Raw genomic sequence first — 115,343 nt, forward strand, 5'->3', positions numbered from 1 at the left:
AGAGATGTCACAATACGTGCAGTTCCTTTTTATTACACATAATAAAGTAACGATGGAGTTGGCAGATCATTTGATGGGGGTAACTATGCGTGAGCCTGGTGTTTCTCGCTTGGTTGCTGTTGATGTAACACAAGCTTTGGCTATGGAGTAAATGATGCAGGCAAATTGGAGTTTGATACTTAATGTCCTGTTGTTGATTGGGGTAATAGTTGCCATTGGGCGCTTAATGAAGGCTCGTAGACAGGGCTTAAAAACAGTACGTCAACCGACTAGGGGACGAGCAGAGGCAAACCCTGCTTATGATGGTCCAAGTTACGGCGATGATATCATTGCGGTTCGCAAGCTAAATGCTGAATCTGCGGTCGCCGAGGATGTAAAAAAAAACAATGCGAACCCACCACCGCCACGATTAATTCCTGAAGATGAAGAGCCTGTCTTATTAAATACGACTGAGCGCGCAGCGCCTAGAATTGATATTGGGAATCTTGAAGAGTGTGAGCAGGAAACTGCGGAGAATGCAACAGGCCCAACACTCATGATGTTTTTACTTGCTAAGGAAAGCCGGCAATTTGCCGGTTATGAGTTATTGCAAACGGTATTAGCTGCTGGATTACGCTTCGGTGATGATGGTTTATTCCATCGCCACCAATTTACTAATGGTGATGGTCCTGTTATATGCAGCTTAGCTGCAGCAACCGCTACCGGTATTTTTGATTTACAAAACATTGGTGCGTTCACTGTACGCGGTTTGTGCCTTTACATGCAAGCAACGAATAATCCTAAAATAGATGCGCAACGTTTTGCGACGATGCTGGATACTGCCAGACAATTAAGTGATGGTTTGGATGCGCATTTATTAGATGAGCAACGTCGTCCCTTAACTGAGGAACGTATCCTTCGTTATCAACAAACATTGAATTTGAATTCTACTCATCTTGAGGCCGCTTTAGCCTAATCCGCAGGAGCATAGCGCAAACAAATGGAGTTATCGTAGCCTGTGAAAGTGCAGGCTACGATTTAAGAAAACAATAGCTCGTAAACAAAAATCATAGCTTCATACAATACCCCTTGAACTCCACGCTAAAGTGTTAGTACACTAGTCTTTTGGTCTTTCTTTCCTACTTATGAATTTAAATACAGTTGCTGCGTTACTTACTCAATCATGTCAGATTAATGCTGAGATTACCGGTATTTGCACTGACAGTCGCGAAATCAAACAGGGAAATGTGTTTGTTGCAATTCAAGGTGAACATTTTGACGGGCATGAATTTATTAAAGAGGTCGAAGCAAAGGGCGCTTTGGCTGCTATTGTGAAGCATGCAGTTGCAGGTGTTAGTATGCCTCAGTTTATCGTGCAAGACCCTCTGCAGGCTTTAGCTAAAATTGCTGCGGCTCACCGTCAAGATATTCATTGCCCAGTTATTGCTTTAACGGGCTCGAATGGCAAAACTACAACCAAGGAAATGATCGCGGCTATTTTGCCCGCACCTTCTCATGCAACCAAAGGTAATTTAAATAATCACATTGGCGCTCCTTTAAGCGTACTTCAACTTACTAGCCAGCATCGTTATGCAGTTTTTGAGTTAGGAGCAAACCATATTGGTGAAATTGCACATACCGTAGCTATTGTTCATCCTGATGTAACACTAATTAATAATATTGCACCGGCCCATGTTGAAGGCTTTGGCTCCATCGACGGTGTTGCTCGAGCTAAAGGTGAGATTCATCAAGGCCTTGCTACCGCAGGTACAGCGGTGATTAACGACGATGACAGTTATGCGCATTTTTGGGATGAGCTGTTAACCGATAAAAAAGTATTACGTTTTTCCATTGAACATCCAGCAGATATTTATGCGCAAGATGTTCGTTTAGATGCACGAGGATGTGGCCAATTTTCTTTAATTCTACCTAATGGAAGAGCAGACATTCAATTGAATGTTCCGGGGATGCACAATATACGTAATGCACTAGCAGCTGCTGCCTGTTGCTATGCGGTGGGCATTGCCATTAAAGACATTCAACAGGGTTTGACTAATTTTGGTGGTGTAAAAGGACGTTTAACCGTGCTGTTGGGTAAAAATCAATCCACTATAATTGATGATACCTATAATGCCAATTTACGTTCCGTTCTAGCAGCTTTAGAGGTTTTAGCTGAGCGCCCCGGTAAAAAGATATTTGTTTTTGGTGATATGGGAGAGCTAGGCGTTTGGACTACTCAGCATCACCAGGAAGTAGGGCTTGCTGCGCGTAATTTAGGTATCGATTTATTTCTGAGCTGTGGTGCATTTAGCAAATTGGCTGCCGAGTCATTTGGCTCTGGCGGTAAGCACTTTGAGAATCAGGAGCTTTTGGTTGAAAGTTTAATCAATGAGCTTTCTTCTGATACAGTTGTTTTGGTGAAAGGATCACGATCCAGTGCCATGGAAAAAATAGTGAATAAACTGCTTAATTGATACGGTCTGAGTATGATATGCTTGGCCACTTTTTTTTCCATGCCTTAAATGTCGTTGCTTATCGTGAGCGTTCACCTTAGGGGAATGCTTTCGTTCTTTCTGCGGATGATGCAATACGATAGATCTTAGGGTGCTATTTTAATGAGAGGAACAACAATATGCTCTACTGGCTAACGCAGTTATTTCAAGGACAATATCATGCGTTACGGGTGTTTCAATATTTAACATTTCGCTCCATTTTGGCTGCATTAACCGCCTTGATTGTTGGTTTGGTTTGCGGACCCTATACAATTCGCTGGTTACGCAACATGCAAATTGGTCAGATGGTTCGTGACGATGGTCCTCAGTCTCATTTATCAAAAGCAGGTACTCCTACCATGGGCGGGATATTAATTTTGCTCGCTGTTACGGTAAGTTGTTTACTCTGGGGCGATTTGCAACAGTCCAGCTTATGGCTTGTACTGCTCGTGACTTTAGGTAATGGGGTTGTGGGTTGGGTTGATGACTATCGTAAATTAGTTCTTAAAAATAGCAAAGGCTTACCAGGGCGTTGGAAGTATTTTTGGCAGTCAGTTATTGCACTTATTGCCGTAATTTATTTGTACATGAATGCTACCTTACCAGTACACACCCAACTAGTACTACCATTTTTTAAATCGGTGACCATTGGTCTAGGTGTATTTTTCCCTGTTCTTGCTTATTTTGTTATTGTGGGTAGCTCCAATGCGGTGAATTTAACAGATGGCCTAGATGGCTTAGCTATTATGCCTATTGTTATGGTGGCAGGTGCTCTTGGTATTTTTGCTTATGCTTCCAGTAATGCCGTGCATGCGCATTATTTAGGAATACCCTTTGTTCCTAATGAGGGGGAGTTAACCATTTTTTGTGCATCTATTGTAGGCGCAGGCTTAGGGTTCCTTTGGTATAATAGCTATCCTGCCCAGTTATTTATGGGGGATGTGGGCTCTTTAGCCTTAGGCGCTGCTTTAGGTATTGTGGCTATAGTGGTGCGCCAAGAATTAGTGTTGCTCTTGATGGGCGGTTTATTTGTTATCGAGACGCTTTCGGTAATTTTACAAGTGGGGTACTTTAAGTATACCCATGGCAAGCGTTTATTTCGTATGGCGCCGCTACATCATCATTTTGAATTAAAAGGTTGGTCTGAGCCAAAGATAATCGTACGTTTTTGGATTATCACAGTTGTATTTGTGTTATGCGGATTGGCTACTTTAAAACTTCGATAGACAAGGTGCATTCATGAAACATCCTCTATATTTAGTTGCAGGTTTAGGTAAAACAGGGCTCTCAGTAGCGCGTTATTTGCGTAGAAGTAACAAGCCATTTGTTGCTTTCGATACACGACCACAAGCACCTAATTTAGCTGAATTTGCTGCTGAGTTTCCAGAGGTTAGAGTTTATACGCAACAACTTCCTGAGATGCTCCTGGAACAATTAACAGAGATTATTGCCAGCCCCGGTTTAGCTTTAGATATGCCTTTTTTAAATCAGGCAAGAGCAGCAGGTATTCCTATCTATGGAGATATTGAATGTCTGGCAAGAGAAATTCATGCTCCAGTAATTGCGATTACTGGAACTAATGGCAAGTCTACGGTAACTACTTTAGTTGGCGAGATGGCTAAAGCGGCAGGATTTAATGTTGCTATTGCGGGCAATATTGGTACTCCAGTATTAGATATGCTTGATGATGAGCATCAGTATGATTTATGGGTTTTAGAGTTATCAAGCTTTCAGTTGGATTTAACGTACTCCTTAAAACCAGTTGCGGCCACTATTTTAAATATCTCACCGGATCATTTAGATAGACATCATACTATGGAGGCTTATATTGCCGCCAAACAACGGGTGTATCAGCATGCAGAGGTCTCGCTTTATAATCGTGACGATGCACATACCATGCCCGCTTTATCGACACACTCCATTTCTTTTGGGCAAGATGCGCCTACAGCAGGGAACTGGGGATTAATCAATCAAGACGGAAAAATTTATTTAGCGAAAGGAACTACTTGCATTTTGCCTGCAGAGTCTGTATTAATCAAAGGAGTACATAATTGGCTCAATGCGTTGGCCGCATGTGCTTTAGCTGATGCCGCAGGGATTGCGCAGTCGCATATTACAAATGTACTGACTAAGTTCTCTGGTTTATTTCATCGTTGCCAATGGGTACGTACCTTAGATGGCGTTGAATGGATAAATGATTCAAAGGGAACAAATATTGGTGCGACAATCTCTGCAATTAATGGAATAGGAGGTTCTATGCAAGGAAGGATTGTACTGATTGCGGGGGGGCAAGGGAAAGGGGCTGATTTTACTGAATTGGCACAACCCATCGCGGATTTTGTTCGTTCAATTGTTTTGATTGGTGAAGATGCCGATAAAATTGAAGCGGCTTTGGCGGATGTGGTTCCTATTGCGCGCGCTTCTTCATTAGACAATGCGGTGGCAGTCGCCAAAACGCAAGCAAAACCCGGAGATGTAGTTTTGTTATCTCCAGCTTGCGCCAGCTTAGATATGTTTCGTGATTTTAATCATCGCGGAGAACTATTTACTTCTCTTGTATGTGGACTTTAGGGCATGAGACCAAGACACGTTAATCAAAGAGGTAAACCAGTAAGCAAACCCATTTCTCTTTATGACAAGTGGTTGATTAGCGTTGTCATTGGTTTATTAATTATTGGCTTGATGATGGTTGCATCCAGCTCAGTAATGATTTCCACTAAATATTTTCACCAGCCCTTCCATTTTTTAATTCGTCAGGCTTGTTATTTATTTGCAGGTCTGATGATTGCACTTGTTGTGGTTCGCACCGACAGTAGCTTTTGGGAGCGTATCAGCGGGCCCATGCTTATGGCTTGTTTGTTCATGCTGCTCATCGTATTAATTCCAGGCATTGGGAAAATGGTGAATGGAAGTCGTCGTTGGTTGTCAATTGGGCCAATAGGGGTGCAGGTTTCGGAAATTGCAAAGCTTACGATGATTTTTTATCTTGCTGGCTACCTTGTCCGCCAACAAAAAGCCGTAAGTGAGAGTATTTTGGGCTTCATTAAGCCCATGGTAGTTTTGGGGGTGGTTTCCGTATTACTATTACGTGAGCCAGATTTTGGTGCGACTGTGGTGATTTCTGGCACCGTTATGGCCATGTTATTCCTGGCGGGAGTTAAATTACGCTATTATATAGGACTATTGCTCATTGTTATGGGGGCGCTGGCCTTCTTAGCGGTTTCCTCACCATACCGACTTGCTCGTTTAACTGCATTTTTAGATCCCTGGGCTGATCAATACAATAGCGGCTATCAGTTAACACAGTCATTAATTGCCTTTGGGCGTGGTGGCTGGTTTGGTGCGGGGCTTGGAGAGAGTATTCAGAAATTATTATATTTGCCCGAAGCGCATACCGATTTTTTATTTGCAGTATTAGCTGAAGAGTTAGGTTTAGTGGGTATTTTAATGGTTATTGCCTTGTATAGTATTCTGGTAATTCGAGGCATGACGATTGCGTACAATGCGTTTGTGCAGGAGCGGTTTTTTGCATCATATACAGCCTATGGTTTGACCTTTTGGTTAGGGCTGCAAGCAACTATTAATATGGGGGTAAACTCAGGATTACTGCCTACAAAAGGGTTAACTTTACCACTGATGAGTTATGGTGGTGCAAGTATGGTAATTAATTGTGTGGTCGTAGCATTATTATTGCGTATTGATCATGAAAATCGTTGGCAGGCTTTAGGATTAAAACCACTGTCAGCATAAGGGGGAATTGTGAGTTATTCAGGACCATTTATATCTCCAAGGATGGGGCGTGTTGAGCAAATTCATTTTGTTGGAATTGGTGGTGTTGGTATGTGCGGTATTGCTGAAGTATTACATAACCAAGGATATCGTATCACCGGATCTGACGCGGGTGAGAGCAGCACAGTGCAGCGTTTAAAGTCTTTAGGCATTCCTGTTTACCTGGGGCATGCTGCAGAGCACATTCAAGGTGCTGATGTTGTTGTACGCTCTTCAGCTGTAGGCATGAGTAATCCGGAAGTTGCAGCGGCACGTGAGCAGATGATTCCGGTTATCCCACGTGCGGCTATGCTTGCTGAGTTAATGCGTTTTCGTCATGGCATCGCGGTTGCCGGAACGCACGGTAAGACGACCACAACCAGTCTGGTAAGTAGCTTACTGGCGGAGGGAGGCTTAGACCCCAGTTTTGTTATTGGTGGAAAATTAAATAGTGCTGGAGTGAATGCCAAGCTAGGACAATCACCTTATTTCGTGGTTGAGGCTGATGAAAGCGATGCTTCATTTTTATTCCTCAAGCCGATGATGGCTATTGTCACCAATATAGATGCCGATCATATGAGCACCTATGATGATAATTTTGATAAATTAAGAACCACCTTCTTAGAGTTTTTACATCACTTACCTTTCTATGGCCTTGCCGTTGTTTGTGTGGATGATCCCGAAGTACGGGGCATCGTCTCCCAAATTGAGCGGCCTACTTTAACTTATGGGTTTAGTGAGGATGCTCATTATCGTGCTGTTGATTGGACTCAGAATGAATTGATTAGTGAGTTTACTGTAATTCGTCCGGCTCCCCATTCTGTGCTCAATATTCGCTTCCAATATCCAGGGCGCCATAATGTATTGAATGCTCTAGCCGCTATTGCGATTGCTACGGAGTTAGGTGTAGACGATGCAGCTATTAAGAGTGCTCTTGCCAAGTTCCAAGGCGTTGGTCGTCGTTTTCAAATGTTAGGTGAGAAACATTTTGAGCGTGGTTCAGCACTGGTTGTTGATGACTATGGGCATCATCCCCAAGAAATTTTATCAACCATCGATGCGTTTCGCCGTGTATGGCCAAATAAGCGTCTGGTACACGTGTTCCAACCCCATCGTTATTCCAGAACACAATCCTTACATGATCAATTTGTCGATGTGCTGAAATTGTCGGACAAATTATTTTTATTTGATATTTATTCTGCTGGCGAAGCCGCTATACCCGGAATTAGCAGTGAAAGCTTAGCGCAAAAAATCGAAAGTTATGATAAAGATGTTACTCTAGTAAATGAGCGCTCGCTTAAAGCCGTGTTGGATGAGTTTATCCAGGATGGTGATGTTATTTTAATGCAAGGTGCTGGAAATATTGGTCAAATTGCGGTTAACCTGATGAAAGAAGAACGGTGAGAATCAATAATGAGTACCGCTGAAAAAGATGGCGAGCTGGCTGCGGAATGTCAAGGCACTTTGCTTTATAATGAATCTTTGGCAGAATACACTACCTGGGGTGTTAGCGGACTCGCCGCTAAAATGTATAAGCCGGCAAATGCTGCCGGTTTAGCCTTGTTTTTGCGTAACCTACCGCAAAAGAGAGCCGTTGTTGTGGCCAGGATTCTTAGTACCATGGGAGGCAATGGTTTCTCAGAAACATGCCAACTTTATTATTAATCATTAAGATTCAGCTTCTGCGGCTGATATTGAAGCATTGATTCATTGGGTGCAAACTAAGTTCGTGAGTAAACAACAATTGAGTTAATGTGCGAAGTTCATATTATTGGAGACGCTTAATGTCCAAGCCAATCAACCTGGCATTGCTATATGGTGGAAAATCCGGAGAGCACGAAGTTTCATTAGTTTCGGCTGCATCTGTATTAGCTCATTTGGATGCAGAAAAGTATCATATTATCCCGATTGCCATGGATAAAGAGGGTCTTTTTCATGTGCATCAGTATGAAGAGTTATTAGCTTATAAAGACAAGCTTCCCGTAGTAACAAAAAATTCTAAACCTTTAGCGAGCTTATTGATTGATGGACGTTTTGCCGTTGATGCCGAGGTCGTGTTTCCTGTAGTTCATGGCCCACTCTATGAGGATGGTTGTTTACAGGGCATTTTGGAATTAGCTGGTATAGCCTACGTTGGATGTGACGTCTTATCCTCCGCTATCGGTATGGATAAAGACATGGCACGCCGTGTGGCGTGTATTGATGGTTTGCTCTCCGCACGCTACAAGCTCTTATCTTGGCATGCACCTAGCTCCGAACGGCAACGTTTTTGCCAAGAGGTTGCCGCTGAATTTGGTTGGCCATTATTTGTGAAGCCTTGTTCTATGGGATCAAGTGTGGGAATCCACAAAGCTAAAAATATGAGCGAGCTGTTGGCTGCGGTTGATGATGCACTACGTTACGATGAAGAAATCTTAGTTGAATCTTTTATCGAAGGACGTGAGATTGAGCTGTCTGTACTCGAAAGCTTAGATCCATCTGCCGCTCCGCGAGTAAGTGTGGCGGGCGAGATTTGTGTTCATCATCCTGATGGCTTTTATTCTTATTCGGCCAAATATCTTGAGAGTAATCAAACGGACTTAATTATTCCTGCACCCTTAAGCCCCTCCTTAGCTGAGCGGTTAAAGCAAGCTGCAGCAGATGCATTTACTCGTTTAAAATGCAAAGGTATGGCGCGGGTAGATTTCTTCGTGAATGATAAAACAGAAACTATATATTTTAATGAAATTAATACATTGCCTGGTTTTACCTCCATAAGCATGTACCCTAAATTATGGCAGGCGAGTGGTTTAACTTACCCTGATTTGCTTGATGAATTGATACGTATTGCACAGGCACATCAGAATTGTCGTACACATTTAGTAACTAATTATTTGTGAGCGCAATGAGTACGAATAGGAGCAATGAATCTGGGAGCTTACGCTATATTTGCCTGCTTTGGGGGTTAATCCTCTGCGCAGTGATATTGGCAGGGCGCCTGGCTTATTGGTACCTATCTGATGCAGAGTATTTTCCTATTAGCACAATTAAAGTGGCTGCAAGTTATGAGCACGTGACTCATAAAGAGTTAGAAGATATTTTGGCAAAATATGTAGGAGATAGTTTCTTTGCGTTGCCTGCCCGGGCATTGCAGAGTGAATTGAATGAAATGAATTGGGTGGATACGGCAACGGTGGAGCGCGTTTGGCCAGACACATTAAAAATCAGGCTAATCGAAAAGAAACCAGTAGCTATCTGGGGTAATTCCCTAATGACAGCGGATGGCCGGTTATTTAATGAAGGCTCTGAGATTGGTGATTTAAGTCTACCGAAGTTAAAAGGACCCTCATCTCAGCAACTAGACGTCTTACAAGTTTATGAAAAATTGAGTAAGATATTATCAATGTACGGATTGAATGCTACTGGACTGCATTTAAGAGATAACCAATCCTGGGTATTATTAATAGGAAATAACGTAAAAATATACTTAGGAAAGAACGAGTTAGAAGCACGATTGCTGCGATTTTGTAAGGCATACCCAGCTGTATTTGCTCAAAAAATTGAGCAGCTGGCCAGTGTAGACTTACGCTATCCGCGTGGTATGGCAGTGCAGTGGAAACAACAAACGGAACGATAATGGCTAAGAAAATAGAAAAAAATATTATCACTGGCTTGGATATAGGCACCTCAAAAATCAATGCGCTGATAGGTGAAGTATCCTCCGATGGAACAATCGAAGTAATTGGGATTGGTCGTCATCCTTCTCGTGGTTTAAAACGTGGCGTAGTCGTTGATATAGAGGCTACAGTAAATTCTATACAGCGCGCAGTGCAAGAGGCTGAATTAATGGCCAACTGCGAAGTCAGAACGGTTTATGCTGGGATTGCTGGCAGTCACATACGCAGCTTAAATTCACATGGCATTGTCGCTATTCGTGAAAAAGAAGTATCGCAAGCCGATGTTGAGCGTGTAATTGATGCGGCAAAAGCAGTGGCGATTCCTGCAGATCAAAAGATTCTACATATCCTACCCCAAGAATTTATTATTGATTATCAAGGCAGCATTCGTGAGCCTGTGGGGATGGCTGGCGTGCGTTTAGAGTCGCGAGTACATTTAGTCACAGGTTCGGTGAGTGCGGCACAAAATATTGTGAAATGTGTTCGCCGTTGCGGTCTGGAAGTAAGTGATATCATTCTCGAGCAGTTGGCTTCAAGTCATGCAGTGCTTACTGATGATGAAAAAGACTTAGGTGTTTGCTTGATTGACATTGGTGCTGGAACTACTGACATTGCTGTATTTTCTGAGGGAGCGATTCAGCATACGGCCGTAATTCCGATTGCTGGTGATCAAGTTACCAATGACATTGCCATGGCTTTACGTACACCAACTAAGGCGGCAGAAGCGATTAAGCTAACTCATGCCTGTGCATTGCCTGAATTAGCAAATGCCAGCCAGATGTTGGAAGTTGCCAGTGTTAATGATAGACCGGGAAGAAAAATTTCTGCAAAAGCTTTAGCTGATGTGGTTTCAGCACGTTATGAAGAGTTATTTACTTTAGTACGTAATGAGTTACGTCGCAGCGGTTTTGAAGATCGTATGGCCGCAGGAATTGTTATTACTGGTGGGGCGGCTAATGTACATGGCGCAATTGAACTGGCAGAGCTTTGTTTTGAAATGCCCGTGCGTAAAGGTTATGCACAACACGTATCAGGCATGGCGGAAGTCACTGAAAATCCTGCCTTTGCTACAGGCGTAGGTTTGCTGTTGCATGGATACCAACAACAATATGATGCACGTTACAATGTTCCGGCAATGAGTGAAAACTCTAAGGGCTTGTGGTTGCGTATGAAAGAATGGTTTCAAGGAAATTTTTAAGATACATGTAACTGGAAACGCTTCACCGATTAGTGAGCGGAAGAGGAAATTTTTACTGGTTACGATTACAGAATAAACGTATGGGGAGCACGGTTATGTTTGAATTAATGGAAGGCCAACTGCAAGGTAGTAATGCAGTCATTAAGGTAGTTGGCGTCGGCGGCGGCGGTGGTAATGCTGTAGAGCACATGGTTGCTGAAAATATTGATGGCGTTGAGTTTATCTGTGCAAATACAGATGCTCAAGCGTTAAGAGCGTCTAATGCAAAAATTCACATTCAGTTAGGTGATGAATTAACTAAAGGCTTAGGGGCTGGTGCGAACCCACAAATTGGCCGTGAAGCAGCTGAAGAGGACCGCGAACTAATTCGTGAAATACTTGCAGGCGCTGATATGGTATTTATTACTGCTGGAATGGGCGGAGGTACAGGAACTGGTGCTGCTCCGGTATTTGCAGAAATTGCCAAAGAATTAGGTATTTTAACTGTTGCGATTGTAACCAAACCTTTTTCATTTGAAGGCAAGCAACGCGCCATGGCTGCAGAAGAGGGAATTCGTCGTCTAGCAGAACATGTTGATTCATTAATTACCATACCTAATAATAAGTTGCTCAGCGTTTTAGGTAAAAATATTAGTTTATTAAATGCATTTAAAGCAGCTAATAATGTATTACTTGGTGCTGTAAAAGGGATTTCCGACCTTATTACACGCCCAGGTTTAATTAACGTCGACTTCGCGGATGTGCGTACAGTAATGTCCGAAATGGGTATGGCGATGATGGGAACTGGTAGCGCTGTGGGTGAGCAACGTGCTCGCCAAGCTGCGGAAGCTGCAATTGCATCTCCATTGCTAGAAGACGTGAATTTCTCAGGGGCTCGTGGAATCTTGGTTAATATTACTGCAGGCCTTGACATGTCAATCGGTGAGTTTGAAGAGGTTGGCGATGTAGTTAAAGAATTTATTTCTGATGATGCTACTGTGGTTGTAGGAACTGTAATTGATCCCGATATGACTGATGAAATGCGAGTTACAGTAATTGTTACAGGTTTGGGTGATGCAAGACAACGTCATCAACAAGCCCAACCACAACAAGCATATCGTGCACGTTTAATTGAATCAATGAGAAGTGATGGTTCTTTTGATTATCAAGAGTTAGATCGCCCAGCAGTAGTGCGAAAGCAAGGTAGCTCCACTGCAGCATCTACAATGAAAGCAAATGGTGATCATGTTCCTGATGTTGATTATCTCGATATCCCTGCTTTTTTACGTCGTCAAGAAGAAGCGTAGTAAGCATTACTGTTGTCAATAAGTTAGACGTACCCGGGCAAATGACCCGGGTTTTGTTTTGCTTTATACACGCTATAAAAAAATAGACGAGCTTATAATTTATTGGTAAAATCTCGAAGTTTTTTGCGCGCAAAATAATATTATTATGAGGAATAGGAACAAGGTGAGCACTGAATGATAAAACAAAGAACTCCTAAAAAAGTAATCCAGGCTACTGGCGTGGGATTGCATTCGGGTGAGAAAGTGCTTTTAACCCTGAGACCTGCTCCTGTTAATACCGGCATTGTTTTTCGACGCGTTGATCTATCGCCTGTGGTGGAAATCCCTGCATCTTACGAGCATGTAGGGGATACGATGTTATGTACTACTCTGCATCATGGCCAAGTTAAGATAGCTACTGTAGAGCATTTACTTTCTGCTTTAGCAGGTTTAGGCATCGATAATGCATATATTGATGTTAATGCGCCTGAGCTTCCTATTATGGATGGTAGTGCTGCGCCTTTTGTATTCTTGATTCAATCTGCAGGAATCCGCGAGCAAAATGCGCCCAAGAAATACATTCGCATTACAAAGCCTATTCGAGTAGAAGATAATGGGAAGTATGTACAATTTTATCCCTATAATGGCTATAAGATTTCGTTTACTATTGATTTTGATCATCCTGCATTCAATGACAAGCCACAAAAAGTGAGCTTTGATTTTTCCACTACCTCTTATGTGAGGGAAGTATGTCGTGCACGTACTTTTGGTTTTCTTTCCGATTATGAAAAATTACGTGAGTGTGATTTAGCGAAAGGCGGAAGCTTGGACAATGCAATCGTGGTAGATGATTACCGAGTCCTTAACGAGGATGGGCTGCGTTTTGAATCTGAATTTGTGACCCATAAAGTTTTAGATGCTATTGGCGATCTTTATTTATTAGGTTCAAGTCTGATTGGTGCATTCGAAGGACATAAATCAGGTCATGAACTGAATAACAGATTACTACGCGAGTTAATGGTCAGACAAGATGCTTGGGAGTATACTACTTTTGATGCAGACGATTACTTGCCCGTAATGCATAATGAGTTTTGCCCTGTAGAAGCTTAAATTCCTTTCTATTAAATTAGCATAGCCTGGTTGTTTGCAACCAGGACTTTTGTAATTTGTCTATTTAAAGTCACTTTAAGAGAACCTGGCTCTAAGCAACTAAGCTGCTTGATATTAAATAATAATCAGTTACCGCAGCCAGGTTTAAGATTTCATAATCAAATCAATTTGTTTAAATGATAGCCCTCATCGAGTTAATCGAATCAAAGGTAAGAATTTTGCTTGATACTAAGGTATAGAGAGAGTAAGTTTATTATTTTAAAGGAACTAATAAACTTATGTCATTATGATTCTTTTAGGCAGGATCGGAAAAACGTACTAAACTAAGATTCGGTGTAACCAGGAGACATGAGAGTTGCGAATTCTACCGGGTTTGCACCATGACAAAATTTACCTAGTTTGTAAATGCTTAATGTAGGCAAAGGAGCCGTAGAATGAAAATTAAAGTATTAACTCTAGCCCTGTTATGTACTTCATCAGCCTTTTCCGCAAATATAGATAACGCAAAAATGCCAACGGATGATGCACTACACCTGGATTGGATAGATACTAGTATCTCACCGGCTCAGGATTTTTATTCTTACGCAAATAAAAATTGGCAAAAAAATAATCCTATTCCTCCTGAATACCCAAGTTGGGGCAGTTTTAATGTGGTGCATGATAAAGTGCAGGATATTGTGCATCAAATGCTGATTAACGCAGCAGCAAATACTAAAGCGAAGCCAGGCAGCATAGAGCAAAAAGTAGGAGATTTTTATTTCAGCGGTATGGATGAAGCAAATATTAACAAATTAGGTATAACACCTTTGCAGCCAGAATTTGATCGCATCCAAAATATAAAAAATTTAATGGATCTACAAAATGAAATTGCTCATTTACATCAAATTGGTGTCGATGCATTTTTTGGTTTTGGGAGTATGCAAGATTATAAAAACAGTAGTGAAATGATTGCAGCCGCTGTGCAAGGAGGCCTAGGACTTCCCGACCGCGATTATTATTTAAAGGATACCCCAAAATTTAAATTGATCCGAGATGCTTATGTAACCCATATTGCCAAAATGTTTGAATTGTTAGGTGACAATCCTGAGAAAGCTGCTGCTGAGTCACGTCGAGTGATGGAGTTAGAAACACAATTTGCTAAAGCCTCGATGTCGCAAGTAGAGCAGCGCGATCCGCATGCTGTTTACCATATTATGGATAAAGCTCAATTAGAGAAAATGACGCCTAATTTTTCTTGGCCCGCCTATTTTACAGCCATGGGGCAAGATAATTTGAAAAGCATCAATATGGCAATGCCCAATTTTTTTGCAGCCCTCAATGAGCAACTTAAAACAGTTCCGCTTCAGGATTGGCAAACCTATTTACGCTGGCACTTAATCGATAATTACGCGCCTTATTTATCTAAACCTTTTGTTGATGAAAATTTTAAGATGGCAACCGCCTTAACGGGCACAGAAAAAATACTGCCTCGTTGGAAACGAGTAGTGAGCACTGAAAATGCAGCCTTAGGTTTTGCTATTGGTAAAATGTATGTCGAGCGTAATTTTTCACCTGAAGCCAAAAAACAAGCTCTAGAGTTACTGAAAAATATCCGCTATGTCTTGAATGAAGATATTAAGAATCTTGCATGGATGACTCCGGCTACTCGCGAAGCCGCATTAAAAAAATTAGAGTTAATGGAGGAGCGCGTAGGTTATCCTTCAAAATGGTGGGATTATTCATCACTGAAAATAGATCGTGGCCCTTATGTGTTGAACGTGCTTCGCGCCAATCAATTTTTAGTGCAACGTGATCTTAACAAAATTGGTAAACCCATCGATCGAAGTGAATGGGGGATGACGCCACAAACAATTAATGCTTATTACGATCCCTCCATGAATAATCTAAATATTCCTGCAGGAATTTTGCAACCACCATTTTTTGATCCCAAGGCACCTGCCGCAGTGAATTATGGAGCCATTGGTTTTGTTATGGGGCATGAGATGACTCATGGCTTTGATGATCAAGGAGCCCAATTTGATGGCCATGGCAATTTAAAAAATTGGTGGACTCCTAATGACTTAACTCGATTTAAGGCGGCAACCCAATGCATTATTGATCAATATTCACAATATGTAGTGAATGGCGATTTGCATGTACAAGGAAAATTAGTGGTAGGTGAGGCTGCGGCTGATTTAGGTGGGATTACATTAGCATATAGAGCATTTCACCATTCAGATGCTTATAAAAAGGCAAAAACAATAAATGGAATGACCCCTGATCAACAATTCTTTTTGGGTACGGCTCATGTTTGGGCAATGAACATACGTCCCCAACAATTGCAAAATCAGGTAACAACGGATCCTCATCCACCGGCGAAATACCGAGTTAATGGAAGCTTAGCGAATATACCGCAATTCCAAGAGGCATTTAATATTCCGGATAATAGTCCCATGGTTAATGCAACTCGTTGTGTTATTTGGTAGTACATTAGTTGCTAGCAACTAATGTACTTACCTAGGGCTCATAACCTATCAGGAAGCACGTCATCTTGAGAAATTTTACGCTGAATATCTTCGAAATGGGTAAAAGCTTAAGTAAGTTTCTTGGTTGCTCGTAATTGGGTTAGATTAAGGAAGGGATGCAAATGAAAAAAATCATGTTAATCACTTTAAGTTGTGTTTTTACCTGCTTCTCACAATTTGCTAGCGCAGAAACAAGTGAACTCAAGATATTAGAAGCCAAAATGGATCAGGCAACAATCTATCTCAATAAAGAAAATACGCCAATGGCTTGGGAGTTAACCGTAGAAATCGCTAACATCATTAAAAAACATCCTGAATATGATGATGGTGAATTTGCAGAGGGAATGATTGATATTGTTTCTAGGTTATTAACTAAGCCATGGAGCTATGCTAGTCCTTATATGACCGGTGATGTAAGCTCAGCCTTATTTCGCCAATTTATTTTGAATCATATTAATGAACTTTCTGATCCTAAGGATTTGCAGGCGATTAAAACTAATGTTTCCCAGAATTGTAATCAAGTTAAATATCCTATTTGCAAACAATTACTCATAAAAGTTCAGGAAAGTATGTCTCAATAAACTATAGGTAAGCACCGATTTATTGCTTCGCTAATAGGGCTACATTTATTGCCAGGACAACTATACTAAAAGGAGCAGTTACTCTATAAAGGTAGGCATTTATGAACTTAAATCAGTTATTAATGGCTATTTTAATGTTAATTTTATTTTTCTTGATAAATGAATATGTTCCTTTAGCCCCAATTATTAATTTACTTTTTAATTGCTTGATGATTGCAATTATTGTTCTTTATGTCATGCAATTTATGGGGGTAATTAAATCTATTTTGCCTGCACCTAAATTATTTAAATAAGCCTTACCCTATAAATTTGTTTCATGTATGATGGATCTGGAAGACAGAAGTGCTAGTATATTTAAAAAATATCTTTTTGGGCAAAATCGAATAACTTGTTCTATATATTAGGATAAGTGTGTTTTTTAGGAACAAAAACAGAGGGAGGTATTATGGTAAGGAACCCAATACAAATATTTAGTGGCATCTTGTTTACTTTATTTTCTTTGCACGCTTTTGCTGAGGAAAGCATCCGTATTACAGTAAAAACTAAAGAAAATACTGCTGCAGGTATTGGCTATTCTGTGGATGGACAGCGTTCAGGCGCGATTGGTAAATCATACACAGGTAAAGGTTCCAAAAATAGGACCTATGTTTTTGGGTATAGAAAAAACTCCATTGTTGGCGCAAATATTACTTGTGGCTCTCGTGTTTTAACTAAAGATACTACTGTTACCCTAGTGACTAAAGGGGAGCAGTGCCTAAGCGTTATCGAAGAATAATTTTTTATTTCCCCATATTTTAAGTGCGAAATATGGGGAAATAAAAAAACACCCATTTCCTACCTTATCAAAATTAGAGATAATTAGCGTAAGAATTCTTAAAGATAATAATTATGAATAAAAATCAGACTGCTATCCGTATAGCAAATGTACAGGATGCAGAAGCAATCTCGAAGGTACATATTTGTTCTTGGCAAAAGATGTATAAAGAGTTCATTCCGGAAGAGGTCTTAAAAAACTTATCTTTAATTGAGCGCACTCAACAATGGTCCAAGTTAATAGAACAGAATGTGCGAGTACTTATTTGTGAGTATGAGCGGCAACTTATTGGTTTTGCAAGTATTTGCGCCTTTCGTGGAAACAGTACCCAGAGTGCATTTGGAGAAATTAGTGCCATTTATTTGCATCCTGATTATTGGCGGATGGGCTTAGGAACTCAATTATGTTTGGCCGCAATGTCAGAATTAGTTGCGATGGGCTATAAAAAGGTTGGGTTATGGGTATTAGAAGAGAATAGCCAGGCAAGGAATTTTTACGAAGCATTAGGCTTTACACTTTCAGAAGCAACGAAATTTGAAGAATTTTATGAGGGGGGCGCATTATTAAAAGAAGTACTTTATATAAAAACCCTTTAATTTATCTCCTGATTAGGAATGAAGTGAACAGCTAGAGCCTGCGTCCGGCTCCTGGGCTGCTTCGTCACTATGGTTCTCGCAATTGACGGAATATTAAATCGAAAGATAATCACTGACTACTCAATTAAATTTATTCCCGTCATTGCGAACAAAGTGAAGCAACCCAGGGTTCTGTGCTCCTGACCCTCTGGGTTGCTCGTTCCTCCATTAGAGTAACTACGAAACATTAAATTTACCCCTGTCATTGCAAACAAAGTGAAGCAATTCAAGGTTTATGCTGCTTCCAATCGGATTACTTTATTACTATGTTCCACAAAAAGTTTGCATCACCCGTTCCATAGGTCGCGGTAATGATTGTAAATCCTCTGTATTAGCTTGTTGCTGATAAGGACTCTTTAATACCTCCAATAGTCTATCCATTAAGCTACGATCATTATTTTGTATAAAATGATTTATGGCATTTTCTACTAAATGATTTCTCGGTATGTAGGTGGGATTAACCTGATTCATCCGGTTTTTTATAGTCTCAATGTCCAGGGCTTGTTGGCTTACATAATTAGACCAATCATTGACCCATTGTTCTCCTTGAGCCTGTCCTCCTAAGGCCTGGATTAAACTTTTTTGTGGCTCTGGGGAATCAATTGCCAGGCTTAATAAGCGAAAGGTATTAGTAAAATCAGGTTTATACTGTTGCAATAAAGCAAAAAATAATTCAATGAGCTTCACCGTGTGTTCATTAAGCTCGATTAACCCAAGCTTAGCTCGTACTTTCGCACTCCAATAATAATGAAAACGGTCAGGAAATGAATTAAGAACTTCATCTAAGGCCTCTTGTTCTTGCTCATTGAATAAAGATTGGAGCACCAAACGAAGAATAGTTAAATTCCAGTGGGCAATAGTGGGTTGCTGACCAAAGGCGTAGCGTCCCATAGTATCAATTGAACTATAAACTTGTTTAAAATCAAATTCATCCATAAACGCACAGGGGCCATAATCGAGCGTTTCTCCAGAAATCGCCATATTATCTGTATTCATCACCCCATGGATGCAACCAACGCCCATCCATTCGGCCATGAGGCTGGCTTGGCGCTCCATGATGGTTTTAAATAACTCCAGGTAAGGAACATCTTGGAGCAGTAATTCTGGAAAATGCCGTTTTAGCGCATAGTCAGCCAAACATTTTAAAAGAGGAGTATTCTTTTGAGTCGCCGCATATTCAAATGAGCCCACCCGTAAACTACTGGCCGCAATACGCGTGAGCACTCCAGCTGGAACTAATCCTGTTTGACGATAAATTTGTTCATCAGAGGCAATTGCTGCCAGGCAACGAGTAGTAGGGATGTTTAAACCATGCATTGCCTCGCTAAGGATGTATTCTCTTAATACTGCTGATAGTGGTGCCCGACCATCACCATTGCGAGAAAATCGAGTTCTTCCAGAGCCCTTTAATTGCATATCCCAGTGTGTTCCATCTTTTGCGATAATTTCTCCCAGCATGATGGCACGCCCATCCCCCAGAATGGGAACGAAATGGCCGAATTGGTGGCCTGAGTAGGCTAAGGCAACACTTTGTAACTTTGGGAGCGTCCAGTTACCTGCATAAATTGCTATGGCCTCTTCTTCACTATAAGTCGCTGAGGGATATTCACCAAGGAAAGTAGCTAACTCATGATTGAAGTGCACCAATGAGGGGTTTCTAATAGGGGTTGGGGCAATTTTTTCATAAAAATTATCAGGGAGTTGCAGGTAGGATGTAGCAGTTATGTTGGGGATCAAAACAATCAACCTATAAAACGTTTTAATACCTAATTATAGTTCTGGAGTCATTTGAGCTAAAGGGCTTAGCTATAATTTACTATACTTAATTGGATCAGTTCATGCAGTTGCATGATTACAAGGAGCTAAAAATGGACAAACAAGTGGTTCTTATAACCGGAGCTCTTGCCGGTATTGGCAGGGCAACGGCTTTTGCTTTTGCTCGCGAGGGAGCAAATCTTATTATTTCTGGACGCCGGCAAGAAGAAGGGGAATCTCTGGCAAACGAGTTAAGGGCTTTGGGTGCTGAGGTTGAGTTTGTACGGGCTGATGTTCGCAATGAAGGAGACGTTAAGACTTTAGTGGAGCAGACCATAAATCGTTTTGAGCGCCTGGATGTTGCAGTGAATAATGCCGGAATAGAGGGGGAGCATGCCCAAGTAGTTGAAAGCACTATTGAAAGTTATCATGCAGTGTTTGATACGAATGTAGTAGGAGTGCTTCTTTGCCTTAAGTATGAGCTGCAAGTGATGATTCCTCAAGGCTCAGGTTCTATTATTAATATTTCATCCGTTGCTGGTAGAAAAGGTTTCCCAGGGGCTGCGATTTACTGCGCTAGTAAACATGCTGTTGAAGGCTTAACTAAAGTTGCAGCACTTGAGGCAGCCAGTGCTAATGTACGCGTGAATGCAGTTTCTCCTGGCCCAATTGATACGGCAATGTTTGATCGTTTTACCGCCACAGATGAAGTAAAAGAAGTATTTATTAACCAGGTTCCCTTAAAACGTCTAGGGCGTCCTGATGAAATCGCTAAGACCATTGTCTTTTTAGCTTCCGATAAAGCACCTTATATTACAGGTCAATTCATTGGGGTTGATGGTGGGTTAATGGCATAGAGATACGTTATGTTGGGGGTATAATTTAGGTTGGACATGGAGGCATGTCCAAGTCCTATGTTCAGTATTGACTTGTTTTCGATGGTCATCATCATAGGCGGATCTATGAGGCAAGTTAACTTCAAAAAAACCACTCGATGCCTCAAGCTACAGGACTACCCCAAACATAATATGATTCAATTGAGTGATTCAAAAAGAATAAGCCATTTTTGTCTTCAAAAAAATGGCTAAATAGGGTAAAAGGTGCTCCTGAAAATAAGAAGTAAGGAACATTAATAATAATGAAAAAAACAACATGGTCACAGTTAATCTTAACTACAGTCTCAATTGCAACGTCAAGCACTTACGCGGCAACCACCTCATTAACCGATCATTTCTCTGTGAATGCATCGATTGGGTATTTAGCCGGAAAATCACAAGAGTTTGTTTATGACGAGGGAGGCGCTGAAAAACTAAGCCAATTAAATTGGAAAATTAATGGCGCTGCCGTGATTAAGGGCGAAACAAATTACACCTTGTTACCCTGGCTTGGCTTTAATGCTCAAGGATGGATAACTTTAGCCAATGGTGATGCCGTAATGGATGATTATGATTGGGTAAATCCATTTCAAAGACATTGGAGCGATTGGTCACACAGTAAAGACACTGATTTGCGTCAGGCAAATGAGTTTGATTTGAACCTTAGAGCCCGCTTCTTCCGGCTCTCATCAGTACAATTAGCGGCTATGGTTGGATACCAGCGGACCTTATTCAGCTTTTTAGCAAAAGGTGGATGCTATGTTTATAACGATGGCGCCGATGTAGGTTGTTTTCCCGAAGGAGAAAAGGGAATTGGCTATAAACAAACTTTTAGCACGCCATATATCGGAATATTAGGTAATTATCGCCTTAATGCTTATGAGCTTAATGCTCTGTTTAAATACAGTAGCTGGGTTACTGCAAAAGATGTGGACCAACATTATATGCGTGACCTCACCTTCCATGAGCGTGGAGATAATTTTGAATTTTATAATGTTACGGTTAATGCCGGTTATTATGTAAGGCCACAGATCAAACTCTTTGCTGAAGGTGCTTTTAGTTACATACCGAATAAGGTAGCAGACATGAATATAAGAAATAATGCGACGCAAGACGAAATTTATATTCCCGCAAGCGCTGGGCTAAATAATAAAAATATGGTGCTCTCGTTAGGCATTCAATATAAGGGTATGGCGGGATAATTGCCGTAAAAGGAGAAAAAACAAGGAATACGATTGAAAGATTTCTATACATTAGGTAAACTGTTAAACCAATTTGATAACTTGGATAATCTAATGACTAAAGAAGAAATGATCTGCCGTATTGTTCGCTATGTAACCCAAAAACCAAGTGCACAAAAGACTTGCTGCGGTTAAATGAGCATGGAACTTGGGCACGTACTGAGCTACCGTAATCCAGCGGTAGTCAGTTATTTTTGTCATCACCATCCAGAGATTAGTAAGCAAGAGGCTGAGCTTTTGTTTGCGGATCTTTTGGCATGGTTATGGCTTAATCAACAACGAGCAAAACAAGGTAAAAAAACCTATCTTTTTGGGCCTTTGCTAATACTGGACCAGCTATGGCATGCCTTCATTTTGCATACCAAAGACTATGTGCATTTTTCCCAACATTATTTTGGAGCTTATGTACATCATGATGTTGAGCCAGTTGGTTTTGAACACTTTATGCAGGAAGACGAATTGCGAGAATATTTGCAAGACTGTTTTGGCTATCTTGGTGAAGAATGGGTAGCTCGACGCTTTGCAGATACGTTTTAAGCATTATCTGCCAAATTCAGTAACGCCTTTTGTAGTGGTTCATAACTGCAGTGCTGACTTTCACTGATAATCACTTCTTTGGCTTTTGCAGATAACTGTTGTTTTTGCGGCTCCGCGGGTTTTTCATAGTGCACTACCGGAGCAACTACCGAAATTTTAATTGAGAGTAATTGATAGAGGCCAGCTTTACGTAAATTATCACGTAGTTCAGGAACTAAATAACGTAATTGAGATGCCCAGGCGGCATTGGCTGTAGTAATTAATAAACAGCCTTTATTAAAACTTCCTACCAGACATTCTTTGGCTAATTCATCCGGAAGGAACTGACGTAACTTATTGGAGAGCTCTTCCAATTGTAATGAACGCTGGCAAAGGTCAGCGAGTTGTTTATTAAGGCAGCGATTAATAGAGCGCATAGTGTTATCTTTATTTAAACTGAATCAACTATAGAATAGCAAATTAATACGAAATACAATATTATATTTTTATATAGATGGTCGTTAAAAGTGCAATTTTGGGCGTCAACTTAAGCGAACATGGTAACGTAATGCGTAGACTGCGATTGCTATGCCCAGCAAACACAGTTGGGCTAGCCCTGTGCTGGGCCTTGCGGCACCAGCCTACAATATAGGTGAATAATGATTGATAAAACAACAGACAGTAATATTGTCTATTTTACCCGCATGCATTGGATTATATTTTTTTGGCCTAGCCTGGCTTTAGGCGGCGCTATCGCCCTGGTATTCTATGTGCCCCATCTACGCGAGGTGGGTTATGGTCTGGCATTTTTTGCTTTGGCATGGATGTTTATGACCTGGGTCACGTATTATTTTTCTTCTTTAACAATAAAGACAAACCAGGTAATTGTACGTACTGGAATTGTAGTGAGACGAACAATTGATATTCCCTTAAACAAAATCGAAGCAATCGATATACGCCAATCAATCATGGGCAGTATTTTACGTTATGGGATGGTATCTATTACAGGTACTGGAGGTACGCGTCGTGTTATTAATTATTTGAATAACCCATTAACATGCAGACGTTATATTGAACAATTGATGGACCAGATGCATAACAATGGTTAATGCATTAAAAAGCCGTCGTCATTACGTACTGCCGTAAGGACGACGGCCCTAATTATTATTCTAGATACGAGCTAATAATTCTTCTTTTGTTTGTTGATCAACAAATGCTGCTTCAATCGCCATACGCGTAATTGCATTCATTGTCTCATCACTATAATTATAAGATTCCTGAACACGCTGATACTCCATGCCCAGTGTTGTGCTCATAAATGGGGGATCGTCTGAGCTAATAGAGACTTTGATACCTGCTTCATAAAACTTAGGGAATGGATGACTATTCATGTCTTTAAACAAGCCCAAAAAGATATTGCTGGTTGGACAAACTTCCAAGGTAATTCCTCTATCCTTAACCATGGCCATGGTTTCAGGAGAGTAAATTGAATTAACACCATGTCCAATACGGGTAATAGGCAGATTTTCCATTGCCTCAACCATACCGCTTGCAGGGGCAAATTCACCGGCATGTACGGTGCATCCTAAACCTGCATCTGCAGCAATTTGATAGGTCTTGGCAAATTGTTTTGGTGGAAAGTTTGCTTCATCACCACCTAAACCAAAACCGGTAACACATGGGAAAATATCTTTATGTGCTTGACGTGCCACACGCTCGGCAGCCTCAACACCAAAATGACGTACGGCGGTGAGAATAATTCGTCCTACAATGTCAAACCGCGCTTTGGCATCATCAATTGCTTGTTGAATTGCGACTAGATGTTCTGCCGAAGGAATGCCGCTAGAAAGTTCTGCATGATCAGGAGAATAAAACATTTCTACATAAATGGCATTTTCTTCTGCTCGAGACTTTAAATAGTCGAAGGTAATATCGTAGTAATCACGCGGATCTTTGATTACAGCTGCCAGCGTGTCATAAACTTTAAGAAAATCTAGAAAGTCTTTAGACAAATAGCTTTTGCCATCGGGGGCAACAAGTCCAGAAGGTAAGGTTAATTTATTTCGATTGGCTAATGCAGCAGCCAAATCCGGAGTAATGGTGCCCTCTAAATGGACATGTAGTTCTGCTTTTTTTAAGCTCATGATTTGCCTCAGTGTTTTCTTTAAACGTTGCCAATGGTAACTTAGATGAAAAAGTTATAAAATAGCTGTTTTAAGAATGTGCGAATTTTGGATTGATTATGAATAGCAATGATATAGATAAAGCTTATGTAAGCCCTTATGATAAATTTTTATTTGAATTTGATGCAACTCATAGTAAGTCAGAATCACAAATCAGAGAAATTACTAAGCATAAACGTTTAAGCAACATGCGTGATAACAAAGATTATCAAGAACAAAAAGGGGAGATTTGGGAAGGATTCTAAGGTGGTGATAATTCACCTGCCGTCTACGTGCCGGGGCTTGTCCGCGGCATCCAGTACGATCTGGTCCATTGACAAGGCTCAGCAGACACTGCCTCATCAAACCACAAAAAAGGCACCCCCATAGCTTTATTTTGTTAAATCTTATAGCAAATGCATGAGCACGCCTTAGCGCTGCTCAACGCTCTTCATTGAGCATAAATCTAGCCATTGCAGACTCGTTTTATATTTGATTCATAGCCGTTTATTATGAGTTTGCTCTTAAGCGAATTTCCCATATTTCAGCATGTCGCTTCGCGAATCCTATCGTGCGGTGTTTAATCCACATTATGATTGACATTACAGTAGCTTTAGCATGAGCCCAATAGAGCTATTTTTCCCAATAAGCACAAAACGTCGCATTTTTTTTTAATTAATTATGCCCTTTCGTCTAAGTCAGCAGAGTAGTTAAGCTTAATTTAATTTTCTTATGTTAGATTAATTTAACACGTAGGTAAAAATTGAACCAGGACGTTATCCAAATTACTTTTGACGATTGGGATTCCATTATGCAAGAAAAACGTATTCGAGAAGTTATGGGTAATGTGGAAAAATATTTAGTGCATTCTGGTATAGAACATCATTTTAAAGAACACGGTATTTTTAGCCATATTGATCTGGAAGCAGAAATCAAAAAAGTTGTAATGCAGGAGGCAGAACAATTAAATAGTTCTGAACCTCCTATGCACCAAGAAATTAACGTATCTATGTGTTTAGATGCTTTGTGCGCTGAGGACTATGAGACTATCGTTGAAGAGGCTTTTCTTGATCTTTTTAAATTAATAAATTTTATTGGTGTCTCTCAGGGAAGGATTATTAATAATGTAAGAAAATACCAGCAGCTAATTGGTACTCCTAAAGAGGATCTCTTAGGCTCTGAAGGGCAGTGTGGGGGAATTGCGTTAGCGTTCATTGCTGGAGAGATCAGTAAAGGAATTTCGCACTCACCATCGCAGTTGCAGGGCTTTGAACTATTCCTGGGGCGTATTGCGCATTGGGATGGTACATCTGCTATTAATGAATCCTTACAACATGATATGGAGTTTTTTATAAAAAAAGTGGGTGAACTTCAGAAAGAGCAATTCAATCCTTTTCCGCTTTTTAATGAGATGTTAGGTAGCAATAGCGTTCTTAGTAATTTGTCGTTGTCCTGGATTCATAACCAGTACACCCTGGATTTTATTTTTAAAGAAGTATATAAAACCCAGCCCCAACTAATTTATACGTCTGCTGATTATCACGCGTCAATGATTCAGCCTACTGCAGAAAATGAAATTATTTATTTTAATCCTAACCAGCAATTTGGCTCAATGAGATTAAAAGTTGATGATAAATTTTATGATTTGTTTTGTGGAGGGCTTAGAACTGGACATAGTAATACCTATGTGGAGAGGATGCCGCTTTCTTTGGAATGCTTTAGTTCTCATCCACAGGAAATGGACTTAGAAACTATTCTCGATACGCTTATTAATATTTCCATAGAACATGATCCTGCCACAAGACTGCGGTCTAATAGTCTAAAAGAGGCAGCTAAAGTTATCGTCAACAGGCAAGCGTCTAATGGCAGGACTGCCTTAATGGAAGCAGCAATTCGTGGAAATTTAATCGAAGTAAGATTACTCCTAAACAAATATGGAGCAGATCCTCGATTAATCGATATAAAACATAACGACGCATTACGCTATGCCATTACTTGTGGGCGCGAAGATATTGCTTTGGAAATTTTAAACCACAAAGATATGACCCGCGTGAATAAAGCCGCCGATGGTATGACTTACTTGCATTTAGCGCTTTTACATAAGCAGCTTGGGGTAGTGAATAAATTATTATCAACAGAAGATATTCAATTAAATACCAAATCGCAAGACGCAAGATTTTCCGGTTTCACCCCTCTTCATTTTGCAATTTTAAAAGGGCTTGATGATGTTTGTGAGCGTTTAATTAATAATGAGGATGTCTTATTAAACACCCCTGAAAAAAGAGTTGGGGTGACGCCATTGCATTTGGCAATTGATCAACATAATCCCAAAGTAGTTGCCTTATTACTTAAACAAAAACGAGTTCAAATCGATAAATGCTCCATTGAGGTTGATGAAGCACATCCGCAGGGGTTTAACGCGTTTGTTTATTTAGCTAAAGAATTTAGTTATCTTGATTCAGAGGCAGAAGACTATCCCGAGACATGTGTGGCTCTTGCTGATATTTATGAGCAGCTCATTAAGGCTAATGCCTCACAGGATGGTTTAACTTCAGAAGATAGACTCTTTTTATATCAACATTTAATAGAGTGTGATGAATCTCATATTAGTAGCTTACTGCATGATATGCGTCGGGGCTTAATTAAATTAGAAGACAATGAGCAATGCATTAATTTGGTCGAATATTTAATTAGCCATGATGATGTGACGCTAGAGTCCTCAGATGCTAATTTAATGGAGTTTTATTTAACTTATTCTGCAGATATTGATTCAGAAGCTGTAGTACGCCACCTTGATTCTGCACCTCAGCTAATCTCCCAATTATCGGAAGCAAGTCGCCAAAAGCTCAATTTAACTGCAGCGACAAAACAGGCTGAGCCTAATGAATCTGCATTTGAACAGTCTAAAGCGCGTCCCCTTGCTGAGGAAAGCCCTAGGTGTTCAGAGTTAGTAAAGCAAAGCTTTTTCAAAGAAGGACCTAAAAAAACAAGCGTATATTCGAATGTGTCTTTTCTTATGCTTCTCGGATTAGCTGGCGTTAGTACCATCATTTCGCAATATCCCGCTATTCTCAATGCTTTTTGGGGGCAATCTAATTTAGGAGGCGATAATCACCATGGATACCATAACATTACTGGGCCTTAACTAAGGCATTGTGAAATTTGCTCCAATTTACTACAATATGGGAATATTTTAAATTTTACAGGGAATAATATGACCTTTTTTAATGCCGAAGGATGGACGCTTGCCAGTATAGAATCAGCATGTAATGGAGAAATTCCCACAGATAATTTAGTTGATTCGTGGTTGCGACCAAGAGTCTTAGTTAATGTAATTAAAGATACTGATGATTTGAAATTATTTTTATCTTTTTTTTCAGAAGATCAACGCCATGAAGCAATGGATGTGATTTCTTCATGCGAACCGCTACTGGCAAATATTTTAGTTGATATCGATTCATTCGGTTTAGTTTTAAAGCATATAAAAAAAGAATTTCACGAGCGAATTCTTAATTATGTTTTCAATAATCAACAAGTATATGAAAAGATAATTGATAAAAATAACGAAGAGGAAACTGTAAATTTAGCCAATTCCTTAGTTAACCGTTATGGTTCAGAAGGAACTTTTAGTATGAATTACTATTGGCAACCTAGTATACCCACTATAACCTAAATGGTTATGTAATTTGAAGCGAAGTCTAATGCTTCTTACTCCATTCCCCAGAATTGAAACTCTGTAGGTGAGCTAAGCTAACCTACAGAGTTTGGGCAATTATCCTAAAAACCAATGCAAGATCTTATACGATAAGATAGTTAAAAGAGATGCTGCCGGTAGGGTAAGTACCCATGACATGAAAATATTACGAATCACAATCAGATTTAATGCACCAATACCTCGCGCTAAACCCACACCCAACACTGCACCCACTAAAGTTTGCGTTGCTGAAACCGGAATCCCAATACTGGTTGACACTACAACGGTTGTTGCTGCTGCTAAGGTTGCGGCAAAGGCCCGGCTGGGGGTGAGGGCGGTAATTGAGCTGCCTACAGTTTCAATTACTTTTCTACCGTACATCAATAGTCCCGTTACTACACCCACACATCCCAATAAAATAATCCAAGCCGGATAATTATTCGCATCAAAAGTTTGATGAGAATGCATCACTAAGCTATGAATAATCGTTAATGGGCCCACAGCCAATGCCACGTCATTGGAACCATGGGCAAAAACCATGGCGCACGCAGTTAGAGCCATGAGTACCGCAAAGTACTTCTCCACTTGAATAAAACGTTCTCTACGTCTAATTCTTGGATGTTCAGGGATGCGGCGGATAAAGATCATTCCAATTAAAGTAATAATAATACTGGTCGCCAGTGTTACCGCTAAGTTCTGCTTAAAATTAAAATGAATACCAAAATGGTGTAAGCCTTTAAAAACGGTGATAAACGATAAAATAGAACCAATTAAAAAGAGGTAAATGGGAATATAGATTTTCGCTTTAGCCAGCGGGTTACTTTTGACAAAAATAGTCTGTTGAATGCTAATAAATAACATATATCCCGTGATTCCAGAAATCAGTGGTGAAGTAATCCAGCTAACTGCAATACGACTTACCTGATTCCAATGAATCGCATCTGTGCCAAGAACTACGGCTCCAAAACCTACCATTGAACCGACGAGCGCATTAGTAATGGATACCGGAACGCCAATGTAACTGGCAAGGTTCATCCAGAAGGTACAGGCTAATAAAACCCCAAGCATTCCTTCAATTAAAATTAAAGGTTGCCCCGATAATTGGCTGGTGTTAATGATCCCATCACGCATGGTTTCAGTAACTCCAGTTCCACCAATAAAGGCTCCAGCAAATTCAAAAATGATCGCAATAAGCATAGCCTGCTTCGCGGTTATTGCTTTTGAACCCATGGTGGTACTCATGACGTTGGCCAAATCATTAGCTCCCACGCCCCAAGTCATTAAAAAACAAAGAATAATAGCAATACAAAGATAAACGATTGAATAATCCATAGGAATTTACTACCGAGCAATTAGAATTTGTAGCCGACTGCCCACTGTTTGAGCATTATCAGCCAAGTCATCGATCCACTGGACCAGTTTATAGAGGAAGATTGTATCGATTGCCGATAAATCTTTTTCGATTTCAAAAATACGGTGTCTGACTTTTGCAAGCCGTTCATCGCTGTCATGTTCTATTTCGTAGAGGGTCATAATCATTTCTTCAACGATTTTAACCTCAGAACCTCTAAACCCCGTTTCCAGCAACTCATCCAGTTCATTAATGGCATTACATGCTTGTTTGGAGGCGTCCAAACAGCGATGTAAAAATGGCATGAATAGCGATGTCAGCGCTTCAGGAATTATCATTTTTCTGCTGATGATAAAATTAGCAATATCCTCTGCTTTGTTGGCTATGCTGTCTTGAGCACTAAGTAGCTCAAGTAAATCAGTACGTGAGACGGGTAAAAATAGGCCAGTTGGTAAATGAAGACGTAGATCGCGTTTAATGAGATCTGCTTCTTTTTCCAGAGAAACTATTTTGTCTTTAATACTGGTTGCGGTGGGCCAATCTTTTTTTAATACAGCTTCAAAAAATGGGTATAGCTGTTTTGCACATTGATGTACTTTACGCATGTGTTGTTCTATCGGCCTTATTGGAGAAGGACCAAACATGTTAAAAATGCTACCCATAGTGATCTCGTAAAAAGATTTTGTTGAAGTATACCCAAACTTTTATAGGAACAAAACTATTGATTCCGGATATTGATGCTACAATTGAAAATATTAGGTGATTTTTATGCATATTTTGGGATGTGCATAGCCGTTCAAAAAATAAATTGCGCTTACAGGGAGTTTGACACATGAAACGGGTATGGCTAATCGGCGTGTTTTTTTTCGTAAATAATGTATTCGCCCAAGGGCTAATTACAAAGGTTATTCAGTTGCAGTACATCCCTGCCGAAAAAGTAATTAAATTAATGGAGCCCTTGATGCCCGAAGGAGAGGCACTTAGCGGGACTGGGCAAACATTAGTTGCCAAAGTCGATGCAAAAACCCTGACGCAACTCCGAACAATATTGCATCAGATCGATGTACCGCCGGTTACCTTTAATGTTTCAGTTTACCAGGGCGATCCACAGTGGCTTAGCTCGCAAAATGATAACTCAGTAACATACAGTACCCAAACGCAGTCGCAAATGTTGCAAAGCCAATCAGTACGGGTAATGAATGGTGAATCTGCTTTGGTGAGCTTAAATCAAGAAGTGCCAATCGTTACTTCTGTGGGTGCAGGTTTTTACGGCACCGGTATTACTTATGAGCAACATCAAATTAAAAATGGTATTTTAGTTCAACCTGTTTTGCGTGGCTCCCAAGTTGAATTATCGGTACGTCGTTTACGCGAACAAATGAATCCTGCTGGTGGTCAGCAATTTGATAATCAAAAAATTGATACGAAACTAATGATCCCACTGAATAAATGGGTTTCTTTAGGAAGTCCTGAAGGAGCACAACAAACTGATAATTCGTCCACCTCTTACTCTGCAGGCAATACCTTTGCTCAGCAATCAACGTTATATATTAAAGTTACCATTATGGGAAATAAGCCCGCAGCAGCCAATAAAAAAATAAATGCAGTAGATACTTGGTGATTAGTAAATAGGCATGTTGTTTATGGTGTATAATTAAAATAGACGGCTGCTCTTTATGAGGAGGCAGTATGACAACAATAAACTCTTTGGCAAACCATTTGTTGATCGCGATGCCTTCACTACACGATCCAAATTTTGAAAAAACGGTGATATACCTTTGTGAACATCGCGAGGAAGGGTCTGTAGGTTTGATTATTAACCGTCCGATGCAATTTTCCTTATCATTAGTTTTTGAGCAGTTAGATATTGAGCCTATACGCATTGAGCAAAGTAATTTGCCGTTAATGTTTGGAGGGCCAGTCCAGCCCGAGCGCGGTTTTGTTGTGCATAAGGATTTAGGTGAGTGGCGCTCAAGTTTGTTTTTACAAGAAGACGTGACGGTAACTACATCCAATGATATTATTCGCGCGATCGCTGATGATAAGGGACCCAAAGATGTTTTGGTTACCTTAGGTTATAGTGGTTGGGTAGAGAATCAATTGGAAAAAGAAATTTTGAATAATTTATGGTTAGTTTGTCCTTACCGCTCAGAAATTCTTTATGATGTTCCTTTTGAAGATCGTTGGGAATATGCCGGATTAACTTTGGGCATTAAAATGAATCAACTGAGTGTAAATTCTGGTCATGCCTGATGGTGTATATTTAGCTTTTGATTTTGGTTACAAACGTATTGGGATGGCTGTAGGCCAGCGGTTGACGTGCAGTGCATCACCTTTAACTACGTTGCGTGCGCAGATGGGAGTACCTGATTGGAGTGCTGTAGAAAAAATAATTTCCCAGTGGAACCCCCAGGCTTTAATTGTGGGGATTCCAACCTGCATTGATGGTAGCGCACTCTACACTACTTCTGCCGCGCGGCGTTTCGCGAAACAATTACGCAAACGCTTTGCACTGACGGTGCATTTAGTCGATGAGCGGCTTTCAACGGTCGAGGCACGCGGACAATTATTCGAGCAAGGCGGGTATCGTAAAATCAAGCAAACCGAGGTGGATAGCATTGCTGCCTGTGTTATACTTGAGCAGTGGCTGCAATATCCCGAATGAGGTTTTATGAAGCATTTTCTAGAAATTAGTCAATTATCCCGTCAACAAATCGAATCTTTAATACAACGCGCTTTTTCTTTTAAACAGCAGCAGGATTATCCTTCGTATCAGCACCATACGGTAGCTAATTTATTTTATGAAAATAGTACGCGAACTCGAGTTAGTTTTGAATTAGCTGCGAATCATTTATCAATGCCAGTGGTTAATTTGGATCTACAAAGTTCTTCAGAAACTAAAGGTGAGGTAATTGAAGATACCATTAGAACGTTAGCGGCGATGGGGATTAAACATTTCGTGATTCGCCATCAGCAAGATGGTTTGCAACAAAATTTGGCCCAGAGTTTAGGCAATGAAGTTCATATCATTAATGCAGGGGACGGCACTCATGCTCACCCCAGTCAGGCATTACTGGATATAATGACAATCCTGGAGCAAAAATCAAAATTAGAGCAGTTAAAAATTGCGATTTTAGGAAATATCCGTCACTCGCGTGTTGCCAATTCCTTTCAATGTATGGCTAAAGCTTTAGGAGTCGGGGAGCTAGTTTTAATCGCCCCAGAACTTTGGCAACCACCAACGCTTCATTATGGACGTGTTACGACAAATCTTCGTGAAGGCTTGGCGGATGCGGATGTGGTGATTTGTCTGCGAGTGCAGCGTGAGCGTTTATTGGCGAATGATCAGATGGATTTGGAACAGTACCGCCATGACTTTGCGTTAACACAGAAAACTCTGTCTTTTGCTAAACCCGACGTGATGGTGATGCATCCAGGGCCCATGAATCGAGGTATTGAAATTGACAGCGATGTAGCTGATGGCATCCATTCATTTATTCTCCAACAGGTTCAGAATGGGGTGTTTGCACGGATGGCAATTTTTGATGCCTTGGCGAGTAAATAATTATTTAAATCAATTCGCGGCAACCAGGCTGCATTATGCAAAATAATGTAGCCTGATTGCTTGTAACTCGATCTCCTATTGTCATATAGGCTTTTGCAAAGTATGTTTAAATGACAATGCTTGCTGTAAATGAGCCAAATTTACCAGAGCACTTCCCTCTACATCCGCAATGGTCCGTGCCACTTTTAATAAGCGATGATAACCACGAGCAGATAATTTCAGTTGACTCATTACTCGACTTAAAAATTCTTGTTCTTTTGTATCGAGCTTGCATACTTGCTCGCAGGTTTTGGCGCTTAGATTCGCGTTCAGGCAGTTTTGCCGCTCCATTTGTAGGGCACGTACTTGGACAACCTGCTCGCGAATACGCGCGCTTTGTTTTTCCGGATTTGTGTTAGGCTTGATAAGCTCTTCCTGGGTTAATGCTTGAATGGTAATTTGCATATCAATACGATCTAAAAGCGGAGCTGAGAGTTTGCCTAAATAGCGATTAATGCGATCAGGGCTACATAAGCAATCTGCCTGCGTATTTCCCCATTGCCCACAAGGGCAAGGGTTCATGGCGGCTAGTAATTGAAAACTTGCAGGAAACTCCACCTGGGCTGCTGCTCTGGAAATGCAAATCGTGCCCGATTCTAAAGGTTGTCTTAGGGTTTCTAAGACATGACGATTAAACTCAGGTAGCTCATCTAAAAATAATACGCCATTATGAGCAAGTGATATTTCTCCAGGCTTTGGTGGATTGCCGCCGCCGACTAAAGCAATAGGCGAGGCTGTATGATGAGGAGCACGAAAGGGAGGTGATTGCCACTCCGTAAAATTGGGCAGTTTACCACGAATTGAGCTAATTGCGGCACACTCTAAAGCTTCAGTTTCTGAAAGTTGAGGCAATAAGGTATTGAAGCGTTTGGCTAACATGGTTTTACCGCTCCCTGGTGCACCACTGAGTAAAATGCTATGCCCACCGGCGGCGGCAATTTCCATAGCCTTTTTTGCATGAAGTTGCCCTTTTATTTCTGACCAGTCGAGTTCTGATTGGATAGAATTCTGTTCGGGGCGAGGAGGTAGAAAATGCAAGGGAGTTCCTTGGCATAGATAACTGCACACTTCTCTTAAGTTATTCGCAGTGCTGATATTTTGATGCCCTGTTAATGATGCTTCGACGGCATTAGCATTGGCAATAATCAAATGGTTATTACTTTTATGAGCTGCTAAGACTGCGGGAATAATCGCAGAAATTCCCCGAAGCTCTCCGCTTAATGCCAATTCGCCAATAAACTCATGATGCAATAAGCTTTGTTGGGGTATTTGATTTGAGGCGGCAAGAATGCCTAAGGCTATGGGTAAGTCAAAACCACTGCCCGTTTTAGGTAAATCCGCAGGGCCTAAGTTGACAGTGATTTTTCGGCAGGGAAATTCAAATTGGCTGTTGATAATGGCAGAGCGTACTCGGTCCTTACTTTCTTTGATTGCAGTTTCAGCAAGACCTACAATCGCAAAGCCTGGCATGCCATTTGATAAGTGAACTTCTACGGATACGGGGTGCGCTAATATACCCACGGTACTACGTGTTTTTACAAATGCAAGATTCATATAGATTAATCCCTTGTTAATCGGTTGGACTTTAAGGCTTAGTTCATTTCTATTCCTGGTCAAAATGAACTGGGCACAAGGTTTTATTTTTCTTTTTTCTTTTTCTCTTTCTCTTGATGACTCATTAATTCATTCACTTGTTCTTGAATTTGGTCTAATTTTTCGCGTGTACGTGCTAATACTTTAGTTTGTACGTCAAATTCTTCACGCGTAACCAGATCCATATGCGTAAATGCGGCATGCAATACTTCTTTAAATTTTTGTTGGATGTCTTTTTCAATGTTTTGTAGACTTGGAGGAAGTGCTGCGAAAAGTTTTTTCGCTAAATCGTCAAATTGTTTGGGGTCGAACATGTTCACTCCTTTATTGTATTTGTAACGAGTCTAACAAAAGTATCATCTTAAAAAAAGCATACGGAATATATTATGAAAATGATTACAGCAATTATTAAGCCATTTAAATTAGATGATGTGCATGAAGCCTTAATGGATATCAACGTACCTGGCATTACTATTTCTGAAACCCGTGGATTTGGGCGACAGAAAGGACATACGGAATTATATCGCGGAGCAGAATACGTGGTGGATTTCCTCCCTAAGATCAAAATCGAATTGGCTTTGCCTGATGATATGGTTGAGGCGGCAATTGAGGCAATTTGTAAGTCTGCTTATACGGGCAAAATAGGAGACGGGAAGATTTTTGTTTATGATTTGCAGCAGGTGGTGCGGGTGCGGACTGGGGAGATTGGGGCAGATGCGTTGAGCTAAGTTGGATATTTTCCAACTGCAGGCAGGCGCGTTAACGTTTGCGCGTTGCGTGAACTTTATGAATAAAAACCTCGTCATTGCCAGCGAAGCAACCCAGAGGTATGTGCTTCGAACCGCAGGGTTGCTTCGTCACATCGTTTCTCGCGATGGCGAAATAGATATTTTCAGGTAACTTAGGATTTTATTAATTAACCTCACAAAGCGCATTCCTGCGATTGCGAAAAAAACCAATCTCATCTACGCTGGATTACGCCAATAAATTGCCCTTTGCGTAATCACCGCATCAAGAGGGATATCCCAGGGATGAGGTTGAATAAAATCCACTCGTTGAAACTGATAAGCCACACCAAATAAGGTGCAATTCGCTTTATCTTTAAATGTTCTATCGTAATAACCAGCTCCCATTCCCAGACGGGTACAACGAACATCAAAAGCAACTAGAGGCATTAAAATTAAATCCAGCTCTTCTGCAGGGATGGCTAAATCATGACTTACATCAGGCTCAGGAATCCCATAGCGATTTTTTTTAAAGGGGGTTACTGGAGTTGCCGGTAAGAATGAAAGAGTTAAATCTTTTTCATTGATTGCGGGGAAGTAGCAAAATTTTCCTTGCAAGGGAGCGGTGTTCCAAATTCCTCCTAAATCAATTTCTCCATTCACAGCAAAATACAAAGCAATACGTTTTGCGTGCCGGTATTGCTCTAAAGAACGTATACGGGTACACACTTGATTGGACGCTGTGGAGCGATATGAAACAGATATTTTAGCGCGTATCTGTTTCATTGTATCTCTTAATGCTTTTTTTACTTGGTCCGCCATATTGATATAGAAGGCTATATGTTCTTCTTAAATTATCATTTTTTTATTGTCAAAGTTCAAGTGATTAGACTTCTGGAATACTGCTATGAAGTTAATGAGCTTCATTATGGTCGTCTAAAGGCAAGCTGTTACTCTTTTAGTAAAACTGAATTCTTGTAGAACAAATATTATTTTTATCGCGATGCACCTAAAAATTAAACTGGCTAAGACTCTAGGCAAAGAAAAAAAAATAAGGTATATACCCGTTTCGGTTTAACCCGATTAGACATTAATAAATCATTGAGAGAATGTTATGAGTGATTTGTTTGAAGAAAATGATGACGATGCAACGAGCGAAGTAGTCGAAGAGTTTGACATCGAAGAGGATTTGGATATTGATCCAGAAATCGAGACTGCTGATCCTAAAGATCTTGATGCGCGCCGACGTTTAGAGCAAATGTTGGATGAAAAGCGTTTACGAGATGAATTGGATGATTTTGGAGACTATTAGACAAATTCCCTAATTATGTATACCCACGTGTTCATGGAGGAGGAGAAGAGTAAAGTGTTCGCAGCAGATGATCGCATCCTTTTAGGGGAGGGATTGTTTGAGACACTTAAAATAGTACATGGCAAACCGTGCTGGGCTAATTTACACTGGCAACGGCTAAATAGTTCTGCACAGAGGTTAGGTATTCCTTTTACTCTTCCCTATGAACAGTGGTTGCAGTGTTTAGTGAAAAAAATTCAACAAGAGCAATTAATTAGCGGTGGGATTAAAGCTATTTTAAGTGCTGGTAGCGCACCCCGAGGCTTAACCCAATATGGGCAACATAGCCAATTAGTGTTGCAAGCCTTTCCATTTACCGCCCAAGTTAATCCCTTACGTTTAATTTCTGCTCCTTGGTTGAGGGATGCAGCAAATCCAATCTATCAAGTAAAATCGGTCAATTATTTAGAAGCAATTATGGCAAAGCGTCATGCACTTACCGTGGGGGCTGATGATGCCTTGTTTTTTAATTTAGCACATCATGCAACCGAAACCACATGTGCCAATTTATTTATCATTCAGCAGCACACTTTATTCACCCCTCCGGTGACTGATGGGTTATTACCTGGAATTACACGTTCAAGGATTCTTGGCTTTTGTCGGGAGAAAAATATCCCCTGCTATGAACAGTCATTAACCCAAGCCAGGCTTGAAGCGGCTGATGCGATTTTTATTACGAATTCTTTGCAGGGGATTCAAGTGATTCGTTCTTTTGCTGGAATTGATTTGCCAATAAGTCATCCGTTGCTTGAGCAACTAAAGTCGTCTTTGGCTGCTTGAATGGTTTTTTAATCTTTAGGACACCTATTTTACATAAGCACAGGAGGAGTAGGGCAATTCCTGAAATAATAACTCCACTATTACGATAAAAAGACCCTTGTTGCATTAAAACATCCATTCCTGCATAGCCAAAATAAGTATAAATAATTTCCGGTGGAATCAAAAAAATAAAGGTAGTTAATAAGTAGGTGCGGAAACTTATGCCAGTAACTCCCAGACCGTAATTGACGAGATTAAAAGGAATAATAGGAAATAAGCGCAGTAGAGCAACTGACACCCATCCTTTTTGTTCCACACTACGAATAAGCTTCATCAAATTGCCGTCTTTATTTTTAGGTAGCCAATTATCGCTAAAATAGCGAGTAATCAAAAAAGAGCAGGCTGCTCCCCAAGTCGCTCCCAATAGATTGACTAACGTACCCAAGGTAGGGCCAAAAAGAGCGCCTCCAGCTAAAGTAATGACCATGGTCGGTACAAACATAAGAGTGGCCAGGCAATAAATGATTATAAAAAGCACGGGTGCAAGCCAGCCCAATTGATCCACCCAGGAGATGATTTCTGAGGCGTATTTGTGAAAGAAAAAAGCGGCGGTACAAAATAAGGTTAAAGCTATGGCAATATAAAATAATTTAGCAGGACGTATAGCGGTCAATTAATTAAGACTCCTTCCAACAAATTCTTTAGGCTAAGAACCGCGATCTTTTCGAGGCTCCATGTTTATTAACCAGCCACTCCTGCCTTACGGAAATGACCGATATCGGTGTTTCGGAAGTCTGCCATATTACTGAATTTCTATATAAGAACACAATCTATTACACCCCCATAGAGTAACAATCTTGCAAATTTAAGAGTGATTGGGTATAACCGAGGCGAATTTTTTATTTAGAGACATAGATATGGAACAAGTCGCGTGGAAAGAAAGACTAAAGCAACGTGCTCAGCGCTGGATTAAGGCACTATTGACCTATTGGTTTCGGGTCAGCTTACATGGCGAATACCAGCCTGAACCCAATTCAGTGATTATTGCCAATAGAACATCAAAAATAGATTTATTACTACTTGCCATGTTACTGCCGGAACGCCTTACCGTTGCATTACATCCACATGCTACAGGTTGGTTCTGGATGAAAATGATGACTCTTTTTACCGATGTCATTGCTGTAGACTCAACCCGAGCACAGGCTGCCAGGGCATTAGTCAAGGCAATTCGTGCTGGGAAGCGTTGTGTTATTTTTCCTCAAGGAATTGGTTTGCAAGAAGAGAGTCTTCGCGTTTTTGATGGACCAGGCTTAATTTTGAAAAAGGCAAAAGCCAATGTTATTCCAATTCGTATTGATGGAGCACAACACAGTATATTTTCTATCAGCAAGGACAAGCATCGAATCCAAGTTCGACCTAAAGTTACTTTATATGTATCACCAGCGCCTGCTTATTTGCGTCTCAAAGACAAGTCTGTGGACAGGGCTACGATTAGTTTGCGTTTATTCCGTCTAATTAGTGAATTAACCTTTGCGAATAGTTTTCGCCCTAGGTCTTTATTCCGGGCTTTAATTGATGGGGCTGATTTAGGGATTAAGCACAAGGCCACTATAGAAGACTCGAATCGCACTCCTCTAAGTTATCGCCAATTTTTAGCGCGCTGTTTTATTTTAGGACGGCAAATTAAAAAACAAACTCAGACTGGTGAACATGTAGGGGTTATGATGCCTACTACCATTGCTGGGATGGTCACTTTTTTTGCATTGCATGCATATCGTCGTCTTCCAGCTATGTTGAATTTCAGTATGGGGTTTTATAACTTATTTTCTGCTTGTCATACAGCAGGGATAAAAAATATATACACCTCAAGACAGTTTGTGGCTACCGCTAAATTAGAAACTTTAATCGAGGAATTACAAAATGCTGGTTTAACAATTCATTTCCTGGAAGATTTTAAAACCAAAATTAATTTAGGACATAAGCTGGCTGGTTTAATCAAAGGCCTATTTCCTGTATGGGCTTATCAATTGATTGGCGAACCAGTGGCTCCCGATCAAACGGGAGTAATTTTGTTTACTTCGGGTTCAGAAGGCATTCCCAAGGGCGTTGTTTTAAGCCATTCCAACATGCTTGCAAATTGCTGGCAATTAACCTCACGTGTTGACTTTTCCTCACGTGATTTATTTTTTAATGCATTGCCTATTTTCCATTGCTTTGGATTAACTACGGGGGCGGTTCTTCCTTTAGTGACAGGGGTAAGTTGCTTCTTTTATCCTTCGCCCTTGCATTACAAAATTATTCCTGGTCTAGTGTATCAGAGCGGGGCAACCATTATGTTTGGTACTGATACCTTTTTAACCGGTTATGCTCGTGCTGCAGAACGCCATGATTTTAGTAGTATTCGTTATATTTTTGCTGGAGCCGAAAAGGTGAAGCCAGAAACGATGCGTTATTGGATTGACAATTTTGGCGTAAAAATTTACGAGGGTTATGGTGCTACAGAAGCATCCCCGGTGATTTCTATGAATTGTCCTTTAGCCTATGTTCCTGGTAGTGTTGGTATGATGTTACCGTTTATGGAGCGTCGTATTGAGCCGGTAGATGGGATTAGCGAAGGAGGGCGTTTGTTCTTACGCGGCCCGAATGTCATGCAAGGTTATCTGTCTTCTGAAAAGCAGGGGATGATTAATGTACCTCAAGATGGTTGGCATGATACAGGAGATATTGTCACCATGGATGAAGAAGATTTTATCACCATTGCGGGGCGAGCAAAACGTTTTGCAAAACTTGCCGGTGAAATGGTTTCTTTGACAGCAGTTGAGGGAATTGCTGCCTCTATTTGGCCTGAATTATTGCATGCTGCTGTTTCAAGAAAATGTGCTAAAAAGGGAGAACAGATCCTGCTCTTTAGTGAAGCTGCTGATGCAGACAAGGCAAGCTTCATTAAGAAAGTTCACGAGTTGAGTTATTCAGAATTGCTGATCCCATATCAAATTTATCCTGGAGCGAAAATACCTGTACTAGCCTCAGGAAAAATTGATTACGTAACCTTAGAAAAACAATTAGAAGAAACCCCCACCTTATAAAAAGTAAGTAATTGCCACTTATTTAAGACTTTTGAGAGGCATGGCATCCTGAGTATGGCGAAGGATGACATGCTTGTAAATAAGCGCCCTGGTAAGCGTTCACGCTGTATGTATTCTATTAAAATTAAGTAAAAAAACTACTGTCATTGCGAACAATGTGAAGCAACCCAGTACTGAGTCTTAACGAAGCATCATTCTGGGTTGCCTCGCCATGACCCGCCATGACGAAATTTACAAGCTTGTGAACGCTTACGTGCCCTGAGCGGCAATTAAGCTGGGTTCATATTATTTCTTTAATACATAACTTCCTGGGGCATCCATAATAGGCACATGTTTTAATTTGTTAAAATCAGGTGCAGGAACTTGCTTTCCTGAATGGGCTTTTAACCAATCCATCCATTCGGGCCACCAGGAGCCTCCATGTTCAGTTGCATGAGCTAGCCACTCTTCAGGAGTGGATGGGGCATGGTGATTTACCTTATAGCCATATTTGGTAGCTGTTGGTGGATTAATAATTCCTGCGATATGTCCTGAGCCGCCTAAAACAAAACGTTTGGGGCCACTCATCAATTGGTAGCCTGTATAGGTTGTTTTCCAGGGTGCAATATGATCTTTTTCAGTCGATAGGAAAAATGTAGGCACATCAATAGTTCTCACGTCGATTGGCGTATGATTCAAATGAATTTTATTTGGTTGAGATAGGTAATTATGCAAATACATCCATCTTAAATATTGGGAATGCATTGTTGCAGGCATATTCGTGGAGTCGGAGTTCCAATACAAGATATCAAATGGGACAGGGTTTTGCCCACGTAAGTAATTTTTAATAAAAAACGACCATACCAAGTCATTAGCTCTTAAGGAGTTGAAGCTTGAGGCCATAAATTTTCCAGCCAGATAACCTTTAGACTTCATTTCATTTTCCAGCTTGCTAATTTGCTGTTCATCAATGAATACCGCAATGTCACCGGGATCGCTGAAATCAATCATGGCTGCCAGGAAGGTGGCGCTGTGAATCGAGTCGTCTTTATGGGCTTTATTATAAGCAAGAAGCAGCGATAAGAGGGTCCCACCAATACAAAATCCTAAAGTATTAACTTGAGGTACCTGCATTTGCTCTTTAATGACATTAATTGCCTCTTGTGGGCCTTCTTTCAAATAATCATATAAACTTTTATGCGCAAAGCTTGAGTCAGGATTAATCCAGGAAATAATAAATACGGTAATGCCTTGTTCTACAGCCCAGCGAACAAAAGAATTATGGGGGCTTAAGTCTAGGATATAGTATTTGTTAATCCAGGGTGGAATAATTAATAGGGGAATTGATTTAACCTTCTCGGTTGTCGGCGTATACTGGATAAGCTCCATCATTTCATTTCTAAATATTACCTTTCCTGGGGTAACTGCCAGGTTGGTACCAATTTTGAATGCATCAACATCCGTCATTTTAATCATTAGACGGGAGGAACCAACCTCTACATCCGAAAGTAAATTATGTAATCCCTGCAGTAAATTTTTACCACGGCTTTTTAGCGTTTCATCCATCAATTGAGGGTTTGTATGCAAAAAATTTGCTGGAGAAAGGGCATCTAGATACTGTTTCGTAAAGAATTTGATGCGTTTGGCGGTGTTTTTATCTGAATACTCCATTTTTTCAAATAAATTATTCATATGTTGAGTTGCTAAAAGATAGTGTTGGCTAAGCAAGTTAAAGAAGGGGTTATGTAGCCAATCTTCACCACTGAAGCGGGAATCAGCGATTGGCATGGATTTACCTTCAAGCCAATGTGCAAATTGGGTCTGTGCCAGCTCCATTGCATCTTTCCAGTAGGTTAATTGCATTTCCCATATTTTCTCTGGGTTTTTTAACATAACCGATACCACATTCTGGAAATGTTCCGTCAGGTCGATGTATTGATCAATTAACGAGGACACATCAAGCGGTTTTTGCTGGATGTCATTAATAATTTGCAGGCTTTTTTCAGCCACAGCATGCATTAGCTCACTAAACTCTCTGTCGAGGTTCATTCCTTTACTCCTGGGACAAATAAATATGAATTCTTTATTTTGGAATGTTTATATAGGATTATCAAGCTACGGTATAACTTTTTCCCTAAGGGTAGTGGGAGTAGACCAGAATATAACGGCCCAATATTCGCAATTATTACATTACCTTTAGCTATTATTTGTCTACAATAAATACAAGATGGAAGATCAATACAATAGCAAGGAGACAATAATGAAGAAAATTTTTTTACTGCTCTTAGGCATAGGTATTTTCTACTCTGCTTATGCAAGCTGTGGTGATGTAAGTGGGAGTGGAACATATAACAATAACGGCACGGGGATAAACACGAATCCACCTTCAACGTCACCTCCACCTCCCAATCCGAATCCTAAGCCTACTCCAAGCAGCGTTCCCGGTGATAATGATGGCTTAGGCAATGGCGGAAACACGCAAGGAATTGGTACCGATAAAGGCGGTGGCAATGGACCCGCGCATTAGCATCAAACTGTAGGTACAAAATATTGTTTCAGTGCCATGTAACTTGTTCGCAGACCAGAAATTATAATCTGACGCTGCGAACAAGTTACGGCATGTTGCTACTTATAATAAAGCAGCTTTATACTCGTAGCAGGCAGGTGCTAATTTCCTGGTTATTTGGGAGTAATTGGCTCGCTGAGTCTAATAGATTTTTATAAGTATCCGTATATTCAATAATACGAGTTCCCCTGGTATTTAATTCACTTTCGGTATAAAAAACATATTTATCTTTATGTTCTGCTATCCACCTTCTACAAGGTACATTATTGTTCTTGGATACGGAGCATAAATCAGTATAAGTTGTAATCGTTTGAAAATTCTTTAAGGCACTTTTCAACTCATCGCGGTAGCTTTCGACTCGTCCCATCATACAGGAATCGATGTCCAAATTTTTCAAAGGTATTTTTTTTAAATCCAGATCATTGTCAAGGATATCTACTAACTCCTCAGCTTCGTATCCTGCAATTAATTCATTCTCGATATCCCCTTGGCCATTAATAAGGATCGAATCACCCGGATTAACTCGTAAATATTGAACATTTTCCGGCTCATAAAGATTGATTAAGAGCTGTTTATAACTTCTTTTTTGCGCTTCATTTAAAAGTCGGCTAAATTTTTCCGGATTAGGAACATAGACAAATCTGGCCGATTGCGCAAAAATTTCGCACAAAATAGAACCAGCATCGGTACCGGAAAGCACTTCGTGCTCGTCTGCTTCAGTAAATTTATCACTATAGCTATAAAGTTCAATTACATGGGTTCGGTTGGGTTTGAAAAAGTTAGGCGGCATATTAATCTATACGGTTGCACAAATATAAGGCATTTTACCATTGGAAGATGAAGGTTTTCTTAAGAGTGTCAATTAATCGATGGGTTAATTTTTATATAAAAGAACAATAATAACCAGTTCGCTTCACTATAACCGGTTTATAAGGGTATAGCGAAGCCTGATTCTAAATTATACGCTAATGCATATCACTTACGGGCAAAAACTAACAGCGACCAACCATCAAGGTTTTCTTGATGTACCAACATAAATAGATGGGCATAGGCTTCGATGAGTAAGGGGGCTTGCTCTTGCAATATTCCAGAAACTACTAACTGCCCTTCGGGCTGCAGTAATTGCTGAAAACGCTCTTTAAGCATCATTAATGGTGCTAACAGGATATTAGCAATAATTAAATCCACCGGATTACTCAGTTCATCAGGAAAGCTAATAAGCAGCTTATTAGTATCAAGGCCATTCGTCAGCGCATTATTTTGCGTTGCTTGTAGCGCTTGTTGATCAATATCTACTGCATAAACTACCCCAGCCCCTAATTTTAATGCAGCTAAAGATAAAATACCTGAGCCACAGCCATAATCAATAATTGATTTTTGCTGCAAAGCTGCTTGTTCTAACCACGTCAAACATAAAGAGGTTGTAGGGTGAGTCCCTGTTCCAAAGGCAAGGCCTGGATCAAGCATTAAATTAACAGCCTCAGGTTCGGGTGGTGTTGACCAGGTAGGACAAATCCATAAGCGTTGACCAAAACGTTGTGGTTTAAAGTCATCCATCCAAGCGCGCTCCCAATCTCTGTCTTCCAATATTTCTAGTGTTAAGACTAAATTAGGATACATTTGTGTTAATTGGTCGCGAGTATATTGCGCTTGAATGGCCTCGGGAAATAAGGCCTGAATGATTACCTCAGGCCATAAAGGGGTAGTTCCTGGTTCAGGCTCAAGAACTGGGTTATCGTTTTTATCAGTGAGCATGGTCGATAGGGCACCAAACTCTTCTAATTCTTCACTTAATTGCTCTATTTGTTCTACAGGGCAATGTTCTATTTTTAATTGAAACCACACAATATTAACCCTTCAACATTTTTTCCAGATAATGAATATTCGTACCGCCGACAACAAATGATTGGTCATGGAGGATTCGTTGGTGTAATTCAATATTTGTTTTTATGCCATCAATAATAATTTCATCCAAGGCATTGCGCATCCTGGCAATAGCTTCTGCCCGTGTGGACCCATAGCTTATGAGTTTACCAATCATAGAATCATAATTAGGGGGCACGGTGTAGCTACTGTAAATATGGGAATCAAAACGAATACCAGGACCACCAGGTTGATGCAGTAATTTGATCATTCCAGGAGAAGGCATAAAGGTCTTTGCATCTTCAGCATTAATTCGGCATTCAATAGCATGGCCACGAAGGGTAATGTCATCCTGGGTTAAGGTCATTGGAATATCGCTGGCAATTTTAATTTGTTCTTTAATTAAATCAATGCCAGTAATCATTTCCGTAACGGGATGCTCTACCTGGATACGCGTATTCATTTCAATGAAGTAAAAACAACCATCTTGGTACAAAAATTCAAATGTTCCAGCACCACGATATTGTAATTTTTCACAGGCTTTAATTACTGCTGCACCAATTTCTTTTCGTAGTTCTGGGCTGATGCCAGGAGCAGGTGCTTCTTCCACCACTTTTTGATGGCGACGTTGCATAGAACAATCGCGCTCACCTAAATGGATTGCTTTTCCTTTACCATCACCAAGTACTTGAAACTCAACATGGCGCGGATTTTCCAGAAATTTTTCCATGTAAACCGTGGCATTATTAAAGGCAGCTTTGGCTTCGCTGCGTGTTAAGGCAATGGCTGTTAGTAAATTAGATTCACTATGAACCACACGCATTCCACGCCCACCACCACCGCCGGCAGCTTTAATAATTACTGGGTAACCAATTTTACGCCCAATTTCCAGATTAAGTTGCTCATCATCGGTTAGGGGGCCATCAGAGCCTGGAACACAGGGTACGCCTGCAGCTTTCATGGCATGAATTGCGGATACCTTATCTCCCATCATTCGAATGGTATCACCACGAGGGCCAATAAATTTAAATCCACTTTGTTCAACTATATCTGCAAAATCAGCATTTTCCGATAAAAATCCGTAACCTGGGTGTATGGCAACAGCATCGGTAATTTCTGCTGCAGAAATAATTGCAGGAATATTAAGATAGCTTTTTTGCGCTGGAGCAGGGCCAATACATACGGTCTCATCCGCAAGGCGAACATGCAGTAGATCTTTATCTACGTCTGAGTGCACGGCAACGGTTTGGATACCAAGTTCTTTACAGGCACGCAAAATACGAAGTGCAATTTCGCCGCGGTTAGCGATAACAATTTTACTGAGCATTAGTGCACCTCTTATTCAATAACAAACAAGACTTGGTCATATTCAACCGGTTCGCCGTTTGCTACCAATATCTCCACAACCTTGCCTGCGCGGTCGGCTTCAATTTCGTTGAACATCTTCATTGCTTCAACGATACATAATACATCGCCAACTTTTACTGATTGCCCCAGAGTTACAAAAGGAGGGCTTTCTGGTGAAGGTGAAGAATACAAGGTTCCAACCATAGGTGAGCGTACTTTATGACCGGAGCTAATTGCTGCGCCAGCAGGTTTGCTTTCATGAGCAGTTGCTGCGGGAGTGCTTGCTACAGGGGCTACCTCAGCACGAGGGGCAGGAGCAGAAACGTAATGAACAGCAGGTGCCTCAACAGGTGCATTGCTGTAACGGCTCAGTCTTAATGACTCTTCACCCTCTTTGATTTCAATTTCAGAAATACCAGTTTCTTCTAATAATTCGATGAGTTTTTTTATTTTACGAATATCCATTATTTGGTTCTCTCTAATTCTTCGATAATTGAGGTTAATGCAAGCGAATACCCTTGTGCACCCAAACCGCTGATGGTGCCTTTGGCAATATCAGAGAAGTATGAGTGATGACGAAAAGCTTCGCGGGAATAAATATTGCTAAGGTGTACTTCAATAAACGGTATGGCAACTGCACTTAGTGCATCTCGCAACGCTACACTTGTGTGGGTATAGCCTGCGGGATTGAATATAATATAATCAATGTTGCCAGCAACCGCTTGTTGAATCACATTGATTAACTCACCCTCAGAATTGCTTTGATAGCAAGATAGCGCCAACCCTGCGCGAGTTGCTTCTTGAGTTAAACGAGAATTGATCTGATCTAACGTGAGAGCGCCATAGATATGGGGTTCTCTTGTTCCCAGAAGATTTAGGTTTGGGCCATGCAAGACCAGGATTTTTTTCATCATTCCGTAATTATAGAATAATTTTTGGCAAATTTTGCCTTATCTTTATGTGATTGTCTATATCTAAGAGGATCTCGGCATGTTCTCCGCACGTTAGTTTAGTTTTTCCGGCATAAAGCCTAAAGTAGGGGGGCTGTAAGCTTCCGTAAACAGGTACAAATGCATTTAATAATTTAAAAAATGATAAAATTGTGCTAGCTTGAATAAGTTTGTTGAGCAGTAGCGGTATTTATATCTAAAAAAAGCATATTTGCTCGCCCAAAAAGGGACATTTTTTAGGATTTATAATTTTCGGTGTGACTTGCCCTCGAAGCTACCAAGTTATTCCATGGCTTGGATTTTCAGGACGATTATTGGTTTTGAAGGGGAGTTACTTTTATATGTAGTAGAGTTGCAATTAAGGAGTTAATTTATGCATCATAATTACTATTTGTCGCCTTTAGCTGTTGCTTTGGCTTTAGGGATCGCTTCACCTGTGCGCGCTGCAGAGCCAATGCCTTTAAATCAGGCATCCATTGCTCAATTAAAACAAAAGTTTTCGCTGACTACTCAAGGTGTTTCCGTTGCAACTGACAGTTTAAGCTTCATCAAAGAACATACTGATCGCAACAAAATGACCCACGTACGTATGCAACAACATTATGCAGGATTCCCCGTACATGGTGGTTATGCCATTCTTCATAGCACTTACTCAGCCAAATCATTAGGACAAGCTAAAGCAAATGTGTCAATGAATGGTGTTGTTTACCAAAACTTACAATCTGAATTAGGCCAACCAGAAGCTTCTTTTGTTAAAAATGCTCCTGTTGCTTTAGAGCAATTTAAAGCTCAATACGCAGGTAATGAATTAAGTGAAGAGCAAGTAGCACCAATGGTTTACATCGATGACAAAAATCAAGCACATTGGGCATATAAGGTTAGCGTTTTTGTAACTTACAAGGATAAAATTCCTGCGCGTCCAACCGCAATTATTGATGCGAAGACCCATAAACCATTTGTACAATGGAATGACGTAAAGACTGCTAAATCAGCGGCTAATGGCGTAGGTTTTGGTGGAAACCGTAAAGTTGGTGAATATAAATATGATGGCGGTGAGTTTCCATACCTAGAATTAACTCGCGATGACAGTGCTGCTACCTGTTTTATGGAAAATACTGATGTTCGAGTAATTGATATGGGTCATAAGTACAGTTCTAAGACCAGAGCAATGAAGTTTGATTGCCCAGCAAATGATTCAGGCATCTATATGACTGGTTACAAAGCGGATGGTTATGACCGTGATAATGGCGCTGCATCACCAACAAATGACGCTCTTTATGCAGGTTATGTAATCAAACATATGTACCATGATTGGTATGGTGTTGAGGCCTTAACTAAGTCAGATGGTTCGCCCATGCAATTAGTAATGCGCGTACATTATGGTCAGGGTTATGAAAATGCGTATTGGGATGGACGCCAAATGACCTTTGGTGATGGCGATACCATGATGTATCCATTAGTATCTCTTGGCGTTGGCGGTCATGAAATCAGCCATGGTTTCACAGAACAGCATTCAAATCTTGAATACTATGGTCAGTCTGGTGGTATGAACGAAGCCTTCTCTGATATGGCAGCGCAAGCAGCTGAGTATTACTCTGTAGGAAAAAATACTTGGAGTATTGGTAGTGAAATCATGAAAGAAGACAGTGGTTATGATGCACTACGCTACATGGATCTACCCAGTCGTGATGGTTCGTCAATTGATTCTGCTGATGAATATTATGGTGGTTTAGATGTTCATTATTCTAGTGGCGTGTATAACCGTTTATTCTATTTGATGTCAACCACAGCAAATTGGAATACTCGTTTAGCTTTTGATGTAATGGTCAAAGCAAATATGGATTATTGGACACCTTACTCATCTTTTGATGAAGGGGCTTGTGGGGTGATTAATGCAGCATCTGATTTAGGTTATTCTATTGACGATGTGAAGGCTGCGCTAAAAAAGGTTGCAATTAATTATTCTCAATGTTCTTCTAAGAACCATTAATCTGTTTAGAAACCTGGTTGCTGGCAGCCAGGTTTCGCTAAACGCTAAGCAAATCAAATGGCATTGCCTCGACTATAACATTTAATTATAAAACTCAATCAATAACTTTCCAATAAGCTCTGGCTTCTCCATATGAATATGATGCCCACCTGCTAAACGTTCCACCACCATATTTTTCACCGCTTTAATACGATTTTCCATAATGTCCACATCAAAGGCAAAACCTTCATTACTGAGCAATAAATGAGTTTTGACACTAATATTTTGCAAGCAGGAGAGTACTTGCTCTTCAGTCATGCGCAATGGGGTGGGGGCAATTAAACGCCGATCATGGCGCCAGTAAAAGCGTCCTTTTTTTTCTATTAAACCGCGTTCACAAAGGATTCGCGCAATATCCATAGAGACATAACCTTTTTGCGAACGAGCAAGAGCTGCACTTTCAAATTGATCATAGCCTTTTGGGAGGCGATGTGTGTGATTAAGAAATTGGGCATAGTCGGTGAGTTGGCTGCATGCGGTTTGTGCTGGAGATGAAAAGGGCCCTAAGGCTTCAATTAGATAAAGAGAATGCAATCGTTCTGGAGCTACTCCAGCCATTAAACTGCTCATGCATGCACCCATTGAATGGCCTAATAAATGTACTCTCTCTAGCTTTAGGGCATTAATGATGGCGATAATAATAAAAATCCCATCAAAAAAATGATAATTGCACCCAGGTGGAAGATGAGAAGATAGTCCATGTCCTGGTAAATCCACAGCAATCAAATAAAAATCATTTTGCAAGTAAGGAGCGAGGGGGGCAAAACTATTGGCATTATCCAACCAGCCATGTAAAGCAAGGATGGGAGGATTTTTAGAATTTCCCCATACTTTCGCAGCAATTGAGAATCCTGGTATGGTAAGTGTAATTTCTTGCATTTATATTTATGGAGCCCAATAAGCCATGATTCAAGTATAAACCCAAAAACGAATCAGGCATAATATGTGTTTTAAGCCAGAAAATAAGCGATTTATACATATCTGAGGATAATATTAGTATTTTTTTTCTCCAATTTAATGATATGCTTAATAAGAACTTTAGCTAATTTTTAAAAGTTTCGCGTTAAGAAGGGTGAGTCGATGCAACAAGAAGCGCGTAGCGTATCCTTGATAACATACAACATTCACAAAGGTTTTGGCGTTGGAGCCATTCGTTTCTTGCTTCCCAAAATGCGTGAGGCAATTACTAGCTTGAATCCAGATTTTGTTTTTTTACAAGAAGTTCAGGGTGAGCACCGGAAACGGAAAAAACGAATTGATGCCTGGCCTGATTCCACGCAGTGTGAATACATAGCTGAAAATATCTGGCCTCATTATGCTTATGCTAAAAATGCCATCTACCAATCAGGACACCATGGAAATGCAATTTTAAGTAAATACGCATTTAAGGATGTCGAAAACATTAACTTAGCAAACATACGACGTGCCTCACGCAGCATTTTGCATGCACAACTCGAAGTAAATGGCGTAATGGTTCATTTGTTATGTGTGCATTTAGGCCTTTTTAAACGAGAACGTATGGAGCAATCCACTGCTTTAATGCAGCGGATTAAAGAGGTTGTTCCTCCTCACGAACCCTTACTTATGGCTGGTGACTTCAATGACTGGCGCAATATCCTATCTCAGCCTTTAGCAGAAGACTTGAATGTGGAGGAAGCCTTTATTTCCTTAGAAGGCCAACATGCCCGGTCTTTTCCCGCGATTCGCCCCGCTCTTTGTGTTGACCGCGTCTATTTTCGCGGTATGCGTGTACAGGAGGTCGCTTGTTTGCAAGGGAAGCCTTGGCGTATGCTCTCTGATCATTTACCGCTTTATGCACGTTTTGAGCTGCTAGATCCCTTATAATGGCATTGATCTAAAAAACCGTAGCCTTAATGCAGGATAGCGTAATCCAAGTTTCATTTCTGGATTACAGCAGCACCTTCATTTAGACTACATTTATCTATTTTAGTATTATTTAACTTGAGTCATTAAAAGCTAAAAGTATGCATGCAAAATTTAATAATATGAAAAAAATTGACACCCCTTGCTTGGTAATTGATCTTTCAGGTCTTGAGGCAAACATCGACCTAATGCAGAAATTGGCAACACAAATGGGGGTCGCTGTGCGTCCACATTGCAAAACCCACAAATGTTCGCGAATTGCCAAACTGCAAATTGCGGCAGGAGCTATAGGGATTTCTGCTGCAAAGCTTGCTGAAGCAGAAGTCCTGATTGAGCAGGGGATTTCCGATATTTTAATTACCTCGCCTATTGTTGCCGAACCTAAATTAAAAAGATTGGCTCTTTGCTTGAAAAAAGCTCCAGAGCTGCTTTTAGTGGTAGATAATTCGCAAAATGCATAGGCTTTAAATCAGCTTGGTGCGATTTTGCATCAACCCATTCAGGTATTAATTGATCTTGATCCTGGTATTGGCAGAACTGGGGTTCATCCGCACGATGCACTCAACTTTGCGCATTTTCTACAGGAGCAACCTTGGTTACGGGTACAAGGGATACAATGCTATGCTGGAAATTTACAGCATGTTGCTAACTACCAAGAGCGTAGGGAGCGCTCGTTAAAAACCATGGAGATGGCTTCTGAGATTTTTCGAACGTTGAAATCGCTTTTTCCGGAACTGCATATTTTAACGGGTTCAGGTACAGGGACATTTGATATAGATCCTGAAGCGTCTGAAGTGACGGAGATTCAGCCAGGATCTTATACGGTCATGGACGTGCAATATGAGTCCATAGGCTCTAAAGACACACCAGAGCATTTTAGACGATTTCAAAATGCGATGACGCTTTTTAGTAGCGTTATTAGCTGTAATCGAGCCGAACATGTTACGGTAGATGCCGGTACTAAGGCTATTTATTTTGAGCCTAAGTATCAACCGCGTATTATTAGCCATCCCCATTTATCTTATGATTGGGGAGGATTTGGCGATGAGCATGGGAAAATCACGGGTCCTGGGGCTTTGCCCAGTAATGGGGATTTAATTGAAATGGTGGTTCCTCATTGTGATCCAACAATTAATCTTTATGACCAATTTGTAATGGTTCGAGATAATGAGATAGTGGATGTGTGGGAGATAGATTTGCGAGGGAAGTCGCAATAGATACTAGAATGGCTGGGTTATTAAGCTCTGCAAATAATGTTTGTGCTAGTCCAGATGCTGGGCTTTTTAGCCCAGCCTATACACAGTTTACGATTGGGTCTTATTCCATATCGTTTTGATAATCGCCAAGACAAGCTAAACTGTTTAAACGTGCGCGTTTTAACAATGCATCTTGAGCACTATTGATGTTTTCTTTTTTACCGCCCCAGGCAGCTAAGCAATCTTCCTGCAATGCTCTTCCATAAGAGAAACTGAGTAACCAGGGTTGATGGATAATATTATTAATTGCGTTTAAGTTGGCTGTAGCTTGTTGTGGCGTTTGCCCCCCTGATAAAAAGTTGATGGTTGGCACTGCTGCAGGAACATTATTGCGGAATACACCAATAGTATAATCTGCAACTTCATCTGGTTCACTGAATTTCGCATTTGCTTTACCGCAAGTAACCATGCTGGGTTTTAAAATGATATGTTCTAACTCAACTTGATGAATGAATAAGGCATGGAAGACTTCGTGCAATACAATTTCAGAAACCTCAGCGCAATGTTCAATGCTGTGATCGCCATCCATAAGAACTTCAGGCTCCACAATAGGCACAATTCCTACTGATTGGCAAGTCGCTGCATAGCGTGCTAGATTTTCTGCACCAGTTTTTATCGCAGATAAGCTTGGAGTAGTATCAGAGATAGAATAAACATTACGCCATTTAGCAAAACGTGCACCTAATTTTTTAAAGTGCAATAAACGTTCAGCTAAGCCATCTAAACCTTGAGTTACTTTTTCATTTTCGGTATTAGCTAAATCAACAAGTCCTTTATCCACTTTGATTCCTGGAACAATTCCTTGGTCTGCAAATAATTTTGCAATGGGCGTGCCATGATCATCAGCCTGTTCAAAGGTTTCTTCAAATAAGATGACCCCATTGATGTACTTTCCTAAGTCAGGAGTGGTTGCGAGCAGTAACCGGTAATCTCTGCGATTTTGCTCATTATTTTCAATGTTAATGGAGGCGAAACGTTTGCCAATGGTTCCATTGCTTTCATCAGCAGCTAAAATACCTTTGCCTGGCTGTAACATGTCTTCCATAGTGGCTGATAATTCTTCATAGCTCATAATCTATTGCTCCTGGTCGTTATCTAGAAATATATTTTTCACGAATAATTTGCTGCATGGCAAAGCCTTGCTCTTTTAAGTAATTAAATGACTCATCGATCATACCTGGATTTCCACATAAATAAACTACATCTTGTTGAGGATTTAAGTTCAGCATAGGAAAAGCATGTTGTACGTAGCCGTTATGCTCATTCTCTTGGAGCTCTTCAGCTGGCTGTCGGCTTAAATAGGGCATAAATGTTGCTTTAGGGTATTTTTGGGCAAAATTACGGAATTCCTCAGGATAGAGGATCTCGTTACGTCGTTGCACTCCTTGAAGTATAACCACCTGTAATTCAGGATTTTGTTCCATACGCTTACCAAGCTCTGAAAGCATCGCCCTGTAAGGCGTGATACCGGTGCTGGTCGCCACCAGAATGTAGCGGCCAGGTAATTCATCTTTCATGACTAAACGTCCGAAAGGGCCGTTTATGTTGATAATATCTCCAGGCTTTAAGTTGTACAAAAGTTGTGTCCCTGGTCCATTTTCAAAATATCCAGCTGCAAATTCAATCGTATTGTCTTTTTTTGGTTCATTTGCAATACTATAACTACGCTTTAATATTTTTCCTTCATGTTCGAAATGAATGGTAATAAATTGTCCTGGTATATAATTAAAGCAAGGAGTGAGTTCGCATTTAAAAATAAAATGCTTTACCTTAGGGGTAATCATAAAGGACTGCTCTAAGGTGACTGGAAAGGTATTTATTTGCATAAATGTATCAACTTTTAATATAAAGTGCCTAATATAAGGAAAAAATTAGGCATTGCAAGGGTTAGAGGCATATAATTAACTTATGACTACCATCGACTTAATAGCCATTTTAGGCAACCTAAGCAAATCTTTATACCCTCTGCAACGGTTAATTACAGGGGGAGCGTATTTGTTGGGGATATTATTTTTCATTACAGCAATTATGAAGCTAATGAAAATAGGGGACCACCGGGCTCAATCACAATCTCAAGAGAGAATGTTTGTCCCGATGATGTACTTGCTTTTTGGGGCAATTTTATTATACCTGCCTTCGGCACTTAACCTTGCCGCTAATACAGCTTTTGGGGTCGGGAATATTTTAACGTACACAAACTATGATCCCACGAATATTTATAGCTCTATGGGATTATTAATTCGTACCGCAGGGGTGTTATGGTTTGTGCGAGGCTGCGTCCTTGTGGCGCAATCCAGTGAGCCTGGGGCTCAAGATGGGCCGAAAGGTTTATTATTTATTTTTGCGGGAATATTATCGATGAATTTTGATAATACTGTATCGATAATGAATAATATGATGGGCTCTATTGCAAGTTGGACTATTGCTCTTAAGCAAAGCCAGGGATATTAGATTGATTTTGGAGGCAGTTTGCCGCCTCGGTGTAATTAATTTTCTTCTCCACAAATCCGCAGATTATTTGCTTTGGCAAAATCGATAATGGATTGATAAAGCAAAGGGCTGGACTCCTTAAGTTTTGGGTCAAGAAGCACACACTGGTATCCATCGCTATTGACACTTGGGCGTAGTAGTGGTGAGTAATGAATGCGCTTGTTTTTAAAGCTTGCAAGCGAGCCACTCATGCGTTCTGCCCAGTCACTCGGACGAAAAGTTTTTCCTTGAGCGGTTATTCCTTCAATAATGATTGTTTTCTTTTGTGAATCTGCCATAATTCTATTCAATTAAAGTACACTGTGCTAAGTATAACATCAAACGCTGATTTCTGTACTGAAATTTATTCGCTTTGCTGCAATATATTTGTGTTTTCAAAAGCGAATTTTATCCCTATCATGTATGGTTGTTTGTTAATGAGCGTTTATTGAAGGTTGATCGCAAGAATGGAAAAAGAAAATCGTTCCGGTATTTATTTGTTACCGAATTTATTTACTACAGCAAGTTTATTTGCTGCATTTTACTCATTAGTAGCTTCGATGAAGGGGCAGTATGAGGCTGCTGTTATTGCTATATTTATTGGTATGATTGCTGATGGCTTAGATGGACGTATTGCCCGTTTAACCAATACTCAATCGGAATTTGGCGCTCAATATGATAGCTTATCGGATCTGGTAACCTTTGGAGTTGCCCCATCTTTATTAATGTATAATTTGTCACTAAGCCATTTAGGCAAAGTAGGTTGGCTGGTTGCCTTTGTTTATACTGCAGCAGTTGCATTACGATTGGCACGTTTTAATACCCAGCTTGATATTGCAGATAAGCGTTATTTTCAGGGCCTACCTTGTCCCCCTTCAGCAGCAGTAATGGCCTCATTTGCCTGGTTATGTTACCAAAATGACTGGTATAATATGTTCGTTGCCGTTATAACCGCAATTATGTCTTTAGTCGCGTCGGCATTAATGGTTTCTAATTTTCGCTATTACAGCTTTAAGGAAGTAGATTTTAAAGGAAAGGTTCCCTTTTTATACGTCTTGGTAATGATTGTTTTATTTGTAGCGATTGCTGCAAACCCCTCCTGGGTTATCTTTATAGGTTTTGGGCTTTATGCTTTTTCAGGCTTAATTATAACTTTATGGGCTGTGCATAAGGTGAGGAAGCAGCGCAAACATATTGAAAAACATTAATGCTAATGCTGTAAGAGTTAGGTGGCGCGTAAAATAGAAGATTGATTATCTTTTTATTTTACGGGCTTAATAGGCGCATAAGGGTCAAATTGAGAATCTATTCGCCTTCACCAAAGAAATTATTAATTAACTGCACTAACGCCTCGTTCATATGTTCTTCATCTGGGCCTTCAATTTCCATGGTAATAGTGCTTCCCTTATTTGCAGCAAGCATCATGACTCCCATAATACTTTTTCCATTAACTGTTTGAGAGTCTTTTGTGACATTGATCTGGCTTTGATACCGTGCTGCTGTTGAGACAAATTTTGCTGAGGCACGAGCATGTAAGCCAAGTTTGTTGATGATTGTAATTGTAGTTTTTATCATAAGCGTATTTAAGTCCTAAAAACGCAATGTGAACAGACTTTGGAATAGACTGCGCTTTAGACTAATGTATCACGAAGAATGCCTAGGGTACAGGAGTTCTTGTACAAAAAAAGTTAAATAAATGAGTGGCTAGTGCATTAGCAGATTTTATCGTGGATGTTTAATTGGAGAGCGCCGCCGTCATTTTGATGAGGCGGCAAGTTTAGAGATTAATGGCTGCGGATTTTTTCTTTATGCTTCAGCAACTGGCGATCGAGTTTATCGATCAGCGCATCGATTGCTGCATACAGGTTTTCTGATTCGGAACTTGCATGTAACTCCCCACCCGCAACAAAAATAGTCGCTTCAGCAATTTGTCTTAATTTTTCAATATCGAAAGTTACATTAATTTTGGTGATATGATCAAAATGGTGCTCAAGCTTAGTAAATTTTTCTTCAGCATAGGTTCTGATAGCAGGAGTTACCTCCATGCGATGCCCAGTAATGTGAATTTGCATAACGAACCTCCTTCGGTTACTTTTTAGATACGAACTTCTTTCTTTCATTCGATGGAGCAATCCCCATCGCTTCACGATATTTTGCTACGGTTCTTCTTGCTACCTGAATACCTTGTTCTGCTAATAAGAGCATAATTTTGCTATCGCTTAATGGCTTTTTCCCGCTCTCTGCTGCAATTAACTTTTTAATCATCGCACGAATTGCGGTAGAAGAACATTCAGCGCCAGCATCGGTACTCACATGGCTGGAGAAAAAGTATTTTAGCTCAAAAACTCCCCGAGGAGTATGAATAAATTTTTGCGTAGTAACGCGAGAAATAGTTGACTCATGCATTTCTAAGGCAGAAGCAATATCATTTAGAATCAACGGTTTCATCGCTTCCTCACCCAGCTCGAGGAAACCTTGCTGATACTCCATAATGCACCGCGCTACTTTAAGTAAAGTTTCTTGGCGGCTTTGAATGCTTTTTAAAAACCATCGAGCTTCTTGTAAATTATTTTTTAAGAATAGGTTGTCCGCACTATTGTCTGCGCGTTGAATTAATGATGCATATTGATTATTAATACTTAAATTGGGTAAAACATTTTGATTTAAAACAACCTTCCATTCATTGTTTATTTTTTTGACGGTTAAATCAGGAATAATATATTCGGTAATGTCATGATGAATTAAATGCCCAGGCTTGGGATTTAAACCTTGAATGATACGTAATATTTCATTAATGATTTTTTCACTCACCTGATGGTTTTTCATTAATTGCTTGTAATTATGTTGGCCCAGCAAGTCCAGATCTTCAAGAATAATTTTTTTAGTAAGCTCTAAGTGCTTTGTTTCTAAAGAGAGCTGTTCTAACTGTACCAATAAAGTTTCTACCAGATTTACAGAAGCACAACCTACAGGGTCAAATAATTGTAACCGATGACGTACCGCTTCTATTTCCTCTAGATCAATGGGATGTTCTTCGCTATTTAGACTAGCATGTAAGTCGCCAATCGAGGTGCTGAGAAAGCCATCATTATTAATCGCATCAATTAGAGTTGTAGCGATAGCTCGGTCTACATCACTCATGGGCGACAGTGCTAACTGCCAGCGTAGATGATCTTGTAAATTAGTGGTAGTGCAGTGCAAGTTATCAAAATTATAATCGCTATCCTCAAATTGATGGCGCTTATTGGAAATTTGATAGAGTTCGGACCATTGAAAATCAGTAGGCTCGTCTTTATTTCTGAATTCAACCTCATGGGGTAAATCTTCTTTATCCTCATTAGGAGTGGCTTCTAGCATAGGGTTGGATTCAACGATGAGCTGAATCTCTTGTTGTAGGTCAATAGTAGACAATTGCAATAGCCTAATTGCTTGCTGTAGCTGTGGGGTAAGCGCCAAATGTTGGCCTATACTAAGCTGCAGTGACGGTTTCATGCAAATCCTCTTTGTTTCTTTCTACTGCTATTAATTATCAGTTTAAACGATTCGTAAGGATTATCCAGTGTTTGTAATGGTTAAATTAACCTAACTCTATGAAATTGAGTAAAATCTACAGTAAGGTGGGGTCTTGCTGGTAAGAAATGTAATCCGAGCGCGGAAAGGGCCTTCAATGTAAGCACTGGGCCAGATACTGAAAATCCCTTTTAGGTTCGGGATAGCATAAAAAGTAGTCGTAATGCGAGAGTACAAATAAAAAGCCCCATGCGGGGCCAATAATTATTTTACTTTCTTTTCTTTAAAAAGAACATGCTTACGAACTCTTGGATCGTACATCATCAATTCCATCTTTTCAGGATGGTTACGTGGGTTTTTAGTTGTTGTTTTATAGTATCCAGTTCCTGCTGTGGATTCCATTTTCACTTTGACGGTGACAGCTGCCATGGTTTATCCCCTTAATTATACTTTTTCGCCATTGGCTCGGATACGATCCAGAACCTTCTTGATGCCTAACTTATCAATTATACGCATACCTTTAGTACTAACGCGTAAAGTGACAAATCGGTTTTCTTCTTCAACCCAGAAACTATGATTTTGAATGTTGGGTAGAAAGCGTCTTTTGGTTTTGTTGTTAGCGTGCGACACTTTGTTACCAGTCATGGGTCGCTTGCCAGTTACCTGACATACTCTAGACATTGTGTTACTCCAAATTTAGAAATTTTATGGTTGTCTTTGTAATATTCTGGGCAAATAGCCGGATGTGAAATACAAGAGCGGTTTTATATCAAAAAAACGCAACAGTTGCAAGATTTTTATAGAAACATATAATCGCTTTTTTAATAAATTGAGTTATTAGTATGCATCGTAAAATAAAAAGTTATGTATTGCGAGCCGGGCGTGTAAGCAATCGCCAGCAGCAAGGATTGGACCTTTGGGTTAAAGATTATGCCTTATCAATGACGGATTCCCCCTGGAATTTAACTGAAGTATTTGGACGAGAAGCAGACACAATTGTAGAAATAGGCTTTGGTATGGGAACTTCGTTGCTTCACATGGCGCAAAATAATCCAGAGCTAAATTACATCGGTATCGAAGTACATCAGGCTGGAGTAGGAGGCTTAGCTGCTGACCTTCATGATCACCAAGTAACTAACGTGCGTATTGTGGCTCATGATGCGGTAGAAGCGTTTCAGACTCAGATTGCTGATAATTCTTTGGCTGGAATACAAATCTTTTTTCCAGATCCATGGCATAAGAAGCGTCACCATAAACGCCGCTTGATTCAATCTGAGTTTATACAATTACTCACTCAAAAAATTAAAAAGGGTGGATTTATTCATTGTGCTACTGATTGGCAAGAATATGCAGAACATATGCTTGAAGTTTTATCTACTGCTTCTGGGTTACACAATTCACAAGCCGAAGGAGGTTATTCGCCCAAGCCTGAGTCACGGCCTTTGACTAAATTTGAACAGCGCGGCGAGCGTTTGGGACATGGGGTTTGGGATCTTATTTTCTTAAAATCCTAGTATAGGTATTCAGGGGCTTATCCTCCTAAACACTAGGAGGATAAGGGACCACCTTACATTGATATTCGATTGGCACTGTGTAATATTAGTCCGATAGTAACCAGAAAAGGATGTCATATCATGGGACTTGTCACAGAGCTAAATAAAGCCATAGAAGCTGGGAACGAGCGATTCCAAGAGTTTATCACGCAAAAATTAGAAGCGAATGAACATTACCTAGAACAATCTTTTTGGATGCCGGATTGTATGCAGTTAACGGTATTGAATTATTTGATTCAACAGCATCAAGAACCAGATAACGATGCAGAGGAAGTATCCTCTAACTTGGTCCCTAATATTTATTTCGTTTTAAGCCGCGCCCAAGATAAAAACGTAGGAGAACCAGTACATTATGCAATTTCTTTAGGTAAACTTCGCTTAGCAAATTATCTTTTAGAACAACGTTTTTTTGATATTAATCGTCGTAATAAAGAAGGACGTACCTTACTCTCACTGGCCCTGGACACTAAAAATCAGCAATTACTGCAAGCAGTTTTAGCACTTAATCCTAACGTTCATGAAAGCAGCCAATTATCTGAAGAACCAATCGAATATCAGCCCCTACATCAGGCAATTTTATCTAATTATGGTTTTGGGGTGAGGGCATTGGTGCAGGCGGGGGCTCAATTGGATAACCCGGTAGGTCCCTTGATGGATACACCGCTGTTACTTGCTGCACGGCTAGGAAAAATAAATGCGCTGGCGGCCTTACTGGCTTCGGCTGATGGTGAGCTTGATCTTGAGGCTGAAAATAATGACCGTGCAGAATCTTATGAACATGGTCATAATTCAGTTGAAGCCTTATGCCAGCTTTTAACTCAGGAACCTAAGAAAACCTCGTTAATTGAGGGTATAGCCATGTTACTTTGTCATGGCGCAGAACCACCCCGTCGTGAAGAAATGCGCCAATTATTGGCCAGTAAACGAACGGAATTATTAAAAGCCATTGATTCTTATCTTGATAGGCACCATGAATTGGTTGACCCTTTTGTAAGACGCTGTCATCTGATTGGTACTCCTTTGCATTCAATTATTTATGTGGACCATTCTTGGGGTTATGCATTACGTCAGCTTTTTGGCCGCCCTAGTGCTGCGGGGTTAATGGTAGAAAGTTGGGTCACACGAAAATATAGGGATAATACTGAAAATGATTTGGGCAATGCGGAACTGCCTTCTAAGGCGGGTTCAACTTATACTGGGAAGGAGGATCCATTAAAATTATACGCGGTTTTCGTTGAGCGTTATAAATTAGCCTATAACAGCCAGCGAATCACTAATCCTTGGAGCACGATGAATTGGATGATTGCTGAGGGGCTAGGCGATTGGGCATCAGTACTTAAGTATTCCAAGGAGCATCCTACCAGTAGAACGCGCCTTATTATTAACGATATGATTAGAGCCGAGACAAAAAGCTTGCATGAAGATATACCCACGAATGCCAGCGCTCCGGTTATCGCTAGTCTTTAATAAGGCACGTCATCCCAGGCAGTGTGGGTGTTCTTTAATGCAAGCCTTAAGCTTCATTAAGAAAACCTCATACTGTGTTCAGGACTTGCTTAAACTTCATATACCTCCTAAAATCCTAGCTTTCTTAAAATCGGTCAGGAGTAGTACATGGGGTGGAACGAGCCAGATAAAGGCAAAGATCCCTGGAAAGGTAAAAATCAACCTCCAGATTTGGATGAGGCTCTAAAACGTCTTCATGATAAGTTGAAAAAAATGTTATTTGGGAGCACTGGCAAGCCAGGAGCGGAGCCACCCAAAACATCCAACTCTAATGCCAGCCTAGTTGCAATTATGTTTGCGGTGTCTGCATTTATTTTATGGGCGTTGGCCGGTATTTTTATTGTTGATCCTGCAGAGCAGGCTGTGATTCTTCGTTTCGGTAAATACGTAGAAACCGTAGGGCCAGGACCACATTGGATACCACGAATTATTTCATCTAAAGTAGTAATGAATGTCGATAGACTCTTAGACTACTCCTATTCAGCACAAATGCTAACTAGTGATGAAAATTTAGTTTCTGTGTCTTTGGCTGTACAATATCGTATCGGTGACTTACAGCAGTATTTGTTTAATGTTGCCAATCCTGAAGAAAGCTTACAACAGGCTACGTCAAGTGCATTAAGACAAGTGGTGGGGACAACTACTTTAGACCAAATTATTACCGAGGGACGAGAGATTTGGGGTAACCAAGTACAAGAAACCTTAACTAAAACCCTCGATATGTATAAAACGGGAATCGTGATTGTTAACGTATCACCGCAACCAGCCCGAGCACCTGAAAGTGTGCAAGATGCATTTGATGATGCAATTAAGGCTCAAGAGGATGAAAAGCGCTTCAAAGAGCAGGCTCTTGCCTATGCTGCTAAGGTTGTACCGATTGCAGAGGGTAATGCCAGTCGTATTAAGCAAGAGGCAGAAGCCTTCTCTAAGCAGGTTGTTTTGCAGGCCCAGGGCGAGGTCGCTGAGTTTTTAGCATTGCTTCCCCAATACACTTTGACACCGGAAATTACGGCGAAACGTATGTATTTAGATACAATGCAGATGGTATTAAGCAAGAGCAGTAAGATTATTGTTGATAATAAAGCAGGCAATCTGTTGTATATCCCCTTGGATAAGTTGGCGACAGCGAAACCAGAATCTTCACCGGTAATCAGCAAGCGCAGCACGAAAGCAGAGCAAAGCACAACGGCTGAGTTAGGCAATTTGATTGACGGGCGCACGCTTACTAGACCGGTTTACAATCAAGGGAGACAACAATAATGAAGAACTCTACAAAAGCCCTTGGTGTATTAGTGTTTATTGCACTTTTGTTATTTTTTGCCTGCGTATTTACTATAACCGAAGGACAACAAGGTATTATTTTACGTTTGGGTCGTTTAGTTAATGAAAGAGATACGGATAAGGTAAAAGTATTCGCTCCAGGTTTGCATTTTAAGGTCCCTTTTATTGAAAGCGTGCGTATTTTTGATACACGTATTCAAACTATGGATATTAAGTCAACGCGTATTGTCACCAAAGAAAAGAAAGACGTAATGGTAGATTACTACGTGAAATGGCAAATTACGGATTTAGCCCGATACTTTAAATCCACAGGCGGTAATGAATTTAAAGCCGAAACCTTGTTGGAGCAACAGCTAAATACCTTATTGCGGGCCCAATTTGGTAAGCGCACTATTTCGGAAGTGGTTTCTGGCGGCCGCGACGATGTGATGGGTTTATTACGTGTTGCTGCAGAAAAGCAAGCGGGAGAATTAGGTATAAATGTAGTTGATGTGCGTATTAAGGGCATCGAATTACCTGCAAATACCAGCAATGCCATTTATCAACGCATGCGTGCTGATATGCAAAAAATCGCAAACCGGCATCGCGCGGATGGGCAGGCTGCAGCAGAAGAAATCCAAGCTAAGGCTGATGCAGATGTAATGGTATTAATTGCACGAACTGAAAGTGAAGCGCAAAAGGTACGAGCCATAGGGCAGGCAAAGGCTGCATCAATTTATGCAGAAGCATATAGTAAAAATAAGGACTTTTTTACTTTGTATCGGAGCTTATTAGCATATGAGGGCAGTTTTAACAGTAAGAAAGACATCCTGGTTTTGGATCAAAGCAGCGCATTTTTTAATTATTTTAGGCAGCCAATACCAAATAATGATGGTATCAACGCTAAAAAGTAACTATAATGTTCGATTTTGCTGAAATCAGGTTTAATTCCTGGCAGTATTTTCAGATAAGAGTGGATCATGGGTAAGAACGTTGTTGTTTTAGGTACACAGTGGGGCGATGAAGGCAAAGGCAAAATCGTCGATTTATTAACGCAAGATGCGCAGGTCGTGGTTCGCTATCAAGGCGGACATAATGCGGGTCATACCTTAAAAATTAAAGGGGTAAAAACAGTTTTACGTTTAATCCCATCAGGTATGCTTCGACCACATGTTACCTGCTACATTGCGAATGGCGTTGTTTTGTCGCCAGAAGCCTTACTGAGCGAAATTAAAGAGCTTGAAGCAACGGGACTTGATGTTCGTTCTCGCTTGCGAATTAGTTTGGCCTGCCCATTGATTCTCCCATTCCATGTTGCTTTGGATAAGGCACGTGAATCGCATATGGGGAAATCCGCTATTGGAACTACAGGACGTGGAATTGGCCCTGCTTATGAAGATAAAGTAGCCCGACGCGCATTGAAAGTAGGTGATTTATTCCATCCAGAGCGTTTTACGCAAAAGTTAAAAGATGTATTAGATTATTACAATTTTGTTTTAACTCAATATTTCAAACAACCAGCAGTTGAAATGCAGCCTATTTTAGAGGCAGCCGTAATGTGGGCAGATGAACTACGTTCTATGGTTTGCGATGTTCCTACGGCCTTACACGAACATCGTGAAAAAGGCGATAATATCCTATTTGAAGGAGCTCAAGGGGTTTATTTGGATATTGATCATGGAACTTATCCTTTTGTTACCTCCTCAAATACTTGTGTGGGTTCGGTCGTTAATGGTGCCGGTTTTGGTCCTAAATTCATTGATTATGTTTTAGGTATTACTAAGGCGTACACCACTCGCGTGGGCGGTGGTCCTTTCCCCACGGAGCTTTTTGATGATGTGGGCAAACGAATTGCAGAGCGTGGTCAAGAGTTTGGTGCTGTGACTGGCAGACCTAGACGTTGTGGTTGGTTTGATGCTGTTTTATTAAAGCGCTCTATTGAACTGAACAGTATTACTGGCTTGTGCATGACTAAATTAGATGTTTTAGACAATTTGGACGTATTGCGTATTGCGGTAGCTTATAAAGACAGCAATGGCAATTTAATTTCACGTCCACCTCAAGCAGCTGCTGATTTTGAAGGCTTAGAGCCTGTTTATGAAGAGATGCCAGGTTGGAAAGAATCCACAGCAGATGTGACTAATATGGCTGATTTGCCTGCGAATGCAATTGCTTACTTAAAGCGTATTGAATCCTTGTTAAATGTTCCTATCCATATGTTATCAACTGGTCCTGAGCGCGATTCTACAATTATTCTTCAGGATCCATTTACTGCTTAAGGGCTGGATTGCAAGCCGTTATGAAGGCTCTCCTGAATGTGGCACGAATTAATAAGCGTTACATTCAGGAGGGCCTTTGCGTATCAGGATAATGTGTCTCTCAAAATCCACAGCACATTAGGCCAGTCCCTATAAGCGTTTAATATTGGCTTTCAAAGGCCTTTAACTTCTGTTCCAGACTCCACTGCAACTGGCCTTTTTCATTGTTTTTAATGAATTCCTTACAGCTAGTATTGTTTAAATCCTGGCATTCAGGCACCAATTGTGCTTTATCAGCATCTGCCCAAATACTTTTTCCTGGGGCAAAGGAGTAGGTTAATGCGTTACGGTTTATCTCCTTTATAGTTGGATAATCTAAACCATGGCCAATTACTGCCTCTACATATTGGGCAGTTAAGTCGGTGCGCAGAATCCCCTCATCGTCCGTAGATAAAACCACGGGAACATGGTGTTTTAAATAATAGTTTAATGGATGCTCTTTTCCAGAAACATTTAAAATGCGTTTATTGCTAATCAAATTAATTTCTACGGCTTTATGCTGCTTTGCCATGTAGTCTAAGATTTCTTCCGCATGGTCTTCATGAGCGATGTCAACACCATGGCCAACCCTTTGTGCCTGCCCAGTTAAAAGCGCATCGTGAATATGATAATTTAGGTCAGATGGTGTTGCTATTTCCGGAGTAATTTCACCGGCGTGTAAGGAAATATTAACCTGTGGATATATTTGATGCAGGTATTTAAAGATTTGCATTTGCTCGCGATAATCACGTAGCGAAATAATGCCATCCTCGGGTTGTACCAGGTTTACACCAATTAAATTTCCACCTTTGCTCTGGGAACGGGAAACTGCTTCAAAGGCATTAAGTGTTTGTGCAAAAACTGCGTCTAAGGGTTGTTCGCGCAATGAATAGTATAAAAATTTAAGGGCCAGCTTACAGTTGTCTGATTCAGGATTTGTATCGCACCCTAATTCTTGCCGCGCTTTTTTGAGTGCCTTTTCTGTTTCTGTTACCGTATTATCAATATTCTTTTGAAAGTCCTGGTTAGCTAATAAAATTTGTCGCATTTCCTCCAAGGAAGTAGCTCCTTTGAGAAGTACTCCAAAACTGAGGGAGCTTGCATTATCGGGCATGACCATCAACTCCATGTATTGTTCATGTTGATTAGCGGCTCTTTTAACCACATCCGTGATAAGTTCAGGGCTGTGATCCGCCACGATGGGTGCAAATTTGAGGAAGGTATTAAAAAAGTGATCATGACTGGATTCCGCGCCAGGAATAAAGTCTTGTAGTGACCAGGCTCTAATTGTTTTAGTATAAAGTGCAGGTAAATTAGTAAGCTCATTTGTACTTATCTTATCCCGGCACAATTCTGCATTATTATTGACCGCAAATGTTTTTGTATCCAGGCAATACTCTCCTTTTGCTGCAACTTCAAGCATCGCTTCTGGGTATGCGCCTCCAGCCAAATGATAATGTAATTCTCCTCCTTTGGGCATCTTTTTGAAAAAGGCGTATAAGGCATTAGGATCATTTTTCACCTGATCAAAATAGGTTTGAACATTTGCCTGCGCTTGGGAAATAATAAATAGGCCAAGCAAGGAGGGGAGTGATTTAATTAGATTCATAATGTCCTTTGTGGTCACAATTAAACTGGGATTATCTCATAAAAAAAGCGAGGATTAAAACGTAAGCATTAATCAAGGGTAGGTAGATGGGGGATTTGTTAAGGGTTTCATCAGAAGCATTGTATTTCGACTTTATTCATTGCAAAATGATTTTTACCAATAGTTAACCCAAACAAATAATATGACCAAATTACTATCAAGATTTAGTGCTATTTTGAGTGTTTTTATTGGAGTTATGTTTTCTTTAGGCATTGTCACTGCTGGTGGAAGTGCCTCGGCAAAAACGATGAAACAGACCATTAATATTGGTATTTATGCGCCATTTTCTACTAAATCAGCATATATCGGTAGAAACATTTTGGCTGCGATGGAAATTGCTCGCGATCAAATAAAATCGGCGGACATTAATTATGAGTTTTATACCTTGGATGCACAACCTGCTAATGCACATGCAGCAGATACCATACAAAAATTCATTAATGCCCGTCATATTAATGTGCTTTTAACGGAAGGAGCTGCCTCAGGAACAGTAGTTTCCCCCTTAGCCGCAAAAAATAATGTAATTCATTTTTGTTTGGGGTGTGATGCTGTTGCGGATGGCAAAAATAATTTTCAAACGCAAAGCCCAAATCACCAGCGTGGTGCTGTATTAGCAAACACGCTGAAGCCTGAATTTGTGACCCAATTTAAGCAAGAGTATTTTAGCCAGCCAGTTACCGAAGCGGGTTATGCTTATGATATTTTCCACTTATTAAATACCAGTGCCCAAATTGCCATGAAATCCAATACAAAGTTTTCCAGTGGCGCTATAGCAGCCCAATTATTAGCGCTTGAATCAGGTGCTGGCGTTATGGGGACTTTTAATTTGAATAAAAATGGAGTTGCCTATAATAAAATCAACCCGATGAAAGGGATTGTCTAATGTGGCTTCTCTCGCATTCAACAACAAGTATGATGCTGAATGCGAGAGAGAAGCGAAATGTATTTCTTAGGGTGCCAAAGATTTTTTCAACGCTACAATACGTTGATATGCCTCATCGATACGTTTTTGCTTAATTTCACCGGAGCGTACCTTAGTTTCAATAATCTGAATCAGTTGTGCGGGGTCTTGTTTCGCAGCTAAAGTATTTCCAAAAATAAGCATATCTGCCCCTGCATTAATTGCCAGGACTAATGCCTGTTCTAAGCCATAATGATCACTAATAGCCTTCATTTGCATGTCATCGGTAATCACAACCCCATTAAAATGAAGTCGGTGGCGTAAAAGGTCTGTTAATATTTTATGAGATAAGGTCGCGGGGAGCCCTGAACTATCAAGTTGGCGGTTTACAATGTGGGCACTCATAATCATCCCGCAGGAAAATTTTTTTCCTAATAGATGGCGATAGGGTTCTAATTCGGACATTCTCCAGGTATCAGTAACATCGACAAAACCCAAATGTGAATCGGCTGTGGAGCTGCCATGCCCGGGAAAATGCTTATAGACGCATTGAATTTTTTGGTTTAAAAAGTGTTGTGAATAAATTTCTGCATCTTGAATAACCGTATTAGGGTCGCTCGCAAAGCTACGGTCTTTTCTGGCGATTACCGGATTGTCAGGGTTGATATTTACGTCAAGTAAGGGTGAAAAATCAAGATTAAAACCGGAGCTTGTTAAGGTTTTAGCCATAAGTTCTGCATTAGCCTCTGCGGCATTTGCTCCTTGCTTACCTACTTCTCCTGGGGTTAATGTTGGTGGAAATCCATATTGCTCACTCAGACGAGTAACCTTACCACCTTCATAATCCACAGAAATTAAAAGGGGTAAATCAGGCCGGTGATATTTTAAATTAGCTTGTTGCGCAAAATATTGTAGGTCATGGTTTAATTGTTTTACTTGCGCTGGTGATTCAATGTTTTTATCAAAGACTTGAGTTTGCGCATTATAGTCAAATAAAATTACACCGCCAATGTTATCTTTGGCAATTATTTTTACTATATCTGATTGGGCATTAATATGCTTACCATCAAATCCAATGAGCAGCATTTGGCCAATTTTATCGTGTAGGCTAAGAGGAGCGGCCATAGCTACTATGCTCGTAGTGATGCTCGCTAAAAATAAAAAAACTGACTTCAAGTGGCTCATATTTTCCTTTAATTTTACCATTGTCATAATAATGTATCATTTTGTTCTGTTTTTATCAATATTTGGCGTTGGATGTTTCTTTTTGTTTAAAGAACTAAAAAGAAAAATCTTTAATGATCAAAGTGATTTTTGTTTTATCAAAAAATTGACTGGGCTATAATCAATGCCCCTATTTTTATTGAGGATTTTTTATGCCAAATAAATTGACGGATCATATGATTGATGATTTATCCGATGAAGAAGTAAGTGATGATAATTCGTCAAAGGTTGCAGGCAAAAAACGCAAAACGCCTTCAAAGGAATCTCGCCTAAAAAAGAAAAGAAAAACGGTTCAAGAAGAAGTGGAGCTTTCCTCGGATTTTTCCTCGGATTTAGACACTACGAAAATCCAACCTTATCTGGATGCTTATAGAAATAACATTTTGACCGCAGAGCAACTAATAGAAGAGCTTAGTAAGTTTAAAAGCCAATTTCAAGGAATTAAATTTTTGCTACTTGTTACGCCACCATCTGTATTTAATTCCATGCTGAAAGCCAAACCTCAAGAGGATGTTTTTTTTCAATGGCTTCTTGATGAGTTAGAAGTATGTGTAGAAGATCTTCCAAATCATAAGGCGGATGCGCCGTATTTACTTAGTCGCTTATGCATTGACGAGGCATGCTTGACCGCAATGTTACAGCGGCCAGAAGTTCGAGCAACAATTTATACGCATTTTGCCATTCCTCTTATAGGGCATTTTTTTCATCTTAAAAAAATAAAAGCTGATCCCTTTGTATTTCTTAACGCACATTTTTCTGCTGAAGTGATTGAGCGCGTAAAGGTTGAACCCCTATTTACGACGTTCCTAGGAACACGAGTAACTTTTTTAGAGATGCTTTCCCCAGCGTATATGGAATATATACCTAATCTGTGGTCAAAAGGATTTAGGGCAAGTAATGCTCCTGTATTTAACCAAAAGTATTTCGAGGAGGACAGTAAGCACGTATCAGATGAAATAAGAAAGCAAGCCTATAACACTATTGCTAGCCAAGATGAGTGTAGCGATTTATTAGTTTTCGCTGAGGATGCTAACCCAATGGCTTATTTTTTAGCAAATAAAGTCATCGATCTTGACTTATTTAAGCGCCTTTTAAAAAAGAGTAATGCTACTCCTGATATTAATGTAATAATGGATTGTTTTAAAGATGAGGTTTATTTAAAACGCTATACAACCAAATTATCTTATTATATTAATTTCATAGAGAAAATTATCTACAGTATCTCGTTATTACCAAATAATGTGCTCCAAGCTCCTGCTCAATCATCCTTTTTAGCGCGCTTTAATACTCGATTAATGGAAGGCTTCTATAAGAAAAATCCTCAAACAGTGAGTGAACTTAATAACTTACTACCTCAACCTACTTTGGCGGAGGAAATTTTGTTTTATTGCGCTGATGCGATAACTTTAAAAGCTAATGGCAAATACCGTGCACACCTAAAAAAACTAGTGCAATTTTTGAGTGATGAATCTGTATCGCAATTAAATTTATCAAAGATATTATATTACACCTTTCTTACCCAGATGTTGCAAGGGACTAAGGCTCAATCGCCCCTCGGTTTGAAGTTATTCTTAACGGAGTTGTTTGGCAAGCAGCTCCAGGAAATGACTACTGATGAAAAAGATAACTTAGTATCCAGTTGTGTAATTTTTATCTCCATTTATACCCTTGCACGTTATAGCAAGATAGTCCAAGAAAAAAAAGGCCCGCAGAATGGCTCTGCGCTGCAGCTTAAAGTTGATTTGTTTGCGAGTTCACTTGGTGAACTTATTGCGGCTACGCCGAAAATCCAACTAATACCTGTATTATATTACTACCTGTCTCTTTTGCTGTTTGTACACATAGCATTAAGCGACCCATCTGATTATGAATTATTGGAAACTACGATAAGAAACTTTGTATCACATTTTGATGTGGGCGATGCACGTGAAACTAGGGCATGTTTATTAGCGTACACATTGGCAGGGTTAGCACAAGTTAATAAGTTAAATAGCCAATTAATGGATAGAGTCACCAAAATGGAGCCATCGTGGATTAATTATTTAGCGAATAGCCGTAAGCCGAATGGGCAGGAATATAATGTGCTTTCCTCTCTTTTTAATCTGATTGCTCATAAGAATAAGGAGGTAGCTGAAAAAAATGCGCAACTCATCGTTCACTTTTTAGAGAAGATAGGGGATGGGGCTAGCTTTACTTATCCAACAGCTTTTTTATATGAGGTTGCAGAGCGCTATCTTAATTTACAAAAAAGAGCTCAACTAAGTGAACCGGTGCAGAAATTATTAGAGCAAATTTATAATCTATGCATCCATCGAGTGCAAGGCACAGAGCAAGAAAAAGCTTTTGAGGAGATGCGCACCCAACTCTTATTAAAACATGATGTGGATCCCACAAAAGATGCCCAGGCAATTCATACGGCAGAAAATCATACCTTTGCAGATAAAATATATGATACATGGGTGCAGGCCTTAGGGGAAACGGAACAAGAACGCGGCCAGAAGCTAGTTCAAGGCTACAAAGCATTTACTGATTATTTAGCAGAGCAAAAAAATATGCTCGTAAGACGATTGGTTACACCAAATCAAGCCTCCTCCCAGTTAGCGGATTATATTTATTTTCTTTCTGGGGATAAATCGACAATCTTAAGTTCGGAATTCCAAGAACTTCAACGCCAAGTAGCCACCTTTGACGCGGTATCTAAATATTTGAAGGACATAGCCATAAGGTTCAAAACCCCAGTAACTCCGGAAACCAGCCCACAGATAAAAAAGGCAATTGCGGATGCTAGAAAGTTAATGAATCTAATTTGTATGATGACTTATTATTCCATCGTAGCTCAAGCTCCATCTCCTTTTGCAATACACGATGAAAAGGAAGCACTCCATATATTATTTACTGAAATTATTGACCAGGTAGAAAATCCCTCCTGCGATCAAGGGCCTTTTATACGGTTACTGATTGCTTTAGAACCAGTAGCGGAATTTAAGTTTCCTTATTTAACACGAAGAAATGTTCAGTTTTACGTGAAGGAGTATATTAATAATTATTACGAGCAACTGTCTCAAGAAGCAAAAAATCAATTGGTTTTAGAGCTTTATAACCAAATTGAAGATAAAGAAATTTTAGACGAAATTGACTCAATTCCTGAAAATGCATTTAGCTTTTTAGGGCAAAAGTTTTTGGAGGAGAATACAGGAAGACTGGGATTTATTAGTGTAAAGGAAATTGAGAGTTTATTTTTCTTGGAACGTCCTGCTCAATATCATCCTAAAATTGTAGAGGCACTTAACCAACATCATCATGAGCAAAAAAATAAAGTTAAATTAAGTGCTAATGCTTATGATTTGTTTGGGCTTTTTAGGAATAATAATAATGACAAAGACGGAGATGGTAAGAATGTAGATTTGGCTCATTCTATATAAGTAAGCTGGGCTTTTAACAGCCCAGCCCACATTATTCTTTATTTATTATTGGCTAAGGCCATGCCTTCTAATACAGTGAATGCAGCATAAAGTTGATAATCATTATGCAATAAATCATCAAGTTGGGTTTGAGGATTTTTTGCAGCTTTTTCTGCATTTGTTTTATTAAGCAGGTGCCCACTAAGATCTGCTTCGCTAAATCCAGTGGCATCTTTATTTTTGGTCCCAGCATTCTTAGGGATTTCCAACTCATTAACCACGATATCAGGCACAATTCCTTTAGCTTGGATTGAGGCTCCTGATGGGGTGTAGTAAAGAGCAGTAGTTAACTTAATTCCTGTTTTACTATCAAGCGGTAATACAGTTTGTACTGAACCTTTACCAAAGCTGGTTGTACCTAGCACCACAGCGCGTTTATTATCTTTTAGAGCCCCGGCCACAATTTCTGCGGCAGATGCAGAACCATTATTAATTAACACGACCATAGGCGCATGGTTTAGCACATCAATACCTTTAGACAAAGCGGTAAAGTCAGTGCCAGGTAAGCGACCCTTAGTAGAAACAATCGTTTCTGGCTTACCGGATTTATCTTTACCAAGGAAGGCATCTGAAACTTGAATAGCTGCATCAAGCAAGCCCCCTGGGTTGTTTCTTAAATCCAAGATCAGACCTTTTAAGTTACCGCCAGATTGCTGTTTCAAGCGCTCAATGGCTTGTAACATATCTCGTCCAGTTAAGGCTTGGAATTGGGTCAAGCGAATGTAGCCATAGCCTGGAGTCAAGAGTTTGCTTTGTACGCTTTTGATTTGAATAACTTCTCGTACTAAATCAAAGGTCAATGCTTTATTTACGCCTTTACGGAGTACCGTAAGCTGAATGGTACTGCCGGCTTTACCGCGCATCAGATTTACCGCATCCTTTAAAGACAGGCCTTGAACAGATTCTTTGCCTAATTTAATGATGTAGTCGCCAGATTTGATCCCTGCTTTAAAAGCAGGAGTATCAACTAACGGAGTTACGACTTTAACCACACCATCTTCCATAGTCACTTCAAGTCCTAATCCACCAAATTCACCACTAGTTGATGTTTGTAGTTCTTTAAATTCTTCTTCATCCAAGTAACTTGAATGAGGGTCTAAACCACTGAGCATCCCGCGGATGGCATTATCAAATAGTTCCTTGTCGTCTGTTGGTTTCACATAATATTTTTTAATTTCCCCAATCGCATTGGAAAAGCGTTGTACATCTTCCAATGGTACGCCCTTAGATTCAGAACTAGCGTTAGTGCTGTCTTGTGGGTCATCAGCTGTAAAGGCCGTCAGAGGTAACATCAATGTGAACGCATACACTACCGCAAGCGTGCAAGGATATAGTTTTCTTATCAACATAGCGATCTCCTCGGATGCAGGCCAACAAAATAAGCCGTCTTCTTTTTTTTATTCTTAATTTTTAAATGCAATTTAAGTGCCAGAGGTGTAGGCAATTACTTTAAATCCTCTTAATTCTAATTTGTCAAAGTAATCAACAACATGCCTGTCAACCTACGACAACCAAGCAAGAGGAGGGATTGCTTTTCCCCTTAGTCTTATTTCGAAGTATAGACCGTTTTCTTTAATTCCGCCGCTATGACCTACAGTTGCAATTTGTTCATTTTGTTTGACTAGTTCTCCTTTTCTCTTAAATAGCGATTCATTATGGGCATATAGGGTCATAAATCCTTGACCATGATCAACAATAATGAGTAAACCATAACCTTTTAGCCAATTACTAAAAACAACTTTACCAGGATATACGGCAGTAACCACCGCTCCTTCATCGGCAAAAAATGTCACTCCTTGGTTCATCTTACGTAAGGTTTGCCTATTTGTTTGTACGGGAAACGGCAATTTTTTGCGCATTTGATTGAAGGGCTGGCTGGGTTGCGGGACACTTTGTTCAGCAAGTGTTTTTAGTAAGCGTGCTAAATTATTTTTATTTTTTTGCGCTTCTAGTAATTTATTTTGCTTGCTTTGAATTTCATTATTCAATGAGGTGATTAAAGCAGAATGATAATTTTTATTTTTTTCTAATTGCTGTTGATTTGTTATCAGTTCTTGTTTAAGGCTTTCCGTTGCTGCAAGCTCATTATTCAGTATTTCCTGGCTTTGTGTTAATTCATGTCGAGTAGTATCTATTTGCCCAATAAGTTGCTGCCGCGCTTTAATGATGTATTGGTAATAGGTTAAGATGCGGCTCACCTTATAGGGATCATCTTGATTAAGTAACCATTTTACAGGCTGGTGCTCTCCCATTTGATAGCGAGCACGGATATGTGTAGCGAATAGTTTTTGTTGGGCACTTAGCTGTTGGTTCAGTTGATTAACCTGTTTTTGTAGAGTAGCGATTTTTGTTGCTTTATCATCTAAGGTTTTTTGTAGGGCGCGTAGCTCCTGTATACTTTTACTGATTTGTTTGGCTGTGGCTGATAATTCGCGATTTAACACACTACGTTTATCATGTGCAGTGGTTAGGGTTTGCTGCAATTTGTTGATTTGTGCATCAATTTGCTTGAGTTGGCTCTGAGTTTGTTGCATGGTTGATGGTGCTGCGTACAAATGCAAACAAAGTAGCATGCCCAAAGACATGCTTACCTTGTTATTCTTTAACTTCTTGGTGCATTTAATCATGAGTATCTTTTTCTAACAATTGATGTCCCGTCATTTCTGCCGGTGGTGTAATTCCCAACAGCGCCAGCATGGTTGGTGCTATATCTGTTAAGCTGCCTTCAGCGCGGGTAAAATGCCAATTACCGCCAACATAAACTAAGGGGACTGGCTCACTAGTATGAGCAGTATGAGCCTGGTGTGTTGACTCGTCAAACATTTCCTCGGCATTCCCGTGATCGGCGGTAATGAGAAGCTGTCCACCTTGTTGCTCTAGTGCCTTCCAAACGCGATGCATGCACTGATCCAAACATTCAATAGCCTGGATAGTAGCATCAAAATCACCGGAATGTCCCACCATATCGGCATTGGCATAGTTACAAATAATGACGTCATAGGCTTGGTTGCTAATTGCTTCAACCAAACGATCAGTTAATTGCGGGGCACTCATTTCTGGTTGCAGGTTGTAAGTTGCTACTCTTGGTGATGGTATTAAAATACGCTCTTCATTATCAAAGACTTGCTCTTTGCCTCCGTTAAAGAAAAAGGTGACATGCGCATATTTTTCTGTTTCCGCAATCCGCAATTGGCGCAAACCATGGGCTGCAAGTACTTCCCCCAGCGTATTATTTAAAGGGATTGGTGGAAATGCGGAAGTAGTCGCTAAGTTTTTATCGTATTGAGTCATGCTAACAAAATAGGATAAGCGAGGGCATGCTTGGCGGTTAAAATGTTCAAATGAGGAATTAATAAACGCCGTAGTTAATTGCCTGGCTCGGTCAGCGCGAAAATTAAAAAATAAAATTGCATCTCCATCCTTAATGATGGCGCCTGAATCAATTTGAGTAGGGGGAATAAATTCGTCCGTGAGATTCTGTTGATAATAAAATTTAATGGCTGTTTCTGCGTCTGTGAATTGATGCTGGCTTTGGCCCAGAGTTAATAAATTATAGACAGGGGCAATGCGCTCCCAACGATTATCACGATCCATTGCATAATAGCGGCCACTAATAGAGCAAATGCGGGCAACGGGATATTTTTGCAGTTCCGCATTTAAACGCGCAATACTCTGCAGTGCACTTTGGGGAGGGGTATCTCGCCCGTCCAAAAATAAGTGCAAGCAAACAGCATGAAAATTATATTGGGCGCAAAGTGCGAGTAAAGCGAATAAGTGGTGCTCATGACTGTGAACGCCACCTGGTGAGAATAAACCCATAATATGAAGTGACTTTCCGGTTTGCTTTAATTTTTGGAGCATATTAAGAAAGACTGGATTTTTAGCGAACTCACCCTCTGCAATGCTTTGATTAATCCGGGTAAAGTCTTGCTGAATTATGCGGCCAGCACCAATGTGCATATGTCCTACTTCAGAATTACCCATTTGTTCATCGGGCAAGCCTACAGGAAGACCTGAGGCATTTAAAAGCATATGAGGACGTGTTTGCCACCATTCGTCCCATTGCGGAGTATTGGCCTGAGCAATAGCATTGTGTTTATTATTCTTATTATAACCCCAACCATCCAAAATCATCAGCAGTAGGGGAGCTCTTTTGTGCATGCAACGCTCCATACGTTAAATAGAAAGCGATTATACTATTATCTTTTGTAGGGTCACAATCTGAAGTTGCAGCACTTTTCTTTAGTAAATTTGCTTGATTTATCGTAATACATCCTCGAATAGCTCTTAAAATTTCATGTTAAAAAGGTTAGACTATGCACATTTTTTGAAGGTAGGAAGAGTCGTTTTGGAACAAAAAATTCCCCAACACATAGCCATAGTGATGGATGGCAATGGACGCTGGGCTGAAAATAAAGGTCTGCCACGTATTGAAGGTCATAAAGTTGGTGTTGAATCGGTACGAAAAATGATTCGTGCGTGTATGGCCAAAAATGTTGCTTGTTTAAGTTTATTTGCATTTAGCTCTGAAAACTGGGCTCGTCCCATGGAAGAGGTTTCCTTTTTAATGGAGTTATTTATAGAGTCCTTGCGTCGAGAGCTTAGCGAATTAAATCAGAATGGAGTGCGGATGTATTTTACAGGAGATCGCAGTTTATTGTCTCCTAAGCTGCAACAACAAATGCGTGAGGCTGAGTCTGTCACCGCGAATAATACCCAATTGACGCTGAATATCGTAGTCAATTACGGTGGAAAATGGGATTTAGTTACTGCTGCCAAAAAAGCGGCCCAAGAAATTGTCCAAGGGCAGTTGACTCTTGATGAGCTTAATGAAGCACGTTTTGCCAGTTATTTGGATACGGCGAATTTGCCGGATCCAGATTTATTTATTCGTACTAGTGGTGAATTACGCATCAGTAATTTTTTTCTTTGGCAGCTTGCTTATACCGAGCTTTATTTTACAGAAGTACATTGGCCAGATTTTGGTGAAGAAGAGCTTGATAAAGCCTTAGCTTCATTTAATAAAAGAAAAAGGCGTTTCGGGCAAATATCTAATTGAACTAATGCATGGGGCTTAGAGATCAGAAGGTTCACGAGATATGTAAATTTCGTCATTGCGAGCCATAGCGAAGCAACCCAGAACGATGCTTCGTTAAGACTCAGTACTGGGTTGCTTCACTTTGTTCGCAATGACAGCAGTTTTCCCTTGCAAACGGGAATGATAATATTCTTTGCTTAATGCGGTGAGTTAAGTCACGTCAAATCATTTATAGAGGGCAGTCTTATGTTTTTACAACGATTAATTACCTCCTTAATTTTAGTGCCCTTAGTTTTATTTATCATTTTTTATGGCCCGCCTTGGCTGTTGGCAAGCATTGCTATCTTGATTTTTTTAGCTGCAGGCAGAGAAGCTTTTCAATTAATTCCCATACGCCATGTAGGCATGCAGCTAGGTTTTCTTGCGCTCATGTTTTTGGCATTATGGGCATGTGGTCATTTATTTTCTTACTGGCTTGGGTTGGGCTTAATTCTCTGGGCTTTTAACATAGTTGCTATTATTACTTTTCCTAAGTCGCAAGAATATTGGGGGTATCCTGCAGTGGTTGCAGGTGCCTGTATCCTGCTCTTACCTTTATTTATTCAAAGCTTGGTTCATTTATACTTTTTGACAAATGGCAAGGCACTCCTGGTTTATTTGCTATTTTTAATTTGGGCATCTGATATTGGCGCCTACTTGAGTGGCAAAATGATGGGCAAAAATAAGTTGATTCCTCAAGTAAGCCCAGGAAAATCTTGGGAGGGCGTGCTAGGTGGCCTAATTTTGTCTATGATTATAGCAGGGGTTGGCAGTATGTATTTTCATCCCGTTGCTATGGGGTACTGGTTATTTTTAGCTTTTTGCACGGTAATTATTTCAATTTTCGGCGATTTATTTATCAGTATTCTAAAGCGGCGTTGTCATTTAAAGGATACAGGAACGTTAATTCCTGGTCATGGTGGTATTTTAGATCGCCTGGATAGTTTAATTGCTGCTCTGCCGTTCTTTTACTTTGGACTAACTGTGGGGTAGCGCTATGCTTTTAACATTACTGTATTTTTTATTAGCCCTGTTGTTATTGGTAACTATCCATGAATATGGTCATTTTCAAGTTGCCCGCTGGTGTGGGGTTAAAGTGCTGCGCTTCTCTTTTGGCTTTGGAACCATTTTAGCACGTTGGAAAGACAAAAAGGGGACGGAATACGCCTGGTCGCTTTTTCCCTTTGGCGGTTATGTGAAAATGCTGGATGAGTCTGAAGGTGAGGTGCCAGAAAACGAACGGCATTTAGCGTTTAATAACCAATCGGTGTGGAAGCGTATTGCCATTGTGCTTGCTGGGCCAATGTTTAATTTCATTTTTGCTTTTTTTGCCTTATGGTTGGTTTTAGTTATAGGCATGCCCTCATTGGCGCCAATGATTGATGGCGTACGTCCTGGTAGTATTGCTGCAGAGTCAGGACTTAAGGCAAAAGAGGAAATCATTTCATTAAATAACGTTAAGATAAACAGTTGGCGAGATTTTCAATATGCCATGATGCCCATGGTAGGTTCTAATGAAACAGTGCATCTGGTGGTCAAATCTTTAGATAATGGCCAACAAAGTCAAATCTCCTTACCTTTAGCGAATTGGGTGCTGGATGATAAAAAGCCTGATCCACTAAAAAGCCTAGGCATAGAACCATTTATTCCATCGATTCCTCCAATTGTGGGTGAGGTAATACCAGACTCTCCTGCAGACAAAGCGGGATTGAAAACTGCTGATAAAATTCTGAGTGTGGATGGTAAATCGTTTAAAGATTGGTTATTTTTGGTTGAGTACGTACAGGCGCGTCCTGATACGCAAATCATCCTGCACATTAATCGAAAAGGAACAATGCAAAACTTGAGTGTCCATACGGGAAGCCAAGATAATAAAGGAAAACTTGAAGGCTTTTTAGGGGTTCGCTCTCAAAAGGTTAAGTGGCCTGAGCACTGGTTACGTATGGAGCGAGAACATCCTCTTGCCGCATTAAGTACCGCATTAAAACAAACCGTACAACTAACTGGCACGACCTTCACGTTAATGGGACGTTTGGTTACAGGTAAACTAGGCTTAAATAGTATTAGTGGACCTGTTGGTATTGCTCAAGGGGCAGGGGATTCAGGACGTGGTGGTTTAGCATCGTACCTATTTTTTCTAGCTTTAGTAAGTATTAGTTTAGGCGCCTTAAATTTGTTACCCATTCCTATGCTTGATGGCGGACATTTGTTGTATTATGTCGTCGAACTTATTCAACGCAAGCCCGTATCCGATAGTTTGAAGTCAGCGGGAGCATATGTAGGCTTGTTGTTGTTGGCGGCGTTGATGTTTATCGCCTTGACGAATGATTTATCAAGATTGACGGGTTAGCGGCAATAGAAGCTTGACAGTAGTTTCTACTTCCTATAAAAAGTGCTTCAAAATTTAATGTATCTGGATATTTTTTATATCCAGATCGCATGTGTACTTCGCATCGACATAAATTGTTTTTTAGCATCTGCTAAAAGCGTTAGAGTCGAGCGAGGTAAAACTGGACGTAAAATAATAATGAAAAAGATCAGTAGTAAGTTTTTAGTAGGGGTTTGTTGTTCAACGCTTTTAGCTTGGTCAACACAAACAATGGCAGATGAAGGTTTTGTTGTTCGCAGTATTAAAGTAACTGGTTTACAACGGGTTTCTACCGGAACAGTATTAAACTATATTCCTGTTCAAGTTGGTGAAGAAATTAACTCCAGCTCAACTGGTGAAATTATTCGTGCTCTTTACGATACTGGTTTTTTTCAGTCAGTTTCTTTAGAGCGTCAAGGTAATACCCTCGTTGTTAATGTGGTTGAGCGCGCAACAATTGGGGCAATTAATATTACGGGAAATAAAGAAATCCCTTCTGACAAAATGAAAGAGTTCCTAAAGGAAATGGGATTAGTAAAAGGACGAGTGTTTCAAACCTCGACTTTAGAGCGCTTAGAGAAAGAGTTAAAAAAAGCTTATACTTCCAGAGGAAAATACAACTCTCGTATTGAAACCCGCGTAACCCCACTGACTGATAATCGTGTAGCGATTAACATTACGGTTTCGGAAGGGCGTGTATCGCGAATTAAGAAAATCAAAATTATCGGAAATCATGATTTTAAAGACAGTGAGTTATTACCTGAGCTGTCATTATCTACTTCGAATTTATTTACATATTTTACGAAAAAAGATCAATACTCGAAAGCCAATATGGATGCTTCGTTAGAAGCGTTACGCTCCTATTATTTAGATAGAGGGTATTTGAAGTTTAATATCGTTTCATCTCAAGTTTTATTATCTCCAGATAGAAAAGATGTATTCATCAATATTCATGTGGATGAAGGCCCTCAATACCGTTTTTCTGGCTATAAAGTAGTGGGGAAGACTGTGGTGCCTAAAGAAAAAATCGATTCCTTGATTCAAGTTCGTAAGGGTGCAGTGTTCTCCCGCAAGAAGGTCACCGAATCTATTTCTGCAATTGGCCTAGCTTTAGGGGATGTAGGCTATGGTTTTCCGGCAATTAATGCCGAGCCTCAGTTAGACGAAAAAGATAAAACGGTATTTATTACCTTTATGGTGGAGCCAGGACGTCATGTTTATGTTCGTCGTATTAAGTTCCATGGTAATACGAAAACCAGTGATTACGTATTACGCAGCGTGATCCGCCAAGATGAGGGTGGGTTACTCTCCTTACACAATATTAAAGAATCTGAAAGGCAATTGCGTTTATTAGGTTATTTGAAAAATGTGGATGTGAAAACAACGCCAGTTCCAGGGGCAAATAACCAGGTAGATATGGACGTTCAGGTGGAGGAAGCACCATCGGCAGAAGCCAGTGCTTCGATTGGTTATGGTACTAACGGTTACCAAGTTAATGCATCAATTAATCAGCATAACTTTATGGGTACTGGTCGTTCCATGGGAGCTGCCTTCACCTCCAGCAAGTGGGGACAAGATTATAATGTAAGCTACTATAATCCATTTTTCACGGATACAGGGATTGGACGAGGCGTAAATCTTTATTTTGCCCGAGTCGATCCTAGAAATCTAAACGTCAGTACTTACAACTCTAACCGTTTTGGTGGTGATGTAAATTATAATTTCCCACTAGGTGAAGCCAGCAGTTTTCAATTAGGTTATGGCTACCAGGATGTGGAAATTAAAAGCGTGGGTTATGTTATCCCCATTAAAAACTTCGTAACAGAATATGGCCGCCATTTCCAAGAGATCCGTTTATCTTCTGGTTGGGCGAGAAATAGCTACGATCAATTCCCATACCCCACGCGCGGTATGAATCAACAGTTTACTGCCGTAGTGGCGCTACCAGCTAGCTCAAACTCACTATCTTATTATAAAAGTTCTTATCAAGCGCGCCTTTACCAGCCAATCATCAGAGGATGGATTTTCTCTTTACAAGGCTTTGCTGGTTATGGAAACATGTTTAATAACAGAGGCTTACCGTTCTTTGAAAACTATTATGCGGGGGGTACGGCATTACCAGGGCAGGTTCGTGGTTATGATAGTTTCTCTTTAGGCCCATTGGATAACTACCATAATTCAATAGGGGGTAACTTCTTGGCGAGTGCCAGTGCTGGTCTTATTTTACCCTATCCTCTAAGCCGTGATAATGTCAGAACCACTATTTTTGCTGATGCGGGTAACGTATTTGCATACAATACTGCACCTATATTTACTGGTCTTGACGCAGGTCCAATACGTTATTCTGCCGGTGTGTCTGTAGAATGGCGCTCTCCTTTTGGTCCATTAGCATTTAGCGTGGCAAAAGCACTGAATCCCCAGCGCTTTGACCAGCAACAACTGTTCCAGTTTGCGTTGTCTTCTGGATTCTAATAGGTCATGTCGGCTGAGCTGCTGTTCAGCTCAGCTGACATATTTCTGCTGCTACTAAAAATATTTTCAATCCCCTCCTTGTACATATCGCAACCCATTTCGAATTGTGCTAGCATCTTGGTCTTTAAATTTTGGAGAAAGTCTATGAAGCGGTTTGGTGGCGTTTTAGCCTTTGTTTTGAGCGTATTTTGTGCTAGTGCATTTGCTGATGCGGCAAAGATTGGTGTTGTTGATTTACAAAAAATCATGCAGACTTCCAGTCAAATGAAAGATATCCAGCAAAAGTTGGAAAAAGAATTCAAACCACGTCGTGACAAGTTAGTTGCCATGGAAGCAAGTTTGAAATCCGATATGGAAAAGTTTAAGCGTGATAATGCCATAATGAGTGCTACTCAGAAGAAAGACTTAGAAAAGAAAATTATTGCAGCGCAACAACAATTTGAGCGTGATGGTCAACAATATCAACAAGAATTAAGCACTGCAAACAATGAAGCAATGGAAGGTTTATACACTAAAGTTCGTGCAGCCATTTCTAAAGTTGCTAAAGATGGTAAATACGATCTAATCGTGCAAAAAGATGCTGCACCTTTCAGTGCTGATACTCTTGATGTCACTGACAAAGTTGTTAAAGCAATTAACTAATTCGGCGTAATAAAGTTGCTAACTGTAGCACAATTAGCTGAGCGTTTAGATGGCGTGTGGCATGGCGATGCCAATCACGCCATTTTTTCATTGGCTTCACTAAGCAGGGCAAGCGCTCAAGATCTTGCTTATTACGATAATCCGATCTTTGCTCAAACTTTAAGTAATACGGCAGCAGGTGCTGTATTACTTAAAGCAGAGCATCACGGCACATATTCTGGTAATGTCATTATTGTTTCTAATCCTTTACAGGCGATGACGCAAGCCGCGCAGTATTTATCTCAACCTCAGTCCCGAACAGTCGCAATTGCAGCAAGCGCACAAATCCATCCGACAGCCCAATTGGGGAAGGATGTTATAGTGGGCGACTACAGTGTTATTGGAGCCGGGGTACAACTTGCTGAGGGCGTTATGATCGGTGCACATACCGTGATTGAAGCGAATGTGCGGATTGGCAAATATAGCCAGATTGCCCATAATTCGGTGGTGCATGCTGGAGCTCAAATTGGTGCGCATGTGGTTATTAATTCAGGGACGGTAGTAGGTGCATCGCCTTTTAACTATGTAAAGCGCCAGGGTTGCTGGTCGCAAGACCTCGTTGTCGGTGGTGTGATCCTTGCAGATAAAGTTCATCTGGGGGCGAATACAGTAATTGATCGCGGCACTTTAGGCGATACATATTTGGCTGAAGGGGTCTGCGTTGATAATTTAGTGCAAATTGCTCACGATGTGCTGATTGGTAAAAATACGGTGATTGCCGGCTGTGCGGCAATAGGTGCTTATACACAAATTGGGGCTGATTGCATTATTGGTGGTGCCAGCAGTATTGCCGCTTATGTGCATTTGGCTGCTGATATTGTGATTACTGGTATGTCCACTGTGAATAAATCTCTTGCTAAATCGGGTATTTATTCTTCCGGAACATTAGTCCATGAACATGCGCGCTGGCGCCGTAATGCAGCACGATTTCGGCGATTGGATGATTATGTAATGAGATTAGGTGCTCTTGAAAAGAAAGTGACCACATAGAGTTACTACCATTTTACTTAAAATAGTAGAAATATAAATCAACCTTAATATTAATAATTGCTTTGGACTGATTAAAGCAGGATAATGTCTCCTCTTTTTACAAAGTCCAAAAGGTGTAATTGAATATTCTGTTCAATCATACCCAAACCTGATACTAAAACAGGAAAATAAGAATGAGCGAATCTATATTAGATATCAAACAAATTTTTAATTTGTTGCCTCACCGTTACCCAATGATGTTGGTTGATAGGGTATTAGATTACAAAGTTTTTGATTATTTGACTGCGATAAAAAATGTTACGGTTAATGAGAACTTTTTTACGGGTCATTTCCCAGAAAATCCAGTAATGCCAGGTGTGTTAATGCTTGAAGCGTTAGCACAAGCAAGTGGAATTTTAGCAGCAGTATCTCATGATCATGCGGATAATGTACTGCATTTTTTTGCAGGCATTGATAACGCAAAATTTAAACATGTAGTTACTCCGGGAGATCAATTACGCTTGGAAGTAAAATTCTTAGGAAGGAAAAAAGCGTTTTGGCGTATGCATGGCGAAGCTTATGTAGGCGATAAACTGGCCTGTTCTGCGGATTTATTAAGTGCGGCAAAGGAAATTCAAAAGTGATAGATGAAAGAGCAATAATTCACCCATCTGCTAAACTAGCGAAAGGTGTAACTGTAGGTCCTGGCGCAGTGATTGGTGCAGAAGTGGAAATCGGTGAGAATACCTGGATAGGTCCTTATGCAGTGCTTAAAGGTCCAACGACCATTGGTAAAAATAATAAAATTTTCCAGTTCGCCTCTTTAGGTGATGAGCCACAAGATGTCACTTATAAAGGCGAGTCTACGCGCCTGGAAATAGGTGATAATAATATTATTCGTGAATATTGTATGATTAACCGCGGCACGGTCAAAGGCGGCGGAGTGACGCGTATTGGTAATAATAATTTCTTAATGGCTTATACCCACGTTGGCCATGATTGCATGCTCGGTAATAACATTATTCTTATTAGTTATGGCGCCTTATCTGGGCATGTAACGGTTGATGACTATGCCATTATTGGTGGTTATGCTGCAGTACATCAGTTTTGTCATGTAGGCGCTTATGCCTTTATTGCTCGAGCTACGTATGTTTCTAAAGATGTACTTCCGTATATTATGGTTGCTGGATATACTTCTTCGGTGTATGGGATTAATACTGTAGGTTTACGGCGCCGCGGATTTTCTTCTGAAGCAATTAATTCACTACGCCGAGCGTATAAAGTGATTTACCGCAAAGGGCTCACAGTACAACAATCAATTGCTGAGCTGGAGCTGATGCAGAATGAATGTCCTGAAGTGATTCCGATGATTGACTTATTAAATCGATCAACGCGTGGTATTGTACGATAAATTTAAAGACTACCTACTTCATTGATAAGTGGGCGGATATATCAAACCGGATTTGATACAAACAATGTAAAGGTCAGCCCTCAAAATTGCCTAGATGCTGCGACTTTGTCTGAGATATCCATGAATATCCCGGATTCGTGGGCAAGCCGCGGGAACTAGGTTAAAGGGCTGCTCCTTAACAATACATCATAAGTTAGAGTGACAGCCTATGTTAGATATTCAACTATTACGAGATGATCCTCAATTCGTTGCCTCCCAGTTGTTAAAGCGTGGTTTTCAATTTGATATTGCTTCATTTACATCGCTAGATGAAAAGCGTAAAGAATTGCAAGTAGCAACCCAAGCTTTGCAAAATGAGCGAAACACCCGTTCCAAAGCCATTGGTATTGCTAAATCTCGTGGTGAAGATATTGAACCTATGCGTGAAGAAGTGAATCGCATTGGAGCCGAGTTAGAGCAAAAAAAGCAGGAGCTGGATGATTTATTACAGCAAATCGAGGCCATTGCCTTGCGCCTGCCTAATATCCCCCATGAATCAGTACCTGTTGGTGTCGATGAAAATGATAATGTGGAAGTGAGACGCTGGGGAACAATTCCTAGTTTTGACTTTCCCGTAAAGTCACATGATGAGCTTGGTGAGGCATTAGGGCAAATGGATTTTGCAATGGCTGCTAAGTTAACGGGCAGTCGTTTTGTCGTGATGCGTAATCAATTAGCTCGGTTACATCGGGCTTTGATTCAATTTATGTTGGATATTCATACTCAACATCATGGCTATCAGGAAATTTATGTTCCTTATATTGTTAATGCAGACAGTCTCTTAGGTACAGGACAATTACCCAAGTTTGAAGAGGATTTATTTAAGTTAACTGGTGATCAAGGGTATTACTTAATCCCAACCGCTGAAATCCCTGTGACAAATACGGTTCGTGATACCTTACTTAGCGAAGATATGTTACCAATGCAATACGCATGCCATACCCCTTGTTTTCGTAGTGAGGCGGGTTCTTACGGCAAAGATACTAAAGGGATGATTCGTCAGCATCAATTCGAAAAGGTAGAGTTGGTGTGGGTAACAAAACCGGAAGAATCATATAATGCTTTAGAACAGTTAGTTAAGCATGCAGAAACAATTTTACAACGTTTGGAATTACCTTATCGAGTAGTAACCTTGTGCTCTGGTGATATGGGGCCTAGTGCTGCAAAAACTTATGACATCGAAGTATGGTTGCCAAGCCAGAATATGTATCGTGAAATTTCTTCTTGTTCGAATATGGAATCATTCCAAGCTCGTCGCATGAAAGCGCGTTATAGACGTAATGAAGAACGTGATATAGAACCAGTTCATACCTTAAATGGTTCAGGTCTTGCCGTAGGTCGAACTTTAGTGGCCTTGATGGAAAACTACCAGGATCAAGAGGGTAACATTCATATCCCGATGGCTTTGCGGCCTTATTTAGGTGGTATGGAATGCATCAAAATAGGTATGCCATCCTAAGGAGTTTACGAGGAGGGATCTCCTGAGCGTAGTGCAATGCGACATTCAAGAGATCCTCACAGTATTTCGGGGTGATGGAATACAAGAAACAGGGATAGATATCAGCCCAATATAAATGTCGCCTTTCCAAATTGATTTCGCCATGATGCCTCCCTAAGTACGAAGAGTTACTCTCTTAATAATAGATACCACCTAGAGCTGATCCAATCGTAAAGATTGTTTCACTAGCCAAAAATCCTTCCAGGGATCTTCGGTCAATTGCTCAAGCCGTTTGGGTAATGTTTTTATCGTATAGCTATTTTCTTCAGTTTTTTTTGCTTAACTCATCCCAGGCAAGCGGTGTACTCACTGGGGCATGAGGCCGGTCGCAGGTTGAGTAGGCGCTAATCGCAGTAGCCGTTCGTTGATTTCTTAAATAATCGATGAATATTTTCCCTGCGCGTTTGGATTTAGTCATGGTGCTGATGTATTCATTAGGCTTTAATTTTTCTAAAAACTTCACAAAAACATGAGTGAACTCTTTAATGGTGTCAAAGGCCTTAACGAAATATAAGGCAAAATATAATCACTGACTGTTTCATAATAAGTAAGCAGCTCTTTTTTAGTAATTCTGTAAGGTTGGATAAAATAATGTTTCTTAATGCGAAATCTTGTTCATGACATACTGATAATGCTTTTCGGTAATATTGTATTGCGTAACTAAAATTGCTTACTATATTCTTCTGTTCAAAGAAGAAGCACCATAAATTTTGGTTGCCATCTCATAACATCTTAGTGCCGCAGTGTCCATGTTTTCCGCTTCATAACATTGACCTAATAAATGAATGCATAAGAAACATTGGCTACTTCATCTGAATTACTTTGTCTTAATTCAATGAATTTTTTTAAAGAGAAATAGCTTGTTGTTTTTCATCACCCCAAAAAAGAAACATTTTCCTAAATAAAGATAGCTTTCTGCTACTTCTGGATTTATACCAATTGCTTGAAGAAAAAAATCTTTAGCTATTCCATAATTATTTTCATCAAATGCTTTTACTCCATCGATATGAAATGAATTAAACCTGCTCAATCCTATTTATTACTAAAGTCACTTAGCTATCTCATTGCCAGTTTGGGCTGGGTATGTGGTAAAACCCAAATTAAATATGTTATTTGATCTATAATTAGTAAAGTTTACTTTTTTTCTTCCAATTAAATTCTATAATTAAAAAAAGATCCTCTTTTTACGTAAGGCCCAGAGCTGTTAATTAGTCAACCAACCCAGGAACCAGTCATGTCAACACAAGCGATTGTAAAAATGGGTAGCAAACAATTAGGAATTCCTTCAACACCTCTTATTGATTTTAATCCAATCCATGCACATCCGGAAATTGTCACATTACTGCAAAATATGAGAGATACCATGGAAGAGAAAGGGGGGGTAGGCATTACTGCGCCACAGGTAGGTTGTAATAAAAGAATTATCATGCTGGGATTTGAGAAAAGTAAACGTTATCCAAATGCAAAACCTGTTCCTTTTACCGTTTTAATTAATCCTTCTTATAAAGTAATTTCTGATGAAATGGTTGATGGTTGGGAGGGGTGTTTGAGTCTTCCATGTTTGCGTGGTTTGGTATCACGTTATAAAAAAATTGAATACAGTGGCTATGATGCGCAAGGCAATTTTATTACTGGGATTGCTGAAGGATTTCATGCCAGGATTATTCAGCATGAGTGCGATCATCTTGATGGAATCCTCTTTACTTATCGCTTAAAAGACTTACATGAATTTGGTTATGAGGATGAATTAGGGCCACGTATTTTTAATTATTAAATTCATGTGTAGTAAACAGGTGTAAGCTACTGAATTTAGATCAAATGATATTCCTTCTTTTCTATATCCTTGCTAAAGTTATTTGATTCGAATTAACGCACAATATTATCAATGTGCGAACCTAAGATGCAATATGAATGATTTTTTTGATTCAAATAGTTCATTACAGTTTTTATTCACTTACTTAAAACAACAAATCAGCGGGAATACAGCGGCTTTACTTCAGTTAATGAATCAAGAACAAAAAGATGCACCATTAACCTCAGAATTGGAGCTCTTGCAACAAGAGTATGCGGCTAAATGTGTTCAACGGATGTGGCGAAAAAGACAACTCCATCGCAAGTTTATTCAAGATCCCTATAACACGTATTTATCAATGATATCTTTAAACGATGAGCAGCGTTTATTATCTAGGGTTATGTTTGGGCGTCATGCAGCCGAATTACCCGCAAATTCTAAATATAAAACCACAAATCCTTATATCCAAATTCGTGCCTATTATCATCGTGATGATGATTTACCTACGATTTTTTTACAGCAATTACTCCGGCAATTTCAAATTGAACCAGAGCTGGAGAGCGTTAATGAGTACATGCCAGTAAGCTTATTAAAAAATACCCCTATCGAAGACATCATAAAGAATCATTTTCCCCTACTTAAAACACCTGTTGAATTAATTAAAAATGTAAACCATAGTATTGGCTTGTTAGTAATTCCACGCTGCAACTTTGGACAAATACTTAAAATAAAGGAGATTGTCCGCGCCTGTGGTGTTGTTGCATCGCCTTGGGAAATCGCCCAAAATATTAAAAAAGAACTTTATCCAGAGCCTATAGGCCCAGAAATTTCATGGCTTGATGATTTACCAGAAACCAGGGAAGAGTTGAAACAAAGCCGCGTATGGGAAAAAATATTAAAGATTGCTACAAGTAGCCGGCATCCTACGCGATTACTGGCTGCTAGTCTTGTTAAATTAGTTCAAGCATTACCCGAAATGCCTCCTGATGCAATCAGGCGCATTGGTTTGCTGCTAGAGTTAACCAATACTTTTTATGAATACCACTACCCACGTTATGCATTTTGTATTTACGTCATTATTCATGAGATTAGTTTGGCCTTATTAAAACAAACAGATGTATCGTTTCTGACAGATAGTTTTAGTGCATTTATTAGTGAGTCCAAAAAAACATTTCTTAGTTCGTTTGCTCTTAAAGAGGAACAGATTGCTAGTTCGCATTTTGTCGCCCTCCCTACACTGTCTGGCACTAATGCTTATGCCTTAGCCATGCAATTAGCCAGGCAGATGCAGACGCATACGGGTGCTGAACCCAAGGTTAAAGTATGCGCGCCCAGTTATTATGAGTTTGCGCATATTACCAAAAAAAATCTCACTGAATCAGATGCAGATATTTATATTCTTTCTGCGGGACCTATGGTTAATAAAGATGGGTTGACTCCCGGAGTAGATATTAATCACTTTGTGACCCGCAAAATGATTCAAAAAAAACGCAACAAACCCTTAACTATTATTGTTGATGCGACTACGGCGTTGTATTCTAATTTGCAATTAACTCCCGCAGTGCAGACCTTAATCGAAACGGGCGAGCTTTCAATTATTCTTCATGAAAGTCACCAAAAGTTTGGTTTGATTCATAGCGATCAAGCGCAATACGGACGTGTTTTAGGTCTTTGTGCTAAACGTAGTTATGCAGAAGAATTAATTCGGATGATGCAACAAAATGCGCAATATGATTTTAATCATCATGTAGATATGCGCATTGGCGCTTTTATTAGTAGTATTTGTGGTAGCTTGTTAGAGGAAATTAAACAGCAGCATTTTAGTAATGGCGCACTGTTAAGAAACCTATTAATAGAATCCTTATTAAGCAATAAGGATATAGTCACTCATAAAGACATGCTACCAAATTTAAATCAATTGTATTTTACTACGTCGCAACATGCTTCCTTCAATAATATTACGCGAAATATTATTGAACTACGCGATAGTTTTGGTCATTTTAGTTTTACTAAAATAGGGGTGGGGAAGTATCACCGAATTAGTGCAGATGCTTCCGATCATATTGATTGCCTTATTCTCGCCTCACAAATCTATATTGCCCAGCAATACAGTGCAGAGGAGTTAGTTTCAGTTTTATTAATGCATGCGCAAGCAAGCACTTCTTTAGGTTTGGAATATCAAATAATGGCCTTAGCGGTGCTTAATAAAATTAGTGCGGGGCTAGGTAGTTTGGATAACATCAACACGCTCGAATTGTTTGCTGCAATGCATTATGTTTTAGAGCAATGCGCATGCTTTTCTGGCCGTCAATATTATGCTCAGGTTATTAGTTATTTAGGAAGTCTCCGCGAAGAACTAATTAGGCAATATAAACCGGTAAACCCGATGCCTTTTTTGGGGGCGATAAATCTTCTATATCGAACAGGAATTAAAATTGCTCCATTGATTGAGTATTTACAGGCTCATGAGCAAATCAACTTACTTGCAAAAGTGAGCTCCGAAACCTGCTTAAATCGATTTATAAGACAAAATAATGCCTTAACGCAAAAACAATTAATGACCGTGTTTGCTCTTTTGGAAGCCCAATTAAACATTGCTGATTATTTGGAGCTTATTGGCAATGAGAAATTTTGTAATGGGGTATTAAAAATCCACGAGGCGAATCATCAGATTTTAAAAAACTTAAAAACTGCTTCAGAAAAACATCAAAAAGCCTGTAAATCATCTCCCCTGTATCTGGGGGAATGTTATCAAGCGTTAAGGAGTTATTATCAGCGAGCGCATCCTATAAAAGCAGAGGCTCAGGCCTTAATTGCCGCATTAGAGAAAGCCAAAGACCGTTATATACAGGGAGTACTTTGTCATGATCGCGACGCTCAGTCGCAAATGATGAGATTTATTTTAATGGTGGTTACTAATTTCTTTGCAGTTTTAACTTTGGGTGCTGCTCATGCTATTCATTATAAAGCTACAGGCCGTATTTTCTTTTTTGCCGGTACGAACTCAGAGAATGCCTTGTATGCAACGCATCAACATTTTAACGCCGAGTTGCAAATGCCCCCAGAGGTTAGGGCAGAAGCATAGCTTAGCTGTAGTGTAATGGCTTACAAGCTCTACACTTTTAATAGCTTCTTTGCAGGGCAAAATTCGCGAGCTTAGCTAAGGCGTCTTTATATTGTGATTCGGGTAAAATCACTAAATGAGATAGGGCGGTATCAATTTCCTGGGCGGCAACCTTTTTGGTATATTCAATTGCTTTCGTTTCTTCAAGCGCAACAAGAATTTCTGGTAAAAATTCCAGGCTTCCCTTTTTTAAACTGTCGGTAATTTGTTGTTTTTGTAACTCCGAGCCATGTTGCAAGGCATGAATTAAGGGTAAGGTGGCTTTACCATCTGCTAAGTCGTCGCCAATGTTTTTACCAATAGTTTTGGCATCCGAGCAATAATCCAAGGCATCATCAATAAGTTGGAAGGCATTCCCCAAATGTAACCCATAAGCATAAAGGCTATCCTGGACTTCTTGAGATGCGCCACTTAGCATCGGACCAATACAGGCGGACGCCGCAAATAACAAAGCAGTTTTTGCGCGAATAACATCAAAATATTCATCAAAGGTCAGAGTTGGATTATGACGATTTGTTAATTGTTTGACTTCACCACAACTGATTTCCAACGCCGTATTAGCAAAAAGTTTTAGAATAGCAGCATTGCCGGAATCCACCATTAACTGGATAGATTGAGTAAATAAATAATCACCAACTAAGATGCTGGCCTTGCTTCCCCAAATATTATTTGCGGTTTCACGGCCTCTTCTTAACGTGGATTCATCGACCACATCATCATGTAATAAGGTAGCAGTATGAAAGAATTCGACCATAGCCGCTAAAGCAACATGATTTTGACCTTGATAACCACAAGCATTACTGGCTAATAGCACCAATAGAGGACGCAAGCGTTTACCGCCGCTTTCAATGACATGGTGAGACATATCATCAATTAAACCTATTTGTGATTCAATTTTATTAACAATTAAAGCATTAACCGCGTTAAAATCATCAATTACTGTTTCGCGTATACTCTCAATCGTCATTGTTTTTCCTCAACCATTCAATCAGCAAATGCTAAAGTTGTACCGGGTAATTGTCAAGGCATCCATTCAGCTAATGGTGAAAACCTCAGGTAAATTGTAGAGATATAAGACAAAAAGTAGTATCTGCCTTGAAATGAAATTCACGGCAGATGCTCCATTTACCAATGTGTGTAGGTGCTACACATTAAACCGGAAATGCATTACATCGCCATCGCAAACAATATACTCTTTGCCTTCAAGACGCAGTTTTCCTGCTTCTTTGGCACCTTGTTCACCGCGATAACTGATAAAATCATTATAAGCGATTACTTCAGCTCGGATAAATCCTTTCTCAAAATCGGTATGAATTACCCCTGCTGCTTGCGGGGCGGTGGCGCCTTTATGAATAGTCCAGGCTCGTACCTCTTTAACACCGGCAGTAAAATAAGTCTGTAATCCTAGAAGGTCATATCCTGCACGAATTACTTTATGCAGACCCGGTTCGCTTAACCCAAGGCCTTCCATAAACTCTTTACGATCCTCATCATCAAGCTCAACCAGTTCAGCTTCCGTAGCCGCGCATAAAGCAACAATACTGGCCTTTTCACGCATCGCTAGCTCGCGAACCTTATCCAATAACGGATTATTTTCATAACCATCATCATTAACATTGGCAATATAAAGAACGGGTTTTGCTGTCAGTAAGAATAAACGACGTGCAATTAGCTCTTCATCAGTGGTTAATTCTAAAGTACGTACTGGATGACCTTCGTCTAAATGAGCTTTAATTTTTTCCAAAGCTTTCATTTCTGCAAGGGCTTCTTTATTACCGCTGCGGCTGTTTTTGCCTGCTTTTAGCATGGCCTTTTCAACTGCTTCCATATCGGCTAAAGCCAATTCAGTGTTAATCACTTCAATATCGCTTAAAGGATCAACGCGGCCTTCCACGTGAATGACATCGGTATTTTCAAAGCAACGCACCACATGAGCAATGGCATCGGTTTCACGAATATTAGCTAAAAACTGGTTACCTAGACCTTCGCCTTTGGAGGCGCCTTTTACAATACCGGCGATGTCAACGAATTGCATGGTTGTAGGAAGTATTTGCTGTGGTTTAACAATCTCACTTAAGGCATCAAGGCGTGGATCGGGAACGGTTACAATACCCACATTCGGTTCAATGGTACAAAAAGGGTAATTTGCTGCTTCAATGCCTGCCTTAGTTAGGGCATTAAAAAGAGTTGATTTACCCACGTTGGGTAAGCCTACGATTCCACATTTAAATCCCATGAATAATACCTCTGTTAAGCGTTTAATTGATTCATTGCCCTGGAAATATCACCAGATAAAAGTAAGGGCATTGCTGCGATGCCTCTATCGATTGCATCAAAAATATGTTGCCTGTCCTGGGTAGACGGTTTATTAAGCACATATTGATGCACTAAGTCTTTATGTCCAGGGTGGCCTATACCAATGCGTAAACGATGGAAATTGGGGCTGCCTATTTGGGCAATAATGTCTCTTAGACCATTGTGTCCGCCATGTCCACCACCGGTTTTTAATTTAATTCGTCCTGCAGGTAAGTCCAATTCGTCATGAACCACTAAGATTTCTTCCGGTTGAATACGGTAAAATTGACTGATTAATCGAGTGGGTTGTCCACTATGATTCATAAATGTTAGTGGTAAAACCAGTTTGCTTGAATGATTATTCAATTCAAGCTCAGCCAGCTCAGCCTGCATTTTTTTCTCTAATTTGAATGTAGCGCTATGTCGTTGCGCCAAAGCTGTTGTAAGCCATCCACCGGCATTATGACGCGTATGCTCATAAGCTGTACCTGGATTACGTAAACCAATGATAAGTTTTATCGCCATGATGAGTAGGTAGGATTAGAATTCTTGGGGTTTAGGGAATCAGAGCCAGGCATGCCTGGCTCTAATCGCAGAGAAAAATTACTCTTCACCTTTCTCTTCTGAATCAACGGTAGGTACAGCAGATGCTGGAACTTCTGTTCCTTCTTCAACTGCGCCTGCACGTGACATATGAATGCTCACAACTGGAGCGTCATGGCTACCATCAGTGACATCAACAGTTAAGTTTACGCCTTTTGGTAATTTCAGATCTGATAAATGAACAACCTCATCAAGCGCTACTTTAGACATATCAACTTCAATGAACTCTGGAAGATCTTTAGCTTGGCAACGAACTTCAACTTGAGTCATTGTGTGGTTAATCATACCACCAGCCTTGATACCAGGAGCTTTTTGCTCGTTGATAAAATGGAGAGGTACTAACTTAACTAGAACATCTTTCTTAGAAACACGTTGTAAGTCCATATGCATGATTAAAGGCTTGTATGGATGGCGTTGCAATGCTTTTAAAATCACGTGTTCTACTTTTCCATCAATAGTGATATCAAAAACACTAGAATAAGTACTTTCAGATTCTAATACTTTGATTACTTTGTTGTGTGGGAAAAGAATAGACATTGGTTTTTTGTCTCCGCCATAAATAACAGCGGGTACTTTATTTTCAAGACGACGTAGGCGGCGGCTCGCACCTTTCCCCATAACCGTTCTTGTTTCTGCTTCTAATAGAATATTTGACATTATTTATATGCTCCAAAAATTAAATGGCCCTTACTTAATCCGCGACCAGATTAAATACCAGATCCAAGAATATGTTGACATTTCTTCACTCTTGGCCAAAATATTCAAGGTTGCAAAATAATTGCGTACCTTAAAGACTTTGCTAAAAAATCTGGAAAGGGTGGCGAAGTATACAATATTTTAAAATGAACATAAATAGAAATTGCACTTGAAGTCGTTGGCATAATTTCATAGAATATGCGACTTTATTGAATTTGTGATAGCCAATCAGGCGAATTGGAGAAAAATTATGTATGCGGTAATCAAAACTGGCGGTAAGCAATACACCGTAAAGGAAGGCGATGTACTTAAAATCGAATTGCTGCCTGAAGATGTTGGCAACGAAATTAAATTTGAAGAAGTTTTAATGTTAGCTGATGGTGACAAAATTGTTTGCGGTACGCCATTTGTTGCTAAAGCAATTGTAAAAGCAGAAGTACTTGATCATGGCCGTCACAAGAAAGTCAAAATCATCAAGTTCCGTCGTCGTAAGCACCATATGAAACAAATGGGGCACAGACAATATTATTCGCAAGTTAAAATTACTGCGATAAGCAAGTAAGAGGGGATAGCAATGGCTCATAAAAAAGCAGGTGGTAGTACTCGTAACGGCCGCGACTCGAATCCTAAGTACCTTGGTGTGAAGCGCTATGGTGGCCAGTTTGTTAATGCAGGTGAAATCCTTGTAAGACAACGTGGTACTCGTTTCCACGCAGGACCAGGTGTTGGCGTTGGTCGCGATCATACTTTATATGCCTTAGTTGAAGGTTTAGTTAAATTCGTAATTAAAGGCGAAAAAAATCGTAAGTATGTAACTATTGTTGCTGAACAAGAAGCTGCAAGCTAGGAACATATAAGTTCTAGAGATTTGTCTTTACAGGTAGCCTGGTTGCTTGCAACCAGGCTACCTGCGCATTAAGCTTCAGAAAACTACGAATGAAAGAATGAGGTTTTATATCTTCATTTCTTTGCTCGCTCACAGTCCAACACAGAGTTTTCTTTTATTTTTGAGGTTAGTCATGAAATTCGTTGATGAAGCACTTATTAGGGTTGATGCCGGTAATGGTGGAAATGGTTGCTTAAGCTTCAGACGCGAAAAATTCATTCCTCGTGGTGGACCTGATGGTGGCGATGGTGGTGATGGTGGCAGCGTTTATTTCGAAGCCAGCAGTGATCTAAATACGCTCATTGATTTTCGCTACATGCGTCATTATAAAGCGGGAAACGGTCAACCTGGTATGGGCGGAAACTGCTCGGGAAAAAAGGGTGATGATTTAATCATTAAAGTTCCTGTTGGCACGCTAATTTATGATGTTGATAGCGGTGAGCTACTTGGTGACATTAACAAAGTAGGGGTGCCTGTACTTATTGCTCAAGGGGGATTCCATGGTTTGGGAAATACCCGTTATAAAAGCAGCGTAAATCGCTCCCCACGACAAACAAGCCCTGGAAGCCCTGGCGAGTCAAGACACTTACGTCTTGAATTACGCGTTTTAGCGGATGTTGGTTTGCTTGGCTTACCTAATGCTGGAAAATCCACATTGATTCGTGCTGTTTCCAGTTCTAAGGCAAAAGTGGCGGATTATCCTTTTACCACCTTACATCCCGGTTTAGGTGTGGTTAGCGTCTCTTCGCATAAAAGCTTTGTTATGGCTGATATCCCAGGGCTTATTGAAGGTGCTTCAACAGGTGCCGGTTTAGGCCACCGTTTCTTAAAACATTTGTCTCGTACCTGTGTGCTTTTGCATGTAATTGATGTTGCTCCTTTAGATGAGAGTGATCCGGTTGCTTCTGCCAAGGCAATTATTAATGAGTTGGCGGAATACAATCCTGAATTAGTGCAAAAACCTCGTTGGCTCGTCCTTAATAAAATTGACATGCTGCCTGATGAAGCTACTCGCAATGAGCGCATCCAGGCCATAGTTGATGGCCTGAATTGGAAGGATAAAGTATTCACTATTTCTGCAATTAGCGGTCAAGGAACTCAGCAATTATGCTACTCCTTGATGCAATTGATTGATGAGCTGAACAATCCTGAAGCTTGACCACTCGGCCGCATGCTCACGTACTGAGGGCGTGCGGTAGGGAATCGTATATGTTTCTGTACCTTCCTTTTGTCCATCATGATAATGAATTGTTAATTGGGTCGTACCCGTTATCGGTTTTTTTTGCCAATAATCTTCTAAGCCGGTGATATGGAAATAAGGCTTGGTTTTTTCCAACCCACTAAAATTGACTAAATGATGTAATCCAGGTCTGCTAAGAATATTTTGCAATAAACCACCCGTTGCTTCATCAATAATCGTAATGGGTTCATTACGTATATTAATCAACTCCCGTAGCGCATCAGATGCTTTTTTATCGACGGCGCTGATGACATGGGGGGCAACGATGGGGTCGACAATCGCCTTAATGTGTTCTACAACCTCTTGGCGGCAACGCACTTTGAATTCAATATAAGGTGACTCCCAACGATAGCCGGTTTGGCATTCAACCGCGGCTAATGCTTCTTCTAAGGTTTGGGCTATTTCGCTTTCAGCTAAGCCAAAAACTTTCCACTTTAGGATTTGCTTTTGACTGTGAGATGTTTCTTGCAGCATAGGAAAGGCATAGTCGTTAAACATAGGTAAGCATTCCCTAGGTGGGCCAGGAAGCAAAATAAATGTCTTATCGTTCCAACGATAATAACACCCCATGGCACTACCATTAGGATTGGGAAGCAATTTGGCATCGGCAGGAAAGAGGCACTGTTGGCGATTTCCTTGATTTAACGGGATCTTAATATGTTTCAGGCGCTCTTTGATATGTTCGAGGGCTTGCGCATGTTCTACCAGCTCAATTCCGGTAAACTTTGCTAAAGCAAAGCGTGTAAGATCATCAGTAGTTGGTCCAAGCCCACCAATAATGATGATAATGTCATGATTTGCTGCCAAAAATTGTAAACAGTTAATAATATCTACTTCTTTATCGCTGCAAGAGAGTTGGAAACCTAAAGATAAACCCTCAGTACTTAAGGCATGGGCTAGCTCATGGCCATTCGTATTTAAGGTATCTCCATGAACGATTTCATCGCCTGTTGCCAAAATGGCTATGGTCATGTGAGTGCTCCTTGAATGCTAATTCACCTTGGGAGTGTATCGTATAATTTGAAAAATCTGTAATAGTTGTTGACTTTTGTGTGCAGATTGCCTAATAACTGAAATTAGTTGATCTGCTAAGCTTAAGTTAAAACTAGCTTAAGCGCAGCATAAATCAGTTTCGTAGTACATAATTATAGTTAATGAATTGGGTTATCGTGAGATGATCCCTTCCTATATTTAGTAAGGAGAAAGTATGGAGTTTTCAAGCCGTTATGTTGCACATGTTCCTGATGCGCAGGGATATGTTAATTATTCGGCTGAGGAAAATAAAGTTTGGAGCATTTTGTTTGAACGCCAAATAAAATTAATTCCAAATAGGGCGTGTGAATCATTTATTACTGGATTAGAAACTTTAGGTATTACTTCACAAAGCATCCCTCAATTGCCCGATTTAAGCCAGAAACTTAAAACAAAAACCGGATGGCAAGTCGCACCTGTTGCTGCATTGATTTCGGCACGCGAGTTTTTTGAGCTTTTGGCAAATAAACATTTTCCTGTGGCAACATTTATTCGTACCGAAGAAGAATTAAACTATGTAAAAGAACCAGATATTTTTCATGAGATTTTTGGCCACTGCCCGATGTTAACGGACAGCGTCTATGCTGATTTTGTACATGACTATGCCTGTAAGGTATTAAGCTTTCCCGAAGCAGACTGGCCTTTATTACAACGTATGTTTTGGTATACCGTAGAGTTTGGCTTAATTAGAAGCCCTGAGGGTTTAAGGGCATATGGTGGAGGCATTCTTTCATCCATAAGTGAAACGGTCTATAGTGTGGAAAGTGATGTTCCATTACGGGTTTATTTTGATCCTATCGTTGCGTTTCGTACGCCTTATCGAATTGACAGGTTGCAGCCTATCTATTTTGTGATTGATGACTATCAGGTTCTGTATGATTTTGTTTTATCTGATATTGGCAAGTTGTTAGCGCGTACACGAGAGTTAGGGGAGTTTCCACCCTTATTTGAGGTGGATCCGGGGAATCCTAACATTCATATTAGGGCTTGTTAGATTGAACGATTCCTAAGTGTAAGTGTTTTTTATCTTTTTTACCGCAAAAAATGATTTTACAGTTCTAGGGATAAAGCGTATTGTAATGCCGAGATAGTCTTGATAACATCGGCAGACATGCGTTGTCCATTGGCTGTAGGTCAAGGAGCATTATTTGATTAAAGTACTAATTGTTGATGACCATGCACTGGTTAGAATGGGAATTCGACGATTACTTGAAGATTTGTCGGATGTAAATGTAGTTGCTGATGCCGAAAGCGGAGAGCAGGCTTTAGCATTGGTTAAACTGCATGGCCCTGATGTTGTGCTTCTCGATATGAAAATGCCTGGCATTGATGGCTGGGAAGTAACTCGCCGATTAAAAAAATCTAATCCTCATGTGAAAGTAATTGCCGTTACTGCAATGTGTTCTGATGTGTTGCCTACTCGGGTTTTGCAATTAGGGGCCATGGGTTACCTAACTAAAGAGTCTGGTGCCGAAGAAATGGCTGCAGCCATACGTAAAGTAGCGAAGGGCGAAAAATATTTGAGTGCTGAGATTGCCCAGAAAGTGGCAATTAACAGTTTAGAAGAGGTACAAGGTTCGCCTTTTAATATGTTATCAGAACGTGAGATGCAGGTGATGTTGATGATCACCAGCGGGATGACTGTGCAGGAAATTAGTGACCGTCTATTCCTGAGCACCAAAACAATTAATGGATACCGTTATCGTACTTTTGAAAAGCTAGGCATTAAAAATGATGTGGAGCTGACTTACCTAGCGTTAAAACATGGAATTATCGAAAATCCAACCGATATAGCATCAGAAGACTAATATGCAAAATCGCGCTCAAGAGCTGGCGCAATTTCTTACGAAATTGCCCAGCGATCCAGGTATTTATCGAATGCTGGATGAGGCAGGTACGGTATTGTATGTTGGAAAGGCATCAAATCTTAAAAAAAGAGTTAGCAGTTATTTTAATAAGCAAAATACTGGGGTTAAAACCCGCTCTTTAGTGAACCAAATCGCCTCCATTGAGATCTCAGTTACACGTAGTGAAACCGAAGCCTTATTATTAGAAAGCAATCTGATTAAAGCGCTGCGACCCAAATACAATGTGCTGTTGCGGGATGATAAAACCTATCCTTACATCCACATTTCTGATAATCCTGATTTTCCGCGCATCGAAATTTATCGCTCGAAGAAAAAACCATTAACGGGCAATTTTTTCGGGCCTTATCCAAGCGTTACTGCAGTTAAAGAAACAATAGTAATTATTCAAAAAGTATTTAAAATTCGCAATTGCCGGGACAGTTATTTTAACGCACGATCCCGACCTTGTTTACAATATCAAATCAAACGCTGCACAGCCCCTTGTGTCACCTATATTAGCCCAGAGGATTATCAGCGTTCAATTCAGGATGCGATACGCTTTTTACAAGGAAAAAGCCAATTAATTCTGGATGAAATGGCCACGCGTATGGAAAAGGCAGTAGAGGAGTTACGCTTTGAGGAGGCCGCGGTACTTCGCGATCAAATTAAAAATTTACGCTTGGTACAAGAGCAACAGGGTATAATGCAGCTTAGTGGTGATGCTGATGCTATTGCTATTGAGGTAAACCCAGGCTTTTCTTGCATTCAATGCGTTACTATTCGTGAAGGACAGGTATTGGCCAGCCAAAGCTTCTTTCCTTCCATGCCGACAAAGGGTTTGGATGAAGAGCTGAATATAGATGAATTATGGCAGCAGACTTTTGATGCCTTTATTGGTTTTTATTACCTGGATACGCCAGAGCGTATCCCGCCTTTGATTATTACCAATCATGCCCTATCTGATCATCAACCCCTACAAGAAGCATTAACGCAAAAGCGGGGCAAGGCCTGTAAAATACAACTTAATCCCCGCGGGGCTAAATCGCGTTGGATGGATTTTGCCATAAATAATTTGCGTGTTTCTATTGCTGAATATGTGAGTAAGCATTCAACGATGAGGTCGCGTTTTAATGAGCTAGAAGAATTTCTACAACTTAAAAAACCAATTGAGCGGATGGAATGTTTTGATATTAGTCATACTCAGGGGACGTCAACAGTTGCCTCCTGCGTTGTATTTGATCACGAAGGTCCTAACTCCCGTGAATATCGGCGTTTTAACATAGAGGGGATTACGCCTGGTGATGATTATGCCGCTATGGAGCAAGCAATTACGCGGCGTTTTAAACGGTTGCTTGAGGCTCAATCATTGCCTGATGTATTGATTATTGATGGGGGTAAAGGGCAAGTTGGTGTCGCCCGGCGGGTGCTCGAATCATTAAATATTTCTGAGGTGTTATTATTAGGCGTAGCTAAAGGTCCATCACGCAAGGCAGGATGGGAAAAACTAATTTTAGTTCATGAAGAACGAGAATTTATTTTACCGGACGAGTCGAAGGCCTTGCATTTATTGCAACATATTCGTGATGAGGCGCATCGTTTTGCTATTACCGCGCATCGCAAGAAAAGACATAAACGAGGCTTAGAGTCTTCTCTGGAGGCGATTGAAGGAGTAGGAGCTAAACGTCGGCAAGCCTTATTACATCGCTTTGGCGGCATACGTGAATTGGCTAAAGCACCTTTAGAAGAAATTGCCAAAGTTCCTGGAATAAATGCACACTTGGCCCAGCGTATTTTTCAACATTTTCATCCTGAATGAGTGTGAGTCCTGTCATTTAATCTTCACTTAATTATTCTTTGTTATGATTAATACATGGAAGTTTACTTAGTGATGTGCTCATATGGTCAGTAAAAAGAAACCACCTGTTGTTCTGCCAATAAAGTCCTCTACATTAGGAAGAAGGATGGAAGTTGACCTTGAGCCCTTACATGGTTTTAAGCACTTCTGGCAAGGCGGGCAAGGCGATAAAAGCAGAATTTGGCAAGTTTTAGCCGATAATTACATCAATAAACCCTATCTTGATGTACCCGTGCTATTTCGCGGTTATTTTGATATCACACATGACAATTTCACGGTACATCATCGTAACCACGATACCACTCACGCCGTAAGACAACGCCTTTATGCTCAAAACTATCTAGAATTAATTCAAAATTATGGCAATGAAGAATATGCACCCATTGCGGCAGAAATTAATAACAATGATGAGCTAAAAGCTTGCCTGGAACTTGCCATTTATTTATGTCGTAGTGGTAGAACCAATGAGAAATCTGGCAAAGATGATCCATCCAATGCCAAACGCTCAGCCGAATTATTTGCGGTGGTGGCTACGGAAATGGGTTTTGACCCAGCCTTAATTGATTTTTTAAAGTTTGCTGTAGGAACTCATGCGCCTAAATTAGAAAATCACCAGGATTTAGTGAATAAATTACCCGGCGAACATAAGTTAGCCTTAGCGCACTTATTAAAAGGAATAATTGATTTAAGTCATCATACTGATTTGGTGCGGTGTAAAGTAGGTCCTCCTAAAGAGCCCGTTCGTGAACAAATCGATGAAGAGTTAGGCGAATTTTTAGACCCTACCAAAATTAATGTGAAACGTGCGACCACTAACTTTTTGGTTCATGCTACACAGTTATGCAAAATGACAGGTACGCGCGTTAAATTCGAAACATTTTCACAGCAGGATAAAGAGAATAATCCTAAATTAAAAGTACAGCATGCACGCGATGTTGCTAGCTCCATGGAGCAATTGCGTGAAGTAAAACTCGATCCACACCGAATTATTCATGAGGGCCCAAAGGGCGATTTTGCGGAATTGTTAAGACAGGTTTCTTTAACAGGAGTTTTGGATTTAACCAATAAGCAAATTAACTCCGTGCAATTGGAACAAATAAAAAAATGCATTGAAGAAAACCCGATTAAAAAGGCATGCGTACTGGGCGTAAAACCTACCGATGCTCAAAAAGACTTGGTTGCACTTTTAAAAGAAAAAAGCGCCAAACAAGGCCTTCCGATTGAAATGAACCATACGGAATTTCTTGAGCAAGAGCTTGTAGGGGATTTTAATAGCCAATTTCGTCAGCAAGCAATCGACAGACAAAAAGTATCCATGCGTTTTGAGCCATCCCGACTTGGAGCGGCTTATGCCAAAGGATGGGGGGCTTTCTTTTCCCAATTATGGAAAGAAATTACAGGCGATGTCCCTAAATTTGGCGGTGATACGCACTATACTCAAATCACTGAGGTTAGGAAGTTATCTAATCCAGCACTAGAAGAGCATTATAATCAGTTGAAAAAACCGGTTGACCCGATTTCAGGAGTTCTTTCCAAAGAATTGCAAACCATACAGACTGATGATATTCAATTAGAGCCAGGAGAAATGCTACTTTATCATGGTACTAATGCCGATGTCGCCCCACTAATTATGCAAAATGGCTTTGATGAAGGACGCTGCAAATACGTTCAGGGTAATGGTTATGGGCCACTAGGTAGAGGTGTTTATTTCACTTCGGAATTATCTAAAGCCGCGACCTTTTCTACGTGTGCTGAATGTAAGCAAAGTGGTATGTGTAGTTGTGTGAAAAAAGGGACAGACCAGCCTGCCGACCGCGTTGTTTTAGTATGTAAAGTTTTTGTCGGTAATCCAGAAATTGTCCTAAAAAAAGGTGGGCTACAAGCTCGCACACGACCACAAGAACCTTTTGACTCCTATATGGCTTTATCTAAAGACATTGATCCTATATCCCAGTTTCGCTCAACTGAGATTTGCGTGCCTTCAGGAAAACAAATTATTCCACTTTATGAAATACGTTTTAGTTCTCAACCTAATCTAATTAAAGCATCTACCTGGGAAAAAACCATTGAAGAAAATGGCTCAAAAGGCATACCGGAGGTTAGAGCCTCGGTTAAATTATTAGAGAAGCTGCAAGCATTAAGAGATATTCCTGCTCCTTTTGAGGTGGTAAAAAACCAGGCGAGTAAGGTTGAGGCTGCTATTGATAGAGCTATAGCCAAATTAAAGTTAAAAGAACAAGCCTTGGAAGTAGACGTATCTAAAAATCAAGGTAGTTTAGACAAAATTGCCGTGCAATTACGTGACCTAAATAACTTAAAAGGCCAATTAAACACCCTGCAAAAACAAGAGGTAGATTTAAAACCTACGGTAGAACACGAAGCAGCGCCCATTAATAAAGGACCTAGCTTCTTACAACGAGTGCTTCGTTTTATTTTGCCTAAGAATTATGCCCTTAAAAGAGAAGGCGCAGAATTGGCAACTGAGATTAATAGTGCTGGGAGTCTTAAGGATTTTCGTGCCAACATGATTCAGTGGCTTAACTTAGCAATTGAACGTAATCAGCATAAATCCAGTAATGGAAATGTGTCTCATCGTGCGGTTATAACGCAAAAGTTAATCCATTTAAGGGATGCATTGCGTGATTTAGAAGGAAAAAACTTGAATGATGAGGATTTAAGTAAAGAAATTCATCGATTAGTTACCCATACATTAGATGGTTTTAAATCCTATGGTGAACTGGCACCTAGGGTTCTGGATTCAACTGCATATAAGAGTTTAAGTACGTTTCAAGATACTGCGGCCACTTTTGTAGGCAAGACTTTCTCTACCGTACATAGTGCATTACGGGGCTTGACTGTTTCTAGAACTAATGAATCTGCATCAGAACTTCAGCTGGATACCAAGAGCACTAAAGCGCCTATTTCCCAAGACCCACAGCAGGCTCTTGATTTATCAAACTTATTTGAAGTAGAAAAGCCTGTAAGTGAAAGCACTGCCGGGGCTATGTTAGATACTACTAAGGATGATGATTTTGTTTTAATCGAAGGTGAAGAGCCAGAGGCTTTGCGCAGTAATTCTCTGTAACATTGTAAGTAAATTTACTAAAAAGATTCGAATTATTAGTGGTTTACGGTATAGTAGCTATAGTTTTTATTGGATTGGAATAACGGAGTGATATGGGATCCTGAGCAATACGTCCTCGGAAATTATTTTCAGACGCAAATTAATGAAAAATTTCGTAGTACCTTTAGCGTGCGCCCTTTTGGAGATATTTTAGATGTTGGCTGCGGAGATGGCCAATATACTAGTTTTTTAGCTAAGACTTATAAAAATAGTCAAATTTTGGCTATTGATAGTTCCCCAGAAATGATTGCTCATGCAAGAGATTATTGGACGAGCAAAAATCTTTCCTTTGAAGTTCAGCGTATTGAGAAATACCAACAGTCGTTTATGTTTGATTTTGTGTTATCTTTTTGGTGTTTGCAATGGACTAAAATCGAAGTTGCGCTGGCTAATATTTATGAAGCCTTAAAAATAGAAGGGCGATTTTATGCGACTTTTTCGTCATTTTCTGAGAGTAGTGTCTTACAAATTTGGCATGAGCTGGCTAAAAGGGGCCAACATAGGGAAATAGCAAATGATAATATTCAAAGATTGCTACCGTATACTAATTATTTCTATCGTGTATTGAGCGCATTGAATCGTATCCCTTTTCGACAGGTTAAAATGGACTTACAAACTTATCGCATAGCTCTTCCTAATATTAATTATATGAAGAATTTAATATTGATTTTACCGGCCATAAAAAGAGTACCTGAATCCCTGCATGAAGAGCTGGTCGCGGATATGCTGGATGCATATGCACATATTTGCCAGCATAAATATGGAGGCAAGCTTTATTACGAAACCCGACCTATTTTTATTGAGGCTGTTAAGTAGCACCAGGTTAAGCCACATACCCATCCTTCACTAAACTCCCAAACATCAATTTGGCTAAGGTAAGCCACATGGCAAGGAATTTAGTAAATAGCTATTGACACAATAATAGCCAAAATTCATAATTTATTTTCATCATGTTGATGGGGCACTCGGATTGTCGAAGGTGTTGGAGTAATAGCTTACGTGAGGGCGTCATCCTGAACGAAGTGAAGGAGCTTCTGAAGGAGGTATAAACTTTTGGACTAGGCTGTCCAATTCATGGAGCCCTTCATCGTAAATGCCTCAGGATGACGTGTTTTTGAGAACTATTACGTTATAGAAACTGCATAAATGGATGTATAAAATGTTCGAAAAACACAATGAGAAACAACGCAAGCAAAAACAGGTAAAGCAACCCAGTAGAGCATTATCGGTGGGGCTTATACAAAATGAAGAGCCTGACCGCACCTATTATATTACCAGCACCATTGAAAATATTGGCCATTTTCTTTTTTCTCAAACTCAGGAGCTTTATAAAGCAATTAGCCTTGTGTTTTCGGCAGATTCTTTAGATTGGCATAACTTCAAACGTTATGTGTGGCCAGTTGTCAGTTCTGGGCTGGCTCTAGTTTTTGGTGAATTGCTAACTCGAGGGATGAGTCAATATCAAACAGAGAGCGAAGACTATGACTTTGTTTATAAATTTCTTCTTGGCGCGGCTATTTTAAGTTATAGCGCTTTACACCGCATTACGGATAAACACTTTAAATCAACAGCGGCATTTTCTACTGCGGTTGCTAGTGAAGCTGTCGCAATTACCTATATGTATTATTCAGTTTTTGCTGGAACGCAACGATTGACTAATGAGCACTTTTCCGAAGATTACTCCTTAATAGCCAGTATTGGCGCGAGTGCTTTATTTGTGCCCTCTGGTATTTCATTTTTTACACGAAAGATGCAGAAACAATTACTAAAATGGCAACATAATCGCGGAGCGCAGCGTTCTGATACGGCTACTATTCCCAGTGGTTTAACTCCCCTAGGTAATTTCTATTTTCAACTGGGCCATATTATGGCTAGGGAATTGATGCCGATACCACGTTTATTTCAACTCGGACTTATTGCGGAAAACATTCGTCAAGGCGAAGGGGCTTTGCGCCAATTTCGTAATGCTCCTGCCTTAATCGCTGATCTAACGCCAGCAGCAATTAGAGAGTCCTTAGCCCAACAAGCAATGATTCAAGAGGACTATGAATACAATCACAAGGAATATCAGGTTTTAAAATTTACTCCCCAAGGGGCTTATTTGGTTACGGTGCCAGGATACCAATTACGCACCGGAGAGTTAGTTTTTTGTAATGAAGCGGTGGATTTGGGCTCCATAAAAATTTCAGGGGAGCTGGTTGCCTTAAAGCAAGCCGAGCAGGGGCAATTCATTGAGGAGCTTGAGCAACAGAAGTTTAGTGTGAATCTGAAAGCACAAAATGGTGAGGATGTTTGGATCGAGCATCACTCGAAAATGACATGGGATAGTCCCCATAAAACCGTAAGTTTGCGTTTGGTGCGTGATGGCAAACAACCTGGGGTTATGGTGGGGGATAAATTAAACTTATTTGGAGCAAAGAATTTTTTTATTCAAATTAAGCCTGCTGAGGAATTTTTGTCAAATAATGACATTCGTAAAGTAGCGATAATCAATCAGATTATCAGTGATCGTAAACGTAAAAGTGTATTTCATTCACTTATCGCATCAGCGGCCCTAGCAGTTTGTACGCAACGCGACCCACGCTTACTGCCTGCAGAAATGTCAAAATACACGTTTAATGTTTCTCAGGCCATGATTCCATTTTCAGAACAATTTTTGCGAGAAATGGTTAATGCGCAATTGTTAAAACAATTAAATAAAAAGCTAGGAGATAGACCATTAGAAACCATTGATGCTCTGCGTATCGCTGACTTATGCCATGCGCTTAGTGATTATTATCGCGACCGTTTTACCCAAGGAGTAGCGATTATCTCAGATAAAACAGGAACTCTAACTACCAATGGTATGAACGTGTTGGGGCTGTGGACTACTTCCATGTCGGCCCAAATACAGCACTTAGTAAAAGAGAAAGACCCTAGTCTTTTACCTTTTGGTGAACAATTATATGAGATTTTTGAGCTTTTTTGTCAGGCGTATACCAATAATCCGAAAGAGATGGAGCCGGAAGAAGATGCTATATTGCAATTACTTAGTTCATTGATTAACCAAAAAGCAGATTTACAAGTTGACGTGCTTGGAAATAATCATTTTAGAAAAAAAGTTTTTTTAAATGAGAGTGAAAAAGAGTTAGAAACCTTTCATTTGGGTTTATATCGAAATCTTGGGGGGCGTTTAACTTTGGTGCGTGAGGGTTCAAGCTATTACCTGGTTTTTTGCGGCATCCCCAAGGCTACGGCTTTTAATAATACCCCATTGCTTCGTGATTATTACAGTATGAATACGCGTACCGGTGTTTTATCACGTGACTGGTGCCTTGCACGAACGGAGCTAAATGAAAAGCAGTTTAAGCAGCTCCAGCAATCTTTTGATGAAGATAATAAAAAAGAAATTGAATCCTTCATTATGAAGGAAAATTCACAGTTGTTGGAACGCTTGCAACATTATGGAACATTTATTATCGACAATCCTATTAAAAAAGGCGCAGAACAATTCATTAGCTCCTGCCGCAACATCCAGGTACCAGTATTTGTTGCCACAGGAGATACAACCAAAGCGGCTGAAAATATTGCTAATGTCTTATGCGCTGAGTATGCAAAAAAAATTTGTATTTTACGTGCGGAACATCTGGATAGTGAGCATGTTCCTCTGGATGAAGAATATATTCCTGCTGCGAGTACGGTCATTTTTTCTGGTATTAATTCTGCAGTACTGGCGGCATTTCAGAAATTATTAGCTCGCGAAAAATCCGCACGTCCAGTAATTATTTTTGCGGAAATGAGTACGGAAGGAAAAGGCATTTTGGCCCGATTTTTAAAAGATAATCAATTTTTTATTGTGGCCAATGGTGATGGCAGTAATGATGTGTTAATGATGAAAGAGGCGCATACGGTGATTGCTCATTGTGCTGAAGATAACTCATTGGCTCCAGGGGTGGGTGCCTTGGTTGATCTTACTGATGTACAATTACGTAGGCTGTTAAACTCAGATAATTCTTTTTATGAATTATTTGATATTGCTGAACCGCGCAGTACATTTATCCAACTTTTTGCCGGAGTGGCTAATTCCCAAGAAAAGGGAATGCTGGCATTAACACTCAAAAGCAGCAAGATGAGTTTTGAATTAGCCCGTAATGTTTTGGGGCCTGAGGCAGTTAAAGAAATGTATCAGCAACATTGGTTTAGTGTAGGCTTTGATTTAACCTGGCTATGGGTTGCTTACTATGAAATCATGCAAAGTGTGGGGCTGCCTATGGATAATCAAAATATTAGTGCTTCTGGACTGATTAGTAATTGTATGGGATTGGCAATGATGGTTGCTTTAATTGAGGCCTGCACCAATTATTTGGCCTTTGGCGAGTCAACCAATCTAAGCACGATGCTTATTATGTTAATGTTATTGCCAATTGTCTTAAAAAGTGTATTTTCAAGTTTCAAAGCAGTCCAAGACAGAATTTATCCTGAATCTCCCAATATTATTGAGCTTGATGAGGATGAGCCCACAGTGGAGCCACAAAAGCAGCCTCAATCATGGTGGGGGTCCGTACGCTCATTTTTTCATAATCCGAAAAAATCAGGTGTAGTAACTCAGGGTGCCGAGTCAAGTCTTACTCAAGGGCTTAGCTAATAATAAACTGTAGTATTAAGGGCGTAACCGAGTTACAGATAGACATTTTAAATTTAGAGGAAAAGTTAGTACCCCTCGATTAGAATATAATTATGGTAGCAGAGGGTATCTTCCATCCAAATTTGTCAAAAATTATATTACATAGAGTAGGTAAGATGAGCCATAAAATACTAAGTGAAATAGAAAAAAGTTTTGCTTTTGAAGCATTAAACTCTGCTAATGATGGAATAACGATTGTGGATATGAGCAAAAAGGAACAACCTTTAGTGTTCATTAATCCATCTTTTGAAAAATTAACTGGGTATAGGTCAGAAGAAATAATAGGAAAAAACTGTAGATTTCTTCAAGGTAACTTACCTCCACAGCCAGAAGCAAAATTAATTCGAGAAGCTCTTCAAGAAGGGAGAAATTGCAGGTTTATTTTAAAAAATATGAAAAAAAATGGCACCATATTTTGGAATGAACTTAGCTTAGCACCAATCAGGGGTACTAATGAAAATATTTCCTTTTATATTGGGATACAAAAAGATGTTACCCATGAATTAATGAATCATAAAATCCTTCTAAATGTGCTAGAAAAAAATAAACAGGATGCAATGCAAGAAGTTCTTTATGATTTTTCGGATAAAATAAGCCAGCCTCTAACTACTATTTCTATATACAGTAAAGCATGCTCTCTTGTTATGGAAGAGGAAAAAAATTATGAAGTTACTCACAAGATAGCAGGTTGCCTTGAAAAAATTGAGGCGCAAACGCTAGTAGCAAAAGAAATGATCCATACGATAAACAGTGATTTTAATGACTCAAAATTTTCTGTGGAAATATTAAATCTCAATGATTTAATTATTCAATTAATCAATATGATTAAATATTTATATCCTGCAAGCATTCAATTAAGGTTAGACTCTGAATTACCCGAAATAAAAATTAACCGAGAACATTTATTACAAATAATTCTAAATTTAATTCGTAATAGTATAGAGGCGTTCCAACGAAATCCAAAAATTGATGAGCAAATTACAATAAGTACCAAAAAACTATCTCATCACATAGAGTTAAAAATTACTGATAATGGGATTGGTAAACTACCTAAAGAATTACTTAATAATGACCTGCCTCCTTTTTTTACATCAAAAAATTGTCGCGTAGGTACAGGTCTGGGAATTTGCAAAAAATTAATTTGCTTATATGAAGGGAAAATTTTCTTTCAAGAAAATAACCCGGGGTTAGTTGTAACAATACACCTGCCAATCTAATGGGTAAAGGCATTTTTAAAATCCAACATTTTAGCGCCTTCAGCCTTACTTAAAGTTGGGGACAAAGCATTCGAAACAGGCAACTGGCCTTAATGTGTCATATTAAGCATAGTGTTTTAGGTTTAGCTATCTTTCACCTTTTGGTTTTTGTAATTAATCCAAGATTCGTCATTGGAAAAAATATACTGGCAGGCTTGTTGTATAAAGTAATCTTTATACTGGATACCAGCCCATTCACAATAGTCTTCAATTTCTTTAAATACAGAGGCTTTAATTCGGACGCGAAATTGAATTTTATTTTCATCTTTTTCTGGAGAGATTAGCATGTTATACCCCTGATCAGTTATAAATTAATACTCAAGCAACATCTTGTGCTTGAGTATATTCGATTAAAATTAAAAGCTCTACTTGTGTTCACTGCATATTAATTTAATAAACTCCTCGGTGTCATTGGTAATGCCTATATGAGCTCCTTCTTTTAGCTCAATAGTTAATTTGCCCGATTCTAAAGAGTGGAAAGATAGGCTCATAATAGTACCCTCAGGTAAAACTAAATTATTTACAATGCTCGTACCACTTTCTGAAATAAAGCTTAACAAATGATAATTTTCTTTCTCATCAGCCTTAACTTGACAAGTTAAGAGCCTATTTTCCAATGAGTCTCCATCAATCATTATTAGTTCGCTAGGTGGCAATGCAAAATTACGATCAGCGGTATTAACTGAAACGCTAATTGCAAATAAGAAAAGACCAAAAATGATGTAGGGATACGATGTTCTTGTTTTCATTAAAACACTCCTGTAGCTATTAATGGCGCACAATAATTTAATACGCCTACATATGATGCAACTTAATTGTGGAATTTATCGGATCCACTTTGTCAAAAATAATGTGACTAGTATTTTGTTAAAGTATTAAGAATAGAATACTTTTTATCTGAAATGCATTCCATAAATGTACTCCTTACTATGTTGACTTAGAGGTAGTATAAATCCATATGGGTAAAAATGTCAAAGTTATGGTGACAAATAATTAAATAAACATATAAATATTATTTGCCATTTACGTGTTTTATTGTTATCGTTTTATTGTCACCGAAATTTTGACGTACGTTATTATTTAGTAATAGTTGCCTTAGTATTTATTAAAAGGAGTAAGCACGTGAACAATAATAAATTTATTAAAAGCAAAATAATAAAAATGATTGATAATTTGTATAGGTTGTCAGGGAGAAGCGAGATCCCTGATGTTAAAAAAATTTGTTTAGAAACTAAAGTAGATCGCCAAACAGCAATGAAATATCTTTGCGCATGGAGGGATAAATGTTACATAAAAAAACAAAACGAAATAGAACATGATGATTCTTTATCGTTAAATGAGGTAAAAGATAATCTCAGTAAAATTATGGCCTTAATTGAATGCCTATCTAAAGAAGTAGCGTTATATAGTGATTTATTAAATAATACGCCTTTTACTTTCCCTCTAGGTAATCATATCTTAAATAATTTACAAGCAATTGAGGATCAAATTTTATTAGATTTCAATTATTTAGAAAGTAATAAAAATTTAATACAGAAAGAACTCAAAGATGCTTTAGAGGAAAATAATCGTCTTGCTCTGGCTTTACTTGAGTTAAAAAATAAAAGTGCTAAAGAGCTTCGAGAGTTACAAAAAGAGTTTGATGATAATAAGCGGGAGCTTTTAGCAGCAAATCAAAAAATTAAATCTTTAAAAAGAGATAAACGAAAAATTTCCTTTAAAAATATGATGGCTGAAATTTATTGATCTCACTTTATACTTTAAAAATTCTTGTAGGTCTGGCTCATTGCCAGGCCTATACCATTTATATTCCCAATGGTCTATTAAGAATGCAATATAAATGTTAATTTAATGCATCTTCTAAGCTAATAAACCGATACCCATGATTTTCAAACATCTGCAATAAATCATCTAAAAAATAACTGTTTAAAATATTTGCATGCAGCAGTAAAATTTGCTTTGTGGGAGCACATCGTTGACTCTTTTCTGCAAGACGAGTCTGTTGCCAAACAAAATCTAGATAGTGTTGGCGTAATGTATTGAATAACTTTGGATTTGCACGCACTTCATTTGTAAATTTCAAATTGAATAAAAAATCCCGGCTATCAATAGTTACCGGAGCCACACGATAATGTTTTTTTTCTAAATAATGAAGGACCTTTCGTTTCTTAACGAAGCTGCTTTCGGCAAGGTAAGGATAGCGGTAATATTTGCTTCCAGTCATAAATGGACTAAGAATTTTATCTGCTCGTTCTACATCGGCAATATACGCTGCAGCAGATACTTTGCGTAAATTCAAGTGCGAATAACTATGACTACCCAAAGTAAAACCAGCTTCTAAAAAGGCTTGAAGCTCTTTGGAGGTATCTTCATTAACTTTTTTACCAATGACAAAGCCTATGGCAGGAGCTTTATGTTGGGTTAATGCACGAGAAATTTTTTCAAATTGAGCATATTCAATGGGTAAATCATCTAAAGTAATAGCAATTGTACGCTCTTTAGGAGTGCAAGGTGAGTTGGGTATTGTAGCATAAGTAATTATAGAGAGAATGATTAAAGAAAGAGCTAAAATAAAATAATTTCTCCGCATAGAAATCCCAATTAATAAGAGGCTCGTCCTTGTCTAATTTTCCATGATGCCATTTTAACACCACTATTATCTGAATAGTAGCGGTATGGGCTAAGTCAAGAGGGAATTGGGTTTACGAGTGTTGCATCTTCATGAAAAGAATGCTATCAAATTAGACTGGCTTAAAATTAGTCTATTTTTTATGTGTATTTTTTAATGAATGTCTCAAGGAGCGAGCATCATGGGTAGAGAAAAAAAACAGTACACATCATACCAAGCAATGCCGAGTAGATCGCGTTTTTGGCTGTATTCTGAGGCTTGTTATACTGATGATGAGCTTAATTTAAGGACATGGGTGTTAAATATCCGTGCCAACTCGGGGATCCATCCAGATTACCTTACTAATTCAGGATCCTGGTTTGCTGAGGATGAGCAGGCATTGGTTAATGCCTATGATAACTCTTGGTTTTTCTCCAGGGTTTATAAAACACGCCAGGTTCTGAGAATGGGGGATTTTTTAGTAAAACCTGTAGATTCGCAGCGTTTGCAGTGGCCCCAATTGTATGAATTGATGCAAAGAACAGGAGATTATTTAAGGTTACGCAATAAAGATCTGCGGGTAGAGCATTTAAACCAGCCAATGAATTTTATCTTATTGGATATTAATAATATTCTGAAAGGAATAAGCCAGAACCCGAATATTGCGCAAACTAAGAAGGAATTAGAGCTCTTGCATCATTATATTCATACTATTGAAGCTAATACTTCTCCTTTAATTGGTTCCGATAGGTTATTTTTAGCAAATTTGCGGGCGGCAATTAATAATGAGGTAAAACCTTATTTAACGCATCTCGCGGAGTCTCAATTATTAAAAGATCGTTTAGTAGAATTAGCTAAGACCACCCAACAACTTTATACAGAGTGTAATCGAGGAGCACATTTTGCCTTTAATCCCAATGCAATTAATCCCCACCCACGGGATTTGCTCAGTGGGCAGCCAGAGGATTTAAAAGCTTATCCCACCTTGGCGGCTAAAGAATGTGCTAAAAAGGAAACGCAAGCGCTTGCAACCTCAATTTCAACTTTAAAGTTGTCGTCTGAGGGGTTGCGCAACTGTGCCCATTTCAGTCTCATCAATATGGAAGATGAGGTATTGCAGCTTTATGCTAAGGCCGTGGTTGATTTAAATGAGCTGGCGCGATTTCAGAAAATCATTGAAGAAACTATTGGATTATTAGGACAGGCTGGGGAGGTTTATACCGTTTATCAATTTAAAGAACAGTTAACCTTATTGCTCACACAGCTTGATCATTTCGTTGAGTTCTCTGCACAAACAATGGATGATTTATTATTAGAAAATACGCAAGCCTACCATAAAGCGATTCAGGATGAACAAAAATTATCTTTTTTCCAACGATGGTTTACTTCA

At 39.9% G+C, this 115,343-nt stretch carries 108 protein-coding genes and 2 pseudogenes (2 of these 110 running past the window's edge); 72 read left to right on the top strand and 38 right to left on the bottom strand.

Annotated features, from left to right (window positions below; genetic code table 11):
• The 19 genes and pseudogenes from smc to BN3124_RS01830 form a co-directional block, all read left to right on the top strand.
• Nucleotides 1–151, top strand: partial view of a chromosome segregation protein SMC gene (gene smc / locus BN3124_RS01745; protein ID WP_058533136.1) — the 3' portion only. 3,344 nt of this gene lie to the left of the window's left edge; 151 of the gene's 3,495 nt are visible here — the last part of the coding sequence; its start codon lies beyond the left edge, outside the window; the stop codon is at nucleotides 149–151.
• Nucleotides 152–154: 3 nt separating this feature from the next.
• A complete protein-coding gene (locus BN3124_RS01750; RefSeq protein ID WP_058533137.1) occupies nucleotides 155–955 on the top strand; it encodes a cell division protein ZipA C-terminal FtsZ-binding domain-containing protein in 801 nt (266 codons plus the stop codon).
• 169 nt (nucleotides 956–1,124) lie between these two features.
• Complete coding sequence (locus BN3124_RS01755) at nucleotides 1,125–2,453, top strand: UDP-N-acetylmuramoyl-tripeptide--D-alanyl-D-alanine ligase (RefSeq protein WP_058533138.1); 1,329 nt, start codon at nucleotides 1,125–1,127, stop codon at nucleotides 2,451–2,453.
• Between the two features lie 158 nt (nucleotides 2,454–2,611).
• Nucleotides 2,612–3,697, top strand: coding sequence for a phospho-N-acetylmuramoyl-pentapeptide-transferase (mraY, locus tag BN3124_RS01760; RefSeq protein ID WP_058533139.1), 1,086 nt, complete (start codon nucleotides 2,612–2,614; stop codon nucleotides 3,695–3,697).
• A gap of 13 nt (nucleotides 3,698–3,710) precedes the next feature.
• Nucleotides 3,711–5,042, top strand: coding sequence for a UDP-N-acetylmuramoyl-L-alanine--D-glutamate ligase (murD, locus tag BN3124_RS01765; RefSeq protein WP_058533140.1), 1,332 nt, complete (start codon nucleotides 3,711–3,713; stop codon nucleotides 5,040–5,042).
• Nucleotides 5,043–5,045: 3 nt separating this feature from the next.
• A complete protein-coding gene (ftsW, locus tag BN3124_RS01770; protein ID WP_058533141.1) occupies nucleotides 5,046–6,221 on the top strand; it encodes a putative lipid II flippase FtsW in 1,176 nt (391 codons plus the stop codon).
• 42 nt (nucleotides 6,222–6,263) lie between these two features.
• Entirely contained in the window at nucleotides 6,264–7,643 is a 1,380-nt protein-coding gene (murC, locus tag BN3124_RS01775; RefSeq protein WP_407927373.1) for a UDP-N-acetylmuramate--L-alanine ligase, read from the top strand.
• A gap of 9 nt (nucleotides 7,644–7,652) precedes the next feature.
• The gene (locus BN3124_RS01780; RefSeq protein ID WP_058533143.1) at nucleotides 7,653–7,904 is read left to right on the top strand and encodes a hypothetical protein; all 252 of its coding nucleotides are present in this window, start codon (nucleotides 7,653–7,655) and stop codon (nucleotides 7,902–7,904) included.
• Nucleotides 7,867–8,024: pseudogene (locus BN3124_RS17520) on the top strand (UDP-N-acetylmuramate dehydrogenase); the annotation flags it as partial. The gene BN3124_RS01780 and the pseudogene BN3124_RS17520, both read left to right, overlap by 38 nt.
• A complete protein-coding gene (locus BN3124_RS01785; protein ID WP_058533144.1) occupies nucleotides 8,024–9,118 on the top strand; it encodes a D-alanine--D-alanine ligase family protein in 1,095 nt (364 codons plus the stop codon). The pseudogene BN3124_RS17520 and the gene BN3124_RS01785, both read left to right, overlap by 1 nt.
• 5 nt (nucleotides 9,119–9,123) lie before the next feature.
• Nucleotides 9,124–9,855, top strand: a complete 732-nt coding sequence (locus BN3124_RS01790; protein WP_058533145.1) for a cell division protein FtsQ/DivIB — start codon at nucleotides 9,124–9,126, stop codon at nucleotides 9,853–9,855.
• Nucleotides 9,855–11,093, top strand: a complete 1,239-nt coding sequence (gene ftsA, locus BN3124_RS01795; RefSeq protein ID WP_058533146.1) for a cell division protein FtsA — start codon at nucleotides 9,855–9,857, stop codon at nucleotides 11,091–11,093. The genes BN3124_RS01790 and ftsA overlap by 1 nt, the downstream gene beginning before the upstream one ends.
• Nucleotides 11,094–11,188: 95 nt before the next feature.
• Nucleotides 11,189–12,379 (top strand): cell division protein FtsZ, encoded by a 1,191-nt coding sequence (ftsZ, locus tag BN3124_RS01800; RefSeq protein ID WP_058533147.1) that lies wholly within the window; start codon nucleotides 11,189–11,191, stop codon nucleotides 12,377–12,379.
• Nucleotides 12,380–12,553: 174 nt separating this feature from the next.
• Nucleotides 12,554–13,468: a UDP-3-O-acyl-N-acetylglucosamine deacetylase gene (gene lpxC / locus BN3124_RS01805; RefSeq protein ID WP_058533148.1), complete on the top strand. Its 915-nt coding sequence runs from the start codon at nucleotides 12,554–12,556 to the stop codon at nucleotides 13,466–13,468.
• A 434-nt stretch (nucleotides 13,469–13,902) separates the two neighbouring features.
• Nucleotides 13,903–15,933 (top strand): M13 family metallopeptidase, encoded by a 2,031-nt coding sequence (locus BN3124_RS01810; RefSeq protein WP_058533149.1) that lies wholly within the window; start codon nucleotides 13,903–13,905, stop codon nucleotides 15,931–15,933.
• 161 nt (nucleotides 15,934–16,094) lie between these two features.
• Complete coding sequence (locus tag BN3124_RS01815) at nucleotides 16,095–16,553, top strand: hypothetical protein (protein WP_058533150.1); 459 nt, start codon at nucleotides 16,095–16,097, stop codon at nucleotides 16,551–16,553.
• A gap of 101 nt (nucleotides 16,554–16,654) precedes the next feature.
• A complete protein-coding gene (locus BN3124_RS01820; RefSeq protein ID WP_058533151.1) occupies nucleotides 16,655–16,846 on the top strand; it encodes a hypothetical protein in 192 nt (63 codons plus the stop codon).
• 152 nt (nucleotides 16,847–16,998) lie between these two features.
• Nucleotides 16,999–17,328, top strand: a complete 330-nt coding sequence (locus tag BN3124_RS01825) for a hypothetical protein (protein WP_058533152.1) — start codon at nucleotides 16,999–17,001, stop codon at nucleotides 17,326–17,328.
• 113 nt (nucleotides 17,329–17,441) lie between these two features.
• Nucleotides 17,442–17,963: a GNAT family N-acetyltransferase gene (locus BN3124_RS01830; protein WP_058533153.1), complete on the top strand. Its 522-nt coding sequence runs from the start codon at nucleotides 17,442–17,444 to the stop codon at nucleotides 17,961–17,963.
• Between the two features lie 303 nt (nucleotides 17,964–18,266).
• Here BN3124_RS01830 and BN3124_RS01835 read toward each other — a convergent pair whose 3' ends face one another.
• Nucleotides 18,267–19,739, bottom strand: a complete 1,473-nt coding sequence (locus BN3124_RS01835; protein ID WP_230849040.1) for a protein adenylyltransferase SelO — start codon at nucleotides 19,737–19,739, stop codon at nucleotides 18,267–18,269.
• Between the two features lie 131 nt (nucleotides 19,740–19,870).
• On the opposite strand from BN3124_RS01835, the gene BN3124_RS01840 reads away from it, so the two are divergent.
• The 4 genes from BN3124_RS01840 to BN3124_RS01850 all read left to right on the top strand — a co-directional run bounded on the left by BN3124_RS01840 (nucleotide 19,871) and on the right by BN3124_RS01850 (nucleotide 22,410).
• Nucleotides 19,871–20,614, top strand: a complete 744-nt coding sequence (locus BN3124_RS01840; protein ID WP_058533155.1) for an SDR family NAD(P)-dependent oxidoreductase — start codon at nucleotides 19,871–19,873, stop codon at nucleotides 20,612–20,614.
• Nucleotides 20,615–20,895: 281 nt separating this feature from the next.
• Entirely contained in the window at nucleotides 20,896–21,834 is a 939-nt protein-coding gene (locus BN3124_RS01845; RefSeq protein WP_058533156.1) for an omptin family outer membrane protease, read from the top strand.
• A 33-nt stretch (nucleotides 21,835–21,867) separates the two neighbouring features.
• On the top strand, nucleotides 21,868–22,008 hold the full coding sequence (locus BN3124_RS17055) for a hypothetical protein (RefSeq protein WP_155522658.1): 141 nt from the start codon (nucleotides 21,868–21,870) through the stop codon (nucleotides 22,006–22,008).
• Complete coding sequence (locus BN3124_RS01850; protein ID WP_058533157.1) at nucleotides 22,009–22,410, top strand: glycine-rich domain-containing protein; 402 nt, start codon at nucleotides 22,009–22,011, stop codon at nucleotides 22,408–22,410.
• Here the strand turns inward: BN3124_RS01850 and BN3124_RS01855 are convergent.
• Nucleotides 22,407–22,826, bottom strand: coding sequence for a DciA family protein (locus BN3124_RS01855; RefSeq protein WP_058533158.1), 420 nt, complete (start codon nucleotides 22,824–22,826; stop codon nucleotides 22,407–22,409). The two genes, BN3124_RS01850 and BN3124_RS01855, sit on opposite strands and share 4 nt — an antisense overlap.
• Before the next feature lie 222 nt (nucleotides 22,827–23,048).
• Here BN3124_RS01855 and BN3124_RS01860 point away from each other — a divergent pair, with 222 nt between their 5' ends.
• Nucleotides 23,049–23,498, top strand: a complete 450-nt coding sequence (locus BN3124_RS01860) for a PH domain-containing protein (protein ID WP_058533159.1) — start codon at nucleotides 23,049–23,051, stop codon at nucleotides 23,496–23,498.
• Between the two features lie 60 nt (nucleotides 23,499–23,558).
• Here the strand turns inward: BN3124_RS01860 and BN3124_RS01865 are convergent, their stop codons facing one another.
• Complete coding sequence (locus BN3124_RS01865) at nucleotides 23,559–24,533, bottom strand: adenosine deaminase (protein WP_058533160.1); 975 nt, start codon at nucleotides 24,531–24,533, stop codon at nucleotides 23,559–23,561.
• 98 nt (nucleotides 24,534–24,631) lie between these two features.
• Between BN3124_RS01865 and BN3124_RS01870 the strand changes: the two genes are divergently transcribed.
• The 3 genes from BN3124_RS01870 (at nucleotide 24,632) to BN3124_RS01880 (ending at nucleotide 28,224) form a co-directional block, all read left to right on the top strand.
• Entirely contained in the window at nucleotides 24,632–24,817 is a 186-nt protein-coding gene (locus tag BN3124_RS01870) for a CBU_0585 family protein (RefSeq protein WP_058533161.1), read from the top strand.
• A 545-nt stretch (nucleotides 24,818–25,362) separates the two neighbouring features.
• A complete protein-coding gene (locus tag BN3124_RS01875) occupies nucleotides 25,363–27,696 on the top strand; it encodes an ankyrin repeat domain-containing protein (RefSeq protein WP_058533162.1) in 2,334 nt (777 codons plus the stop codon).
• Between the two features lie 69 nt (nucleotides 27,697–27,765).
• Nucleotides 27,766–28,224, top strand: coding sequence for a hypothetical protein (locus BN3124_RS01880; RefSeq protein WP_058533163.1), 459 nt, complete (start codon nucleotides 27,766–27,768; stop codon nucleotides 28,222–28,224).
• 99 nt (nucleotides 28,225–28,323) lie between these two features.
• Here BN3124_RS01880 and BN3124_RS01885 read toward each other — a convergent pair whose 3' ends face one another.
• Both BN3124_RS01885 and BN3124_RS01890 read right to left on the bottom strand, forming a co-directional pair.
• Nucleotides 28,324–29,577: an inorganic phosphate transporter gene (locus BN3124_RS01885; RefSeq protein ID WP_058533164.1), complete on the bottom strand. Its 1,254-nt coding sequence runs from the start codon at nucleotides 29,575–29,577 to the stop codon at nucleotides 28,324–28,326.
• A 9-nt stretch (nucleotides 29,578–29,586) separates the two neighbouring features.
• The gene (locus tag BN3124_RS01890) at nucleotides 29,587–30,258 is read right to left on the bottom strand and encodes a TIGR00153 family protein (RefSeq protein ID WP_058533165.1); all 672 of its coding nucleotides are present in this window, start codon (nucleotides 30,256–30,258) and stop codon (nucleotides 29,587–29,589) included.
• A gap of 170 nt (nucleotides 30,259–30,428) precedes the next feature.
• Between BN3124_RS01890 and BN3124_RS01895 the strand changes: the two genes are divergently transcribed.
• The 4 genes from BN3124_RS01895 to BN3124_RS01910 all read left to right on the top strand — a co-directional run bounded on the left by BN3124_RS01895 (nucleotide 30,429) and on the right by BN3124_RS01910 (nucleotide 33,161).
• Nucleotides 30,429–31,217, top strand: coding sequence for a type II/III secretion system protein (locus tag BN3124_RS01895; protein ID WP_058533166.1), 789 nt, complete (start codon nucleotides 30,429–30,431; stop codon nucleotides 31,215–31,217).
• Between the two features lie 68 nt (nucleotides 31,218–31,285).
• The gene (locus BN3124_RS01900; protein WP_058533167.1) at nucleotides 31,286–31,849 is read left to right on the top strand and encodes a YqgE/AlgH family protein; all 564 of its coding nucleotides are present in this window, start codon (nucleotides 31,286–31,288) and stop codon (nucleotides 31,847–31,849) included.
• Nucleotides 31,842–32,261: a Holliday junction resolvase RuvX gene (gene ruvX, locus BN3124_RS01905; RefSeq protein ID WP_058533168.1), complete on the top strand. Its 420-nt coding sequence runs from the start codon at nucleotides 31,842–31,844 to the stop codon at nucleotides 32,259–32,261. The genes BN3124_RS01900 and ruvX overlap by 8 nt, the downstream gene beginning before the upstream one ends.
• Before the next feature lie 6 nt (nucleotides 32,262–32,267).
• Nucleotides 32,268–33,161 carry an aspartate carbamoyltransferase catalytic subunit gene (locus BN3124_RS01910; protein WP_058533169.1) on the top strand — a complete coding sequence of 298 codons (894 nt, stop codon included), beginning with the start codon at nucleotides 32,268–32,270 and terminating at the stop codon, nucleotides 33,159–33,161.
• A gap of 81 nt (nucleotides 33,162–33,242) precedes the next feature.
• On the opposite strand, the gene BN3124_RS01915 is transcribed toward BN3124_RS01910, so the two are convergent.
• Together BN3124_RS01915 and ubiK are read right to left on the bottom strand one after the other, a co-directional pair.
• Nucleotides 33,243–34,754, bottom strand: coding sequence for a YifB family Mg chelatase-like AAA ATPase (locus BN3124_RS01915; protein WP_058533170.1), 1,512 nt, complete (start codon nucleotides 34,752–34,754; stop codon nucleotides 33,243–33,245).
• A gap of 83 nt (nucleotides 34,755–34,837) precedes the next feature.
• Nucleotides 34,838–35,107, bottom strand: a complete 270-nt coding sequence (gene ubiK, locus BN3124_RS01920; protein ID WP_058533171.1) for a ubiquinone biosynthesis accessory factor UbiK — start codon at nucleotides 35,105–35,107, stop codon at nucleotides 34,838–34,840.
• A gap of 72 nt (nucleotides 35,108–35,179) precedes the next feature.
• Here ubiK and BN3124_RS01925 point away from each other — a divergent pair, with 72 nt between their 5' ends.
• Nucleotides 35,180–35,521, top strand: coding sequence for a P-II family nitrogen regulator (locus BN3124_RS01925; protein ID WP_058533172.1), 342 nt, complete (start codon nucleotides 35,180–35,182; stop codon nucleotides 35,519–35,521).
• A 237-nt stretch (nucleotides 35,522–35,758) separates the two neighbouring features.
• Here BN3124_RS01925 and BN3124_RS01930 read toward each other — a convergent pair whose 3' ends face one another.
• Nucleotides 35,759–36,340 carry a 5-formyltetrahydrofolate cyclo-ligase gene (locus BN3124_RS01930; RefSeq protein WP_058533173.1) on the bottom strand — a complete coding sequence of 194 codons (582 nt, stop codon included), beginning with the start codon at nucleotides 36,338–36,340 and terminating at the stop codon, nucleotides 35,759–35,761.
• Nucleotides 36,341–36,632: 292 nt separating this feature from the next.
• On the opposite strand from BN3124_RS01930, the gene BN3124_RS01935 reads away from it, so the two are divergent.
• Both BN3124_RS01935 and BN3124_RS01940 read left to right on the top strand, forming a co-directional pair.
• Nucleotides 36,633–36,830 carry a PA3496 family putative envelope integrity protein gene (locus BN3124_RS01935; RefSeq protein ID WP_058533174.1) on the top strand — a complete coding sequence of 66 codons (198 nt, stop codon included), beginning with the start codon at nucleotides 36,633–36,635 and terminating at the stop codon, nucleotides 36,828–36,830.
• A 33-nt stretch (nucleotides 36,831–36,863) separates the two neighbouring features.
• Complete coding sequence (locus tag BN3124_RS01940) at nucleotides 36,864–37,649, top strand: aminotransferase class IV (RefSeq protein WP_149865181.1); 786 nt, start codon at nucleotides 36,864–36,866, stop codon at nucleotides 37,647–37,649.
• Here the strand turns inward: BN3124_RS01940 and BN3124_RS01945 are convergent.
• On the bottom strand, nucleotides 37,543–38,301 hold the full coding sequence (locus tag BN3124_RS01945; protein ID WP_078061451.1) for a TVP38/TMEM64 family protein: 759 nt from the start codon (nucleotides 38,299–38,301) through the stop codon (nucleotides 37,543–37,545). The two genes, BN3124_RS01940 and BN3124_RS01945, sit on opposite strands and share 107 nt — an antisense overlap.
• Before the next feature lie 244 nt (nucleotides 38,302–38,545).
• On the opposite strand from BN3124_RS01945, the gene BN3124_RS01950 reads away from it, so the two are divergent.
• Nucleotides 38,546–40,714, top strand: a complete 2,169-nt coding sequence (locus BN3124_RS01950) for an AMP-binding protein (protein WP_058533176.1) — start codon at nucleotides 38,546–38,548, stop codon at nucleotides 40,712–40,714.
• A 285-nt stretch (nucleotides 40,715–40,999) separates the two neighbouring features.
• Here the strand turns inward: BN3124_RS01950 and BN3124_RS01955 are convergent, their stop codons facing one another.
• Nucleotides 41,000–42,742: a PHA/PHB synthase family protein gene (locus BN3124_RS01955; RefSeq protein WP_058533177.1), complete on the bottom strand. Its 1,743-nt coding sequence runs from the start codon at nucleotides 42,740–42,742 to the stop codon at nucleotides 41,000–41,002.
• Nucleotides 42,743–42,953: 211 nt separating this feature from the next.
• Here BN3124_RS01955 and BN3124_RS01960 point away from each other — a divergent pair, with 211 nt between their 5' ends.
• Nucleotides 42,954–43,220, top strand: a complete 267-nt coding sequence (locus BN3124_RS01960) for a hypothetical protein (RefSeq protein WP_058533178.1) — start codon at nucleotides 42,954–42,956, stop codon at nucleotides 43,218–43,220.
• Nucleotides 43,221–43,338: 118 nt separating this feature from the next.
• On the opposite strand, the gene BN3124_RS01965 is transcribed toward BN3124_RS01960, so the two are convergent.
• The 5 genes from BN3124_RS01965 to aroQ form a co-directional block, all read right to left on the bottom strand.
• Nucleotides 43,339–44,049, bottom strand: a complete 711-nt coding sequence (locus BN3124_RS01965) for a hypothetical protein (RefSeq protein ID WP_058533179.1) — start codon at nucleotides 44,047–44,049, stop codon at nucleotides 43,339–43,341.
• Between the two features lie 185 nt (nucleotides 44,050–44,234).
• A complete protein-coding gene (prmA, locus tag BN3124_RS01970) occupies nucleotides 44,235–45,104 on the bottom strand; it encodes a 50S ribosomal protein L11 methyltransferase (protein WP_058533180.1) in 870 nt (289 codons plus the stop codon).
• A gap of 4 nt (nucleotides 45,105–45,108) precedes the next feature.
• Nucleotides 45,109–46,449 carry an acetyl-CoA carboxylase biotin carboxylase subunit gene (accC, locus tag BN3124_RS01975; protein WP_058533181.1) on the bottom strand — a complete coding sequence of 447 codons (1,341 nt, stop codon included), beginning with the start codon at nucleotides 46,447–46,449 and terminating at the stop codon, nucleotides 45,109–45,111.
• A gap of 11 nt (nucleotides 46,450–46,460) precedes the next feature.
• A complete protein-coding gene (gene accB / locus BN3124_RS01980; RefSeq protein WP_058533182.1) occupies nucleotides 46,461–46,934 on the bottom strand; it encodes an acetyl-CoA carboxylase biotin carboxyl carrier protein in 474 nt (157 codons plus the stop codon).
• Complete coding sequence (gene aroQ / locus BN3124_RS01985; protein WP_058533271.1) at nucleotides 46,934–47,380, bottom strand: type II 3-dehydroquinate dehydratase; 447 nt, start codon at nucleotides 47,378–47,380, stop codon at nucleotides 46,934–46,936. The genes accB and aroQ overlap by 1 nt, the downstream gene beginning before the upstream one ends.
• 412 nt (nucleotides 47,381–47,792) lie before the next feature.
• On the opposite strand from aroQ, the gene proA reads away from it, so the two are divergent.
• Nucleotides 47,793–49,409 (top strand): zinc metalloprotease ProA, encoded by a 1,617-nt coding sequence (gene proA / locus BN3124_RS01990; protein ID WP_058533183.1) that lies wholly within the window; start codon nucleotides 47,793–47,795, stop codon nucleotides 49,407–49,409.
• 81 nt (nucleotides 49,410–49,490) lie between these two features.
• Here proA and BN3124_RS01995 read toward each other — a convergent pair whose 3' ends face one another.
• Complete coding sequence (locus tag BN3124_RS01995; RefSeq protein ID WP_058533184.1) at nucleotides 49,491–50,327, bottom strand: alpha/beta fold hydrolase; 837 nt, start codon at nucleotides 50,325–50,327, stop codon at nucleotides 49,491–49,493.
• 201 nt (nucleotides 50,328–50,528) lie between these two features.
• Between BN3124_RS01995 and BN3124_RS02000 the strand changes: the two genes are divergently transcribed.
• The 3 genes and pseudogenes from BN3124_RS02000 (at nucleotide 50,529) to BN3124_RS17265 (ending at nucleotide 52,549) form a co-directional block, all read left to right on the top strand.
• Nucleotides 50,529–51,293 (top strand): endonuclease/exonuclease/phosphatase family protein, encoded by a 765-nt coding sequence (locus tag BN3124_RS02000; protein ID WP_058533185.1) that lies wholly within the window; start codon nucleotides 50,529–50,531, stop codon nucleotides 51,291–51,293.
• Nucleotides 51,294–51,454: 161 nt separating this feature from the next.
• A pseudogene (locus BN3124_RS17260) lies at nucleotides 51,455–52,150 on the top strand (alanine racemase); the annotation flags it as partial.
• A 78-nt stretch (nucleotides 52,151–52,228) separates the two neighbouring features.
• Entirely contained in the window at nucleotides 52,229–52,549 is a 321-nt protein-coding gene (locus BN3124_RS17265) for a type III PLP-dependent enzyme domain-containing protein (RefSeq protein WP_230849045.1), read from the top strand.
• Nucleotides 52,550–52,649: 100 nt separating this feature from the next.
• Here the strand turns inward: BN3124_RS17265 and BN3124_RS02010 are convergent, their stop codons facing one another.
• Together BN3124_RS02010 and BN3124_RS02015 are read right to left on the bottom strand one after the other, a co-directional pair.
• Nucleotides 52,650–53,660: a class I fructose-bisphosphate aldolase gene (locus BN3124_RS02010; protein ID WP_058533186.1), complete on the bottom strand. Its 1,011-nt coding sequence runs from the start codon at nucleotides 53,658–53,660 to the stop codon at nucleotides 52,650–52,652.
• A 19-nt stretch (nucleotides 53,661–53,679) separates the two neighbouring features.
• On the bottom strand, nucleotides 53,680–54,414 hold the full coding sequence (locus BN3124_RS02015; RefSeq protein ID WP_058533187.1) for a ferredoxin--NADP reductase: 735 nt from the start codon (nucleotides 54,412–54,414) through the stop codon (nucleotides 53,680–53,682).
• 82 nt (nucleotides 54,415–54,496) lie between these two features.
• On the opposite strand from BN3124_RS02015, the gene BN3124_RS02020 reads away from it, so the two are divergent.
• Nucleotides 54,497–55,039 carry a hypothetical protein gene (locus tag BN3124_RS02020; RefSeq protein ID WP_058533188.1) on the top strand — a complete coding sequence of 181 codons (543 nt, stop codon included), beginning with the start codon at nucleotides 54,497–54,499 and terminating at the stop codon, nucleotides 55,037–55,039.
• Between the two features lie 35 nt (nucleotides 55,040–55,074).
• Here the strand turns inward: BN3124_RS02020 and BN3124_RS02025 are convergent, their stop codons facing one another.
• A complete protein-coding gene (locus tag BN3124_RS02025; protein ID WP_058533189.1) occupies nucleotides 55,075–55,356 on the bottom strand; it encodes a DUF3579 domain-containing protein in 282 nt (93 codons plus the stop codon).
• A 168-nt stretch (nucleotides 55,357–55,524) separates the two neighbouring features.
• Between BN3124_RS02025 and pssA the strand changes: the two genes are divergently transcribed.
• Nucleotides 55,525–56,265 carry a CDP-diacylglycerol--serine O-phosphatidyltransferase gene (gene pssA, locus BN3124_RS02030; protein WP_058533190.1) on the top strand — a complete coding sequence of 247 codons (741 nt, stop codon included), beginning with the start codon at nucleotides 55,525–55,527 and terminating at the stop codon, nucleotides 56,263–56,265.
• 97 nt (nucleotides 56,266–56,362) lie between these two features.
• On the opposite strand, the gene BN3124_RS02035 is transcribed toward pssA, so the two are convergent.
• The 5 genes from BN3124_RS02035 to rpmB form a co-directional block, all read right to left on the bottom strand.
• Nucleotides 56,363–56,632 carry an HPr family phosphocarrier protein gene (locus BN3124_RS02035; RefSeq protein WP_058533191.1) on the bottom strand — a complete coding sequence of 90 codons (270 nt, stop codon included), beginning with the start codon at nucleotides 56,630–56,632 and terminating at the stop codon, nucleotides 56,363–56,365.
• Nucleotides 56,633–56,841: 209 nt separating this feature from the next.
• Entirely contained in the window at nucleotides 56,842–57,129 is a 288-nt protein-coding gene (gene hpf / locus BN3124_RS02040) for a ribosome hibernation-promoting factor, HPF/YfiA family (protein ID WP_058533192.1), read from the bottom strand.
• Nucleotides 57,130–57,145: 16 nt separating this feature from the next.
• Entirely contained in the window at nucleotides 57,146–58,549 is a 1,404-nt protein-coding gene (locus BN3124_RS02045; RefSeq protein ID WP_058533193.1) for an RNA polymerase factor sigma-54, read from the bottom strand.
• Nucleotides 58,550–58,831: 282 nt separating this feature from the next.
• Nucleotides 58,832–58,996, bottom strand: coding sequence for a 50S ribosomal protein L33 (rpmG, locus tag BN3124_RS02050; RefSeq protein ID WP_058533194.1), 165 nt, complete (start codon nucleotides 58,994–58,996; stop codon nucleotides 58,832–58,834).
• Nucleotides 58,997–59,011: 15 nt separating this feature from the next.
• Nucleotides 59,012–59,248 carry a 50S ribosomal protein L28 gene (gene rpmB / locus BN3124_RS02055; protein ID WP_058533195.1) on the bottom strand — a complete coding sequence of 79 codons (237 nt, stop codon included), beginning with the start codon at nucleotides 59,246–59,248 and terminating at the stop codon, nucleotides 59,012–59,014.
• Between the two features lie 161 nt (nucleotides 59,249–59,409).
• Between rpmB and trmB the strand changes: the two genes are divergently transcribed.
• From trmB to BN3124_RS02080, 5 genes are all read left to right on the top strand, one after another.
• On the top strand, nucleotides 59,410–60,081 hold the full coding sequence (trmB, locus tag BN3124_RS02060; RefSeq protein ID WP_058533196.1) for a tRNA (guanosine(46)-N7)-methyltransferase TrmB: 672 nt from the start codon (nucleotides 59,410–59,412) through the stop codon (nucleotides 60,079–60,081).
• 120 nt (nucleotides 60,082–60,201) lie between these two features.
• Nucleotides 60,202–61,587, top strand: coding sequence for a Dot/Icm T4SS effector AnkC/LegA12 (ankC, locus tag BN3124_RS02065; RefSeq protein WP_058533197.1), 1,386 nt, complete (start codon nucleotides 60,202–60,204; stop codon nucleotides 61,585–61,587).
• A 147-nt stretch (nucleotides 61,588–61,734) separates the two neighbouring features.
• Nucleotides 61,735–62,886, top strand: coding sequence for an FtsH protease activity modulator HflK (gene hflK / locus BN3124_RS02070; protein WP_058533198.1), 1,152 nt, complete (start codon nucleotides 61,735–61,737; stop codon nucleotides 62,884–62,886).
• Nucleotides 62,886–63,800 (top strand): protease modulator HflC, encoded by a 915-nt coding sequence (gene hflC / locus BN3124_RS02075; protein ID WP_058533199.1) that lies wholly within the window; start codon nucleotides 62,886–62,888, stop codon nucleotides 63,798–63,800. The genes hflK and hflC overlap by 1 nt, the downstream gene beginning before the upstream one ends.
• Nucleotides 63,801–63,866: 66 nt before the next feature.
• Nucleotides 63,867–65,165: an adenylosuccinate synthase gene (locus tag BN3124_RS02080; protein WP_058533200.1), complete on the top strand. Its 1,299-nt coding sequence runs from the start codon at nucleotides 63,867–63,869 to the stop codon at nucleotides 65,163–65,165.
• Between the two features lie 139 nt (nucleotides 65,166–65,304).
• Here the strand turns inward: BN3124_RS02080 and BN3124_RS02085 are convergent, their stop codons facing one another.
• Entirely contained in the window at nucleotides 65,305–66,792 is a 1,488-nt protein-coding gene (locus tag BN3124_RS02085; protein ID WP_058533201.1) for an adenosine deaminase family protein, read from the bottom strand.
• A gap of 181 nt (nucleotides 66,793–66,973) precedes the next feature.
• Here BN3124_RS02085 and BN3124_RS02090 point away from each other — a divergent pair, with 181 nt between their 5' ends.
• Nucleotides 66,974–67,714: an ABC transporter substrate-binding protein gene (locus tag BN3124_RS02090; RefSeq protein ID WP_058533202.1), complete on the top strand. Its 741-nt coding sequence runs from the start codon at nucleotides 66,974–66,976 to the stop codon at nucleotides 67,712–67,714.
• Nucleotides 67,715–67,780: 66 nt separating this feature from the next.
• Here the strand turns inward: BN3124_RS02090 and BN3124_RS02095 are convergent, their stop codons facing one another.
• A complete protein-coding gene (locus tag BN3124_RS02095) occupies nucleotides 67,781–68,857 on the bottom strand; it encodes a glycoside hydrolase family 3 protein (RefSeq protein WP_407927374.1) in 1,077 nt (358 codons plus the stop codon).
• Between the two features lie 251 nt (nucleotides 68,858–69,108).
• On the opposite strand from BN3124_RS02095, the gene BN3124_RS02100 reads away from it, so the two are divergent.
• Nucleotides 69,109–72,378 carry a hypothetical protein gene (locus BN3124_RS02100; RefSeq protein WP_058533203.1) on the top strand — a complete coding sequence of 1,090 codons (3,270 nt, stop codon included), beginning with the start codon at nucleotides 69,109–69,111 and terminating at the stop codon, nucleotides 72,376–72,378.
• Between the two features lie 38 nt (nucleotides 72,379–72,416).
• On the opposite strand, the gene BN3124_RS02105 is transcribed toward BN3124_RS02100, so the two are convergent.
• The 3 genes from BN3124_RS02105 to gpmI form a co-directional block, all read right to left on the bottom strand.
• Nucleotides 72,417–73,766, bottom strand: a complete 1,350-nt coding sequence (locus tag BN3124_RS02105; protein WP_058533204.1) for a S41 family peptidase — start codon at nucleotides 73,764–73,766, stop codon at nucleotides 72,417–72,419.
• Nucleotides 73,767–73,919: 153 nt separating this feature from the next.
• Nucleotides 73,920–75,044, bottom strand: a complete 1,125-nt coding sequence (locus BN3124_RS02110; RefSeq protein ID WP_058533205.1) for a murein hydrolase activator EnvC family protein — start codon at nucleotides 75,042–75,044, stop codon at nucleotides 73,920–73,922.
• Nucleotides 75,037–76,578 (bottom strand): 2,3-bisphosphoglycerate-independent phosphoglycerate mutase, encoded by a 1,542-nt coding sequence (gene gpmI, locus BN3124_RS02115; RefSeq protein WP_058533206.1) that lies wholly within the window; start codon nucleotides 76,576–76,578, stop codon nucleotides 75,037–75,039. Before gpmI ends, BN3124_RS02110 begins: the two co-directional genes overlap by 8 nt.
• Nucleotides 76,579–76,765: 187 nt before the next feature.
• Between gpmI and BN3124_RS02120 the strand changes: the two genes are divergently transcribed.
• The 9 genes from BN3124_RS02120 (at nucleotide 76,766) to serS (ending at nucleotide 86,893) form a co-directional block, all read left to right on the top strand.
• A complete protein-coding gene (locus BN3124_RS02120; RefSeq protein WP_196398886.1) occupies nucleotides 76,766–77,476 on the top strand; it encodes an isoprenyl transferase in 711 nt (236 codons plus the stop codon).
• Between the two features lie 225 nt (nucleotides 77,477–77,701).
• Nucleotides 77,702–78,487, top strand: coding sequence for a phosphatidate cytidylyltransferase (locus BN3124_RS02125; RefSeq protein ID WP_058533208.1), 786 nt, complete (start codon nucleotides 77,702–77,704; stop codon nucleotides 78,485–78,487).
• Between the two features lie 4 nt (nucleotides 78,488–78,491).
• On the top strand, nucleotides 78,492–79,844 hold the full coding sequence (rseP, locus tag BN3124_RS02130; protein WP_058533209.1) for an RIP metalloprotease RseP: 1,353 nt from the start codon (nucleotides 78,492–78,494) through the stop codon (nucleotides 79,842–79,844).
• 177 nt (nucleotides 79,845–80,021) lie between these two features.
• Nucleotides 80,022–82,334, top strand: coding sequence for an outer membrane protein assembly factor BamA (gene bamA / locus BN3124_RS02135; protein WP_058533210.1), 2,313 nt, complete (start codon nucleotides 80,022–80,024; stop codon nucleotides 82,332–82,334).
• Nucleotides 82,335–82,478: 144 nt separating this feature from the next.
• Complete coding sequence (locus BN3124_RS02140) at nucleotides 82,479–82,976, top strand: OmpH/Skp family outer membrane protein (RefSeq protein WP_058533211.1); 498 nt, start codon at nucleotides 82,479–82,481, stop codon at nucleotides 82,974–82,976.
• Nucleotides 82,977–82,991: 15 nt separating this feature from the next.
• The gene (gene lpxD / locus BN3124_RS02145; protein WP_058533212.1) at nucleotides 82,992–84,005 is read left to right on the top strand and encodes a UDP-3-O-(3-hydroxymyristoyl)glucosamine N-acyltransferase; all 1,014 of its coding nucleotides are present in this window, start codon (nucleotides 82,992–82,994) and stop codon (nucleotides 84,003–84,005) included.
• Between the two features lie 173 nt (nucleotides 84,006–84,178).
• Nucleotides 84,179–84,628 (top strand): 3-hydroxyacyl-ACP dehydratase FabZ, encoded by a 450-nt coding sequence (gene fabZ / locus BN3124_RS02150; protein WP_058533213.1) that lies wholly within the window; start codon nucleotides 84,179–84,181, stop codon nucleotides 84,626–84,628.
• On the top strand, nucleotides 84,625–85,395 hold the full coding sequence (gene lpxA / locus BN3124_RS02155; protein WP_058533214.1) for an acyl-ACP--UDP-N-acetylglucosamine O-acyltransferase: 771 nt from the start codon (nucleotides 84,625–84,627) through the stop codon (nucleotides 85,393–85,395). The genes fabZ and lpxA overlap by 4 nt, the downstream gene beginning before the upstream one ends.
• A gap of 208 nt (nucleotides 85,396–85,603) precedes the next feature.
• Nucleotides 85,604–86,893, top strand: a complete 1,290-nt coding sequence (gene serS / locus BN3124_RS02160; RefSeq protein ID WP_058533215.1) for a serine--tRNA ligase — start codon at nucleotides 85,604–85,606, stop codon at nucleotides 86,891–86,893.
• 304 nt (nucleotides 86,894–87,197) lie between these two features.
• Here serS and ligD read toward each other — a convergent pair whose 3' ends face one another.
• Nucleotides 87,198–87,395, bottom strand: coding sequence for a non-homologous end-joining DNA ligase LigD (gene ligD / locus BN3124_RS17270; RefSeq protein WP_058533216.1), 198 nt, complete (start codon nucleotides 87,393–87,395; stop codon nucleotides 87,198–87,200).
• 771 nt (nucleotides 87,396–88,166) lie between these two features.
• Between ligD and def the strand changes: the two genes are divergently transcribed.
• Together def and BN3124_RS02180 are read left to right on the top strand one after the other, a co-directional pair.
• The gene (def, locus tag BN3124_RS02175; protein WP_058533218.1) at nucleotides 88,167–88,706 is read left to right on the top strand and encodes a peptide deformylase; all 540 of its coding nucleotides are present in this window, start codon (nucleotides 88,167–88,169) and stop codon (nucleotides 88,704–88,706) included.
• A gap of 133 nt (nucleotides 88,707–88,839) precedes the next feature.
• Nucleotides 88,840–91,809 (top strand): hypothetical protein, encoded by a 2,970-nt coding sequence (locus BN3124_RS02180; protein WP_058533219.1) that lies wholly within the window; start codon nucleotides 88,840–88,842, stop codon nucleotides 91,807–91,809.
• A 37-nt stretch (nucleotides 91,810–91,846) separates the two neighbouring features.
• Here the strand turns inward: BN3124_RS02180 and BN3124_RS02185 are convergent, their stop codons facing one another.
• The 4 genes from BN3124_RS02185 to BN3124_RS02200 all read right to left on the bottom strand — a co-directional run bounded on the left by BN3124_RS02185 (nucleotide 91,847) and on the right by BN3124_RS02200 (nucleotide 95,403).
• Complete coding sequence (locus tag BN3124_RS02185; protein WP_058533220.1) at nucleotides 91,847–92,815, bottom strand: polyprenyl synthetase family protein; 969 nt, start codon at nucleotides 92,813–92,815, stop codon at nucleotides 91,847–91,849.
• A 177-nt stretch (nucleotides 92,816–92,992) separates the two neighbouring features.
• Nucleotides 92,993–94,084 carry a redox-regulated ATPase YchF gene (ychF, locus tag BN3124_RS02190; RefSeq protein WP_058533221.1) on the bottom strand — a complete coding sequence of 364 codons (1,092 nt, stop codon included), beginning with the start codon at nucleotides 94,082–94,084 and terminating at the stop codon, nucleotides 92,993–92,995.
• Between the two features lie 14 nt (nucleotides 94,085–94,098).
• The gene (gene pth, locus BN3124_RS02195) at nucleotides 94,099–94,668 is read right to left on the bottom strand and encodes an aminoacyl-tRNA hydrolase (RefSeq protein WP_058533222.1); all 570 of its coding nucleotides are present in this window, start codon (nucleotides 94,666–94,668) and stop codon (nucleotides 94,099–94,101) included.
• A 78-nt stretch (nucleotides 94,669–94,746) separates the two neighbouring features.
• Nucleotides 94,747–95,403: a 50S ribosomal protein L25/general stress protein Ctc gene (locus tag BN3124_RS02200; protein WP_058533223.1), complete on the bottom strand. Its 657-nt coding sequence runs from the start codon at nucleotides 95,401–95,403 to the stop codon at nucleotides 94,747–94,749.
• A 289-nt stretch (nucleotides 95,404–95,692) separates the two neighbouring features.
• Between BN3124_RS02200 and rplU the strand changes: the two genes are divergently transcribed.
• From rplU to cgtA, 3 genes are all read left to right on the top strand, one after another.
• Nucleotides 95,693–96,004, top strand: a complete 312-nt coding sequence (rplU, locus tag BN3124_RS02205) for a 50S ribosomal protein L21 (protein WP_058533224.1) — start codon at nucleotides 95,693–95,695, stop codon at nucleotides 96,002–96,004.
• A gap of 12 nt (nucleotides 96,005–96,016) precedes the next feature.
• Complete coding sequence (rpmA, locus tag BN3124_RS02210; protein ID WP_058533225.1) at nucleotides 96,017–96,289, top strand: 50S ribosomal protein L27; 273 nt, start codon at nucleotides 96,017–96,019, stop codon at nucleotides 96,287–96,289.
• 172 nt (nucleotides 96,290–96,461) lie between these two features.
• Nucleotides 96,462–97,487 (top strand): Obg family GTPase CgtA, encoded by a 1,026-nt coding sequence (gene cgtA, locus BN3124_RS02215; protein ID WP_058533226.1) that lies wholly within the window; start codon nucleotides 96,462–96,464, stop codon nucleotides 97,485–97,487.
• Here cgtA and BN3124_RS02220 read toward each other — a convergent pair.
• Nucleotides 97,434–98,540 (bottom strand): competence/damage-inducible protein A, encoded by a 1,107-nt coding sequence (locus BN3124_RS02220; protein WP_058533227.1) that lies wholly within the window; start codon nucleotides 98,538–98,540, stop codon nucleotides 97,434–97,436. The genes cgtA and BN3124_RS02220 overlap by 54 nt on opposite strands.
• Nucleotides 98,541–98,775: 235 nt before the next feature.
• Here BN3124_RS02220 and phhA point away from each other — a divergent pair, with 235 nt between their 5' ends.
• From phhA to BN3124_RS02255, 7 genes are all read left to right on the top strand, one after another.
• The gene (gene phhA, locus BN3124_RS02225; protein ID WP_058533228.1) at nucleotides 98,776–99,594 is read left to right on the top strand and encodes a phenylalanine 4-monooxygenase; all 819 of its coding nucleotides are present in this window, start codon (nucleotides 98,776–98,778) and stop codon (nucleotides 99,592–99,594) included.
• Nucleotides 99,595–99,748: 154 nt separating this feature from the next.
• Nucleotides 99,749–100,408, top strand: coding sequence for a two-component system response regulator LetA (letA, locus tag BN3124_RS02230; RefSeq protein WP_058533229.1), 660 nt, complete (start codon nucleotides 99,749–99,751; stop codon nucleotides 100,406–100,408).
• A 1-nt stretch (nucleotide 100,409) separates the two neighbouring features.
• Complete coding sequence (uvrC, locus tag BN3124_RS02235) at nucleotides 100,410–102,263, top strand: excinuclease ABC subunit UvrC (protein WP_058533230.1); 1,854 nt, start codon at nucleotides 100,410–100,412, stop codon at nucleotides 102,261–102,263.
• Nucleotides 102,264–102,408: 145 nt separating this feature from the next.
• On the top strand, nucleotides 102,409–105,387 hold the full coding sequence (locus BN3124_RS02240) for a SidE phosphodiesterase domain-containing protein (RefSeq protein WP_058533231.1): 2,979 nt from the start codon (nucleotides 102,409–102,411) through the stop codon (nucleotides 105,385–105,387).
• 87 nt (nucleotides 105,388–105,474) lie between these two features.
• On the top strand, nucleotides 105,475–106,242 hold the full coding sequence (locus BN3124_RS02245; RefSeq protein ID WP_058533232.1) for a class I SAM-dependent methyltransferase: 768 nt from the start codon (nucleotides 105,475–105,477) through the stop codon (nucleotides 106,240–106,242).
• 343 nt (nucleotides 106,243–106,585) lie between these two features.
• Nucleotides 106,586–110,050: an HAD family hydrolase gene (locus BN3124_RS02250; protein ID WP_058533233.1), complete on the top strand. Its 3,465-nt coding sequence runs from the start codon at nucleotides 106,586–106,588 to the stop codon at nucleotides 110,048–110,050.
• Nucleotides 110,051–110,142: 92 nt separating this feature from the next.
• Nucleotides 110,143–111,306, top strand: coding sequence for a PAS domain-containing protein (locus BN3124_RS02255; protein ID WP_230849044.1), 1,164 nt, complete (start codon nucleotides 110,143–110,145; stop codon nucleotides 111,304–111,306).
• Between the two features lie 122 nt (nucleotides 111,307–111,428).
• Here the strand turns inward: BN3124_RS02255 and BN3124_RS02260 are convergent, their stop codons facing one another.
• Nucleotides 111,429–111,632 (bottom strand): hypothetical protein, encoded by a 204-nt coding sequence (locus BN3124_RS02260; protein WP_058533235.1) that lies wholly within the window; start codon nucleotides 111,630–111,632, stop codon nucleotides 111,429–111,431.
• A 78-nt stretch (nucleotides 111,633–111,710) separates the two neighbouring features.
• Nucleotides 111,711–112,094: a hypothetical protein gene (locus BN3124_RS02265; protein ID WP_058533236.1), complete on the bottom strand. Its 384-nt coding sequence runs from the start codon at nucleotides 112,092–112,094 to the stop codon at nucleotides 111,711–111,713.
• A 373-nt stretch (nucleotides 112,095–112,467) separates the two neighbouring features.
• On the opposite strand from BN3124_RS02265, the gene BN3124_RS02270 reads away from it, so the two are divergent.
• Nucleotides 112,468–113,091 (top strand): coiled-coil domain-containing protein, encoded by a 624-nt coding sequence (locus tag BN3124_RS02270; RefSeq protein WP_058533237.1) that lies wholly within the window; start codon nucleotides 112,468–112,470, stop codon nucleotides 113,089–113,091.
• Between the two features lie 97 nt (nucleotides 113,092–113,188).
• Here the strand turns inward: BN3124_RS02270 and BN3124_RS02275 are convergent, their stop codons facing one another.
• Complete coding sequence (locus BN3124_RS02275) at nucleotides 113,189–113,935, bottom strand: polysaccharide deacetylase family protein (protein WP_058533238.1); 747 nt, start codon at nucleotides 113,933–113,935, stop codon at nucleotides 113,189–113,191.
• 220 nt (nucleotides 113,936–114,155) lie between these two features.
• On the opposite strand from BN3124_RS02275, the gene BN3124_RS02280 reads away from it, so the two are divergent.
• Nucleotides 114,156–115,343, top strand: partial view of a hypothetical protein gene (locus BN3124_RS02280; protein ID WP_058533239.1) — the 5' portion only. The gene runs 822 nt beyond the window's last position; only the first 1,188 of its 2,010 coding nucleotides appear in the window; its start codon is at nucleotides 114,156–114,158; its stop codon lies off the right edge, out of view.

Origin of the sequence: Legionella saoudiensis (genome assembly GCF_001465875.1) — a bacterium.
GTDB classification, from domain to species: Bacteria; Pseudomonadota; Gammaproteobacteria; order Legionellales; family Legionellaceae; genus Legionella; species Legionella saoudiensis.

Excerpts from the sequence above, each read along its gene's own strand:
- BN3124_RS01750 (WP_058533137.1), top strand. The coding sequence starts at position 155 with ATGCAGGCAAATTGGAGTTTGATACTTAATGTCCTGTTGTTGATTGGG.
- BN3124_RS01755 (WP_058533138.1), top strand. The coding sequence starts at position 1,125 with ATGAATTTAAATACAGTTGCTGCGTTACTTACTCAATCATGTCAGATT.
- mraY (WP_058533139.1), top strand. The coding sequence starts at position 2,612 with ATGCTCTACTGGCTAACGCAGTTATTTCAAGGACAATATCATGCGTTA.
- murD (WP_058533140.1), top strand. The coding sequence starts at position 3,711 with ATGAAACATCCTCTATATTTAGTTGCAGGTTTAGGTAAAACAGGGCTC.
- ftsW (WP_058533141.1), top strand. The coding sequence starts at position 5,046 with ATGAGACCAAGACACGTTAATCAAAGAGGTAAACCAGTAAGCAAACCC.
- murC (WP_407927373.1), top strand. The coding sequence starts at position 6,264 with ATGGGGCGTGTTGAGCAAATTCATTTTGTTGGAATTGGTGGTGTTGGT.
- BN3124_RS01780 (WP_058533143.1), top strand. The coding sequence starts at position 7,653 with ATGAGTACCGCTGAAAAAGATGGCGAGCTGGCTGCGGAATGTCAAGGC.
- BN3124_RS01785 (WP_058533144.1), top strand. The coding sequence starts at position 8,024 with ATGTCCAAGCCAATCAACCTGGCATTGCTATATGGTGGAAAATCCGGA.
- BN3124_RS01790 (WP_058533145.1), top strand. The coding sequence starts at position 9,124 with ATGAGTACGAATAGGAGCAATGAATCTGGGAGCTTACGCTATATTTGC.
- ftsA (WP_058533146.1), top strand. The coding sequence starts at position 9,855 with ATGGCTAAGAAAATAGAAAAAAATATTATCACTGGCTTGGATATAGGC.
- ftsZ (WP_058533147.1), top strand. The coding sequence starts at position 11,189 with ATGTTTGAATTAATGGAAGGCCAACTGCAAGGTAGTAATGCAGTCATT.
- lpxC (WP_058533148.1), top strand. The coding sequence starts at position 12,554 with ATGATAAAACAAAGAACTCCTAAAAAAGTAATCCAGGCTACTGGCGTG.
- BN3124_RS01810 (WP_058533149.1), top strand. The coding sequence starts at position 13,903 with ATGAAAATTAAAGTATTAACTCTAGCCCTGTTATGTACTTCATCAGCC.
- BN3124_RS01815 (WP_058533150.1), top strand. The coding sequence starts at position 16,095 with ATGAAAAAAATCATGTTAATCACTTTAAGTTGTGTTTTTACCTGCTTC.
- BN3124_RS01820 (WP_058533151.1), top strand. The coding sequence starts at position 16,655 with ATGAACTTAAATCAGTTATTAATGGCTATTTTAATGTTAATTTTATTT.
- BN3124_RS01825 (WP_058533152.1), top strand. The coding sequence starts at position 16,999 with ATGGTAAGGAACCCAATACAAATATTTAGTGGCATCTTGTTTACTTTA.
- BN3124_RS01830 (WP_058533153.1), top strand. The coding sequence starts at position 17,442 with ATGAATAAAAATCAGACTGCTATCCGTATAGCAAATGTACAGGATGCA.
- BN3124_RS01840 (WP_058533155.1), top strand. The coding sequence starts at position 19,871 with ATGGACAAACAAGTGGTTCTTATAACCGGAGCTCTTGCCGGTATTGGC.
- BN3124_RS01845 (WP_058533156.1), top strand. The coding sequence starts at position 20,896 with ATGAAAAAAACAACATGGTCACAGTTAATCTTAACTACAGTCTCAATT.
- BN3124_RS01850 (WP_058533157.1), top strand. The coding sequence starts at position 22,009 with ATGAGCATGGAACTTGGGCACGTACTGAGCTACCGTAATCCAGCGGTA.
- BN3124_RS01855 (WP_058533158.1), bottom strand. The coding sequence starts at position 22,826 with ATGCGCTCTATTAATCGCTGCCTTAATAAACAACTCGCTGACCTTTGC.
- BN3124_RS01860 (WP_058533159.1), top strand. The coding sequence starts at position 23,049 with ATGATTGATAAAACAACAGACAGTAATATTGTCTATTTTACCCGCATG.
- BN3124_RS01865 (WP_058533160.1), bottom strand. The coding sequence starts at position 24,533 with ATGAGCTTAAAAAAAGCAGAACTACATGTCCATTTAGAGGGCACCATT.
- BN3124_RS01870 (WP_058533161.1), top strand. The coding sequence starts at position 24,632 with ATGAATAGCAATGATATAGATAAAGCTTATGTAAGCCCTTATGATAAA.
- BN3124_RS01875 (WP_058533162.1), top strand. The coding sequence starts at position 25,363 with ATGCAAGAAAAACGTATTCGAGAAGTTATGGGTAATGTGGAAAAATAT.
- BN3124_RS01880 (WP_058533163.1), top strand. The coding sequence starts at position 27,766 with ATGACCTTTTTTAATGCCGAAGGATGGACGCTTGCCAGTATAGAATCA.
- BN3124_RS01885 (WP_058533164.1), bottom strand. The coding sequence starts at position 29,577 with ATGGATTATTCAATCGTTTATCTTTGTATTGCTATTATTCTTTGTTTT.
- BN3124_RS01890 (WP_058533165.1), bottom strand. The coding sequence starts at position 30,258 with ATGGGTAGCATTTTTAACATGTTTGGTCCTTCTCCAATAAGGCCGATA.
- BN3124_RS01895 (WP_058533166.1), top strand. The coding sequence starts at position 30,429 with ATGAAACGGGTATGGCTAATCGGCGTGTTTTTTTTCGTAAATAATGTA.
- BN3124_RS01900 (WP_058533167.1), top strand. The coding sequence starts at position 31,286 with ATGACAACAATAAACTCTTTGGCAAACCATTTGTTGATCGCGATGCCT.
- ruvX (WP_058533168.1), top strand. The coding sequence starts at position 31,842 with ATGCCTGATGGTGTATATTTAGCTTTTGATTTTGGTTACAAACGTATT.
- BN3124_RS01910 (WP_058533169.1), top strand. The coding sequence starts at position 32,268 with ATGAAGCATTTTCTAGAAATTAGTCAATTATCCCGTCAACAAATCGAA.
- BN3124_RS01915 (WP_058533170.1), bottom strand. The coding sequence starts at position 34,754 with ATGAATCTTGCATTTGTAAAAACACGTAGTACCGTGGGTATATTAGCG.
- ubiK (WP_058533171.1), bottom strand. The coding sequence starts at position 35,107 with ATGTTCGACCCCAAACAATTTGACGATTTAGCGAAAAAACTTTTCGCA.
- BN3124_RS01925 (WP_058533172.1), top strand. The coding sequence starts at position 35,180 with ATGAAAATGATTACAGCAATTATTAAGCCATTTAAATTAGATGATGTG.
- BN3124_RS01930 (WP_058533173.1), bottom strand. The coding sequence starts at position 36,340 with ATGGCGGACCAAGTAAAAAAAGCATTAAGAGATACAATGAAACAGATA.
- BN3124_RS01935 (WP_058533174.1), top strand. The coding sequence starts at position 36,633 with ATGAGTGATTTGTTTGAAGAAAATGATGACGATGCAACGAGCGAAGTA.
- BN3124_RS01940 (WP_149865181.1), top strand. The coding sequence starts at position 36,864 with ATGGAGGAGGAGAAGAGTAAAGTGTTCGCAGCAGATGATCGCATCCTT.
- BN3124_RS01950 (WP_058533176.1), top strand. The coding sequence starts at position 38,546 with ATGGAACAAGTCGCGTGGAAAGAAAGACTAAAGCAACGTGCTCAGCGC.
- BN3124_RS01955 (WP_058533177.1), bottom strand. The coding sequence starts at position 42,742 with ATGAACCTCGACAGAGAGTTTAGTGAGCTAATGCATGCTGTGGCTGAA.
- BN3124_RS01960 (WP_058533178.1), top strand. The coding sequence starts at position 42,954 with ATGAAGAAAATTTTTTTACTGCTCTTAGGCATAGGTATTTTCTACTCT.
- BN3124_RS01965 (WP_058533179.1), bottom strand. The coding sequence starts at position 44,049 with ATGCCGCCTAACTTTTTCAAACCCAACCGAACCCATGTAATTGAACTT.
- accC (WP_058533181.1), bottom strand. The coding sequence starts at position 46,449 with ATGCTCAGTAAAATTGTTATCGCTAACCGCGGCGAAATTGCACTTCGT.
- accB (WP_058533182.1), bottom strand. The coding sequence starts at position 46,934 with ATGGATATTCGTAAAATAAAAAAACTCATCGAATTATTAGAAGAAACT.
- aroQ (WP_058533271.1), bottom strand. The coding sequence starts at position 47,380 with ATGAAAAAAATCCTGGTCTTGCATGGCCCAAACCTAAATCTTCTGGGA.
- proA (WP_058533183.1), top strand. The coding sequence starts at position 47,793 with ATGCATCATAATTACTATTTGTCGCCTTTAGCTGTTGCTTTGGCTTTA.
- BN3124_RS01995 (WP_058533184.1), bottom strand. The coding sequence starts at position 50,327 with ATGCAAGAAATTACACTTACCATACCAGGATTCTCAATTGCTGCGAAA.
- BN3124_RS02000 (WP_058533185.1), top strand. The coding sequence starts at position 50,529 with ATGCAACAAGAAGCGCGTAGCGTATCCTTGATAACATACAACATTCAC.
- BN3124_RS17265 (WP_230849045.1), top strand. The coding sequence starts at position 52,229 with ATGACGCTTTTTAGTAGCGTTATTAGCTGTAATCGAGCCGAACATGTT.
- BN3124_RS02010 (WP_058533186.1), bottom strand. The coding sequence starts at position 53,660 with ATGAGCTATGAAGAATTATCAGCCACTATGGAAGACATGTTACAGCCA.
- BN3124_RS02015 (WP_058533187.1), bottom strand. The coding sequence starts at position 54,414 with ATGCAAATAAATACCTTTCCAGTCACCTTAGAGCAGTCCTTTATGATT.
- BN3124_RS02020 (WP_058533188.1), top strand. The coding sequence starts at position 54,497 with ATGACTACCATCGACTTAATAGCCATTTTAGGCAACCTAAGCAAATCT.
- BN3124_RS02025 (WP_058533189.1), bottom strand. The coding sequence starts at position 55,356 with ATGGCAGATTCACAAAAGAAAACAATCATTATTGAAGGAATAACCGCT.
- pssA (WP_058533190.1), top strand. The coding sequence starts at position 55,525 with ATGGAAAAAGAAAATCGTTCCGGTATTTATTTGTTACCGAATTTATTT.
- BN3124_RS02035 (WP_058533191.1), bottom strand. The coding sequence starts at position 56,632 with ATGATAAAAACTACAATTACAATCATCAACAAACTTGGCTTACATGCT.
- hpf (WP_058533192.1), bottom strand. The coding sequence starts at position 57,129 with ATGCAAATTCACATTACTGGGCATCGCATGGAGGTAACTCCTGCTATC.
- BN3124_RS02045 (WP_058533193.1), bottom strand. The coding sequence starts at position 58,549 with ATGAAACCGTCACTGCAGCTTAGTATAGGCCAACATTTGGCGCTTACC.
- rpmG (WP_058533194.1), bottom strand. The coding sequence starts at position 58,996 with ATGGCAGCTGTCACCGTCAAAGTGAAAATGGAATCCACAGCAGGAACT.
- rpmB (WP_058533195.1), bottom strand. The coding sequence starts at position 59,248 with ATGTCTAGAGTATGTCAGGTAACTGGCAAGCGACCCATGACTGGTAAC.
- trmB (WP_058533196.1), top strand. The coding sequence starts at position 59,410 with ATGCATCGTAAAATAAAAAGTTATGTATTGCGAGCCGGGCGTGTAAGC.
- ankC (WP_058533197.1), top strand. The coding sequence starts at position 60,202 with ATGGGACTTGTCACAGAGCTAAATAAAGCCATAGAAGCTGGGAACGAG.
- hflK (WP_058533198.1), top strand. The coding sequence starts at position 61,735 with ATGGGGTGGAACGAGCCAGATAAAGGCAAAGATCCCTGGAAAGGTAAA.
- hflC (WP_058533199.1), top strand. The coding sequence starts at position 62,886 with ATGAAGAACTCTACAAAAGCCCTTGGTGTATTAGTGTTTATTGCACTT.
- BN3124_RS02080 (WP_058533200.1), top strand. The coding sequence starts at position 63,867 with ATGGGTAAGAACGTTGTTGTTTTAGGTACACAGTGGGGCGATGAAGGC.
- BN3124_RS02085 (WP_058533201.1), bottom strand. The coding sequence starts at position 66,792 with ATGAATCTAATTAAATCACTCCCCTCCTTGCTTGGCCTATTTATTATT.
- BN3124_RS02090 (WP_058533202.1), top strand. The coding sequence starts at position 66,974 with ATGACCAAATTACTATCAAGATTTAGTGCTATTTTGAGTGTTTTTATT.
- BN3124_RS02095 (WP_407927374.1), bottom strand. The coding sequence starts at position 68,857 with ATGGCCGCTCCTCTTAGCCTACACGATAAAATTGGCCAAATGCTGCTC.
- BN3124_RS02100 (WP_058533203.1), top strand. The coding sequence starts at position 69,109 with ATGCCAAATAAATTGACGGATCATATGATTGATGATTTATCCGATGAA.
- BN3124_RS02105 (WP_058533204.1), bottom strand. The coding sequence starts at position 73,766 with ATGTTGATAAGAAAACTATATCCTTGCACGCTTGCGGTAGTGTATGCG.
- BN3124_RS02110 (WP_058533205.1), bottom strand. The coding sequence starts at position 75,044 with ATGATTAAATGCACCAAGAAGTTAAAGAATAACAAGGTAAGCATGTCT.
- gpmI (WP_058533206.1), bottom strand. The coding sequence starts at position 76,578 with ATGCACAAAAGAGCTCCCCTACTGCTGATGATTTTGGATGGTTGGGGT.
- BN3124_RS02125 (WP_058533208.1), top strand. The coding sequence starts at position 77,702 with ATGTTTTTACAACGATTAATTACCTCCTTAATTTTAGTGCCCTTAGTT.
- rseP (WP_058533209.1), top strand. The coding sequence starts at position 78,492 with ATGCTTTTAACATTACTGTATTTTTTATTAGCCCTGTTGTTATTGGTA.
- bamA (WP_058533210.1), top strand. The coding sequence starts at position 80,022 with ATGAAAAAGATCAGTAGTAAGTTTTTAGTAGGGGTTTGTTGTTCAACG.
- BN3124_RS02140 (WP_058533211.1), top strand. The coding sequence starts at position 82,479 with ATGAAGCGGTTTGGTGGCGTTTTAGCCTTTGTTTTGAGCGTATTTTGT.
- fabZ (WP_058533213.1), top strand. The coding sequence starts at position 84,179 with ATGAGCGAATCTATATTAGATATCAAACAAATTTTTAATTTGTTGCCT.
- serS (WP_058533215.1), top strand. The coding sequence starts at position 85,604 with ATGTTAGATATTCAACTATTACGAGATGATCCTCAATTCGTTGCCTCC.
- def (WP_058533218.1), top strand. The coding sequence starts at position 88,167 with ATGTCAACACAAGCGATTGTAAAAATGGGTAGCAAACAATTAGGAATT.
- BN3124_RS02180 (WP_058533219.1), top strand. The coding sequence starts at position 88,840 with ATGAATGATTTTTTTGATTCAAATAGTTCATTACAGTTTTTATTCACT.
- BN3124_RS02185 (WP_058533220.1), bottom strand. The coding sequence starts at position 92,815 with ATGACGATTGAGAGTATACGCGAAACAGTAATTGATGATTTTAACGCG.
- ychF (WP_058533221.1), bottom strand. The coding sequence starts at position 94,084 with ATGGGATTTAAATGTGGAATCGTAGGCTTACCCAACGTGGGTAAATCA.
- pth (WP_058533222.1), bottom strand. The coding sequence starts at position 94,668 with ATGGCGATAAAACTTATCATTGGTTTACGTAATCCAGGTACAGCTTAT.
- BN3124_RS02200 (WP_058533223.1), bottom strand. The coding sequence starts at position 95,403 with ATGTCAAATATTCTATTAGAAGCAGAAACAAGAACGGTTATGGGGAAA.
- rplU (WP_058533224.1), top strand. The coding sequence starts at position 95,693 with ATGTATGCGGTAATCAAAACTGGCGGTAAGCAATACACCGTAAAGGAA.
- rpmA (WP_058533225.1), top strand. The coding sequence starts at position 96,017 with ATGGCTCATAAAAAAGCAGGTGGTAGTACTCGTAACGGCCGCGACTCG.
- cgtA (WP_058533226.1), top strand. The coding sequence starts at position 96,462 with ATGAAATTCGTTGATGAAGCACTTATTAGGGTTGATGCCGGTAATGGT.
- BN3124_RS02220 (WP_058533227.1), bottom strand. The coding sequence starts at position 98,540 with ATGACCATAGCCATTTTGGCAACAGGCGATGAAATCGTTCATGGAGAT.
- phhA (WP_058533228.1), top strand. The coding sequence starts at position 98,776 with ATGGAGTTTTCAAGCCGTTATGTTGCACATGTTCCTGATGCGCAGGGA.
- uvrC (WP_058533230.1), top strand. The coding sequence starts at position 100,410 with ATGCAAAATCGCGCTCAAGAGCTGGCGCAATTTCTTACGAAATTGCCC.
- BN3124_RS02240 (WP_058533231.1), top strand. The coding sequence starts at position 102,409 with ATGGAAGTTGACCTTGAGCCCTTACATGGTTTTAAGCACTTCTGGCAA.
- BN3124_RS02250 (WP_058533233.1), top strand. The coding sequence starts at position 106,586 with ATGTTCGAAAAACACAATGAGAAACAACGCAAGCAAAAACAGGTAAAG.
- BN3124_RS02255 (WP_230849044.1), top strand. The coding sequence starts at position 110,143 with ATGGTAGCAGAGGGTATCTTCCATCCAAATTTGTCAAAAATTATATTA.
- BN3124_RS02260 (WP_058533235.1), bottom strand. The coding sequence starts at position 111,632 with ATGCTAATCTCTCCAGAAAAAGATGAAAATAAAATTCAATTTCGCGTC.
- BN3124_RS02265 (WP_058533236.1), bottom strand. The coding sequence starts at position 112,094 with ATGAAAACAAGAACATCGTATCCCTACATCATTTTTGGTCTTTTCTTA.
- BN3124_RS02275 (WP_058533238.1), bottom strand. The coding sequence starts at position 113,935 with ATGCGGAGAAATTATTTTATTTTAGCTCTTTCTTTAATCATTCTCTCT.